This is a genomic window from Bacteroides sp. MSB163, assembly GCF_036416795.1.
Lineage (GTDB): Bacteria > Bacteroidota > Bacteroidia > Bacteroidales > Bacteroidaceae > Bacteroides > Bacteroides maternus.
Genome location: NZ_CP143867.1, coordinates 2,640,685 through 2,756,027, shown reverse-complemented (window position 1 = coordinate 2,756,027; position 115,343 = coordinate 2,640,685). Strand labels below are relative to the sequence as shown.

The following is a 115,343-nucleotide window of genomic DNA, read 5'->3' as shown; positions in this document are numbered from 1 at the left end:
TATTCCATACCTTCGGTAGCTTCGATATCTATTTGTGCAGGTAGGTTACACTTCGTGTTCACCTCGTCGTACATATTCAACGGAGCATTCTGAGAGTAACGCAGGTTTTCTTCAGTATATGTTTTGTAGACACCCAACGAAAGAGCTTCTTCATCACAATAACCAGTCCATACCTGCTGTCCCTTTTCACCATGAACGATAGCCGTACCGGTATCCTGACAGAAAGGAAGCACACCTTTTGAAGCAACTTCTGCATTGCGCAGGAAGGTCAATGCTACATATTTATCATTATCACTTGCTTCGGGGTCGCGCAAAATCTTAGCAACTTGCTCATTGTGCGAACGGCGCAACATAAATGACACATCGCGGAAAGCTGTGTTAGCCATTGCCGTAAGACCTTCTTTTTCAATCTTCAGAATGGGCTTTCCTTCAAACTCGCTTACAGATACATAATCTTTTGTAAGCAGATAATACTCAGTCTTATCTTCCCCATGCTCAAACATAGGTTGATACTTGAACGGAGGTGTTGTTGCCATAATTACTCGTAAATTAAATTAATGAATCGTGTAGCAAAGGTAAGAACTATTATTGAAATATTTCTTTAATTAGAGTGAAAATGATGACACTCTCTGCATACGGCCTATCAATTCGTCACCCAACGCTGTCTTATCTTCAATATGTTTCAGCACAGCGGTGACAAACGGATTACTTTCAAAGTCGCCGCGTACCTGCTCAAAGTCCATTTCTTTCTCTGCGCGCGAACCGTCGGCACCGAAGCCCGTCATGGAGGCAAGTGAGAATTCTTTCTTGGCATCATCATACACCATACGGTCCAACCCGACTACCGCTTCTTTCCACTTCTCTACAATGCGGATGATGTCTGTAGCCGTTATATTGTCCGGTTTGATTCCGTAGTATTCCTCCAACTTTTCATAAGCCCAGGTCCACTCATAAGTGTAGTAGTTCTGATGCATCTTCTCAAATTCAGCATTGATGTACTTCAGACGGTCTACTTTGCCACACTCGATATCATTGATCAGGGCATCTATCTCGCTCTTCGGAGCTATCAGGCCGGAAATGTCCACCCACTCACCGCTACCCACTGTGGTGTCGGGCTTCAGGCGGGCACGTATTTCTTCATTACTTTTGAATTCAATACCTTCCAGACGTTTGATGACAGAGTTTCCAAGGAATTTATGGATGGCGATCTCATAAAATTTGATACCTTTCACCAATGCCGAGTTACGGATCTTCGCACTATGGAAAGAATAGATATCGGAAAGTTCGCCCGAAGCATGGCGCAGGTTCTGCAAAGTTTCCCGTCCCTTGAACATCTTCTGCACGGTATAGGGACTGAGTAAGTTGTAATTGATGAAATCCAGTTTGTTAGAATCCGTACGTCCATCACGCTTCGGCCACTTCTGTGCATCACGGATGGTTCCTACACTTCGCAGGTTGACACCCGGTACAAGATAAGTAGTATTGTTCTGCTCTATCAGATAGGAGAAAGGCAAGTTAGAAGTATCGGAATGATTCACATGGCGGCCCATTACCAATGAAAAAGCGCCTACACGGGCGGGCCAAAGAATATAGGAATCGGAAGTAGTTTTAGCACCACGTTCCAATGTTCCCTGATGGATAGGGCCTAACTTATACATGTGATTACTCTGATTGGAACCCGAACCGGCATTCATGAATGAAAACATACCGGCAATCAGTAAAGTGGACTTATGATGCGTCACCGTGAACGGTCCGGCAAAGATAGCACATGCCTCGCCATTCTCTCCCTGGCAATTGCTGAAGAAAAGCGATTCGGACGCTGAATAATTATGTCCCAAACGACAGGCCTGGCCTATAAAGCAACGGCTCAGCATAGCTCCATCGTCTATATGTGAACCGGAGGAGATGATAAAATCATCACAAATAACTCCATGGCCGAGATGTACCGGTGCTTCCGCATTACTATTAATGCTACCATTATAAAGACGACAAGTTCCGCAAATGTGGCAATAGTCTCCGATACGTACATTCTTGATAGAACCAGTATTGAGTATCATCACATGATTGCCGATAGTACCTACCGAGGAGGCATGCTTATTGGAATAAAAATCAGTAATAGCCTTCATCCGGCAAATCAGTTCAGGACGGTGGCGGTAAAGCGCCAGAATATAAGCCTGATGCGCAGAAAGTTTATCATTGATAAGTACTTCACGCCCACCAGTTTCATTCAGTACGGATACTTCCACCCCATTACCGAATTTACTCAATCCGTCCACCAGGATGATGTCTACATTCTCAATGAATGTGTCATGCCCAATCTCATAATTAGCAATGTAGTTCTGGATGTTCTCAATGCAACAGTTATCCCCCACCGTGACATTGTGGAGCGTTACATGACGCAAACCGGAATGTTTTTTAATTCCACCCGGCAATGTGAACTCTGATTGAAACACGCCTAAACGCACATCTCCCGAGAACCGGGTGTGATGTACAAACTCGGTAACAAAGTCTTCTGCTACCATTACTTTCCCCCAATCATCCGCCAGACACGACTGGCTTTTCAACCGGAGTACTTCGTCTTCGGTTAAATGTCTGTAATTCATAACAATTAAATTAAGAATGATGAATGAAGAATGAAGAATTACCATGCAGCACAATAGTGTGCAGCCTGATTCTTCATTCATCATTCTTCATTCATCATTGATTACTCTTCTTCGTAGGTCTGATAAAGAAAATCGTTATAAGGGTATTTCTGTACATGCAGTTCTTTCACGCGTGCATAAACCACACTCTTCAGTTCCTCCAAATTGATCTTCTCACGGGCAGAGATAAAGAGGCAATTATCCGCCATCTTTGCCATCCAAGTCTTCATCAGTTCCTCGAGTGTTAAGTTTTCCTTTGTTCTGGGGGTAAGGTCGTCAGCCGCTTTCTCCACATAGGTGTAAGCGTCTATTTTATTGAATACAAGTATGATTGGCTTACCGGATGCACCGATATCCGCCAATGTTTTATTGACTACTTCTATCTGTTCTTCAAAATCCGGATGTGAAATATCCACAATGTGCAACAGCAGATCCGCCTCGCGCACTTCGTCCAGCGTCGACTTGAAAGAGTCCACCAGGTCAGTAGGCAACTTACGGATGAAACCAACCGTATCTGAAAGCAGGAACGGCAGATTATCAATAATCACCTTGCGCACTGTAGTATCCAGTGTTGCAAACAGTTTATTTTCTGCAAATACTTCGCTCTTGGCAAGCAGGTTCATCAACGTGGATTTGCCCACATTGGTATATCCCACTAATGCCGCACGGATCATACGTCCACGATTCTTACGCTGGGTTGACTTCTGCTTATCGATCTCTGCCAGACGTTCTTTCAGTAATGACATACGGTTCAGGATGATACGGCGGTCCATTTCCAACTGCGTTTCACCCGGACCACGAAGTCCCACTGAACCTTTACCGCCACCGGCACCAGAACCGCCACCCTGGCGTTCCAAGTGGGTCCACAAACGTTGCAGACGGGGAAGCATGTATTTATACTGTGCCAATTCCACCTGCGTCTTTGCATTGGCTGTCTGTGCACGCATGGCAAAAATATCGAGAATAAGCGAGGTGCGATCCAATATCTTGATCTTCAACTCAGCTTCAATGTTACGTATCTGTTTCGCGGAGAGTTCATCGTCAAAAATCACCATACCGATTTCCCGTTCGGCTTCCTCTTCGTTCCGGATATATTCTTTAATTTCTTCCAGTTTACCTTTGCCGACGTAGGTCACAGAATGTGCCTGATCCAGCTTCTGGGTAAATCGTTTCACTACTTCCGCCCCGGCTGTCTCAGCCAAGAATTCCAGCTCATCGAGATATTCGTTTGTCTTACGCTCATCCTGTGTTTTCGTAATGAGACCAACCAATACCGCCGTTTCTGCCTGTACTTCGGAGATTACAAATTCTTTCATTTACTATACCTATTTATTATATATTGGGCGACAAATATAATTATTTTTGCAGAAATCCTTCTGCTATTTTCTCATTTAATTCTATAACAATATCTTTATAATCAGCACGGCGACCGCATGCACGAATTTCCAGTAAAGGATACTTATCAAGAATATGTAACATCAGATCGGTCATGGAAGGTGCTGTGGGCAACTGGCTATACTCTTCATACGTATAGGTAAGAAAAGCCACATTAGGACCTATTCCCTTATTATCCAGCAAGTATCCCTTATTCAAAAGAGTAGGCAGACGTAACCCATCCCCCATTTTCAAATCCCCGGGCGCAGGATAGGACAAAATGCGGGTACGAGCCTCATCCATTATCACCGGTACCTGGTGTGAATAATCAGCCTTGGTTTTATAGATATAAACCACCGGAGAAGTGGAGGCCGGATTACCACCTGTCAACTGTGGAGTAATTGCTCCAGAATTCATTTCTATCTTTTGCATATCAGATATGACCATTGTTTCTTTTTTCGCAGAACGACAACCCGCCAATAGTACAAGTAAGGTTGCTATTACAATATTAATTTCCTTTTTCATTTTAAAAACTTACATTGATGAATTCCCTTGTCCGTTACAGACTGCAAGATATATACTCCCGTAGGATATTCCCGGCAAGAGAAAGTTATAGTTTCTTTTCCTTCAGACAATATTTGTTTCAATAGACGCCCGTTTACATCATATAGATTCAACCTGCGGGAATTCTCCGGCAAATGAACAACAACAGTTTCCTGTTGCTTATCACAGAAAGCAGTAAATCGTATTTCTTGCTTCGTCTCTATAATTGAAGTAGGATCAGCCTTAACAATAATCTCATTCGTGGTATCAGGACCACCATGAACCACTTTCCATTCTGCATCATTCGTTCCTTTGTAGACTGCAACAATACGATCACCGGGTTGTGGAGTCAATGAGATTCTACAGGAAGGAGCAAAGGACACTGTATAATATGTCTGCATACTTGGAATATCCGAGATTCCTGATATAAATTCCCTTATATTCAAATTCTTATCAACCATAGCCAAAGCTACTTTTCCCGAGAACGAGTCTAATCCCAAATTCCAGAGGAAGCCGCACTTCACAATAAAGGAAGAGTTTACATTAAATTGAGTTTCAGAGGTTTCCAAACCGGAATAATAAGTTCCATCCTGAGATTTCCCAGCAAGCATGGCCAATAATGTTTGATAGCTTGAATTTCCCTCCGCCGGCTTTAGCCCGAACAAAGCGTCTTGATTCGCGACAAAGCCACCGCCAGCACTACCACCTGCTCCCTGATTATTCGGATTCAAAGCTGAAATCAGGAAATAACCATTACTATAGCCACTCCACCCCCAATTTACTCTAAAATAATCCTTCGTTGTATATCCATCCAATATAAATTGATGTCCTTCATTACTAAGAGTAGCTCCACCGTAAAGCACAGGGCCTACTGTCATTATTTCATTTTCCAGCATTTGTATCCACTCTGCCTCCGAATACCATTCACGACGAAGACACAACATGCTTTTATTGTAATTCATATACTCTGCCAATCCATGAATAGCTGTCAATGTAGCGGCACCGGTTCCACCGGCAGAAGCAATATTAAACTGTGATTGAGCCATAACACCGCAATCGTACATCAAAGTTGCAACTTCATTTTTAGAAATCTCGGATGAATTCCGATCATATTGAAGTGGCATATCGCTCCAAGCATAAGTATGTCCCAAAGTTCTCCCCGATACATTTTGATGAATTTTAGCTCCACTAACCAGCGCATCATAACTATAAGCAGGAAGAGTACCCGTTCCTGCATTCGGCCATTGATGATATCGCATCAATATGGATATAGCAGTTGCCACACACCCTGTAACAGTCTGTGTGCCTTCAATTTTAGGACAAAGCGTATTATAAGGACTCTCTTGATCCCACTCCGCTGTTTTATATTGCTTTACCACATCTCCGGTTGTCATATCCGACACCCCTCTCCACGCTTCAGATACAACATCAGAAGTATTCAGTCCCGTCTCTCTTACCTCATTGATCTGTTCTTTCAGCCCATTCATCCAACTTTTCAGATTAGAAGGCATCCCATCTACCACAAAGCTGTTTGTGAAAGAATAACCTAGTACAGGCATAACCACATCATCTCCGGCAATAATAACAAAACCTTTTCGGTCGGTACTATTAAAGACATAGAAAGCCGGAAGATTCCCTACACTACGGGTATTCGCATCTTCTCCATCCCAAACTAATTGCAACTGTGGTGACGCGGCAGTACTACGGGTTTGAACATTCGTTTTAAAGAAATCGGTAGCTAAAGCATGAGCTTGCTCTGCTGTGACATTATCAGCAAGAAGCCGATTTGTAAGAAGAATAAATAGAAAGAGTAGTGTACACCTCATATAGTTAGGGGTTAGTTGTTTTAGTAGCACCTCAACGAATGACACAAATCACTATCTTGTTGTTCATTAGAAAAGACAAAATTACTGAAATATATGGTTCGGCAAATGATTTTAAATACTTTTTTAAAAACAAGGCCATCCTAAGTTAATAGAATAGCCTCGTTCCACATATTATAAATATATAATCTAACGTTTCATAAATTTGCTCCGGTATATCTTACCATCAGTTGATTGCAATACTACAATATAGCAGCCTGCATCCAATCCTCCTACCGGAATAGAATACTCTTTCTTATCCCCGGACTCTTTTTGCTGTATTATTTGCTGTCCGGACAAGTTATAGACAGAAATCACTCGGGCGGCATGAGAAGTACGGATATTAAGAATATCTTCCACTGGCTGCTGATAGATAACTAATCCATCCTTATCGGCTATTTCATCCTCAATACCGGTGGCCGGTCCTACAGAAAAATAGAGAGTGCTAATTGTCACAAGGTCTCCATCAGTACCTGATTTATACAAACGAACAGCATGCCTTCCCTCACCCAGACTCAGAGGAATTTCCATTACAAGGTTTTCCGTTTGGTCTGCCTCCACAAATACATTTTGATAGTGTACACTGTATGGATAACCTTGGGCATTCTCATAAACAGCTGCTGCCAATGTTCCAGTATATACATTTCCATCACCAGACAATGACAGATCAGCCAGAAAATTCAGACTCTCACCTACTTGAAGTTGTACCTTCTCCAGACGTGGTTGGCTGACCTTTAAATCGGCAGTTCCATACGCCTCCTTTATGGTGACCGGAGTTAATTCACCGATGCCATACGTACCTCCTCCCCAATCTATACAGGGGCAAATATAATACTCTCCAGCAGGAATATTGGTAGTCACAGAGTTCTTAGTAACAGTCAGGTTTCCGGATACAGCCAGTTCTCTATTAATCGTACCCGGTTTTATTTCGACCTGTACATCTCCAACTATCGCTACAAAGTCCGCGTTTTTATCAAAAAGTGCAACACCCACTAAACCATAATACTCGTCCGATGTGCTTTTGTTAGAAACCAACATTTTGTAATCTCCTTTGAGACCACTATATAAGCTATGGGCTAATTTCACACTAACTTCTATGTCTTCTTCAAGACTTAGATTACCACTGAACGGAGTCAAAGTACATTTATTACCGCTTACAATAAGAATGAGTTGTGCTTCAGAACCCACGTAACCACGCACACGGCTCCATGTTGCTTCGCGCTCATCTTTGGTAGCTACATATACGGAATAAGTTCCATCAGCAAAATCATTGGGTATTTTCAGATTAGAAAAAGCAAGAGGATCATATCCTTCATACGTATTTATCAGCGTAGCCAAAGCCATCTGCCCTAATATTGACTGTTGGCCATCTTTTTCTGCTATTACTGCCAACTTACTATTCTTGCATGCCACACTCATATTAAATATCTCAGTAATCGTCAGTTTGAACACATCTCCCTTAGCGACTTCCTCTTTATTTGCTTCCAACTTCGTCATAAAAAAATGGGAAGTAAAGTTTGAAGAAGTAGTAGGTGGCTGTATCCCCAGATACATTCCCTGACCTCTTGTAAATCCTCCGCCTAGATTACTTCCACCACCAATACCGGGAGAATCCGGATTTAAGGAAGCAACTTCAAAGTAACCATTATTCATTCCGCTCCATCCCCAATTGACATGAACCATATCCTCTTCATTATACCCATCAAAAACAAACGCATGGCCTCCATCATCCGAAGATCCGAAATAGTAAATAGGACGTTTCTCGTTAATTTCTGATTTAATCAGATTCATCCATTCTGCAGAAGCAAAATATTGACGATACACCAAACCCAAATTACCATCATATCCAAAGTAGTCAATTAAGGCCTGACCTACCTGATGTGAATAGGCTCCTGAAGCAGATGGTGAATATTCCATATCAACAGCAATACCACAGGCAGACATTAGCTGTGCAACGGCATTAGCTTGTGTCGTAGTGTAATTACCTTCATATTGCGGCAACATGTTATCCCAGTCAAAAGTAGTATTTCCATAATCAAAAGAACATTCAATTCCACTGGAAGTTTTATAAGAATGAGTACCTTTTCCTTTTACAGGATATTCATGATATTTCAAAATCATAGCCATTGCCGTGGCTACACACCCCGTTACACAACGTTCTCCTTTATAAAGAGGACAGGTATTATTGTACGGCTCACTTTGATCCCAGCATATATTTCCCAGCAAAGGAGATACAGATGCCGGAAAACTTGTTTTAGTAAGCAGTTTAGGTTCAGTAACCGTTTTTTCGACATTACCCAGTTGAGCATAAGCGGCATTATATAGTTCCAGCCACCCAAGTATGTTTACCGGTAAGTTCTCAGTTATGAAACTTCCATTATCCGAATAGCCCAGTACAGGCTTCATACGATCATCCCCGGATACTATAACATAAGCAGACTGCGCATAGTTATAGATATAAAAAGCTGTTCCTTCCACACTACGGGTAAATGCAGATTTTAGCAAATCATTAGAGACTGCCACCAATTGAACTTCACCGCTATTACGGGTTACAGCCCCGGATGACTGCATAAAGAAAGTTCGTGCAATAGAAAGAGCTTCTTCCGGAGAGCGTTGGGCCGTCCATGCCGATAAGCTGCATAAAAGAACCAAAGACAGGAGTAGTAATTTCTTCATAGGCATTATTTATTAGGATAATTAAACTAGAAATCGCAAAGTTACAGAAATCTATCGCTTTACAAATATTTCCCGCTAGTATTTTGCAAATAATGCGAATCAGTAGTTGAAATAGGTTCATTAGGGTTTAACAATGAACTATATTCCCATTAGGACTGAACATACTTCCCACTACGACTGAAACCACTTCCCGCTACGACTGAAACCACTTCCCACTACGACTGAAACCACTTCCCACTACGACTGAACTAGTGTCCCACTACGACCAACCTTAGTGGGACATCAAGTAGGCTATCACACAATAAGTTACGCTTTTCAGTTCACTCCTACATAATGCATATCGGAAAAGAAATGAGTTTTCACCACAGAGGAACACAGAGTATCACGGAGTTCTATTCTTTTGATTTCAAATTGATTAAACTCAGTGAGACTCTATGTTACTCTGTGGTGAATTAATTCATAACCCTTACAAAAATGAATAAATGTCTGAAAAGGATTAACATATATAGAAAACTTTATTTCTTAATAAATTTACTTCGATAAGTCTTTCCGTCAACAGATTGCAAGATTATAATATAATAACCAGCTGCCAATCCCTTTACCGGAATAGAATACTCTTTTCTATCTTCGGACTCTTTTTGCTGCATCATCTGCTGTCCGGATAGATTATAGACAGAGATCATTCGAGCCGCATGAGAAGTATAGATACTAAGAATATCTTCTACTGGTTGCCGAGCAATGATGATTCCGTCCTTATCGGCTATTTCATCTTCAATGCCGGTGACTGGTCCTACAGAAAAATTGAGCCTGCTTACCGGAGTATTATCATATCCTCCCAGAAGGCTTTGCTTATACAGGTTAATCGTATAACTGCCTTCCCCGATTTGAGGGTCAATCTCCATCTTAAAATCATAAGGTCGAGCTTCTTCTACAAACACATTAGCATAATGCAAATTGGATGTAGTACCTTGACCGACAGCAAAAATCGCTGCCATCAAAGTTCCGTCATATACATTACCCGTTCCGCCTAATGACAAATCGGCCAATAGCTTAATCTTCTCTCCTACTTGAAGTTGGCTATTCTCCAAACGTACATTGTCTATAACCAAAGCGGGGCTTCCCAATGCTCGGCCGACAGTGACGGCTATCCATTCTCCACTAATGTTATACACATTTCCTCCCCATTGCACATACGGACAAATGTAATAATCTCCAACCGGAATGTCAGTAGAAACCTCTCCCCGTTTATAAGCCAAATCCGTGGAAATCAATATTTCTCTACTATCCGTTCCCGGTTTCAGTTCTAATTGGGTAGCTCCTACCAGGCCCACGATCGTATAGTTGCCATCCGCCGTAGCAAACAGTACGCCTGCATCACCATAGAATTCATCGGTAGGGCTGCTATTGGAAAGCAACACCCTAAAATCTCCTCTACGCCCACTATAGAGATTATGTAAGATTTCGAGCCTCCCATCTAATTCTTTTTCAATCATCAGATTGCCCGTAAATGGAGTCAGAGTACATCTATCATCGGCCACGACAAGCGTGAACTGCGTCTCTGAGCCATAATCACCACGTACACGGCTCCAAGTCGCCTCACGTATATCTTGGGTAGCTAAATACATTGCATAAGTTCCATTGGTAAAATCGTTCGGGATCGTAACATTTGAAATAGATATTCTTCCGTATCCATAATAAGTCTCTATGTCCTCCAATTCTCTGCTCCACAACACAGACTGCTTTCCACCCTTTTCTACAATTAACCCTAATGAACCGCCTTTGAAGAGCAAATTCATATTATATATTTCAGTAGCCGTAAGAGTAAAGTTTTCACCCTTGGAAAATTCTTTTTTATTTGTTTGTAACTTTGCAAGAGAAAAGTGTGAAGTATATCTTGAGGATGCGCCAGGCGGTTGCAGTCCAAGGTACATTGCCTGGCCTTGTGTAAAACCACCTCCAAGATTGCTTCCACCACCAATACCGGGAGAGCTGGGGTTCAAAGAAGAAACTTCAAAGTATCCATTATTCATTCCACTCCATCCCCAATTAACATGAACCATATCCTGTGCATCATAACCGTCAAATACAAATGCATGGCCTCCATCATCCGATGATCCGAAATAGTAAATAGGACGTTTCTCATTAATTTCTGATTTAATCAGGTTCATCCATTCGGCAGAAGTAAAATATTGACGATATGCCAAGCCTAAATTACCATCATATCCAAAGTAGTCAATTAAGGCCTGACCTACCTGATATGAGTAAGCTCCGGAACTGGAAGGTGAATACTGCATATCAACCGCTACACCGCAGGCCAACATTAATTGGGCTACAGCGTCAGCCTGTTCGGCAGTATAAGTTCCAGAATATTGCGGAAGCATATTATTCCAATCAAAGGTAGTATTTCCGTAATCAAAAGAACATTCAATTCCATTAGGAGTTTTATAAGAATGAGTACCTTTTCCTTTTACCGGGTATTCGTAATATTTTAAAATCATAGACATTGCCGTAGCCACACATCCCGTCACACAGCGTTCTCCCCGATAAAGCGGACAGGCATTATAATAAGGTGCATCCTGATCCCAACATATGCTTCCCAACAAAGGAGATACAGACGGCGGAAAATTAGTGGTAGTTAGCTGTTTAGATTCGGTAACCGCTTTTCCGCCATTAACCAGTTCAGCATAGACGGAATTGTACAGTTCCAGCCACCCAAGTATATTCACCGGTAGGTTCTCAGTAACGAAACCGCCATTATCCGAATAGCCCAGTACCGGCTTCATACGATCATCGCCGGATACTATGACATAGGCAGACTGCGCATAGTTATAGATATAAAAGGCCGTTCCTCTCACACCACGGGTAGATGCGGATTCGAGCAAATCATTAGAAACCGCCACTAATTGAATATCACCGGCAGTGCGAGTCACGGCAACGGATGACTGCATGAAAAAGGTTTGCGCCACGGAAAGAGCTTCTTCCGGAGAACGTTGGGCCGTCCATGCTGTTAAACTGCATAAAAGAACCAAAGACAGGAGTAGTAATTTTCTCATAGAAAGCATTTATTAGAATAATTAAACTTAGAATACAGGTTTCATGCGGTCATCACACGAATAACAAAAAGGGAGTATGCAAATATTCACATGGATTAATTGCAAACTCCCTTTAGTATATCTCGGAAAGTCCTTACTTCATCAAGACGGGCATTCCCGTATCAAGTGAACGTCTTTCCCAGCTATTACCATTCAAGTTTTTGATGAATATATTAAGATTCACTGATTTGGCAGTCTTTTCGGGAGCAACTTTCACCAACTTCATATCCCTGACAGCAACAGTAGCAATCGATTTAAAGCTAAGCGCCTGTGCTTGGCTGGCAAGTGGTGCGAATACCGAAGAATAATAGGATATCAAACTAGCGCCTTCTTCAGTACTGGCCAGATAAGCAAATGACGTCCAATTGCCTTGATTACCAAACGTATTTTCAAAAACGATACTATTGTCCGACATACGTCCTGTCATAGTTTCCGTGCTAGTAAAACTACCCGCATCCAAGTTTAAAGGGACTACCCGCATCGGATCATCATTGAGAGAAGCCACTGCCTGCGGTTTCAGAATGACATATCCCCGTCCATCATCATACGACAAAGTGAAAGTGTCATCATAGCCTTCCAAAGGAAGCGCACCCTGCACAGCCAAGGTATTGGCATCAACCTTGGTAATAGTAACAGGTAAAGTATACTTCTTACCACCAATTATGCCATCAAGAGTCCAATCGCCCGCATAAGCTTCAATCGGAGTTGCAGGTTCTGAGGAAGCCACGTGTTTGAACTCAATATAAGACGCTTCCTGAGCCTCAGTCTCACCCTCTGGGTTGGCACCATACGACACAGCCACCAAGTAATACACGCCATTGCCGGCAGCCGGTAATTTGACCTCACCGTTTTCTTTGACAGAAACGTACTCAATCGTTTCCTCAATTATGCCATCAACCACTTCATCCAAGTCGGCACTAGCAGGAACAAGAGCTAAACGAGCTTCTGTCACATCAGCTCCAAGTTCCACAGCAGCCAGAGCATAATTATATCCACTGGGGTCGGTAAGACTACCCTTATACTCCATAGTTACGGAGAAATCGGAAAGCACGGCTCCAGGGAAAATGATGGTCACAAGGCCATCAGCCTGCGTATTATTCCAACCACCAATTCCATCCATATAATAATACGGAGCAAGCTGTACTCCCGCAGGTGTGCCATCAGCCTGATACTGAAGGACCCTATTGAATGTCCAAGCAGCCTCAGTGCTAAGACTTGAGAAGTCGGAAGGATGGTGAGCATCAACATTTTTATTATAATCATTTGATGTATTAAAGAAACCGGTACAGTAATATGGGAAGTAAACCAGATCTTCCATTGTAATGGTCACATTACCCACCTTGTCTCCCGGCTTCAATAGGGTAAATTCCAAGTAAGGACTTTGATCGCCATTAGAGGAATAGCCTTCCTTAGCCAACCCTTCAGAATACGGATCAACCAGACGATACAAACTTGGATTGAGGTCATTGCGCTGTAACTCCACACTATAATTATTAGCAAACAAGAAAGCATCATTGAAAGTAGCCTTCCCCAGAGAAGTCCAAGGAGCCGGAATACCCGCCTTGAACACATACTGAGCCATACCGTAAGGAGTGGTAGTACTTTCATCTCCAATAGTCAGTTTGATTTCAGAATATGCATCATACTCCAGCGACTCGGGGTTATAGCTGATGGACAACACAGCCTTGTCAACGCCTTGGGCAAAGCTGACAGAAGCCGGAATTGTGAAAAAACTGCCGCCACCCGTAGCAGTAACAGGCACGGAAATCGCCTCATCAGCCTTGGCGCGCATAAGGGTCACGTCGAACGACGTCTTGTCTTTGCTCAAATCAACAGTCGCACCATTTGTGTTCGGAAAATACACTTGGGCGTTTGCCGGTTTGTCAGCAGGTGAATATTCCACATCGTCACCACAGGCAGTGAAAGCCAATGGAAGTGCCAGCAAAAGCATGGCACTCAATATGTTCTTTATCTTGTTCATATACAAATTCTATTAAAAGTTAACTTGTTGGTTAATTGTTACCCGGTGCATACGTGCCTATCGGAGTAGGACGCGTGGGGATGCTACCTGAAGGATCTGGATTGTTTTTGCCTTGGAGAGCTGTGTTTGAATCCACTTCATCCTTGGGAATCACTAATGCCCAGTTAGGCTTCACATCTACGCAGTTTATCTTGAAGATATCCTGTTTGTAGTTGGTTCCTTGATAGTTCTGGATTACCCCTGGCCTCAGACGCTTGGCTGTTGGGAATGCAATACCTTCACCCCAGAACTCAATACGCATTTGCTTCAATATCTCAAGCTGAACAGCACGCAGGTCAGTCAGCACACAGTTGTAGTCAGGCTGACGGTATCGCTTCATAAAATCGTTCAGCAGTTGCACACCTGCCGCTACATTTTGGCTGGCAGCCACTGCTTCAGCCTCTATAAGGTACATCTCTTCCACACGCATCACGGGGATATCGGCGGCTGCACCAACGGAGTAAGTCTTGTAGTCACCACTGACGCAACGGAACTTCAGCGACATATAGTCGGGTTGTTCATCCAGCCACGCCTTGCCTTGCACCGACTGGTAATTATAGAAACTTCTGTCCGGGTCGAGGAAAGAGTACTTACGGAAGTCATTGTCAGCTATCTCGTCATAGAGCGAACGCGCTATCTGGAGTTTCGACAAGTCTGCATAACCCCAGCCAGCCTCATTGGAGATGTGACCTATGAAGTTGGCAAGGTTACCCATATTAGAGGCCGTGGGATGGAGATACCACATCCACGAAGAAGTAGCAGTATTGAAGCCTGTGGTAGAGTTGTTCCACTGTGCGGCAGTCATAGGCGTTGCCCCCGACGCATCGATAGCCTTACGGGCATACTCGGCTGCCTTGGAATAATTCTTATCCCACATATACACCTTGGCCTTCAAGCCATATACCACAGCTAAGCTAGGGAAGTTCTTAGTAGCAGGCGTATAGTCTGCCAGACCGATTTCAGCCTTATCAAGATCAGAGAGTATGAAGGTCATCATCTCCTCGTGTGTTGCACGCGGATTGTTTTTAGCCATGTCGTTGGTGGTCGCCTCGGTCACGATGGGCACTGTAAGTCCCAACACATTACTGCAATCAGTATAGATGTTTTCCATGGGCTCGAAAAGCACCATCAACGTATAATAGTCCAAAGCACGGAAAGCATGAGCCATACTGCCGTATCCACGCATTTCATCGGAAATGGTGGGATCGGTAACATCAACTACTGCTATCACATCATTGGCAGACTTTACAAACTTATATAAGGAAAAGTAGGGAAGAAACGATTGATAAGAGTTATCACCCATACTATTGTTTGCGCTGTAGCGCCACCACCAGTCATAGCCGTACTCAGTGGCAACAATGTCACCCAGAAGTTCGGACTGAGCCAACATCAGAGAAGGGTAAGCGATGTCAGTTTCGTGAACCTGCTTTCCGTACACCAGATAGCCTTGCACCATCTGCGATGGCAAACCATTGATCGCAGCCTCAAGCGCCGAAGCCGAAGCACCGATTTGCTCAGAAGTTGCGGTAGAGTTTTCAGGGAAAATCTCTTCTATACAGCCGGTCAGTACCGTAGCCGATATCGCCATAGCTGAAAATAGTTTGAATATATTCTTTTTCATATTATTGTTATCTATGTTTTAGGTTTAGAACTCAAATGTCACACCGCCGGAGATGGTACGCATCGGCGAGTAATAAGTGGCGTTAGTGGTCTCGTTGTATGACTGCCGTGGGTCGAAACCTTGGCGTTTAGACCAGTAAAACACGTTCTCGGCCGACATGTATAGGCGTAATGAGCTGATGGCCATTTTCTTTGTCCATCTGGAAGGCAACGTGTAACCCACGTTGATGTTCTGAATGTTCAGGAAACTGGCATTAGTCAGGAAGCGTGTAGACGCTGCTGCCGAATACTGATCATTGAGCTGGAAGCGCGGAATGTTACTGCCTGTGTTCTCCGGAGTCCAGGATTTCAGCAAGTCTTTGTGGTAATTATAACCGGCTGTACCTGAAGGCGAGGACATGAAATAGGCATACGTACCGTCATACTGCTTGCCGCCAATCTGGTATGTGAAGTTGATACCAAAGTCCACACCATATACTTTCAGCTTGGTGCCGAAACCACCATATACCTTAGGAATAGAGCTCTCTTCAGTAACATAATAGTCAGCATCCGCATAAGTCTTGGTTGTTTCGCGTCCAACAACGTTTCCCTCTTCATCTTTAGTGTTACGATACCACAGGGATTCACCTTTCTCGTCCACTCCGGCATATTCCTTCATGCGCCATGTAAACATTGACAGATCCTCGGCAATGAAATAATTACCGCTGGAATAACCTTTATATCCTTTTCCGCTGGCAGTGTACTCGGTAGTAATCTGCTTGTCCGGGTCGAGCATTGTAAGGCGATTCTTCAGTGTAGAGATATTGAGGTTAACGTCCCATGTGAAGTTACGAGTGTTGAGGATGTTCACGTTGAAGTCCATTTCCACACCGCTGTTCACCATGTTACCCACGTTATCAAAGTAGGAAGAGTATCCCAAGGAAGGAGCCACAGAGAATGAGAACAGCATGTCCGAAGTCTTACGTCTATAGTATTCAATGCTACCGGTCACGCGGTTCCATAACTGGAATTCTGCACCTATATTGAAATTAGTATTGGTTTCCCAAGTAATATCCTTAGTACCTTTACTGTAAAATGCAGTACCGACCTTGTTGTCGGAATTGATAATATCAAATACATCGGTATAACGGAAGTCTCCAATATTATCATTACCCTGCGAACCAATAGAAGCCTTTATTTTCAGTTCCTGCACCCATGGAGCGTAAAACCAACTTTCCTTGTTGATGAGCCATGCACCACCTACAGACCAGAATGTACCCCAACGGTAGTCCGGGTGGAAGCGTGAGGAAGCATCGCGGCGCAAAGAGGCAGAACCGAAAATGCGCTCTTCAAAGTTGTACTGCAAGCGGCCGAAGTAACCTTCATTGTTGCGGCGTCTCTTGTAAGAAGAAGCCGCCTGTCCGTCGATTACGGCACCGTCCAGTTCATGGTTATCCTGAGAAAACATTTTAGACTTACTGGCGCCCAGATAGGATAGGCGATAATCGTAATATTCATGTCCTAACAGGATGTCGAAGTTGTTGTCACCAAACGAAGTGGCATAAGAAACAAGCTGTTGCAGGTTATAATCATAATCACGCTGGTGGGACTTGCTCACTGTACCTCCTGTAGAATCAAACTGTCCGTAATAGGGGTTGTACACATAAGTGAAACGTGTCTCATCCAAATTAAAAGTACCATTCAGTGTCACCTTCAGCCCCGGCAGCGGAGTGATATCTACAAAAGCGTTACCACTAAGGGCATTTCCTTCCGCATTTCTGGTGTTAAGCTTATTATCCTGAATAGGGTTGGCGTCAGCAATAAAGGGACGTTGCATACCGGCATTGATGCCGCTACCGTAGTCCATCATTTCAAGACCGTTGCCGTCAAGCATGATACTGCCATCAGCATTGCGCACATAAGCAGGATAAATAGGAGCCATCTGAGTTGTGAATGCCCAGACGTTGGCAGTAGAAGAACTTGATCCATTGTTACCCAATGAATTACTGTCAAAACGTGCGTACGACATATTCGCCCCCACCTTCATCCATTTCTTGGCTTGATAATCGGCTTTCAAACGACCCGTCAAACGCTTCAAGTCAGAGCCTTCAGTGATACCTTCATTTCCTAAATAGCCTAAAGAAACATAGAAAGAAGATTTCTCGTTAGCAGCACTTATCGAGAAGTTATACTCCTGACGCAAACCGGTACGTGAACCCACCTTATCCCAATCATCGGGAGTGAGCAGATAGTCACGTCCTTTGTAGTTTACTATCCTACCCAATGTAGCATAGGGATTAAGCTTGCCGTTTTGGCCAATCAAATATTGCCCTTCGGGAACAGTAAAGACATTATAACCCAAACCACCGTTAGAACCAAACAAGTTATTGTTTGCTTCAATCCATGCAGCTTGATCGCTCATGTTCATTTGATTCATATAATAGTTCTTCATTGCGCCATAATGCATTTCGTAGTACATCGCAGGGTCAGTAATCACCTCATACTTCTTTAATGCGCGAGTGTTGGCCCCCCACTTGGCATCGAAAGTAACTTTGGCTTCACCACTCATATTGGCTCTTTTAGTGGTGATGATAATCACACCGTTGGCACCGCGCGCACCGTAAAGTGCATTCGAGGCAGCATCCTTCAATACGGTCATTGACTCAACGTCATTAGGATTGATATTGCTAAGGTCGCCGCTGTAAGGAGCACCGTCAACAATGATCAAAGGGTCGTTTCCGGCATTCAACGAGCTGAAACCGCGAATTTTGATAGATGCAGACGCACCCGGAGCACCATTATTAGAGGTCAGCGTCACACCAGGCACAGCACCTGCCAAAGCATCAGTGACACTCGTCACCTGTGACTGCTCAAGCTTTTCAGCACTAACGACCGTTGCCGAACCAGTAAAGGCCGACTTCTTCGCCGTACCGAAAGCTACCACCATTACCTCTTCCAGCATCTCAGTATCGGGCTTCATTATGATCTTTACATTCGGTTTAATGCCCACTTCTTGTGTCTGCATACCAATGTACGAAACCCGCAAAGTCTTCGCAGAACTATGCGTAATATTACTATACTGATAGTCAATGTGATAACAATACAAGAAGAACTTAAATAAAAAGATAACAATTTATAATATACTGATTAATAAGCGTGTCTAAAATAGTAATATGTATTTATGTATACCTAAAATATACTATTTTTTGTTATCTAAATATCTTATTATTAGAATATTATTGTTCCTTTGGCAATGTAAATGAATTATAAAGCAAGTACTATGTGCCTAAGGCTATAATGAAATGTCAATAACGATCAGTCTTTTAATTGAGATTTTGCAAATTCAATGTACCAGTAAAGGATTCTTGTATGCAATCATGATTTTTCATTACAGGTATATGACTGATATATGACATTCTTCTTTTTACCTTCACAAATATTTTAATGATTGCATAGGCAAGAAATGATAGATAGAAGATTATTCTTATACCCATTATTGACTTGTAATGTTCAACATAAATTCCTTTCTACAACCATAGTATAATGACTCTGAAGAGAAAAGTGAAAAAGAAAAATAGGACAAAATTATTTAAGTCACATTATAATAGTCGATGATACTTATATAAGGTTATAATGTACAAACTTAACAAATATAGCAAAAGTTTCAATCGTAACTGAAACTTTTACTATATTTGCTGATAAATTAAATTATGATTGGATATGAAGACTTATATATCACGCCCTCTATACACCAATAGAATAGAACCATTTATTGGCAAGGATTTAATAAAAGTAATAACTGGTCAGCGTAGAATAGGCAAGAGCTACATTCTTTTGCAAATATCAGATATAATAAAAGAAAAGATACCGGAAGCGAATATTATTTTTATAGACAAAGAGTTAGTAGGCTTTGCAGACATCAAGAATTATATAGATCTTTATCAGTATGTTCTGAAAGAAACAACAGGTCATAACCACAATTACCTTTTAGTCGATGAAGTACAAGAAATAGAGGGATTCCAATTATGTTTGCGAAGCCTATTAAATGAAAAGATATGCGACATCTACTGTACAGGGAGTAATGCCAAGATTCTTTCCGGTGAGCTTGCGACTCATTTAGCCGGAAGATACATCGAATTCCCGGTTCATTCACTCAGTTACGAAGAATTTCTGAGATTCAACCAACTGCAAGATTCTCCGGAAAGTTTAAGATCATATCTTACGTTTGGAGGAATGCCCTATATTCATAATTTAGCGATGGATATAAATGTTATATTCGAATATTTAAGGAATGTTTACTCTTCTATTCTGTTGAAAGATGTGGTTGCTCGTGAGTCAATCAGGAACGTGTCGTTTTTAGAGAATTTGGTAGGCTACTTAGTTGATAATACCGGTTCTCTTTTTTCCGCCCAAAATATCAGTAAATATTTGAAATCCCAGCAAGTCAACATACCTACACAAACAATCCTAAACTACCTGAAAGCATTATGCAATAGTTTTTTTGTTTACAAGATACAACGAGCGGAAACTCAAGGAATGAAAATCTTTGAAATCGGAGAAAAATACTATTTTGAGGATTTGGGTCTGCACAATGCCATACGACATTTTGATTTCCGGAGAGATATCAATAAACTTATAGAGAATGTTGTATGCATAGATTTATTAAGGTATGGTTATGAGGTTTATGTCGGAAAGAATGGAAATAAGGAAATTGATTTTATAGCTTCCAAAGGTGATCATAAAATTTATATCCAAGTGGCATATATGCTTCTCGATGAAGCAATCGTTCAGCGGGAATTCGGTAATCTTTTGGAGATTCCGGACAATTATCCTAAGTATGTAGTCACAATGGATGAAATGCAGAGTGGAGGAAACTATCAAGGAGTCAAGCAGATTTCGCTACGTGATTTCTTATTGGCAGAAGATAAAGAAAAACTATAAATCAATTATCCGACCATTACTTTTGAGCATAAGAAAAGGAGATTTTCACAAACCTCCTTTTCTAAAAACACTTTATTAAAAAAACACCTTATTAAGATGTTAGTTTCTAAACGGATAATTAATTTGGTTCGCAGATAAAGTCATAGAATTATTCGGATTTGAATCTTCTGTCAGAATTATATATGAAGGTTTAATCAGGTTATCCGTAGTTAACGTAAAAATACGTGCAGAATTATAACCAAACGGATTCAATAAATAGTGGAAGCCGGCATTATTATGATACCATACTCCATCCCCTTCACCTGTCATATTGAATTGCAGAGAAATCTTATCCTCACCAATCAATTCATAATCATATCCCAGCAAACCTCCATAACCGCTACTATTAAAGTTAAAGCCAAACTTTCCATACAAAGCTGATCCCATGAAGGCATAAACGATCTCTTCACCTATAGCATCTATATAGTTCTGTTTGCAATAACTAAAATATGTTTGAGCATATGTCCCTAATTTACTATATGCGATAAACCAATCACCTGATACAAATTGTTCATTCAGCGGTGGTATTACCGGAATTAACTTAATATTGTTATCATTTGTCTCTGTGAACAATTCGTTTGTTGCATCAAAAGTAAAACTGCCAAGAGTTTTCTCATAAATGACAATCGGCTCGTAAAGTTTATATCCGGTTTGAGTTAGGATAAAGGACGCTGTTTGTGATTTAGTATCCCCGTTCTCTTCATATGTGAAAGTCAAAGTACGATTAGAGATTGTTACAGGAATAGTCTGTCCATTCATCTCTAATTCATATTTAGAGAAAATCATGGCATCATTTGCAGCCTGTATATCAGATATATATTCACTCCAACTTCCTTGCATTGGAGTCAAAACCGCTACCCCTCCAGCTTTTTTGCCTTTAAGCAAGATCTTTTCTGGTGTTGCTTCCAAAATAAGAAAATCGTAATCACCTTCCATTCCATAACCACTACCTCCTATACCTGTTGGATCAGACGGATCTGAGAAGAGATGGAATATTTCATTGTAAGTATCAAATGAAAGCAGAATACCGGCACTCTGTTTCACTGCATAATAGCTTGTTGCGGCATCTGTAGGAGCGTACAGTTCGCTTGACACTGTCACTTTTCCGTCTTCTGTAAATTTCAATAATATATTGTAACCACCATACTCTTGTGAACTGGCAGGGAAATACTCCATAAGCCAACCGTTTGAAGCACCAGTAAGCACTTCTATATTAGCCATTATAGTTGCATCTGCACGATTGGCAGAAGAATCATTGAACAAATCCTCCTCTTCATGGGTACAAGCAGTTATCAGAACTGCCGCTACCAAACAAAACAGATAATATATTTTCTTCATAATCTTCTATTAATTAAGGGTTACTAAATCATTAATGTCCCATAACAGCACCTCTTGCGAACGACGCTGCACTATGTTACGCAGAGCATCCAGATCAATTCCCCACGTTGTAAGCATATAATCTTTTACCAAGGCAAGTTTTTGGTTGATCAAGCCTTGTCCTTCCTCACTTGCTTGTCCTACTAATGCATCCCAGTATTCAGCTGTATTCGTCACATAAATCGCTATAATCTCCACAAAGTCTTCCCGCGTTTCAGAACTCGCATAAGGAGAAACAAATCCCATATCCAATGCCTCTTGCTCTGTGACGTTCACCCAACTGCTTGACTGATAGTTGCTGGCCGAAATCAAATTGAAGTCAGTTGAATAGTTTTTGGTCTGATGCAATATATGCGCAAATTCATGGTGCATTGTCTTAAAATACCAATAGTTGAGAAATTCAAGATCTATCTTAGTCAAGTCAATATTGTTCACATTGTATAATGTAATCTTCAAGCCGCCTTCAGCCGTGCCTAAAACAATAGAACCTTGGCTGTTGTAGGCTGGAGAACCAACTAAATGCATCAATTTGGGACAATACGTACGAATGAAATCAGGTCCTAACAATTCTTCATAAGATTCAATCCAAAGATATTTTGTCATTTTAGCCAATAGAATGGATTTTTCATAGTCTGCTGGTGCCAGATTATAACTTTCGTCAGATTCCTTATCCTCAAAACGATACTTGAAATCAATGTTGTATGGTTTTGTGTAATTTGTAAGTAACCATTGATCGAAGTTATTTTGAGGGGTGTTAGTACTTCCGGAAAATATACTATTGGAATCTAAATCATCCTCACTGCAAGACCACATCGTAGTGGCTGCAATCAATGCGATAAATAACCATTTTATATTTTTCATACTTAATTCATTTTTAATAATTAATTTCTTGGATTAGCTTTCAAGCCGGCATTGATAACATCTTGCGGCAATTGAAGGGCACGGCGTGGGTCGTCTACTCTCAATATATCATTAGATAAGCCTTCACGATTGTGCGATATCTCTATGCCGTAACGCTTGATATCTTGCCAGCGCAGACCTTCATGAATCGTTTCTATACGACGGAGATGCAGGATACATTGAATTACTTCCTTTTGGTTACCTTCAGTCACAGTGAACCCTCTCGGATTAATTTCTTTTTTTACCGAACGTGTACTGTTGTCAAGCGGCATACAAGGGATGGCTCCATAAAAATCGGCGATCTCTTGGGTTGTAACCTGCAAACCACCTAATGTATGAGATGCCAGCCAGATATTGATATCTTCCGTTGCCTTATCCAGAAAAGCGGCTCCTTTCAAGGCATAGGCCTCAGCACGGCAAAGCAAGGTTTCATCAGCACTAAATATGACAATGACATTTTTACGATACCCGATACCGTTCACCTTATCTGTATATTGGAAGTATCCTCCGACTTTTGTAACTACCATTTTTTCATCGAATCCCCACATATTTCTAAAAGGTAGCAGATTACTATATGTTCCCCACATACTATTAGGTACACGTCCCGTTTCTTGGGTACAGATGACTTTGGCATGACCATATCTTTTCCCTAAATTATAGGGACCTACCCAATATCCCCAACTGGAAGAAACAGGCGTCATCAATAAGTTGGATGGTTCACTAGCCGAGATATACAAATCTACACGCAAATCCCAGTTAGAAGCAGTATTCATCACGATGTTATTCCAGTTCTTCATCATCTTGTCAGGAGTACTTCCCAACACGATATTGGCATACTGAATTGTCTTGTCATAATTGTGATAATACAAATTGAAGCGAGCGGCAAAAGCATGAGCTGCTTTTTTGTTGAAATGATATTTGGGAATCGAATAAATCTCATCATTAATAAGTGGAAGTCCCTCTTCAATGTCCGCATTAATCTTTTCGTATAATTCTTTCATACTTCCTCTGCTATATTCAGGAGATACTTCTGTTTCAGGTGCTTCAGAATAGGGAATTCCCATATCTTGTTCAGCAGTCTCTGGATTGTAGGGTAGACAGAAAACATTGGCCAGTGCAAAATGACCATAGGCACGACATATCAAAGCTTCGCCGCGCTGTGCGCGTAGTTTTTCAGGATTTCCCATCTCATCAATTGCACTCAGTGCCTGATTTGCTGCTGCAATAGCAGCATAACATGCATCCCAATAAGACTTAGGAGAATCATTGCCATCATTCGTAATGTCTTTCCAAAGATAGGCATCCTCATGTTCTTGCATTTCAACAGTGAATCTGGAACCATTGTCCATCGCATTGTCTGATGCCATCTCAGTCATCACTATGTCTGTCGATGATGGGTAGGCAGATACTAAGAGTGAAGTAATCTTGCTTTCTGTATCAATTTCAGCTCTGTTGTCGGGCATAGTATTTAAGAAGTCATCGCATGACGCCAACAACATGGCAGAACTTACTGCTATATATAATATATTCTTTTTCATAATTTCTTTATTTTTTATTAGATACCAAGTCTTACTGTCAATGTGAATTGTTTAGGAACAGGTGCTGCAACACCACCGGTGTTATAAAATTCGGGATCTTGCCCATTCAATTTATCATCTGCATAAATTAAAAAGAGATTGGTTGCTTGCAATTTCAGAGAAAGGCTACTTATCTTCAAAGAAGATATCCAGGATTTCGGTAAATCATAAGACAGAGAAATTTCTTTCATACGGATAAAATCACCTTTGGCGACACGAGCTGTTGAATAGTTATAAGCATTGTAAGCATAGCGCAGATAATTATCATTTTCATTCTGTCGTTGATCAGCAATAACCGGAATATTTGTCGTATTCTCATCACCGGCTACAGTCCATCTATTCTTGAATTCTTTCGGCATGGCATCTAAATCTGAATATTTATTACTGAATACCGGATCCATACGAATTACATTTCCAAATGAGTATGTCATAAACACATTTAAACGGAAATTTTTATAGCTGAATACATTACCCAAACTACCGGTTATCGTCGGATCTGTAGGACCTTCATATACCAGATGATCTTTCCTGTCACGTTCCTGGAAGTTAAGATCGCTAATGGTCACTTCCCCCTTTTCATTGATAAAAGTAGGTAGTCCTTCCTTATTCAATCCCTGAAAATCCATAGAGAACAAAGAACGTACCGGATATCCCGCCATCGTGAAACCGGTACCAGTAATCATGTCAATAACGCGTGCGTTAGATTCCAAATCTGTTACTTCATTTTTGGCATTAGAGAAAATAAAGTCAGTATTCCATTTAAAGTTTTCTGTTACGATATTACGTGTTGACAAAGTAAACTCAATACCATGTGATTTCATACTTGCCACATTAGCATATTTGGTAATCTGTCCTCCGATCCCCATCGTATTGATGATACCAATTAAATCATAGTTATTACGTTTGTACCAATCTATCGATAAGTTTATCCTATTATCCAAAAATCCAATTTCAGCTCCAATATTAAGTTCATGCTTCTTTTCGTAGGTTAGTTCGCTGTTTTCCAAATCCTTTATTTGTAATCCAGATTCGTTTACACTGGCAAATGGACGCCATGGATTATAACTTTCAATCACAACACGTGAATTGGTCACATCAGCTGGACCGCGGTCAGCAGTCAGTGAATAAGAAGCTTTTAATGTTAAATTGGAAAGTGCAGGTTTCAAATTTTCGAAGAAATTCTCTTCATGCACATTCCATGCACCGGATATATTCCAAGTGGGTAACCAACGGGCGGAACGGCTTTTTCCCAACTTGTTGGATCCTTCATAGCGTACAGTTCCATTCACTGTATATTTGCCTTGATAAGAGTAAGTGCCTGTTGCAAAGAATGCTACTTCACGCGAACGGGTTTCGCTCACAGTGTAGTACTGTGAACCTTCTTCTTTTCCTTGCTTAAAATAAAGATAATCATAAGCGCCTAGCATACCCATATCATACTGCATACCTACACCATTGAACCAAGTTTTTTTACGGTCAACAGCCGTCAACTGCATACCACCAAATAAATTAACGATGTGGTCTTCATTAAATACGTCATTGTAGCTGGCACTAGCACGGAAATCATAACTGTTCATCGAATATTTTGTTTCACGATAGAAACCGCCGACCGGCAAAACAGAAACCGGCAATGAATTGGCATTGTCCGGATCGGTATACAACCATGGGTTTGCGTCACGCATCGTTGCATCATCCATAGCTCGAAAAGCCCATGCTTGATTAGAATAATCATGAATTTCATGTGCTTGAGTGGTTGAAGAATGCTTGTACGCACCTAAAGCCGCCAGTTCTACTTTCTGTATCGGTTTCCATTTCATTTCACCTTGAAATTTCAAATCAACCACATCTAGATTCATATAATTATTCTCTAACTCATTTAGAATATTGAAAGGGGCATAATTGCGTACATAATATTCGTCGGGATCAAGTGCACGTGAAGTGTTCAGCGCATACGAATAAGGGTTGATATCAAAGTCACGTCTTACCTCACCGGATACAACATCAACACTTTGGCTTAATGTGCCCGGTGCTTTTTGTTTACGGTAAGAAGCATTTCCTATTAAGTTTAAAGAAAGATTTTTGTAAATGTTATATAAAGCATTAATGTTAGCCGTATAACGATTTACTTCGCTCTGCTTATACCAACCCGGATCATTCATCACGCTTAAAGATGCATAATAAGAAGCCTTATCCGTACCACTTGCCATACTGATAGCATGATTTTGGGAAACTGAGTTGTTGAATAATGCATCAAACCAATCCGTATTGCGATATTCGGCTTCCTGTAAATAACCATTACGTGCTGATAATGTATTTTCTAAGGCATACTTACCTGTAGTCGGATCATAAGTATTGATCAGATGATACATTTTTCCATAGATACCACTGTCTGATGCACGATAGGTTTCCGCTAGGTTCAAATAACCGGCTTTTTCCATTTCTCGATACACCCCCATTTGCTCTTGCGAATTCATAATATTGTAATCGTTGTAACTAGGTTTCAATCTTAAAGAGAACTCACCAGTGTAACTAATTTTATTGCTACCTGCCTTACCTTTTTTAGTAGTAACAACAATCACACCAGCCATTGCACGTGCACCATAAATAGATGTTGCGGAACCATCTTTTAATATCTGAAAGCTTTCAATATCATCAGCATTCAAACCGGCAATAGCAGAAGAGATCAACGTTTCGGCATCTCCTGATGATAGTGCATCTGCACTAACCTCTGTAACATCTTCCATGATTACACCATCCACTACCCATAGAGGTTTTGAACTACCATAGATAGAAGTTGCGCCACGTACACGAATTTTAGGAGCCGTACCAAATGTACCTGATACATTCTGTACGGATACACCGGCAGCACGTCCCTCAAGCGCACGACTAATTTCTGCAATACCATCTAATTTTACGTTATCTGCAGACAATTTTGTTGCTGCTCCAGTAAATAAGCGCTTATCCATACGTTGCATACCAGTAACAACAACTTCTTGAAGTATTTCGCTATCAGTCTTCATTGTAATTTTCAAGTGAGACTTGATAGCGACCTCTTGTGTTTGCATACCAATGTACGAAATTTGCAATGTTTTCGCAGAACTAAGTAGGTTTTATCTTGTTGATAATCAATAACAAATATATGTTTATAGAACTCAAGCCAAGACAATTATGATTTATTAAATATCTAGTAACTAGATATGTATAAAACATGAGCATATATTTGTATCTACCTAAAAGTTCCTCTATTTGATTTTCAATTACTTTGTTATTAGTTAGTTACTATTTGACTGTGAATACAAATGAGTGATAAAACCAATACTATGGGCTCAAGTAGAGATTAAAATGTATGAAATACTTAAATTTTCTACCTAAACCAGATTGGTAAATTACATGCATATCAATAATTTATCATGTAGTCTTGATTTTTCAACAAAAGGGTATTATGCACAGTTGAGCTTAAGACGAGCAATCTCATTCTCACAAACAACAAACAACTGTATCGGTAAAAACGATAAATAGAACATTTACTTTAACTTGCAATTAGCCTATATTAAATCAATATTTATCCTCTTATATAATAATGAATTACAGGTTTAATTAGAGAAGATGAATATAAAAAAACATCCTAAAAGTCCTATATAAAACTTTTAGGGTACATTTCATCTAAAACAACTTTATTTTAAGAAGACTTTATTCGTATCCCAGACTCTGTTGTCCTTGAATATTAGGGTTAACATCAACTTCTGCTTGTGGAATAGCTAATATTATTCTGTAATCATTCCAATTTGGAGATATTAAATCCGTTGAATTTAAATAATGATCAGTACCTTCACCTGGTGCTTCTTCACGGTTTAAGATTAATCCCAATCGCATAGCATCGTAGAAGCGATGACTTTCCATGGCAGTTCCTTTCTTCTTTTTTTCAAAGTTAACTCAGAAACTGCACGTTTCCGAATTTTATTCAAATAGAAATCAGCTTTATTCTAGTTGGAAGTTGATTTTTTCAGTGCAGCTTCAGCTGCTATTAAGTAGATATCTGATAAGCGAAGTAACGCGTGCATTATTAACCGGTAGTCTTCCATTCTGATCTGGATATTTATTGATAAACCTTATCTCTTCATTATTATTATCCACTTCAAAAAGTCCTGTACATACATTATTTCTTATTATCTAAAGGTCAGAAGAAAAATTATAAACAATAGTAAAATTGTATTTACTTCAAGATGATTTAGAACATATCTAAGACTAATTACTAATAGGATGGAGGCAATTTACAGTTTTTTTTATACATCACTTTTTATTAGAGTCTTATGGAAAAGTTATAATACTTACCTCGTCTTGAGCTGTATAATTAAATCCAAGTGGCGTATTGATTGCAGAATCAATTATTAAGGCATTTAATGTCCGTTTTAACAGGAATGATGCTTTTCAACTAACCAATTTCATAATAAAACAGCAATGGAGGGAATATCCAATGACATTCCCTCCACTAAAAACAAAACACTTTATTTATAAGTCCAGTAGAACCTGTTGACGGAATTATAGTTCATATCTGAAAAGAAATCCCCCCTTGGCATCTAGCTAAATCAGGAAAAGACACTAACATCAATTAAGAATTCACCCTGTCAACTATTGAACTAAAAGTATTAATTCATTAGAATGCAAAAATGAATTAATTCCGCCAATGTGTTCCGATGAAATTATTTTCCCGCAAGATTCAATTCATCGTTGTAATCGGTTTCATTCAAGGGCACATCCCAGGTCCATTTATTTGCACCATCAGCTGGGATCGTTTTCGCAATGGAAATATGTGCATTACCTCCATCAGCGAATCCTTTACGCACTACAGAACGATTCCATCTTTTGTAATCGCTCCAGGCAAAGCCTTCACCCCAAAGTTCAAGTTCACGATAATCCATGATTTCGTTCCAGAGGGCTTCACCGGTTTTAGTACAAGTATATTCAGGATTACGTCCAGAGGTAGCATTCAACTCTATCAGAGCGGCTTGTGCATCCGGTTCATTGTTCAAGAAGTAGTTAGCTTCCGCTTCAATCAATACCATTTCTGATGAACGAATGAAAGGCAGATAGCTTACCCCCGGAGTATCAAATACATAGAATTTCAACTGTCCACCCAAATACATATAGCCAGATTGATAAGGTGCGGCAAGTCCACTTACCGCCATTCTCTGGCAATACTCTGCGGCGTCTTCCCAAAGCAAGTCTGCTTCTTCGCCTTTACCCAGTCCAAGAATACCGTAAGTCAAATCCATGGCTGAGCCATCATTAAAATCATAACCGGGGAATTTGTCTTCCGTCAAGAACAGCGCTTTGCGGGCATCATTGTCCGGGATGCGGTTGATAAGCTCACGCCCAATGGCACCAGCACCAGTATTGTTTGCACTCGCATAATATCCGTTACAAGCAAACTGAGTACCATAACTCCAATACCAATTATTTTCTTGCGAACCGCCGAAACAACCGAAAATCCATTCAGTCGTCGGATTGCAGAAACCGGATTGATATTCAGCGTTACTCATAAGCGGATAGTTTTGGCGAGCAAGTTTGGCTTCGGACAGAGCTTTGGTGTAATCTTGTTTAGTTATAGCAGCACGAGCATAGACTGCATGAGCAACATTTACATTCGGCATCCATACTTGTGCGGCATCACGGTCCATACCACTTTGGTTATACAAGGCAATTGCTTCATCCAAGTCTTTGTAGATTTGAGCATACGTCTCAGCCAGAGTAGCATAGCCTTGTCCGCCAGTAGATTCATCAATACGGAGCACGAGTCCTTGTGAAGCACCGTTATTGGAATCCTGCCATCGCCAACAGTAATAGTGCACTAACTTTTCGAAAGCGTATGCGCGGAAAGTCAGTGCTGAAGCCTTGACAAAATCTTTTTCAGTTTGAAGTCCTTCGGCATTATCAATATTGGCAAGAATAGTGTTCGCATTACCAATGATAGTATAATAGTAGTACCATGCGTATGCGTCATAAATAGAGTTAGTGCGTGTATGGAATTCTTGATTATGAATAGGTGACCATCCGGAAGCATACATATTATATAAGTAATTCTCGCTCGGGTAGTTTTCATAATGAGCCATGATGTTGTTTTCGCCTGCAAATCCCTGACCAAAATAATACTGCTGTGTAGTCATAATTTTGGCTATACCGTTCAATGCTTTCATTGCATTTGCCGTGGTCCCTACGGCATCGGATGCTCCCGTTGAATCGGTAGGAGCGGTATCCAAATAGTCACCGGCACAGGAGGACACTAACACCATACATGCCAATAGGCTACCTGTAAACAATTTATTGAGTATTTTTTTCATTTCTAATACGAATTATATGGTTATATCTTTAGAATTTTACAGTCAAACCGAAATTATATACACGGGCTGTCACATACGTATCATCCGAACCTCCATTAAACGAATATTGCGGATTTAGTCCTTTGCGTGAGGTTAGTGTAAAAAGGTTTTCTACACCGGCAGTCAACGACAACCCTTCCAATCCCATGTTCTTCAGCCAACTCTTAGGTAAACTGTAAGACAGATTCAAATTCTTAAATACCAAATAAGAAGAGCTGGTTAGCCAACGATCGCTGGCGGCATTCAAGTCGGATGACTTATGAAAATCGGCACGCGGAGTTCCATTCGGATTGATGCGGTTGGCAGAAGTTTCCGTCATACCGGCGGGAACTTCTTTCCAGGAGTTTAGGATATCTTTATGGTAAGCGTTACCAGAAGCACCTGATTCGGATACTCCCATCAAGCTAGCATAACTGCCATCATACGTCTTGCCACCCAAAGAATAGGTGAATAACATATTCAAATCCCAATTCCTCCAAGAAAGTGCCGAATTGACGGATCCATAGACTGTGGGAAGTGCGCTACCTGCCCAATCACGTTTGGCGTATGAAGTGGCAGTGGCATAATCTGTACCATTGATGGTAGTCAATGCACCAGCTTCTTCGGCAGTAGCCTTCTTATCCGGATCCAGTGTATAGAGAGAAGTACCAGTCATCTAGTCCACGCCTTCAAAGTGGTAAGTGTACCATTCGTAGATGGAATGCCCTTCAGAATAGTTCTGCATACCGTGCAGAATATCTTTTCCGTCAGGCAGTTTCACAATTTTGTTCTTCAAGAAAGTAGCGTCCACACCAAGATTCCATTTCCAGTCGTTATTATTGATAATGTCAGCATTCAAAGAGATTTCCCAACCACGGTTGGAAACGGTACCGATATTCTTGTATTGTGTCAGGTTCATCGGGGCGGTATCAGCAACCCAAGGATAGGAGCCAGCCGAAAGCGGCAGACGAACCTCAAATAGTAAATCTTTAGAGCGCTTGTCGAAGTAGCCTATTTGGAAGTTCAGGCGGTTAAACAGACGCCCTTCTACAGCGATGTCTACGGTCTGGGTCGTTTCCCATTTAATATCTGGTGCAGAAAGTGACTGTTTTACCAACGCAGCTTCACCACCGTTCTTGTCGATAGTATAAAGAGCCATGTGTCCATAAAGGCTGACGCCCATATTATTACCCACTTCACCGTAGGAAGCACGCAGTTTTAATGCATCTAACCAGTCAACATCTTGCAAAAAAGACTCCTGTTTCATGTTCCAACTTGCACCTACGGAGTAGAAGTTACCCCAACGATTATCTTTGTGGAAACGTGAAGAACCGTCACGACGGAACGAACCTTCCAAGAAATAGCGATCATCATAGTTGTATTTCAGACGTGCCAGATAAGATTCCGTTTTGTCTTCATCATCACTTCCTGTGAAATAAGAGTTATTGAGAAAATTACCCATAGTAAGATTTCCATCTACTGCCATGCCGGTATTCATTCCTGCTGTATATTTACGTTCCCAACTGTAGCTTTCGTGAGCTGCCATGACCTCAACATTATGTACGTTATTGAACTGGTAGCTCCAATTTACGATTTCTTGCAAGGTCGTGGTTCTGTACTGGTAAGCATAGCTGGTCAAACGACCACCGTTGGTAGCACCGTCACCTATTTCCGGATTGTCGTACTTCTTATTATTGGAAGTACTATTGTTCAGGTCACCTTTTACAGTCAATGACACTCCATAAGGTAATGAGATTGTGGCAAAAGCTTGTCCGCCTAATACGTTACGTACGCTTTCCTGCTTGTTGAACAACATTTCATATGCTATGTGGCGGTTGCTCAGATAAGGAGAAGTAGTATCATATATTTTGTCTCCTGCAGCGTCCAATTGATATGTGCCATCAGCATTGTGTAAATAAACAGGATATACCGGTGCCATATAGCGGGCTATGTAAAATGGATTGGCATACGCATTACCGCTGGCATTACTATTATAGTTGCGTTTAGTCCAGGATCCTGTAAGATTCACACCTCCCTTAAACCATTTGTTGGGAGTATAAGTAGTATTGATACGGCCTGAGAAACGTTCATAACCGGTAGCCTTCACATATCCTTTTTCATTCAAATAGCCTACCGACGAATATACATTATATTTTTGTCCGGATGCGGCAGCCGACAAGTTATATTCTTGGCGATGTCCGTTACGTTCAATGGCATCCTGCCAGTCAAGGTCGTCATAACCAGTCAGACGAGTAGCTATCAGTTTTCCGTTATTGTCGAACAGTTTGTCGTCAGCAGCATTATAAATGTTTCGACCGATGGACTCACTGATCAGGTGGCTCGTGGCATAGGCGGCCGCCTCGTCTTCTGACATCCCGGTATTGCTCATCATGGAGTTTTTCTTGGCCATCCAGCTTGCTTCCATCCAACGGTCTGCATCCAGACGTTCATACTCGGAAATACCTCTGTTGTATATACCCTGATTTACCTGTAGTGTAATGCTTGGTTTGTTGGTATTACGTCCACTTTTGGTCGTAATGAGGACTACACCATTAGCCGCGCGATTACCATATAATGCAGCTGAGGCGGCATCTTTCAAGATGGACATGCTCTCAATATCGTTAGAGTTTAGTTCGGCCATGTTTCCATCAAAAGGAACTCCATCTACCACATACAGAGGACTTGAAGCGCCTGACACCAATGTACCGAAACCACGGATGCGAATCTCGGGAGCTTGTCCCGGTTCGCCATAGGTATTATTTACTTGTACGCCCGGTGCGGCACCTTCAAGTGCGCCAGTCACACTGGTTGTAATACGTTTCTCGATCTTTTTATTGTCAACTACCGAAATAGAACCTGTTAATGATTCTTTTTTAGCGGTACCGTAGGCAATTACCACAACTTCGTCCAAAGCTTCGGCATTGCCTCTCATTACAACCTTCAAATTAGGTTTGACTGCAACCTCCTGTGTCTGCATACCAATAAACGAAATCTGAAGCGTTTTCGCAGAACTAATGCGGTGTTTATTTTATTAATAATCAATTAATTAGTATATCTTAAAGGACTAAATATTATGTATTTCCAATTTTATAATTATTTGTATATAAGCATTTTATACATACATGAATTTATTAAATTCTACCAGTATTATCCCATATTTAGAAAATATTATATTGAAATTCAGCAATATACCGCTTTTATTAAGGTATAAATGAACTATCAAACAATTACTGTGCGTTTAATTCACTGCACGAATGTACAAAATAATAAATAATTGAAAGTTAATTCTGATCAACGGTTCACGCATAGAGGCAAATACGATTAAAAGTATATATTTTTCAGTAAAAAGCCGTCAATCGCTTTTTGATGAAAAATATTTAAAAGAATAAGAGACAAGAAAAACAGAAAAGCGAAAACTAAATAGTATAATTTGTAAAAAAAGCTACCTCAAGATAAAAATGAGGTAGCCTTATTCATATCTTTTGTATCAGATACACTCTGTTACAAACTTATTTCCCCAATAACAGTAGTAGTAGGAAACAATTATTCAGGTAATTCCAATGTTTCTGTGAAACCACTAAACAAAGTACCAGCATCTACCAAGCCACGCATCGCAAATAGCAGTACATTACCCTGGCGTTGCATACCTGTAGGACTGAAATACACCATTCCATAAGTAGCATCTTTATATCCAGTAGCTTGTTTATCCCAATTAACCAAAGACTGTCCGTCATCACTCAATGTAAAAACAAAAGGATATCCTTCTGTGATACAATCCGGTAACTTGTATATATTACCTTCTTTAGCTTTCAATATAGGCTGTTCCCATGCCTGACCGAAAAGCTCTGAAGTATATATTCCGGTTCCGTAATCCTCCCATGTTAACTTTCTCTGAGCGGTCACTGTTATCTCTCCGGATTTGGAAGGTGACAATGCATCCTTGTCATCTATGGCCAGCGTAATTTTATATTTACCAGTAGCACTTAAGTCATTTATAGACCCGAAAACTAATTCTGCGTACCCCACTGCTTCGCCTTTTGCAAAGGCTATATTGGAACTTTTCAAGGTGAATACACCTTCTTCTACTGTAGCTTCATCCATGCTAATGCCGACTGAAGCCTCTGCATCTGTATTTCCACGATATACGGGAACCCGGATGACGCCGTTGTCTTCAGCACCTACTTCCACATTCATTTGAGTAGATGCAAAAGCTGCCTCAACTCCGTTTACACCATATTTCGTACCTTCTGCATCTGTATCGCAGGAGGTAAAAGCTGCCAAACAGAGCAATATAGCAGCATATTTCTTTATTGTATATAGTTTCATATTTTCCTTCATTATATAGGTTTATAAATTATTGAACTATAGGATTCTGATCCGCAGAGGTAATATTCTCATTACCATCTATTTCAGACTGCGGCAGAGGAAGGATAAATAATGGAGAAGCGGCATTAGTGTTCTTTGTCGTTACCTTCTCTGTATGATTAGAGCCTTCATAATTACGATTATACCCCAAACCTAAACGCTGCATATCAAAGATACGTCCCACTTCACCCCAAAGTTCCACACGACGTTGGAATAAAATCTCATCCATTAATGTTTCCAAAGGAGCATTAGTGTCAGAATTATAAGTATTTGCATCTGTACGGGCAGCTAAACGTTCCTCAAACTTACTATCTCTCGCGTTTCCTAAAGTTTTTATTGTGGTACGGGCAGCACCATATTCTTTCTGATGACATTCGGCTTCAGCCTTAATTAATATCATCTCTTCTGCTCTCATAAGTAAATAATCACCTGTACGGGTTGTGTAATCTGCCATTTTAAACTTAATTTGGCAATAACTCGTATAAGATGAAGCTGTTTTTTCTTCATCAGAAGGAATGGCCCCACGGAACCACGCTGTTTTACGCTCATCTGTATCAGAAATCAGTTTATACAACCCTGTGCTTATGCATTGGCGTGCTTTAGAAGCATACATACCCGGCGCATCAGCATCCATATGCGAGAAGAAGCTTGCAAAACCACTGGACTGATCGGCTATAATTTCCATTCCCCACAAAACATCAGCTGTTTTTACACTATTATTCCCGCCCAATTCGGCTATAGTAGCAATTTTCAATGAAGGTTTCTTTAAGGCTTCAGCAGCTGCCATCGCAGCACCTGCATAGTCATGTTGAGTGAGGCAGATACGGGCTTTAATGCCATTAGCTACATAGTAATCTATATGAGATACATGCGTTTGCACTTTATTGCTGATACTTCCTAACAGATCAATAGCTTTCTCTATATCAGAATTGATTTGAGTATAAACCCCCTGAACGGTTCCACGAGGGCTTCCCTCCGAACCGGCAACCGTTGCCCCTGCATACAAAGGTACACCGGGTGCATCCTCATGTCCTTTATACGTTTGTTGGTATAATTGTATCAGATAGTAATAAGCAAACGCACGCATGGCATAGGCCTGTCCTACAACGCTGTTCTTAAGTTCCGGATCCCCTCCCATTGTGTTTTCTGAAGCAATGATATAATTTACATTACTAACGATAGTATAATAGAAGTTCCAAATAGAATAAGGACGTCCAGCTTTGTTTGAGTAGTCTCCATGAACATTCAAACGATAATCTTCATAAAACCAGCCTTGCCCCTGCTCTTTCATTAAATGATCCTCAGCCATCAGATCTCCAAGCAATTGAATAGCTGTCTGTCCGCAGTTTTCTGAGCCCCAGTTTGAACTCCACCCTGCTACATATAACATACGGTATACACCATTTATAGCAGTTTCTGCGCTACTTGCATCTGCAAATATCGTAGAACCTGATACCTTGTCAGTCGGTTCCGTATTCAATTCATCGGCACATGAGCTGAATGCAAGAAGGCCGATTAAAGAAAATATATATAATACTTTTTTCATCTTTTATATTATTTAATCAGGTTTAGAAAGTGATATCAATTCCGAATGAAATTGTTCTGACAGGTACGTAACCAAAATCCGTTCCCCCAGTGAAGTTATATTGAGGGTCCATACCTTTCAGGTGATTGAACAGCACAACATTGTCTGCCGTTGCAGTCAGGCGTGCAGAATCGAATCCGATAGATTTCATCCACTTTGAAGGCAGAGAATATCCTAAAGCAATATTTTTAATAGCAAAATAGGAAGCGTCAATCAAACTGTTATCAGTAACAATGTAACTCTTTCCGATTTCAATACGTGGGATGTCTGTGATATCTCCCGGATTTCTCCATGCGCGTTCCAGCATTTTACTCTTTGCCTGCCCTACATAATTGCCATATAATAAGGTATTATAAATACCATCCAGCACTTTACCACCAATAGAATATGTACAAAGGATACTCAAATCAAATCCTTTATATTTGAATGTATTATTAATGGAACCATATAAATCGGGAATACGGCTACCCTGAATTTCTTTACATGCAGTAGCCTTGGCCATATCGTTAGTTATATACTTCTTGCCCTTAACTCCGTTTTCATCGGTATCCCATGCCCAATACAGTTGTTCTCCAGTTGCGGGGTCAACACCAGCGGCAGTTGCAGTATAGAATGAATATAAAGTCTCACCTTCGCGAATGATATAAGATCCGGAAATGATTTCCGGTTTATCCGCCAGTTGCAAAACTTTATTCTTAATCGTAGAGCCAAGGAGCGTTAAGTTCCAGGTAAACGGAGTGTCTTTAAAGATATCAATCCCCAATGTGAGGTCAATACCTGTATTACGCATGCTACCAACGTTCTTGTTGTAGCCATCAAAACCGAGTGAAGTTGCCATTGGGAATGACATTAACATATCTGTAGTCTTACGTTGATACCATTCGATAGTAGCAGAAACACGATCAAACAATTTTGCTTCAATACCAATATTCAGATTAGCATTTTTTTCCCATTTCAATTCTTTATTTTCCAAGGATGTTACGGCTGCGCCGCTCATCGACGAGTTTGCATAACCCAAATCATAAAATGACTGCCAAGCATAAAAATTCTGTTTGGTACCATTCAATATGGCATCATTACCCTGTATACCGTAGCTGGCCTTTAATGACAGATTATTAATCCAAGTAATGTCACTCATGAAAGATTCGTGGGAGATACGCCAGTTACCACCGACCGACCAGAACTTACCCCAACGGTTATCCTTATAGAAACGAGAAGAACCATCGGTACGAAAACTGGCAGAAAGGTAATACTTATCGGCAAAGTCATAATTCAAACGTGATAACACAGACTGAACTGCATAATTGTTCTGATAAGAAGATGCTCCTGTAATCGTTGTAGCTGCATCCAGTTCATAAAGTCCACCAAATGGGAATCCTGTCTTGGTTGCTGACAAATAATCATATCTGTATTTATAAAACTCATGTCCAACCAAAGCTTCAAAATGATGATCACCGAACTTTCTATCGTATGTCAACAATTGATTGAAAGTATAGCTGAATGTACGTGCAGTAGCTTTTTGTATAGTACCTTTTACGGCTACAGAGTTGCCGTTGTATGGATTATAATAAGTTGCTCCGGCTGAATTGATTAAGTCAAAGCCATAATTAACAGAGAATTTCAATCCTTGCAGGAATGTATTTTTCAAATCACCTAGTTCCGCATATACACGTCCGCTCAGGTTATCGCTTTGGGTAGAATACATATCATCATATAAGGTAGCAATTGTGTTCCACTCTGAACTAGCACCGGCCGGTCTGTTTTTACCATAGTCAAAAACGGCATTTCCCAAATTGTCATAAACCGTAGCACCATTGGCATCTTTCTCAAAGACAGGAAAAATAGGAGCCATTAATTGTGCACTGTACCAAACATTGGATGAGCCGGATGAATTTTCAACGGCTGTATTGCTCTCATTACGAGAGTAGTTGGCGCTCATTCCGGCTTTTAACCAGTTCGTAACTTCAGAATCTATATTCAAACGTCCATTATACCGATTGAATTTTGTTGTCTTTAACAGACCTTCTTCATCAAGATAACCTAAAGAAAACATATATTTGGTTTTGTCGCTTCCACCACTGAACGAGGCAACATATTCTTGACGTAAAGGATTGCTTTTTAAAGCTTCATCCATCCAGTCCTCACTATATCTCAATTTGGCATCACTACGTACCTTTCCTGTCACAGGATCGATCAGTTCTGTAATACTATAATTAAAAGGGTTATACTGTTCATTCTGGCCCAGCATAGCAGTGGATCCGCTTTTCATAGCCTCTAATGCGGCAACACCCGCCAACTCCGGAGAAACTCCACCATTGATAATCTGATTATTCTTATATGACTGGAAGATTGTTTCTAAATAACCGGCTTCGTCCATCGTTTCATAACGTGGAATAGCGCGTGAGGAAACACCCCAATTTGCTTTCAGGTTCACTTTTACCTTACCGGAATTACCTTTTTTGGTAGTAATCATGATCACACCATTCGCACCACGAGAACCATAAAGTGCACCAGCAGAAGCGTCTTTAAGAACTGTCATCGTTTCAATGTCATTAGGATTGATTGCTGAAATGTTACCATCATAGGGAACACCATCCACTACATACAACGGTGATTGTGATGAATTGATAGAGCCATAACCACGGACTACTACAGAAGAGCCTGATCCCGGCTGCCCTGAACCTGAAGTAGTTTGCACACCGGCAACCATACCGTCCAATGCTTTCGTAACGTTTGCAACTGGTCTTTCTTTTAACTTCTCAGACTTGATAACTTCCGCAGAACCAGTAAAAGACTCTTTCTTTGTGGTACCATAGGCTATGACCATTACTTCATCCAGCATTTCAGTATCCGACTTCATAATAACCTTTACATTCGGTTTTATTGCAACGTCCTGTGCCTGCATACCAATATACGTAATCTGAAGCGTTTTCGCAGAACTAAGTAAGTCGTATTTAATTAATAATCAATAGTAAATAAATATTTGAAGAACTTATTATTGAGCAATTATGATTTGTTAAATAGCTAATTTACAAGTAGATAAAAATATATGCTCATATCTGTATCTACCACAAATATCCTTTATTTATAGATTAAACATCTATTTATCAATATATTGATTGGTAATAGTGGTTATAAGTGAATTATAAATTCAATACCATGGGTTCTAAAAATCATTAATGTGTATGGAATGATTGAAGATTATATTGAAGATAGGCAGTAAATTACATACATAAGATCAGCGTACTATATAGTCTCATTTTTTTAACATAGCACATACTATATTAAGTCTAATATGAATAAATTAATTCCCACAACAATAAAAACAAGATAAGGCAGTTTGTCGAATGGCTCAGAAAGAATTTCAGGTAGAATACTTTGTTGAATAAAAATCAGGAACGCAGTTTGATGCTCACAAGAAGTTAGGAGCTTACAAACAAGAAGTTGACTTTTTGTCAACAGACTCTTAACTCCTTGTCGACAAGAAATAGACATTTTGTAATCCTCTGATAATTAGCAATGTTACAAAAGGTAATCATCTATTTCTTTGTAAATAAAATAATAGTACTCAATTATCCTTCAAACAGCATTAAAGTATTTGTAAATAACAGATTGGTCGTCGTATAGTAATATAACTATTGAATGGACATTCTTAGTCCAATTCATATCCTAACCCTATCCGAACCGTAGTTGCTCCGTATCTTCTCCAGTCAGAAGTACTTCTACACGGAGGAAGTACGGACTTGGTACGGAGCAAGTACATCTTGGATATGGAATAGATATATTATGGAAGCATTGCATGTCATGCTTCTTTGGTTTTTATATATTACTATTTAATCATGAAAGAGAAGTTATCCAAGAGATTGAAAAAGAAGAAAAATAGAACAGAATATCAAAGAGAGCTGAGACATAAAACCTCTCCAAAAAGGTGTAACTCATTTATCCAATATACCTAAAGTTTCATGGCAAACGATTACACCTTAATTTAGCAGGACTTATTTCCCTTTTTTACGGTGAGCCAATGAGTGGTTTTTTTCCAAATCACTTATTATCGTCATATCCATAACATTAGTGTATATTTGCGTGGTTTTCACACTCTTATGTCCTAAAAGCTTCTGCACGGTTGTAATATTAACACCATTATAAATCAATAACGTTGCATTGGTATGTCGCGCTGTATGGAATGACACTTTTTTAGATAACCCGGCTAATCGGGCAATGATTATCAACTCTTTATTCACATTCGAATTATCTCTCAAATGGAAGAAATCTTGTAGATCTGCCTGATATTTATTCAAAATCCGGATCCCCTTCCCGTTAAACAGTAAGTATAATGGAAGCCGAACTTCCGTACCGGTTTTGATAGACTTATAGATTAACCAAGTCTCTTGATGCATCTCTATAATGTTTTCTGACTTCATATTAACAAAATCGGAATATCTCATACCTGCATAGCAACAGAACAAAAACGCATCCAATGTTTTCTGGTATTTCATATATCTTCCGGTCAATTGCAAGGTTTCCATTTTTTCTAGTTCTTCCGGAGACAAATGCGTATGCCCATTTTCTACAGTCTTTATCTTGTATTTTCTGAAGGCATATTTTTGTATATCCATATACTCCTTATTGATGGCTACGTTGATATGCCGCTTTAAATGCTTCATATGTTTAGCTATAGTATTAGTATGATATCCCTTCGATTGCAGAAAGTATTCAAATGAAGATACAAACTCAAAAGTTAAATCAGAGAATGTCACATTCTTTTTAAAATCTTGCAATAGCGCAAGCGTAGAGAGATGATTGCGTTTGGTACTTTCTTTTAGGTTCGAAGTCATGACCTCGTGCTTAAAGAAAGGTATAAACGAGGATTTATCTTCCTGTTCTTGTTGTTCAGAAAGCACCTCCTTCAATATCTCTAAAGTGATAGGTTTACCCTGTTGCCAGAGCTCAAGTTCGCGCTTTTCTATCATTGCCATGAACTCATAAATCAATCGATTTAAGGCATCTGCATTAGGATGGTTCTTTACCAGCAGTTTTTTCGCATCCCATTGGTCTGGTCTCAGATAGACTTTAGTCGAGAAATACTTTTTCTTCCTGTTCAAGTAAGCCTCAACCTGTACTAAAGCTACGCCTCGTTTATTAAGGTTCTTTTTCCGGTTGTACACTAAACTGTAAATAATCTTGTTCATCTTTAGTTGTTTTAGTTAATACTATGAACAAATAAGACGAAATAATGTGCTATACAAGAAATAAAGAAGACTTAATATCTGTAAAAGTACGCTTTACAAAGTGTTTTTTGTTTTGTATTTCCTTTATAAAAAAGGTAAATCTACGTAAAATGACTTTCAAATTAATTCTTCCAATGCATGTTTTTAACACTTTTAGTTTAAAAGGTGAGGTGTTTATTAAGGAATGATAGTCTGAGAGGCGCTTCAGAGTGATAGCAATCAGAATGTCATTTAGGTTTTTTAAGTGCAAAAAAGCTGCTGTTAAGCATAAAAACGAGCGTTTGGTTAACAAATTGATAGATTTACAAGGTTTTTTCAACAAAATAATTGTTCGTTTCAGTTTTATTAATATATTTGCATTTTGTTAGAGTAAAGAAACAATTAATGTAAAGTTAAACTTTAAGAGAGAATTTATGAAAAGAAAATTAATGCTGTTATTGGCCTGTCTTTTTGTTGGAATAGGCCTAGTAACTGCCCAAACTCAGACAATCACGGGTGTTGTGATTTCTGAAGAAGATGGGCAGCCAGTTATTGGAGCCTCTGTATTGGTAAAAGGTACTCAACTTGGTACTATTACCGGTGTAGATGGTGATTTTACTTTATCGAACGTACCAAGTTCTGCGAAGACTTTGCAGGTTTCGTACATTGGTATGCAGACACAAGAAGTAGCTATCAAACCTACTATGAAGGTCTTTATGAAGGTGGATTCAGAGATGCTTGACGAAGTTATAGTGGTAGCTTACGGTACTGCGAAGAAGTCTGCATTTACCGGTTCTGCGAGTGTTGTAAAGGCAGATAAACTAGAAAAGCGCCAAGTATCCAACATTACCAACGCATTGTCGGGTAGTGTAGCCGGTGTACAAACTACAAGCAGCAACGGTCAACCAGGAACTTCAGCCACAGTACGTATTCGTGGTATTGGTTCTATGGCATCCAGCAGCAATCCGTTATACGTAGTAGATGGAATTCCTTTTGATGGTGATATTTCTTCTATCAATTCACAGGATATTGAAACAATGACCGTACTGAAAGATGCTGCCGCAGCTGCTTTGTATGGTGCGCGTGGTGCTAACGGCGTTATTTTGGTAACCACTAAAAAAGGTAAGGATGGTAATGCACGTGTATCTGTAGATGCACGTTGGGGTAGCAATTCTCGTCAAGTAGGTAAATACGATGTGATGGAAAGCCCTGCTACGTACATGGAAACTCTCTATAAGGCTCATTACAATGCCGCTTATTACAAATTGGGACGTACTCCGGAAGCTGCACATACTTACGCTAATGCACAGTTGTTCCCGGCCATCGGTTACCAAATATATACGTTGCCTCAAGGTGAAGGTCTGATCGGTATGGATGGTAAAATCAACCCAAATGCGAAACTGGGCTATAGTGACGGACAATATTACTATACTCCGGATGATTGGACAGATGGAACAATCTCCAGCCAAATGCGTCAAGAGTATAACTTGAGTGTATCAGGTGGTACAGATCGTTTGAACTACTATTTCTCTGCCGGTTACCTGGAAGATAACGGTGTTATCGAAAATTCAGGTTTCAATCGTATTTCTACGCGTTTAAATGTAGACTATCAAGCAAAAAAGTGGTTGAAATTCGGCACCAGTTTAGGATATACTAATGCCAAGAGCAAGTATCCGGGTGACCAAACAGCTACAGCTTCTTCAGGAAACGCTTTCTTGTTGGCAAATAATATTGCTCCGGTTTATCCGATGTATGTACGCAACGCTGATGGTTCACTAGCTTACGACAAGAATTCAGGTAACAAGATTTATGATTACGGTGATGGTAGCAGTACAAACAGCACGCGTAACTTTATGTCTATGTCAAACCCCAAAGGTGACTTGCTTTATAATAAGGAAGAATACCTGATGGATATCCTTAACGGTAAATGGTTCATCGAGTTGTCCCCAATTGAAGGACTGAAACTAACAGGCTCATTGGGCGCTTATATTGATAATACACGCTATAATGTTTTGGGTAACAAGTATTATGGACAGTCAGCAAGTTACGGTGGTACTGCACAACAAGAACACATGCGTACATCTGCCTTCAACCAGCAATATCTGGCTACCTATAAGAAAAGCTTCGGAATGAACAATTTCGATATTCTGTTAGGTTATGAAAGCTATGACTACCGCTATGAATATAGTTATGCAACCGGGCAGAATCTTTATAAGGATTATGACTTCACGGTAAACAACACTATCGATAACAAACGTGGTGGTGGTGCTCGTGACGAATATTCTACCAGAGGCATTATCAGTCGAATCAATTACGACTTTGATGAAAAATACTTTGCCAGTGCTTCTTACCGTCGCGACGCTTCTTCTCGTTTCCATCCCGACAAGCGTTGGGGTAACTTCTGGTCTGCCAGTGTTGCATGGGTTATCAGCAAAGAAGCATTTTTGGAAAATACAGAATGGATTGATATGTTGAAGCTAAAGGCTTCATTTGGTCAACAAGGTAACGATGCATTGCTGAGAAACGGTTATGCAAACTACTATCCGTATCTGGATCAATACTCCATGACTGGTGCTAATGGTATATTCTCGGATGGTACACTTTATTATAAAGGTAATCCAGACATCACTTGGGAAAAGAGTAACTCCTTCAATATAGGTACTGACTTCACACTGCTCAACCATAAATTAGAAGGTACAATAGAATATTTCAACCGTAAGACTAGCGACATGCTTTATAATAAGCCGGTAGCAAACTCCAACGGTTACAGTTCTATTCCAATGAACATTGGTTCGATGACTAACTCGGGTGTGGAAATTGAATTGAATTATACTCCGATTGATATTAATAATTTAAAGTGGAACATTTTTGGTAATGCTACTTTCCTGAAAAATAAAGTAAATAAGCTGCATCCTGACTTGAATGGCGAATTAATCAGCGGTTCACGTATCTATCGCGAGGGTGAATCTATGTATCAACTTTATCTTGTGAAATATGCAGGTGTTGACCCCACTACCGGACAATCTTTGTTCTGGGCAAAAGATGATGAAGGAAACGCCTATACAACAGCCGATTACGCTGTCGCTTCTAATTGCAAAGAAGCTACCGGTGATTTGCTTCCAACCGTCTATGGCGGTTTCGGTACCAGCTTGGATTTCTACGGTTTTGACTTCTCTATCCAGTTCTCTTATCAACTGGGTGGTAAACTGTGGGATTATACTTATCAAGACTTGATGCATGGTGGTAGCAACAATAATGCCGGTTACAACTGGCATAAGGACATTGCCAAAGCCTGGACGGCAGAGAACCCGAATACAGATGTTCCCCGCTTGTGTGCAACCGAGAACTATGATGCAGGTTCAAGCTCGGACCGCTGGATTGTTTCTTCAAACTACTTATCTATAAACAATATTACTTTAGGTTATACATTGCCGAAAAGAATCATACGCAATTTGGGAATAGAATCACTTAGAGTTTATGGTGCTGCCGACAATGTTGCATTGTTCGCTGCACGTAAGGGATTAGACCCACGTCAAGGTTATGTATCATCTACCACCTCTACGTATGGTGCATTACGCAGTATTTCGGCAGGAGTGAAATTAACGTTCTAAACTATACTAACTATAAAGCAGAATAACAATGAAAGATATAAAATTTAAAATATTCGCATCGGCACTTGCAAGTGTATTGCTTGTGGGGTGTAATGATTTAGATACCGAACCCCTGGGAGCTGTTATTACAAGCGACCAGAAAGAAGAAGTTGTTAAAAACGACCCAGAAATGGTATCCGCAAGCGTAACGGGTATCACCGCCATGTTCAGTGTATATGGCAATGCCATCCCTACTTCTTTTGGACACGATGACTTCGGTTATGGTTCAATTATGCTGAATTTGGATAGCCGCGGCACAGATATGGTTGGTTTAGACATAAACTATAACTGGTTTACCCGTTCCATGACTTTTGAAGATCTTTTCTTTAACTATCGTCCGACAAACATATTATGGCGTACGATGTACAACCAGATCTATACCGCCAATGGAGTAGTGAGTACCATCGACCCGGCTACAGAAGATAACTCTCTGAAGTACTACTTGGCACAGGCTTTGTCCATACGCGCATTCGACTATTTTATATTGGCCCAAATGTATCAGCATACTTATAAAGGAAATGAAAGCAAACCTTGCGTTCCTCTGATTACAAACGAGAATGCCAATGAGGCTGCAGCTAATGGTTGTGCCCGGTCTACTGTGCAGGAAGTCTATGATCAGATTATGAGTGACCTGAACAAAGCTGTATCTTTATTAGAGGATACTGACAAAACCCGTGGTACCGATAAGCGCTACATCAGTAAGGAAGTGGCTTATGGTTTGCGTGCACGTGTCAATCTGACCATGCAAAATTGGACAGCAGCAGCTGAAGACGCTCAAAAAGCCATCGATGGCAGTGGCACTCCTTATAGTCGCGAAGAAGCAAGTGCTCCGGGTTTTACGGAAAGCAGTGACCACTCTTGGATGTGGGCCATTGTAATCGCTGAAACAGACCGTGTAGTAACTTCCGGTATTGTGAATTTCCCTTCACATATGGGATCACTGAATTATGGATACGCTTCAGTAGGATCATGGCGTATGATCAACAAAAAATTGTATAACGAGATTCCCGATACAGACGTTCGTAAAGGATGGTGGCTCGATGCCAATAAGCATTCTGACAACTTGAATGAAGCACAAGTAGCCCAAGCTACGAAATATGGTTGCCCCGCTTATACTCAAATGAAATACGGTCCTTATAAGGGAGTAATGGCTCAAAGCACTAACGCAAGCGACATTCCTTTGATGCGTGTGGAAGAAATGCACTTGATTTTGGCAGAAGCACAAGCTATGGGTGGAAATCCTTCAACCGGCGCAGCTACTTTACAAAAATTTGTAAATGATTATCGTGACCCTGCCTATGTTTGTACCGCTTCCAGTGCAACAGCCGTACAGGATGCAGTATGGCAGCAACGTCGTATTGAACTTTGGGGTGAGGGCCTTTCTTATTTTGACATTCTGCGACTGAATAAAGGTATCGATCGTCGTGGAGCCGGATTCCCTGCCGCTTATGTATTTAACGTGCCGGCCGGTGATAACACCTTGATCTACCGTATCCCTGAAAGTGAAGAACAAGGTAACTCATTGATCTCGGCATCAGACAATAATCCGGTAACGTCAATTCCGTCTCCGGTTACAGACAACTAATGAACATAGGTAACAAACTGTAAAAATAGCATTATATGAATTTCAATAAATCAATTCTATCCATAGCGCTGTCGGTAGCGGCTGTCATGTTTGTCGGCTGTAGCACCGATGGTTATTGGGACAAAGCCCCGATAGACAGCGAAGTGAAATATACGTTCGACCAGAGCGAACAAACCTATACCGTAGCAGGTACTGAAACGTTGACCGAAATCAAGGTTTCTCTGACACGCAGTACCAATGTAGGTGCATCGACCATTGCCGTAGATGCAAAATTTAACGATCCTGCATTGAGCGGACCAGCTGAGGTAACATTTGCAGATGGTAGTAATACTGCCATTTATACGATTGCAGTAGGCGACATTCAAGTAGGTGTTTCTTATAAAGCGACTCTTTCCATAGCAAAGGATAACACCTCTGTATCAGGTAATTCTACCACAACAATTAATTTAAGCAAGTTGTACAATTGGGTAGCAGCCGGTAGCGCTCAGTTCTATACTTCATGGTCAGGAACCATCGATGATAATGGTTTGGTAGGTGATGGTGTAAAAGTGGATATAGAAAAGGCAGAAGGTGGTAATGGTTTGTACCGACTGGTAAGTCCCTACTATTATTCTGAAACAGCAGCCGGTGCAACAGGAGTGACTTTGGAAAAGGGACACCATATCCAGTTCATCGTCAATGCCGCTAATGGTACACCTGTCGGATTCCCATCTACGGTTCAGAAAATGGGTGAAGCGAGTGCAGACGACGGCAACTATTACTTTGCCTACACACCGGGTAAGAACAACTGTGCATTCGAAAACGATGGCAACCTCTATATAATCGAAGCCTTGGTAGGTTATGATGAAGGTGGAAGCAGTGTCAGTCTGGGTTGGTATCAGACCGTAGCATTTATCTGGAACGTAAATTATCCATGGTGATAATCATACGATAACTGGACACATCTTAAATAATAAAAACTGCCTCCGAATGTCCAACCAGACATTTGGGGGCAGTTTTATATCAGACCTTCTTTCAAAATATCCACCAATATCGGTTTCGCCCCACTCACAAAACACTCCACAGCAATTACCATCAGAATAAGTCCCATCAGGCGCATCATCACATTATTTCCCGTTTCCCCTAACACTTTTACCAGCCGCGTAGAGGCACGCAGAATGAAAAACGTAATCAGGTAGATAAAGGCGATCATTCCTATTAATACACCCTTCATTTGGATAGTATGGGCATCCTGCATCAACACAATGGCATTTGCTATGGCACCGGGACCACAAAGCATCGGAATTCCTAAAGGGGTAACGGAGATGTCATCAGCATAAGTTTTAATCTCTTCATCTTTTAATTTCATTTGTGTGTAACGTGCTTGCAACATATCAAAACCGATTTTAAAGATTATAACACCACCGGCTATACGAAATCCGTTTGTAGAGATCCCAAAGAACTTGAACAGGAACTGACCTGCAAAGGTAAAAACCATAATCGTGATGAAAGCTACTAATGTAGCACGAGACACTACAGACTGTCGCTCCTTATCCGTCATTCCATGGGTCATGGTCAGAAAGACAGGCATAGTCCCGAGAGGATTTGTCAATGTAAAGAAAGAAGTGAAACAAAGCAAAGCGAAAGGTAAAATAGTATCCATAGCTGCAAATTATGTGTTTACGCTGACAAAATTACAACTAATCCCTCAATGTCACAACAATTGAAGCAACTCTTTCAAATCTGTAATCTGATAAGTAGGCTTAAATGGAAACTCGGTACGTCCCGTTACATTATAGAATACCTGATGCATGCCTACTCCCTGAGCACCCGTTATATCATTTTCCCAGCTGTCACCCACCATCAACGACTCACGCAGTTCAGACTGGGTAGCCGACATGGCAAAATGGAAAATCTCGGGCCATGGCTTCAGGACACCAATATCATCTGATAGAACTACTTTCTTGAAGTAATGGTCAATTCCAGCAGAACGCATTTTGTGGCATTGCAGTTCCTGAAATCCATTGGAGAGGATATAAAGATTATATTTAGGTGCCAAATATTCCAGCACTTCCTGCGCATGGGGCATCAATCTGCTTTTTGTAGGAATAACCGCAAAGAAGTCATCAGAAAAAGCTTTCGCTAAAGCCGCATCCCCCTCTCCTACTGCCTCCAGCGGATAAAGAAAACGTTGACGATTCAATTCTTCCTTTGTCACTTTTCCATCTGCATATTCTGCCCACAATTCGATATTACGCTTCTCATAGAGTTCATAGAAATGTTCAAAAGACCGAAAATAGCGATCATATCCATATTTGCGATACATTTCCTCAAATGTATCACGGGCATTAAAAGAAAAGGCCCAGAGAGTATCGTCCAGGTCAAAAAGGATATTCTTGTACTGCATATAAAAAGAAAATGGCAGGGATAACCCTTCCCTGCCATTCTTATAATTTAATTAAGTTATTTTACTTGAATAACCAGGTATCTGGATACGCTCCAGAAATCTTTCGGATTCGTAATCTTCAGAACGAGCTGATCTTTATCATCTTTCTCCAAAGCATAAGAACCTGCCGGATGAGTGGTCAAGACATCTGCACTCTTAGAATACAACTTAATTTCTTTCGTTGTACGAATATCAACCTGAGTAAAGTAATCCTTATTGATATCACTATCCTTAAGCACTTGCTTTTTCTGGAAGAGACCGGTATTTGTCAGAATATTCTGATCCTTCAGTTCTTTCTTTGTTCCGAAAACAAACCAAGCGGTATTCAGTGCCTTATCTTGCTCAGCTACGGTTTTAGCTTTTGCTTCATTTTCGGCAGTAAGAATTTCTTTGTCAGTTGACAAGCCAGTCACAGCTGCATCCAGTTCCTGAATACGAATATTCTTGGAGGCAAGTTCAGCCTGCAATTCCTCGATACGCTGGGTTTTGGCTACTAATTCCTGGGTCAGAGATTCTACAGCTTTCTTCAACTGGGTAGAGTTATTCTTGCTACTTTTCAGCATAGCTTCCAGTTTAGCGATCTGCTCTTTGTTTTCCTGCATTTGTTTCTGGATAAATTCAATATCAGTGGCAATCTGCTGCTTAGCTGATAAAGAACCTTCTGAAACCGCACCACGCTGCAAGTCTACGCGGCTTTCGGCGGCATTGATTTGGCGGAAGCCTTCAGAGATATCATTGAAAGTACCCATCATTTCATCCAGTTCAGCATTACGCTGGGTAAGTTCCATCAAAAGAGAATCATTTTCAGCTTTCAGTTGGTCTTTACTTCCACCTGACAAGCCGTCGCACGATGCCATAACGGCCGCACATACAATTAAAACTGCTAACTTTTTCATACGCTTTTGTTTTACGTTGGTTAATGAAGTTATTTAATCGTCTATTCCTGCTACTACTATTACTATTTCTCCACGCGGATCATTGGCTGTGAAATGCTCAATCAATTCAGTCAGACTGCCACGCACCGTTTCTTCGTGCATCTTCGAGATCTCCCGGGATACAGATGCCTGACGTTCCGCACCGAAATGCTCTGCAAACTGAGTCAACGCTTTCACCAGACGGTGGGGAGACTCATAAAACACCATGGTACGGCGTTCCTCTGCCAATATCTTCAGACGTGTCATGCGTCCTTTTTTCTGCGGAAGAAAACCTTCGAAACAGAATTTTTCATTCGGCAAGCCCGAAGCAACCAAAGCCGGCACAAGAGCTGTAGCCCCCGGCAAACATTGTACTTCAATACCGTTGCGAACACACTCACGCACTACCAGAAAGCCCGGATCGGAGATTCCCGGTGTTCCTGCGTCCGATATTAACGCAACAGTTTCACCTGCCTTTATTCTATTAACAACACTTTCCACCATTTTATGTTCATTAAACTTATGATGGGATTGCATTGCGTTCTTTATTTCAAAATGCTTCAGTAAGATTCCGGAAGTGCGCGTATCTTCGGCAAGAATCAAATCCGCCTCTTTCAAAATACGAATAGCCCGGAATGTCATATCTTCCAAATTTCCTACCGGAGTAGGCACTACATAAAGTTTTCCCATATCCGTAACTGCTTTAACTAAAGTATTTCTTAAGAAGTTCTATAAAATCAACCACCGTTTCATTCTCTTCATCAGGATTAACGGTAGAAGAAAAGAGTTCCAATGCCTTTTCCAATGAAGGAGCAGCACCCAACTGGCGTATCACTTCATTCATACGGGCAGTATCACCACCAAAAATCTCGCGGGCAAAGCGAAATGAGTCATTCAGGCTGATAGCATGCCGCAGATCAGTAGCCGACTTTATCCGTTCCGCTAAAATAGGCGATGCAGAAGATAGTATCGCGGACGGTTCAGACTCGGATTTAGGCTTAGACTCAGACTTGGGAGATACGATCTCTACCGGCTTGGTGATTTCAACAACGAGCGGTTCTACAGGAGTCGGCTTAACCGGTTCAGGAGCAGCGGCCGGTTCGGGAATAACCACTGGAGCGACAGGAGCTTCAGGAATGACAACTACCTCTACGGGAGTTTCGTCCAGCTGTTTCTGCAAAGCATCCAGTCGCGCACGCATCTGCTGTATATTCCGTTTAGCTACCACCTTCAATGTAGGGTTGGCGTCTGTTGCAAGAACTTTCATTAAATATTTCAGTTCCTGAATATCCAGTTCTATGTCGTCCAATAATGTCTGCATTTCCTTTCGCATCACAAATGTTAATGCCGCAAATGTAGAAATAAATAATGAAAAAATATCGGAAAGCCATTAAAAGTGTTATTTTTGCGGCTAAAATAAACATTTTAGAACAATGGTATTATTCTCGGAAGACCATATACAGGAAACCAATCGTAGAGGAAGAATCGAAGTTATATGCGGCTCAATGTTCTCCGGTAAGACAGAAGAACTGATCCGCCGTCTGAAACGCGCTAAATTCGCCAAACAGCGTGTAGAAATATTCAAGCCTGCTATTGATACACGCTATTCGGAAGAAGAGGTCGTATCTCACGATAGCCATTCCATCGCTTCTACACCGATTGATTCATCGGCAAGTATCCTACTGTTCACTTCAGAAATCGATGTAGTAGGTATCGACGAAGCGCAATTCTTTGATAATGGCCTGATTGATGTGTGTAATGAACTTGCCAATAATGGCATACGTGTTATTGTAGCAGGTCTGGATATGGACTTCCGCGGTCTTCCCTTCGGTCCTATGCCCGGACTTTGTGCCATTGCCGATGAAGTATCCAAGGTCCACGCTATTTGTGTGAAGTGCGGACAGTTAGCCTCCTTCTCACACCGCACCGTCAAGAACGACAAACAAGTCCTTCTGGGAGAGACGGCCGAATACGAACCCCTCTGCCGGGAATGTTATCTGCGGGCAATAAAGGGAGACCGGACTGCCGCCGGTGGATAAACTATAAATAAAAAGCAAAAGCCTTATGGAACGTAAGAAAATTACATTCGACAGTTTTATCCGTGCTGTCATTCTCGGTGCTATCATCATTGGGGTATTAATGCTCCTGAAGCGATTGAGCGGCGTATTGCTTCCGTTCTTCCTTGCCTGGCTTATTGCTTATCTGATATATCCGTTGGTAAGCTTCTTCCAGCATAAGCTACGGCTAAAAAACAGAATAATATCTATCTTTTGTGCCTTGTTTACTCTCAGCATTATAGGAAGCGTTGCATTCTATCTGCTTGTGCCGCCCATGATTCAGGAATTCCTGCGGGTAAAGGATTTATTGATAGAATACTTCAGCACCACTCATACAGCAAGCAATGTCCCCACTACCCTCTCCGAATTTATCCGGCAGAATATCGACCTTCACATCTTAGAGCAAATGTTCAGCCAGGAGAATATACTAGATGCCCTTAAAGTAACCGTTCCTAAGTTATGGTCGCTTATATCGGAGTCTATCAACCTCTTATTCGGGTTCTTCACCGTCTTCCTTATCCTATTATATATAGTGTTTATTTTGCTTGATTACGAAAGCATTTCCGAAGGTTGGACACACCTGATGCCAAAGAAATACCGGAAAACAGTAACCGGCATACTGAATGACGTAAAAGACGGTATGAACAGATATTTCCGTGGACAGGCATTAGTAGCTTTGTGCGTAGGTATTCTATTCAGTATCGGCTTTCTGATTATTGATTTCCCGCTGGCTATTGGTTTAGGACTATTCATCGGTGCGCTGAATATGGTGCCTTACCTACAAATCATCGGTTTTGTCCCCACCATCATGCTTGCCATTCTGAAAGCTGCGGATACTGGCGATAATTTCTGGATTATCATAGCTTCGGCTGCTGCTGTATTTATAGTAGTGCAAATCATACAAGATGGCTATCTCGTTCCCCGCATCATGGGAAAGATTACCGGTCTGAATCCGGCTATTATCCTACTCTCCCTATCCATTTGGGGATCGTTAATGGGAATGCTGGGTATGATTATAGCTTTGCCACTTACCACTCTGATGCTCTCCTATTATCAACGATACATCATTAATCAAGAAAATATTTATAAGGCAGAAACCACTGAAGATCAACCAGTAGAGGGTATAGAAGAAAAATAATGCAAACTTTTTTCCTCGTATTCCTTGCAAATTAAATAAAAGTACCTATCTTTGCACCCGCTTAACAGCAATAAAGGTTTGATTCGCTAGCTCAGCAGGTAGAGCACAACACTTTTAATGTTGGGGTCCTGGGTTCGAGCCCCAGGCGGATCACTTTTCAAAGTAGCGAAAATGCATAAAGCTCTGATAATCAAACTTATCAGAGCTTTTTCTTTTATATCAAACCTGCATTTTACCGCAAATTGGAACACCTAATACAGGTGAAATCGGAGGACTTAAATTCCTCCAAATTTTAGTCCTCCGAATTGGTGTTTTATTCACTGATTGTCTGCATTTTACGTGATACTATTCATCGCTTCTAAAAGTAACTTTGAACCATTAAACTTTTAAAGTGTATGAGTATGAAAAGAAATTATTTTTCGGTCCTTTTCTACATCAAGAAGGCCAAATTATTGAAAAACGGAGAGGCTCCTATCTGTCTGAGAATAACTGTAAATGGGAAACGCGCGGAAATTCAAATCAAGCGTAGTGTGGAGATTGGTAAGTGGAATGCCCAAAGGGAATGTGCGATTGGTAAGGACAGAAAGCATCTGGAACTTAATCACTATCTGGAAACAGTACGTACCCGCGTACTTCGTATTCATCGTGAGTTAGAGCAGGATGATAAACCTATCACTGCTGAAATTCTGAAGAATTTATTCTATGGTGAGAGCCAAACTCCCAAGATGTTATTGGAAGTTTTCAAAGAACACAACACAAAGTATCGTGAGTTAATAGGGAAAGATGTGGTGAAAGCTACAGTGCTCCGTTATGAGAGAACCGTACGATATCTTGAGGAGTTCTTGAAAAAAGAATATCAATTAAACGATATTCCTCTTTACAATATTAACCATGAGTTCATATCCAATTTCGAATTCTTTATCAAAACAGAAAAAAATTGCGCACAGAATGCAACTGTTAAATATTTAAAGAACCTAAAGAAAATTATCATATTGGCACTTACAAATAAATGGATGACGGATAATCCATTCTCCGGAATCAGGTTCAAACAAACCCAATCTAATCGGGAGTTTCTCAGCGAAGAGGAACTACATATTATTATGGAAAAAAAATTTAAGATACCTCGTTTAGAAATAGTACGCGACATATTTGTTTTTTGCTGCCTGTCCGGATTAGCATTCACAGATATAAAACATTTACGTCCCGAGCATATTACAAAAGGTCCTAATGGGGAAAATTGGATTCGAAAGCCTCGTGAAAAGACAAATAACATGTGTCACATACCGCTGCTTGACATTCCCGCATTAATAGTTGAAAAATATAAGAACAATCCGATCTGTGTACAAAAGAACATGGTGCTTCCTGTACCTTGTAATCAACTGATGAACAGTTATTTGAAAGAAATTGCCGATATGTGTGGAATTACTAAAAAGTTAACGACCCATGTCGGCCGCCATACGTTTGCATGCATAGCTCTAGCAAATAAAGTGTCAATGGAAACAATCGCTAGAATGTTAGGACACTCAGACATACGAACCACGAAAATTTATGCAAAAGTTTTAGACACTACTGTTTCCAAAGAAATGGAAGTGATGAAGCATAAATTTGCCATATAAATAAGATATCAAAGGGGATGTCGTTTTTTGCGACATCCCCTTTGTTCGAAAGTTATATCTCTCTGAATCTAAACAAATACACGTCTCTTTATTGAGTGTTAGCTCCTAGTAGTATCTCATCTATTTCTTTTTTCATAAGCCAATGGACTATTTCCTAGGTTTATTATCCTTGAATGTAATATCAATCTTGTAGTTGTCATCCAATTCCAGCGAAGCTTCATACTTTTTCCCTTTCTTACTGGTGAACTTGAGATATCCAGTGCGCTTTCCCTGTAACAGCAGGAGCATCTGGTTATCCGTCAGTTCCCTGCCGTTGAAGGTCCGGAACAAAAGAAAAGCGCAATCGGGATCGCCGCATTTGGCCACCTTATTGAAAACAGTAATTGTTTCTGCCCCGCACTTAGGGCATTTACAGTGCAGCAAGTCCGGATGGTCTAGTTTAAGAGTAAGCAGTTCAGACGTGATTTGCCGAGCGTAGGAATTGATATTTTCCGTGAATGTTTCGGTGGAAACTTCTCCGGTTTCTATCTCATGTAACTCACATTCCCATCTTCCGGTCATGCTCACATTGGCAATCATCTTCTCTTTTACAATACCATATACTTCCAGTCCTTTAGGAGTGGGTATTAGTGATCGTCCGCTTCTTTCCACATAGTGTCTGGTGATAAGCAGTTCGATAATTCCAGCCCGTGTAGCCGGTGTCCCTAGTCCGGAGTCTTTCATCGCTTCTTTCTCTTTTTCATCGCTCAAATTCCGACCACACCCTTCCATTGCCGCAAGCAGACTTGCCTCGGTGAATATCGGCTGTGGCTTGGTTTTCCTAGCTAACGTATCAATGCCAAGAACGGGCAAAGTTTCACCCTCCTTAAATTCGGGCAGGAGGCTTCCTTCTTCTTTTTCATCCGGTTCATTATAAATGCCTCTCCATCCCGGAACCTTGATTTGGCACCCTTTAATTCCGAAAGAGGCTCCGTTACAATCAGCCTGTACAAATAACGTTTCTTTCAGGCATTTGCCGGAGAAAGCCTCCAGCATACGTCCTGCAATCATAGAGTAGATATTCTGTTCGTCAAGGGAAAGGTTCTGAGGAAAGTTCTCCGTAATGATTAATCCGTGGTGGTCTGTCATCTTGCTATCCTTCACACAGTGGCGGTTCAAAATCCGGCTACAGAGATTCTCCGCATGGCGTGCAAAACGGGGATGCTGCTTCAGCAAGGCGATGAGGGAAGGAACCTGTTCAAAGATGTCCTCTGTGATATAACCGCACCCGGTACGTGGATACGAAATGTAGCCGAATTCATACAACTTCTGGGCAATGTTCAGCGTTTGTTCCGCGGTCAGTCCCAGTTTGGTGTTGGCACTCTGCTGCAGGGCGGTTAAATCATAAAGTAGTGGAGCTTCTTCCGATACTTGCTTCTTTTCTACCTGCACCACTTTGGCTGTTTTCTCTTCACAGACCTTTTTACGGGTCATGTCGAGTTTCTGGAGTGTATCATACTTTTCGGCGCAGGTCATTACAAGTTCTTCCCCTGCCTTTGTTGTGCGTAGTTGTAGCAGGTAATAGGGTTTGGCTACAAAATCCTTGTTGTCCAGATATCGGCGGCAAATCATGGCAAGTGTCGGGGTCTGCACCCTTCCCAGAGAATAGTTGCTCTTTCCGGCCGCTATGCTCAAAGACAGACTGGCATTCATACCGACTACCCAATCTGCTTCTCTGCGGGCTTTAGCAGCACGGTACAGGTTGTCAAACTCCCCGCTTGATTTAAGGTTGTTGAACCCTTCCCGTATTGATTTTTCCGTGAGCGAGGATATCCACAGGCGTTTGGTTTCTTTTGTGTACCCCAGATATTCAAGGACGTATCTGGCTATAAGTTCCCCTTCTCTTGCTGCATCCGTACAAATGATCACACTACCCGCCTGATTCAACAGTCTGCGGAGCACGTCTAATTGTTTCAATGCCGACGGATCAGCCTTATAACCCTCTTCTGTTTTTACCTGGCGAACAACCAGTTTGAACGGGTCGGGAATAATCGGCAACATCTCCTTCTCTGCACGGACGATACCGTAGTCTTGAGGCAAGGCCAATGCCAGCAGGTGGCCGTAAGTTCATATAACGGCATACCCGTTTCCACTCAAATATCCTTCCTGTTTCTCCGTTGCGCCCAAAACCCGGGCGATACTGCGTGCCACGGACGGCTTTTCACAGATGCAAATCGTTTTCATCTTAGTTATCTTTTAATGTTGAATGTTGTAATGTGAATGACTATTTTATTTTTACACTCTTGGCCTTTGTCTTTCCCTTCCTCACCTTCTTCTTCGGTTCTTTGGGTACGGAGAGTTTCTCTTTTTTCTCCGATGCCTGTATGCCTTCCGCCAGATTCGGTACGGAGGTCTCCTTTGCCGGGAAACGGCTGATTAAATCCATTGAGAATCCGGTCATCCCGGCATCCAGTTTTACCAGGTCTGACGGTTGGAGGTATTTCTCCCCGTTCTTTCTGGCTGCCAGCTCATACATGACCGTTTCACGCCCTTGCAGGATTCCTTCATAATTCTGGTAAGGGAGGTTCGATTCGGACAGGCCGTTCTGACGGAGCATCCCACAAATCTCATCGGGCGGCAATCCCCCGAACTTCCGGTCAAAGGGAGAAGATAGGATATATCTGTATGTCGCCAGGAGCTGTTTTTCGTGGCTCATATCGGGGCATCCTTCGTATCCCTGCAGTTGCCTTATCTTTTTTGCAATACTGCCAAGGCTCTTGAAAGTATTCCTGTCCCTATCCTGAAGAGGCATCCTGCCAATCCGAACCAGCTCCGTCTGGATGCGGTTCAGGTTGGATACTTCCCATTTATTCAACAGGCTACTGCGGTTGTTCAGGTACTCATCCCGGAGGATGGCAACCGGATTCCTCGTCTGGAGGAACAATCCGATCCGTTTTCCCCATGAGGGTTCGTGAAGGTTGGATGCACTCCAGCGGATCGTATTGAAACGATAGGCGTCCATGAATTTCCTGAAAGGGTTCCGGTTTGTGAACAGGTTCCTGAAAGTCTGCAGGAATGCTTTTCTTCCGGCATCCCTACGGCTGCGTGGTATCTCGTTTTCGGGAATGAATGTGTTATTTATCAATTCCATAAGCACTATAATTTTGGCTTCGCCTGCTTTTGGGGAGAAGCGTTTTTTGTCTTGACTTTTTTCTTTTCATTGTCACGTGGAGATTCGGGTTTGTTATGCAGTTTCACGGCTGCCCGGACCTGTATAGTATCCTTCGAGACTCCAACAGACCGGATTGTCCGTTGATAATCCTTCCGTACCCCACCCCGGTTTAACAGTGTCCCGGCCAATGACTTGGCTGCGGTTTGCAGTTCATTCATCTTCTGTTGAAAAGGATAATCCCGGCGCAGATCCTTTTGCCGGATAATCTCACGGATACTTTTCTCCACGGGTAAGAAATCCTTTTTATAGGCAAACGATTCGTCCGCCGGTAAATGGGCATATCCTCTGTCAGCTATATCCTGAAGAGTCATGATATTCCAGTTTCGGGCGGAGAGTTCCAGTGCGTTAGCCGTAATAAACCGGTCGAGGTTTTCCCCTGTAGGATGCATGTCGAAAGTGACGGACGGCTTGTAATTCGCCAGAATTTCCATTGCCGCTTGCGGCATGGAGGTTTGATTCCCGTTGGAGAGTTCCAGCATCCGGCGTGATACGGTTTCTATCCGGTAGATATTCAACGATTCCACATTCTGTAGAGAGCCTGAGTAGAAATTATCCGCCATTGATTGCAGGTAATCCCGGAACTTCTTCGTTCCGGATAATCCGTCATTGAATACCCGGATACCTTGTTCCGTCTCAACGATAGTGTAGAATTGTTTGGCCTGTTTCCCTGATGCGACCTTTTCCATTGCATCCTCATAAGCAACAAAACGCTTATAACCCGACGAGTGGTCCAGTGCCTGGAAATTCTCTGCCGTCAGTTCCTTTTGGCATGCTCTCAGGTAGGCCGCTTTCCGCAGAGGAACAGAATTGTTTTCTGTGATACCTCCGTGAGAAACGATGAAACGAAGGGCTTTCTCACTGTCTTTTACCGGCAGTTTGCTGGTGAAAGGAATGTCCTTGGCGGGTATTCCCTCAAAATGCAGCAAAAGGTTATCCGGCACCGTTTTCTGATCCATGGCTATCCGGGCGACAAGATCCATAAATACCGGAAAAGAGTCTTTATCCGTCGGGACATACGCTACGACCATGACAGTCGATACCCGGTTATCCGGCAGCAACTCTATAAACAGGCTTTTCAAATCTTTTTTTTCGGTTAGTCTGTCTTTTATTTTTTCCATCCATGCAGGCATGACAATCAGTTTTAGATACGGGGATTATGTGACTTGTTACGACGGGGAACAGCCTTTATCTTTTCCGATGTCGCCGGTCCGGTCAGCTGCAATGGCGGACAGGTCAGTTTATATACCAGACCAAGTATCCTGTCGGCAAGTTGCTGCTGTCTGTTTTGGATATTATAGAATGCTTTCTCACTATATCCTTTTTTGGATTGCAGTTCGGACATTTCTTGATCCAGCGGTTTGAATTCACTATTGTAGGCGAATTCTTTATAACTTTCATTGGAATTGAAATCTGCCGGCAGACCGTATTCCCGTATGAAGAGCAGATTGAATATCTCTGCATTCTTCGACGTTATCGATAAATGGTAATCTTCCGTGAACTGTTTGAAGGCATGATAAGTCGGTTCTATGGGATAGCCGCCTTTTTTCAGCAGTTCGGATTGCTCTATGGGATACAATGGCATTTTCGCCAATTCCCCATAGAAAGGATTGGATTGGAAAAAGCCCAGATGCTTCTGCATATAATGTTCCGTGCTATGGTTCGGATTGGAGATGTAGAATTCCCTGATCCGTTCCAGAGCCTGTACTTCCGGAGTGAAGAACCGGTCAGCCAGATATTGCAAATAGCATTGTTTGTAGACAGCTCCTTCATCCGTGGCAGGCAGGTAAACGGCACCTTTGGGAGTCTGTATGGAGATGACGGGCTCTATCTCTCTATTCTGCCGGTTATCCGGTGAAATTCCATAATCACGTTTTAAAATGTAGGCTGCCTGATCACGGATCAATGCTTTTACCTTCTCCTGTTCACCCTTGTTTTCTGCCGGAATATTCTGTAACGCATTAAACTGTGAGTTAAAAGAGTTCTTATGCATGAACGGAATTTGTCCGGTTATATAATCTATTCTATAAATTCCGGCTGTTTCTTGTAAAGACAGCAGCCGGAGTATCTGGGCATTTGCGATACTTGTAACTGTTCCATAGGAGGACGCGAATTTGTCATAAGCGTCAAACGTCGGTTCTATGCGATGGCTCCTGTCCAGTCGTGCATTTCTCAGGATAGCCGCATCCAGATATTGCGCTTTATCCGGTATAAAATCGTTTGTATATAATGAGAAGGGATTGGTGGATGTCTGAAACGCCTTTATAGCCTCTACATTCGGATTAGCCAGTTTGTACAGGTTGACAAACTCCGGTTTATCTTCGTCCGTAATAAAAAAATGGTCGGCCAGATGTTGCATATAGGAATGGCAGCACATCTTTCCGTAACCGGAATATTCAAACAAAAGCACTCCTTTTGCGGTTTCTACAGCGGTCAGGGTTTCTGACGGATCATCATGGAGGGTATTCTGTGCCAATGCGAAACGTTTGGCTTCCGGCTGTACAAGCAGGTAGTCCGCAAGCCCGCTGGATACCAGCATGGGCAGGCTTTTTTCTGCATCGCGTGAATAAAGGTATTCCAATCCTCTGAGTGGGACATTGTTTTGCATGCTTCCTCCGTTCTCACTGATAAATTTAGGTACCAGGCTGTTATCCTTGTCAAAGGGACGGATATCCGGGCAGGTTACTCCTGAGGGAAACTGGTAACGACACAAATCAAGATCAGGCAGGTGGCTTTGAACGAGGGATAGTTTGTACATTTCCCTTTGCCGCCGTAAATATTCGGTAAATCTTTGATTTGCCATCGATACTTCTTTCTCCGGTATCAGGTGTATTTCCAGTTGCCGGGGTTTTCCTTTGGAGTCCTGAGCAACAAAAAAATGAAGGATAAGTTCGGGATTTTTCTGTTTCATGTTTTTTCTTTTTATTAATGATTATAATTTGACTAATCCGGATTTCTTTCTTGCTTCTTTTTTCGCCTCCTTCTTTTCCGGTTTGGAAGGTTCGTATCCCCGGACATTGTATTCTGTTTGCAGGATTCTTCCGGCCACATCCTTTGCTGTTTTTTGGAGGGCTTCGGAAAGTGGCGAATGCTCTGATTTTTTCAAGTAGGAGTGCGTCAGTTTCTCCAGTATCTTCTCAAAGCTGTTTTCATGGATAAACCCGTAGCCGGGTTTGGAGATGTCAATGCCATTCTTGTAGATTTCATCCAGACGGGCAATATCTGTCATGAGTTCGCTTCTATCCAGATTGAACCTGCTTAAGAAATTATCATAATCGCTTTTGTCGGGTTTCATGGAACACCGGACGGATGGAGAATGGTCTTTCATGAGATCCTTTGGATAATAGACAGCTTCCGAGGGGATGAAACAGTGTGGCATCTCCGGTGTGAACATGGCAGCGCATTGTCTGGAATCTTCCACTATGATATTGTTGGCGGTGCTGAAATAATAGATCTCAAGGGAGTCAACACCTCTCAATGCTGATGAGAAATAATTGTCTGCCAGATATTGCAGATACCGTTCCATGCAGTGGATTCCCCTTCCGGTATCATCGAATAAAAGCACACCGTTCCCGCTTTGTATGGCGGTAACCGTTCTCTCCCGGGTATTGTCCATCTTTTCCGAATGATAGTGTATGTATGCCTCCAGTACTTTTGCCGTGTCGGCACTGTCATTTATCCTTTCCAGCAGAGCAACCGTATCAAACATGTGTATGGGTAATCCCCTTGCAGAGATTTCATGGGCGAAAACAAGACTTCTGAGCGAAATGGAAGGGAGTTCCTCCAATTCCCCGTTATACATGACTTCATGTATGACGGAAGGAGTATCCATATCGATGTCTTTGTCCATTTGGAGACAATAGATGGTTTCTTCCGGGATATAGGTCCCGCCCAGTGCGAGTTCCGCCTGCTCCCTCAGGTAATTGCCGCACAGCATATCCTGGTTCTCTCCGGATATATGGCTGTAATCAACCACTTTACCCAGCTCGTCGTTTACATTAAAAAGAATGGTATCGTTTGTATTCATATTCTTCTGATTTATAAAGTGAATGATTAAGAGAGTTTACGCCCTTTCGACGGGCCGGTAGCTTTTTCATTTTTTATCTTATGCTCCACCTCCTGCTTTTCCTCCAAGTCTATGGCTCATGGAAAACAGACCATGCTCTTGTCCGGGCAGCAAAGGGAGATTCTTTTTTGCTTCATGGATTCGTCATCCAGCCGGATGCGGACAAAGTAGTCCATCTCTCCTTTTCCGGTTTCCTTGATGGTGATGACTTTTCCTTTATAAGGAACGGGGCCTGTTCTTCCGGATCGTTCTCTACAATCCGTGCCCCGATACAAATCTGACTTTTGGATATCATATTTCCTGTTACTATTTTAAACGGTTCATATGTCGTTTGGGGTTCTCCGGCTTTTTGACAGCTCTCGTTTTCTTATTTCTATCCGTGGGTAGCGGATGGAGCAGTTCCTCTTTCAAGGTATAGGTCTTGACGGGGAAAGGCTCGGATGAGTTCTTCATCCGGTTCCGTTCGAAGTCCGCCATGCAGTATTGCAGGTGTCTGACCGCCTCCCGGTTGTTCTCCGGGATATAAAGCGCATAACCGGAAGACAATACTGATTTCTGCACGTCATTCAGTCTCCGGTTCCCCACGGTAAATTCTACCATCGGATCATCCAGCATGTTCTTGAGGGAACGGTGCCCCCTCACATCGAAATCCCTTTTCAGAATACTGTCGGCGGCCTCCCGGATTTCCATGGAGGCTTGTTTGAATTCCTTCCTATCGAAATCAGCCGCTGATCGTACCTGCGTTATTCTTTCGAGTTTCCGGGCAACTGGCAATAACTCCTTAAAGTAGGTAAACGGCTGCTCATGAATATTCATATAACCGTTCTTCATCACGGTCAGCAGCCGGTAAATGTCCCGGTTGGAAGGGATGATTTGCGCGCGTACGTCCGGATCGAAATGGAATTTGTCAGCCAGTTCCATAAATCCGTCAGCCGTCGTTTCCATCGGGCTGTAAAATAGAGGAGTCAGCCCATTAATAAACTTGTCCGGCAATTTGGATTGGGGCACGTGGTTCTCACGCTGGAATTCAAAAGAATTATTCAGCTGCCGGGCATGGTCGATCCGGTAGGATGCGTCAATATGGGCTGCCAGCTCTTCCGTTACATACGGATATTCATAGACACCCAGATGGCCGATGTCGTAATGCGGATCGAAGTAATGGTCGATGATATGCTGCAAACATTCCCTGAATCCTTCTTTTCCGATTTCATTGCCGGAGAATATCAGATACCCGAAGTCATTCTCCACCACTTTCAGCGGTGTCCGGAAATTCGCCTCTCCCCGGTAGATTTTCTGCCTTTCGTCCTGGGATCTGCGGAAACTCATATAATCGGCTTCCTGCACGAAATACTTTTTCAGGATGCTGCAATCGGTATCTCCTTTATATCTGGAGCAGTAGACAGCGTCCGAGAGTGAGATCTGACGGGAAGGGTACTGAAAGCTCCGCTGCAAGTAAGGCAACAGCTCCTGCCGGATATACTTGTCCAAAGGCATGTGTGTATCCGGTGACGGCACATCCCTCATCCAATTCAGGTCATACCGTACCATCTCCACATCCGGCACATACGTACAGCTTTTGACTTCGTTGACATTGTCCGACAGGAACTTATGAAAGGCGGCATCCGTTATCTCCCTTTGGTTTCCTTCGACGAACCTGAGTGAGTTGCCCGGTAACGGTGTATAATGGTGATACCGGTCTATCGCAATGAATATACTGCCCGGTCTTTCGGGGTCGAAAAATGAATTTTCCATTTGGTCTCTCTTGTCCATGTTTCTACAGTTTAGGATGGGTGTGTGTTTTCTTTTTCACGCCCCGCTTTTTATCCAAAGCCTTTTCGATAACCGCTTTCACCTTGAATACCTGCTTGTTTGCAGGCGGTTCTTTAGAGAATACGATCCGGGAGAAATCCCCATTCACCCATGCATAGGAATGGGACGGGTTGTCCCTTGCCTCTGCGGGCAGAAAGAGCACATGTCCCGCCTGCAATACCTGCCGGTGAGGGGTAAAGAGGCGAACACCGTCTACCATGACACTGTCCATCGGGTCACTGAGAATCCTTTCGACCGTCCGGTGTCCGCGTACGTCGTAGAACCGCTTGAGGAGTTTATCCAGCTCGTCCTTATCACGGCTGTTTTCCTCTATCTGTTCACGTATTTCCGGTGTCGCGGGTCGACGGGAGAGTTCGGTAACTGTGCGTTCCTTGTCCGCCATCGCATCCAACGCATCAATAATATTACAGTTGCGGTGGCTGATGTCACAGTGCGCATTGTGGCAGAAACTGCGGAAATCTTCCGGGGTAGGCTTCATCTCATTACGGTATGCCAGCTCCATCTTTGGGAGTCTGTCCATCTTCAGGTAAGGATATTCAGTGAACAGGTTCCCGCCCGGATTGACAGACGGTCCCTGTCGGAGGATGCCTTCCGCCCTGTAAACATGGACGGGACCGAGGTTGAAATGGGGATCAAAGTAATGATCCGCCACAAGCTGCAGGAATTTCTGCATATTTGCCTGCCCTTCCGCCGTATGGGTGAAGAACAAAAAGCCGTCAGCGGTTTCTATGGCTGTATAGGATTGTTCGGGTTGCTTCATAATTTTATAATTTAGGGGAATTGTTCTTTTTCGTTTTTGTTTCTTTTTTCAAAGCGGCGGTATATGGGATGATTCTGCCGTTTTTCTCTTGATACACAGCTTTACCTGCCGGAGATTTGGAGTATGCCATTACCCGGTTACATTTCTTGTCGGCATGGAGAAAGTGCAAACCGGGCATTGATTCGGAGATTTTGGAAGAGTAGATCCATTTGCCTTCCAGAAGGGCTTGTCTCATGGCCTGGCTGGCATCGGCTCCCCCAATGAGAAACGGAACGCTTTTGTCATTCAGTGCTCTTTCCAATGTACGGTGTCCCCTTACATCGAATTCCGTTTGGAGAATATTCTCCGCTTTTTGGCGCATTTCATCCAGCACATCGACCAAATTCAGACCGGAGGATTGTCCGTTGATGCAGTTGTCTATCCGGGTGACATACTCTTGAAATACATTCCGGTATCCGAAAGCCGGATCAGCCACAAGGTCACGCTTGAATCCGTTTTCTATCAAATACAGCAGTTTGCTGATATCCGCATTGTTACGGTTTGCAGAGCATCCGGCAAATTCTGTCAGGCGAAGGAATTCAGAAGCGGTCGGCTTCATATTCGTTTCAAACGTCTGCTTCCACAGGTTCCGGTCACGGAACGTATCTTTTGAGAAGATGGTTTCATCAAAGTCATATTTCCCTTTCCCGTTTTGAGGGTTCTTCCGGTAACAGGCATCCACCAAGGGACAGATATCGTCGGATAGCCTGTTGACCTGGTATTGCCTGACGGGACCGGGTTCGCTATGAACCCGGAAATAGTTGTCGGATAGTTGCTGATAAAAAATTTTTAATCCATCCCGTCCTGTTTGGGTATCACTGAAGAACAGGATTCCTTTGGAAGTTTCCACAGCATGCAAGGGTAATTTATAAACCGGGTTATAGTCATATCGGACAGCCCGTTCATCCTGCTTCCTATGAAACTGGAGTAGTCCGTCCAATTGCTCTGCCGTCAACTTGGGCAGCTCGCCGGATACCATGAGGATGTCGCTGCGTGACTGTGCAAACAGTACATTCCTCAGATTGGTGCTTATCAGGGGAACCAGTCCCTTCTCCCGGACATAGGGCAGAAAGAACCGGTTGATATATTCTTTCTTGGTAATATCCCCTGTAAGGACAGGCACATCCGTCATTTTCGGGAATGAATAGATTTCCAGACGGGTATCCGGTACGAAAGCGGAATGTTTGGCTTTTATCGTTTCCCGGCTGAACAGAGCCATGAACGTATAAACAGGGTCTTGCCTGTCGGGATCGGCAGAATAGAGTATATAGGAGGATTCCGCATGAGGTTTCTCCTTGCCGGTTTCATAACCGACAAGAAGATAGCCTTCACCGTCTTTCTTGAAAAGCTCGTCCAGCTGCTTGGGGTCATCAGAAAAATAGGCTGCCATATTATTACATTTTAGGGATTATGGACGGCTTGCGGGTACGTGTTTTCTTTTCCGCTTGCCGGGAGGCTTCTTCCTTTTTCAAAGGCTTCCCGGCTATTTGTACCGGCCCGTTTGTCTGCTGCTCACCGTTGCTGACCTGCTGTTGTATCTGTTTCCGCCCCTCTTCCAGCTTCTTGGTGCTTCTTTCCCAGAGGAATTCAACACCCCGCTCGGCGGCACTCATCTGAATGGATGTGGTATAATAGTTCCCGTTATTGGACTTGAAACGGATAGGCACTTCCTCTCCACGTAAGGCGGCTTCATATTCTGATGGGGAAAGCGTATAATCTTTTACCTTGCGGGGAACGCGTACCTGCTCTACGGGCATGTGAAACAATTCATTCGTTACCGGGTCTTTGGAAAGGTAGCAGGGCCTGGTTTCCTTGGTGCGGTAATCAATGACCATGTCGACTGTTTTACCCAGGTTGCCGGTCTGGTTTAATGTCTTGAGATCGTCCTCCGTCAATGTGTATCCCCTGTAATCTTCACCCACTTTGGGAGCCTGACGGATATAATGGATGTCAAACTTGACCACACCGTTCTCATCACGGAACAGGGAGAGTTTAGCATCACCACTTTCACGACCCAGCTCGGAAGGTTTGGCTATATGGAAGGCTACAGCGGAAGATTTCCCTTGCAACATCCTTTCAAGACTGTCCTTCGAATTTTTCAGGACATCCGGGGTAATGCCATATCTGGCAGCCTGTTCCCAATTGATTTCCCGTTCATTATAACGGTGGTTGTTATACACCCTGGTCGAAGCCAGCTCTTTTCTTACCGCTTCGTTCTGTGGTAGCTGCGCTGCCTCTATTTTTTCTTTGGCCTGCTCTACAGGTGTTTCTTTCGGGATGTTGTACAAGGAGTAACGTCCCGGATTGTTGTAATGGTAGAGAAAGTTCTTTCCGAAGTTGGTGAAGAAGTTACCTCTCTGGTCCACCTTGATGAACTGGCCTTTGTCCGCTTCATTGGCTTCGAGCGTTTCCAGTTCGCCATTCGCTGCGATTCCTTTTACTCCTTTGGCTTTCTGCTCTTTCTTGTCATACGCCATCAGATACCCGTGTTCCTGAGTTGCTCCGTTGTTTTCAGGGGCTAAGTTTACATTGTCCATATACGTTAATTTTAAAGATTAATGAATCATTTGCAAGGGTAAAATTACTATCTTTGCCATTAAATAAATTGATTATGAAGAAGTTGTCATTGATTGTCATGTTCTGTCACTTATTGTCATGTCTGGCTTTTACACAATCCCCGTCGAAGGAGTTCAGAAGCGGACTCAGTTCAATCATCTGCCGTATCCATTCCGCCCGGCAGTGAAAATCTTTCGTATGAAACAGCCGGTTGCCGGTAACCGTACTGGCTGATTATCCTATTATATTCCCCTTGAATGAGAGCCGGAGGAGGTTTGCCCTCTCTTCCGGTTTCGGAATAAGGATGCATCCGGTGAGAAAGAAAAGGGTACTCCATGCCGGAGTGGATATAGCCGCACCTTATGGCACGCCGGTCTATGCTTCGGGAAACGGGAAGGTCGTTGAAGCCCGGTACAGCAGCAGTTACGGCTGGTACGTCGAAATCCGGCATGCGGGTGGCTTTTCCACGCTGTATGCGCACTTAAGTAAATTGTACGTGAAAAAGGGAAACATTGTCCACATGGGTCGGCGTATCGGCAATGTCGGGCATACCGGTATCGCGACCGGCAATCACTTGCATTTTGAACTGAGAAAAAACGGGAAGCCGCAGAATCCCCTGCAATGGGTGATACTGAGGGATTCACGTTATAAAAAGAGCCATTAATCCAATTCGTTATACAATGAATATTGAAGAAGCTAAACGCATTCCGTTGGAGGATTATCTCCGGCGCATGGGATTTTCCCCGGTCAGACAACACGGGGACAGTATCTGGTATTGTTCTCCTTTCCGTGAGGAGAAGACACCTTCTTTCAAGGTGAGCACATCCCGCAACCTATGATATGATTTCGGTATCGGACAAGGAGGGGACATCATCACCCTGACGATGGAGCTACAAAAGACGAAGAATATCTCTTATGCATTAAAAGCGATAGAGGGACATTTCCCGGCTGCTTTCCGGCCTGCCGCCTCTGTCAGGAAGCCGGAGCCGCAGGCTGCCGGTTACCGGCAGGTACGCGTTGTTCCGCTGACGAACCCGGTCTTGCTGGATTATCTCAAGGAAAGAGGTATCTTAGCCGAAATTGCCCGGAAGACTTGCAAGGAAGTGCATTTCGAGAACAAGGGCAAATGGTATTTTGCCGTGGCCTTTGCCAACCGGAGCGGCGGGTATGAGATCCGCAACAAATACCTGAAAGGGAGCATCTCTCCCAAGGAGATTACACATATTAAAAACGGCGGCGACCATTGTATCGTAGTCGAAGGTTTCATGGACTACCTGTCATACCTCACACTCAAATCAATGCGCCCCGGCAGCGGGCAGCCTGCCGATTATATCGTATTAAATTCGGTCAGCAATGTAAACAAGGCTATCCCGATATTAAAAGAATATAAGAGTGCTTTCTGTCTGCTGGATAATGATCCTGCAGGAAAGCAAGCATTCTGCCAAATGACAGAAGCCGGATGTCCGGTTAAGAACAAGTCGGACTGTTATGCGGAATATAATGACCTGAATGATTACCTGCTGGGAAAGAAGATGGTTCCGGAGAACCGGCAACGCCATGCCGGAAACATTTCCACCAAGGAAAGGTCGCAAACGAAACAGCACGGTTGAAAATTATAACAAAGCTGTCACCGCTTAAAGCATAAAAAGAGGGCCAAATCCGGTTAAACAGATTTGGCGCTCTTTATTATTTCAGCCTCCGGTTAACTTCCGGATAGCTGTTTTTAGTAATTTCTAATCAGCAGCTCGTTGACCGTTTCCCTCTTCTCGGCAATGGAGCAAATGGAACGGAAGATACTGATCCGCTGGATATGGAAACCGGCATAGAGGTCGTCGAAGAAGGTATTCTCCGGATTCTTCTGCCGGGGATCGGAGTTGGAAAGCATTCATTTGCCACCCGCGTCGTCTATTTCCTTACAGAAATCTGCCAGGGCGACCTGCTCTTCGTCCCCGAAGTCCTGCGGCATATACGAGGTACAGGCATTACTCTCATTGACCGGCTTGTAAGGCGGGTCAAAATAAAAGAGGGATTTGGTTCCGATGTACTTTCCGGTCTGCCGGTAGTCACCGTCCAGAATAATGACATCCTGCAACAGTTTATGGTTAAAGCGGATCAGTTCCTCTTCCAGTAGTTTCACCCTTCCACCGAAACCGAAGGTGACGGACAGCTTTCCCTTGCGGTTCACGGAGTAGATGCCGTTATAGCAAGTGCGCATAAAGAAGATAAACAGGGCTACACGGGTGATGTTATCCGGGGTACCTTCATTGTAATAGGTACGTTTCTCCATGAAGTAGGCTTTTCTTCGGGCATGTTCTTCCAATGCGATGTATTCCTCCTGTATCCGGGCAAGCACCCCGATCAACTCTTCCGGGGATTCCTTGATGACGCGGTAGACATTGACCAGGCTCTCGTTGGAATCATTGATGACGCAGCGGATTTCCGGATAGGTTTGTCTTATTCAGAAGAACAGGGCACCGCCGCCGACAAACGGTTCTACGTATGTATCCATCTGCCCGAAGTCTTTCGGAAGCGATTCGATCAGTACGGGGAGCAGTCTTCTTTTGCCTCCCACCCAAGGGAAGCAGGGCTTTCCCGGCAGACCAGTCGGAGAACTTTTCTTTACTTTTTCCATGTTTACAACATTTAAATGATTAATAAATTATATAGGGATTATTCATCTTCTGCCGTTTCCAGCAGGTGTTTCAGATTGGGATCATTCTCAATGCGGAGCAGTTCTTTTTCAATAATCTGCGCCACATCTTCTTTGATTTGATAGTAGTTCCTTTCGATTTCCTCTTCCATGTGGTCCTTACCGTCCGCACCGGTAAAGTTCGTGATCACCGGGATTTTCCGGTAGGCTTTCGTTTCCGCGGCTACCTGTTCGTTATCCACTATGATTTCGGCATGGAATATCTTCTGATTTATCTTTTCATCGAAACTGTCGCAGACCGAACCGACAAATTCCCCCTGCGAGAGGTTGGATATCTTGGAGGCGGGGATGAGCGAGTCGAGCTGGGTAGAGATATTGGTCGAGGTGTCCTCCCTAGTCATATTGATGGACTTGCGCTGTTGGAGTATTTTTCCGAACCTTTCCGAGAGATTCTTTGCGGTTTCACCCACTACTTGCCCGGCAAAAATATTGCCGATTGTATTTTGGATCACACGCGCCTCCTTATCGCCGTAATCCCTAACGAGTTGACTGTAGTCTTGGGCACCGAGCATGACAGCCACCTTGTTGCTCCGGGCGGTGGCTATCAACGTGTCAAGCCCTTTAAAATAAATAGTTGGAACCTCGTCCACCAGGATGGAACATTTGAGCTTGCCTTTCCGGTTCACCATCTTGACGATACGGGCATTGTACAACCCCAATGCCGCCGAATAAATGTTCTGGCGGTCAGGGTTATTGCCTACGCACAGTACTTTGGGGGCATCCGGATTGTTGATATCCAGCGTGAAGTCATCTCCGGTCATGATCCAGTAAAGGGCAGGTGAAATCAACCTGGACAACGGAATCTTAGCGGAAGCTATCTGGCCTTGGAGCTGCTCCATCGCACCGCCTTTCCAGGCATCCATAAACGGGGAAAGATAATTTTCCAGCTCCCGGTAAGAGGTAAGGATAGTGAACAGGTCGGAATATGGCTTATTCAACAGCTCGATGGCATGCGGGAAGGTGCAGTACTGTCCGTTTTCAAAAATTTTCAAATACCAGATCACGGCAGCGAAGAGCACAATCGGGCTTTCCACAAAAAAGTCCCCCTGCTTCTGAATCCAACTCTTATTCATGTTGAGCATGATCACATAAGCTGATTCATAGGCATCCGCAATATCGGACAGGAATGAGGGATTAAGCGGATTACACCGGTGACTGTGGCGTGGATCATCAAAATTAATGACATAGAAACCGACCGGCTTGGCATATTTATCTTTATTCTTAAGCAGCTGGTTATAAGCGATCAGGCTTAAATCCGGAAATTTGAAGTCATAGCAATAGAGTGCATAGCCTTTCTCTATTTGCTGCTTGATGAACTGGTTGATGACACAGTAGGATTTCCCGCTACCGGGACATCCCACCACAATGCATCCCCTCTGCGGGGATACGACATTAATCCAGCCATTGTGCCACTTTTTCTTGTAATAGAAACGTGTCGGCAGGTTCACCGAATATTCATTGGCGATCAAGCGGGTTTCCTGCATGAAGCTCTCGTTCTCATCATTAAAGACGTCATCCATGAGCTGGTTCTTCAGCAAACGGGTAATCCAGACTCCGGCGGTAAGCAGGCAGATATATCCGGCGGCTACGGTAGCTATATATGATAAGGTAAGAAGCGTAACAGAGAAACGGGTTGTCAATAAGAACTCACTACCGAAAAAGAGCAACACTCCGGCTGTAAGATAACAGCCGATATGCTTTCATGACATCTCCACATCTTTCCGTCCTTTAGCTCCCATACAGGAGAAGAAGAGGAAGAGCAGGCTGAAGGATTTGCTGACCAACGAGTAGGAAAACAGTCCCGTATCCCGTTGGAAGTTGAGCAGCATCTTGTCCACCACGCCGATAGTCAGATTCATGGAAAGAAAGTAGGGATAACAGAAATAATAAACATTCATTACTAAAAAGATGATGCTGACAGCCCTCATAAAGTCGAGGTTCTTATTAAGTCCTCTGGTTTCGTCCTGTGACATATTATCTTAATGGATTAATAGTGATACATTGTATTAGCCGAGATGCGGACCTTTGCGCTTTCTCTTTTTCTTTTTTCCGTAAGGGCTTTGGGGCAGGTCTTCTGCCGAATAAGGATAGGATTCCGGTGAGAAGATGTCCAGCATTCCTTCCACCAGTCCCGGTTCTTTTGTTTCCGGTCCAGTCGGATGCAAGACAGGCACTTCTTCTTCCTTTCCCGATAGAACCACACCATACTGCCGGTTGACGACCGATGCCGAGTATTCCTTTCCCAATGCCGAACCTTTGAATACGGTTCGGGAGGTATGGTCAATATAAGTAACTCCATAAATCACTCCCGCAGCGTTCTCATAAAGCATGGCGGTGATGCCTTTCTTACTTAAAGCCTGCAGGAATTCCTGACGGGTATCCTGTTTCAGAGCCGTGGCAATCGCTTCTTTCGTCCCCTCGGGTATCGGATGTTTTGCCATCCATTGCTTACTTTTGAAAAATTTCTTTTGAAGTGCCGCATATCCTACACTCTTGCCGATCTTGCTGGATTTGATGGCTACGCCCACCCGGTCACCCTTCTCATCGGTAGCCGCATAAACCAGTCCGTGGCAGGTCTTCCCCTCTATCGTTTTACGGGTTTCTTCCACCGTCACATGGAAAAGACCGAGCAGGGCTTTAAATTCCTTAATGGATTGGAATTTGTACCCTTGCATGACGGGCTTGACCACACCTGCTATCTGGTGCTTGATATCCCCTTTATGGTAATCAACGACAGCCAGCGGCAAAGATTCACGACGTTCCTGTTTCTCGGCAGGCAACAAGTGGTATTTTCTTTCCAGCTCCCGGCAAACGGTGGTAGAGCGTTGCCACTCTTTATAATCATTGATTTTCTTTCCTTGCCCGTCGATGCGCAGGGAGACGATATGGATATGGGGCCTGCCGATATCCTCGTGCCGGTAGATGATATAGGGCTGGTCGCCATACCCCATCATTTCCATGTATTCCTGCCCGATGGCTGCCAGCTGCTCATCAGCCAGTATATCGTCCGGGTGCGGATTGAGTGAGACATGGATAACCGGTTTCTCGGTGCGACGGTTAGCAGCCAGGTACGGTTCAAAGGAACGCATGCAATGCTGGATGGACGGATGACCGTCTGCCGGTTCCATGATCCGGTTTCATGACAGTGGCCGTGCCTGCTGCTTGTCCACTTTTTCGTGATTATAATATAATGCCCCGTAGACAGAGGCTCCTGATGTTATTTTTGCAACCATTGTTCGAATTCTTGGGTGAGACGGATAATCTCCCGGTTCAGGGATATTAGTTCAATAGTCAGTTGCTCCAATTTATAGAGCATGGCGAGGGCTTTCTTCTCGGAGAGTCCGGTATGCAAGGTCTTGACCACCTGGTTATAGTTCACACCTATGCGGCGGTATTCGCTTTGCAGGTTGGTCAGCTTGATGTAGTAGTCCGTTGCCACCTTGTCGATCTTTACGACTTTCATCGGTTTGTCAAAGAGGGCGGAAAGGATGAACTGGGATTTGTTTTTGGCTCCCGAGTTCTCGAAAAGCCTTTCGAACTCGATGTTCTGGAATTCGTCCAGGCGGAAACCATAATAGTAGGAATGAAGCTGGGATTCCTCCTTGGGAGTCCGTCCGCCTCTTCATTTGCCTGATTTGTCAGCCTGCACAGGCTTGCGCGTATTACTGATCTTTGCCATACTTTTAAGTGTTTCATTTATTCGGCAGCAAAATAAGTGATAATATTCATACGAACCTAAAATCGGGAAGTGACTACAACTGACAGGAGATGACTATTTGTGACAGGGGGATTTTTACTCTCTGCTCACTTCCCGATTCCGCAGTTCACGATATTCTTTTCGTAGGCTTCCCGGAGTTTTGGGAGCAACACCGAGAGGCTTTTCTTACGTCGGGCAAGATCCGCACGCAGGTCGTAAGGTTTGGGGAGGTTGACATGAAAGAACAACCCGAATGCCGTCACCAGTGAAGCGAATGACTGTCGGTTTCCTGTACCGTCCGTAACCAATCCGGAATAATCCAGTGAGGCAATCAGTTCCATCAGATTGGCAAGGGAACCCTTCCAGTAAAGTGGGGGCAGATCCAGCCCCTTCCCTTTCGTAAGGGAGGGGACTGTGTGGTATTCGGGATGTTCCACGGAAAAGTGAAGTAGTCCGATTTCCGTCTTGACAAGAGCCGCAGCTTTCGTCAGACAAATATGCAGGTACTTCCCGGGTATCTCCTCTGCCATGTTCAGGCAGGTGTCCAGTTCCAGCTCCAGATAGTATAGGTGTCTGAGTCTTTCAAGAAGGGGCATTTCACCCTTTGCAAGTCGTAGCAGGTAGTCAAGGAACTCATCATAGGCGGATGACAATATGTTTTCCGAAACGGTGTTTCTTTCCTGGACCGCTTCCCGGAAGCAGTCCAGCAGGCGGTGTGTCGTCAGTGTTCTCATTCTGTTCATTTTCTTGGTTTGACAATGGTGCCTTCCGGCGAAGATGCAGGGACGAATATGATGCCGGAGATAACCGTTTTGGGTCTATTGCTCGTTAACAGAATGAATACCAGTCAGATAAAACAAAATCCCGGCCGTAGAGTGTAAACACAAAAGGCGTACACCGCTTTACAAAATTGTAAGGCAAGCGTACACCTTTTGTAAGGGATGTGCCCGAACATGCCGTTCTCAGGGTACGGTTTCCGTCAGCAGGATACACAACTGGTCCGTATCATACAGTAGAGTGCTCATGGAACAGGGGCTCCCATTTGGGGAGAGCTTCCTGAAGAACACACGTCCTGTGCCCGGGTTGGGCATCTCGACAAGAGCGAACGGCTTTCCACCGGTTGTCAGGCGAAAATTCCCCTCCCTGTACCATTTCCGGTAACTGATCCTTTTAAGGGTGCTTCTTTCAATTTCAGCCGTTATGGGGATGACCAGCTGCTCTTCTATGATTTGTGACATGCTTCCGTGCACCGGACGGAAATCACCGGGAAGGAGAAAGCCGGTCCGCCACATTCTTCTCTGGCGTTCAAAATCGCAGACCTCAAAACCGAGTCTGCCGCATAAGGGTCGTATATCCATATTCAGATTGAATTAAAAGCTGTTATAGACTAAAATGCCATTCATATCTCCCGGCAAACATATCCCGAAGCGGGCGGAAATGCAAATAACGGATGTTAATAATATCCGGTTTCGCGACGAAGGATATCGTACTTTTTCAGCTTGTCATACAAGGATGTCCGGCTAATACCGAGTATTCGGGCCGCACGGGCACGATTCCCGCCGGTCCTCTCAAGCGTGGCAAGAATCAGCTGCTTTTCCTTCTCCTCTTCCGAGAGGACTGCCACCTTCTCCTGTCTCATATCCAGATCCAGCTTCAAGGACTCTACGGATATCCATCCTCCCTTGGCAAACACGACCGCGCGTTGGACCGTATTCTTCAGTTCCCGGATATTCCCCGGCCAGGCGTATTGTTGCAATGCGGCGGTCGCCAGCCTCTCGAAGCCGTGGACCTCCTTACGGTACTTTACAGAAAAATGTTTCAGGAAGAATCCGGCGAGCGGAAGGATGTCCTCCCTGCATTCCGAGAGTGACGGTACCCGGATGGTATACTCGTTCAGCCGGTAGTACAGGTCCTCACGGAACCGCCCTTCCGTTATGGCCCCTTCCAGGTCCGCGTTGGTGGCGGCGACAAGACGGACGTCGAAAGGACGTTCCTTTACCGTTCCGACCGGCAGATAACGCTTCTCTTGTAGGGCGCGCAGCAGTTTCATCTGGTTTACGGGTGTGAGGTTCCCGATTTCATCCAGGAACAGCGTGCCGCCTTCCGCCGCATGGAAAAGTCCCACCTTGTCACTGTCCGCTCCGGTGAACGAACCCTTACGGTGGCCGAAAAACTCGCTCCCGCCAAGTTCGTCGGTCACGGTCCCGCAATCCACGGCTATGAAAGGTTTGTTCCTGCGCAGACTCTGTTCGTGGATCTCGGCAGCGATATGTTCCTTGCCCGTGCCCGACGCGCCGCGGAGCAGGACGGACATGTCGGAACGGGCCACCGGGCCTATCTGCCGGTACATCTCACGCGCCTTTTCACTTTCACCACGATAGAACTCCGTTCCGTCATGCCTCGGACGGCTGAATACTTTTTCAATGGCCTCCAGCAGCCTTTCCGGTTGTACCGGCTTGCAGAGGTAATTGACGGCCCCCAGTTGCATGGCTTCCACCGCTTTCTCCACCTGGCCGTAATTGGTCATGATAAGGAACGGGACAGAACAGTATTTCCCGTTCATCCATTCCAGCAATTCCGTACTGTTGCCGTCAGGCAGGCGCAGGTCAGCCAGGACGAGGTCGAACTCCTTTGCCTGGAGTTCCTTGCGGGCCGCCGAAAGCGTACCCACATGGGCGGTGCCCATTCCTTTCTTCCTCAGCCAGTTGCCTATGCTGCGGCCGAAGACAACATCATCCTCTATAATCAATATGGTTCTCATGAGTGTCTCATTTCATTTTCCTGTCTTATGTTCCTCTTCATGTTTTCCGCACAAGCAATCAGTCTTTCAGCGGCTTCCCATATTTCACGGATGCATTTTATCCGTTCTTCCGTCCAGAGTTCCGGATCGGACAACACGATGGCGCGTAGTTTCTCCGCCGGATAGTTAAGGCGGACGCTCGTCCACAGGGGAAGGTTCTTGTGCAGGATCTCCCGGACCGCCGGTCGGTCATTCTTTTCCAGTGCCTTGCGTAGCCGGTCAAGGTCCTTGCGGCTTTCCGAGATGAAGACATCAAGCATCCCCTCCCTGTCATCCTCTCCCGAGAGGATCAGGGAGAAGTCCGGCTGCCATGCTCTCTGCCTGTCCCTGCCGACACTCCGGGAGACGACCGCCATCAATTCCTCCATCCGGAAAGGCTTGCGGACATATCCGGCAAATCCTCCAGAAAGGTATTCAGCTTCCGGCTCCACGCCGGCTGTCAGGGCTATGACCGGAATCCTCCTCGCCCTTTCTATATTGGACGAGCGCAACAGTCCCAACAGTTCGAACCCGTCCATGTCGGGCATCCGGATGTCGGTAAGCAGGACATCATAATCATTTTCCCGGAGTTTTTCCACCACTTTCCGGCAGTCGGTACAGCAGTCACATTCGACCCGGTTACGCCTGAACATCTCACGTGTGAGGGAGAACTGTCTCGGGTCGTCGTCAAGCAGGAGGACACGCAGCCCTTCCATCTGATAACCAGTCGGAAGCGGCGGCTCCTCTTTCAGGGAACCGTTGTCGGCAAGAAGGAGGGGCAGCAGCACAATGAAACAGCTCCCTTCGGTCGGCTGGCTCTCCACCCGAATGGAACCTCCCATTTGTGAGGCCAGACGGGAGGTGATGGCAAGGCCGAGCCCGAATCCGGAAATGCCGCGGGCATTGTCCAACCTCTCGAACGCATCGAATATTCGCTGTTTATCTCCTTCGTCCATTCCTGTGCCTGTATCCTGTACCTTGACACACAGTTCCCCTTCATGATACGCCGCCTCCAGCCGGATGTATCCCTTTACGGTAAATTTCTGGGCGTTGGAGAGCAGATTGTTCACAATTTGCTGCAGATGTCCCCTGTCACTGCAGACAACCGCATCCATGCCGGAGAAACGGGTCAACATCCGCAGTCCTTTCTTCTTGACCAGCGGCGTGTAGTTGTCCGCGATCTCCCTGAACAAGGGTTCCAGGCGAAAGATGGAGATGTTCTCCCGGGCCTGTCCGGTATCCAGCAGGTAGAAGTTCATCAGCGTGTCCACCAGCGAGAGCATATAGTCCGATGCATGCCGGATATTCCCGGCGTATTCCTCCTGAATGGCCTTTTCCTGTTCGCCGGGCAGCAGCTCGGCCGTTCCCCTGATGGTGGCAAGGGGAGAGCGCAGGTCATGGGCGATGGTAAGCATCATGCGTTTTCTCGATTGCAGGAGTTCCGTGTTCTCACGATTGGAGGCTTCCAGCTGACGCTGGTACCGGTTTATCCTGTTCAGATCCCGGTGGATGATGAGATACAGGAGGACGGTCAGCGACGAGACAAGAACGGCCAGAAAGGAGGCCACACGAAACGAACGGTCACGTGTGGAAAGGACCTGCCTGTAATGCTCGTCGAACCGAGCCCCGGCTTCCGCTTCAAAGTTCCTGACAATCCGGCTCAGCCTATGGTTCAGGTCCGTGTTGTTACTGTACAGGAGGTCCATCTGTTCCAGCAGCTTTTCCCGTTCGGCCTCCTGCATGTCGGTCACCTCCCTGTCAAGGGAGTGCAGCATGTTCGCGACAGATGTGATGCCTTGGTATTTTTCGTCGGACTGCCGCCGATGTTCCAGCAGTTCCTTCTGCTGCAGATAGGCTGATTTCTTCCTTCCGAACCTGATGAATGACCAGAAACCCTTCTTCGGGATCTCTTCCTTCTCTTTTTCCACAGCCGAAGAGATATCCGCCTGCCGGATACGGGATACAATTGCCGGAATCTTGCGGTTCACGATCTCGCCGATCTTGCGCAAACGCCCGAACGTGTCCATGACCGTATCCAGCAGCAGTTCCTTTCTCTCCAGCAGCAGACATAACGAATCCATGCGCGACTGTTGCTCGGGGGATTTCATATATATTTTTAGTTCCTGCAACATGTTACAGATACTGTCCTTTTTTGCTCGGTAGAGACCGAGGTCGCTTTCTTCCCAGACGCTGACCGTTTCACCGTAAGTGGACAGTTCCAGCAGACCTGCATATGTTTCTCCAGCCAAACGCCGGATACAGGCCAGTTCCTGTTCATCTTGTTGCAGGCTGTTCCGCCTCGTCTGTTCCCTGCGGAAGATATAGATGGTCAGAACGAGTAGAAGAAGCAGTATGACATATCCTAAAATGATTTTAAACTTCAACCACATATGTAAGCCCTCAATTTAATTATTATCCATATATGAACGGAAGTATCGGAAAACGACTTTGTAGAGCTTTTGAGCTATATTTTTCCGTTAGCGACTGGAGGACTCCGGAATATATATGCACATGCAATAGAAACCATAATAAATAAGCAAAATATTCACGGATATTAAGATGTTCATATAGGTAAAATGGAATCCCTATTCTGTCCAACCGTCATATATAATATTCCACCAGTTCGACCAGACCTGCGCGTAATGCATATCTGGTCGCTTCATACACATTGTTGACCCCAAGTTTTCTGAATATATTTTTTTTATGGGTGACAATGGTATGGACGCTTGATATCCTTTCCGCGGCTATTTCCTTTACGGATTTTCCACGCGCTATCAACTTGAGAATGTCCGTTTCCGTAGCGGTGAGGACGGAATGATGTTCCGGCCTGCCGGAATTGCTTATCAACAGTTCGGTTATCTGATGACAAAGAAAACGCTCTCCCAAAGCCATACATTTCAATGCGGAACGGATTTCCTCACCGGAACTCTCTTTAAGAATCATTCCGACATTCTTTTCTACTCCCAGTCTCCGGATAAACTGCTCGCTCAGTTCATCTGAAAATAATAGCCAGCGGACATCCGGAAAGCGTTTTTCTATAATCAGAAACTCTTCTACGCCATTCATGTCAAACAAAGTATAATCAAAAATGACAAGGCATTCATTATGTTTTGTCAAGGCTTGCAGAAGTTCCCGCTTGTCCGCCACATCTTCAGTATGGCATCCTTCGAACAGGTCGGAAATATACCCATGCATTCCTCGCCTGGTTATATCTTGATTGTCCGCGATAATAAATATTGTATCAGTATTCATGACTGTTCCTAATAAAAGTTCAACGGGATAATATAATTAAAAGATGTCGTTTTCCCCTGCCTGTCGCAGTATGTTTGCGAACAGTGACGATCATCTGTTCTCCTTTGACTGACGTCTGGATGGTCTGGGCAGTGACAACTGTTACAACGGGCAAATCTCAATGTCCTAGAATTTTTTCCATATACAGATTGCATCTGTCGTACACAGGGTTCTTCGCTTCCACCTGACGGAAGCCGAGTTTGTGGTACAGCCTGACGGAAGCCGCCAGCCGTGTATTGGCCTCCAGAAAAATATCGGTCACACCATGTTCCCCTGCATATTTCAACAGGGCGACTCCTAACAGAAAACCAATCCCTTTTCCTTGTTCGGCAGGAGAGACAGCCATCTTGGCCAGCTCATGTCGCCCGGTATCAGGATGGTACATCAATGCGCAACACCCCACCACCTTTCCACGATTCAAAGCAAGGAATATCTCTCCCCCCTTGTCTATTATCTCCCCTTCGGGATCACCCAGTATCTTCAGGTCGGATTCTTCCAGACAGAAAAATCTTTCAATCCATTCACGGTTCAAACGAATGAAATCACTGCGGTATTTCCTGTCCCAGCGCGTGATCTCTACAGAATCTCGAATTTTATTTGTTACCATAGAAATATGTTTTGTCCTTGTGATTCAACAAGGTGCGTAATTATGGCAAAATTACAGTAGATGAATGAACCGCCCAATATTATAAAGAAAAATAGAAAATAACACTATTTCATAACCTTTTCAAAGAACAATTATACTATAACGAATATCTGGAGATTCATAAAAAAGAATATTATTCCAAATCAAAGCCTCTAAAACAGATATTACGCCATATTTCGTATGCAATTTAGGTTTTATCACTAAATTTGCCGCGACATACAGATGAAGATAAATATATAATAAAAGAAAAAGCAATGAAAAAACAAACCCAAGCAATCCATACCCGATTCCAACGCCGGGATGCCTATGATGCCTTGAGCATGCCGGTGTACCATACGGCTGCCTACGAGTTTGACGATGCCGACAGCATGTCGGACGCATTTTGCGGTCGGACGGACTCTCCTGACTATTCCCGGGTGATGAATCCTACGGTAACTTTTCTTGAGAACAAGGTGAGGTCCCTCACCGGTGCTGCGGACGTTATCGCCCTGAGTTCCGGTATGGCGGCCATCAGCAACACCCTGTTCTCGGTGGCAGCCGCCGGCAGGAATATCGTCACATCACGCCACCTGTTTGGTAACACCTATGCGCTCATTACCGGAACGTTGCCTCGTTTCGGAGTGTCCCCCAGACTGTGCGACCTGACTGACATCCGGTCCGTGGAGAGTGCTGTGGATCGTGATACTTGTTGCATCTATCTGGAAATCATCACCAATCCGCAGATGGAGGTTGCAGATCTGCAGGCGCTCTCCCTGATTGCTCACAGAAAGGGAATCCCCCTCATAGCCGACACCACGCTCATTCCTTTCACGGAATTCAGTTCGCATAGCCTTGGAGTGGACATAGAGGTGGTTTCCAGTACCAAATATTTGTCCGGTGGAGCTACTTCCATCGGCGGACTAGTCATGGATTATGGGACCTGTCCCGAATTCGGCAGACGCATGCGTACGGAAATGCTTTTCAACTTGGGTGCTTATATGACCCCGCATGTAGCCTACATGCAGACCATCGGACTGGAGACGCTGGATGCACGTTACCGGGTACAGTCCGGCAATGCCGCCGTAATTGCGGAACAGCTCCGTACCCAGCCTGATGTCCGGCACGTAAATTATATAGGGCTGGAGGATAACCCGTACCATGCGCTGGCACAGAGGCAGTTCGGCTCCACCGCCGGTGCCATGATAACGATGGAACTTGAAAGCCGAGAGGCGTGCATCAGTTTCATCAACCGTCTGAGACTGATACGACGCGCCACCAACCTGTTCGACAACAAGACACTCGCCATCCATCCCGCAAGCACTATTTTCGGGCTATTTACCGAAGCACAGAGGCGTGAGATGGATGTAAGGGATACGACTATCCGTCTTTCCATCGGACTGGAGGATACGGACGATCTGCTGGAGGACATCGAACAAGCGCTGGGCTAACGATCATATAGGAATAATCATTAAAGACAGAAGCAAGTATGGAAAGATACGATTTTGGCAAAATTGTGGACAGAAGGGGCACAGGCGCCCTGAAAATAGACGCACTGCAAGAACGTTACGGTAACGCCGGGCTGCTTCCCTTATGGGTGGCGGATATGGATTTTGAGACTCCGTCCTTCATCATCAGAGCGTTACGTCAACGACTGGAACATCCGCTGTTCGGTTATACGGTGGAACCGGAAGAGTACAGAACGGCTGTCATCGAATGGATCGCTTCACACCACGGATGGAGGGTGGAACCGGAGTGGCTGTCATACATCCCCGGAATAATGAAAGGTATCGGAATGGCCGTCAATGTATTTGTGAAGGAGGATGAGAAAGTCATCATACAGCCTCCCGTCTACCATCCCTTCCGCATAACCCCTCAGGAGAACGGGCGTGAAGTGGTATATAACCCGTTACGGGAGAATGAAGACGGCTCCTACAGCATGGATTTTGAGAATCTTGAAACCGTGGCTGACGGGAAATGCCGGATGCTGATTCTCTCCAATCCTCATAACCCCGGCGGTGTCGTATGGGACAGGGAAACACTTATCCGCTTGGCAGATTTTTGTTACCGCCGTGGCATCCTTGTCATCTCCGACGAGATACATTGCGATATGGCGTTGTGGGGCAACAGGCACATTCCGTTCGCCACGGTCTCCGAGGAGGCTTCCGCATGCAGCATTACTTTCGGGGCACCTTCCAAGACATTCAATATCGCCGGTATCGTCAGTTCCTATGCCATCGTTCCTGACAGAAATATACGCCATCGTTTCTTCGGATGGATGAAGGCGAACGAGCTGAACGAGGCACCGCTTTTCGCCCCCATAGCCACCATTGCCGCCTTTAGGAAAGGTGAGCCCTGGCGCAGGGAGATGCTCCGCTATGTGGAAGGCAACATCGATTTTGTAATGGACTACTGCAAGAAGTATTTGCCAGCTGTCAAGCCTCTGCGTCCGCAGGCTTCATTCCTTATATGGCTGGACTGCCGTGCCTTGAAGCTGAATCACGACCGATTGTTACATCTTTTTGTAAACAAGGCCCGCCTGGCATTGAATGACGGCGAGATGTTTGGTCCTGGCGGCGAGGGATTCATGCGGATGAATGTGGGCACTCCCAGAGCGGTGCTCCGGCAGGCAATGGAACAGCTCCGGCAAGCGGTGGAGGCATTATGAACACTTTTTATATTAGCAGAAAACGATGGATACTTCAAGAAAATTGGACCATGTGGACATACAGATGCTCCGCACATTACAGGAGAATGCCCGGCTGACAGTCAAAGAGCTCGCGGCGAAAGTCCGCCTTTCATCCACTCCCGTATTCGAACGGCTCAAGAGGCTGGAGGAAGGAGGATATATAAAAAAATATATGGCGGTACTGGACGCGGGAAAACTTGACCGGGGATTCGTGGTGTTCTGTAATGTGAAACTCCGGCGGATGAACCGGGATATCGCCGGGGAATTTGCACGTATCGTGCAAGATATCCCGGAGGTGACCGAATGCTACAACATATCGGGCGGCTTCGACTATCTGCTGAAAATCCATGCCCCGGATATGAAATATTACCAGGAGTTCATCCTCAATGTATTGGGGACGGTTGAAAGCCTCGGCTCCATTGAAAGTATGTTTGTCATGGATGAAGTGAAGCATGTTTACGGTATCCATATCTGATCTTCCGTATAAGCTACGCCAACCGGCCTCCGACACGCCTGACCGCCCCCCCTTTATCACGGATACCATATTTGTGGGATAAAATATACCGCACTGGTGGTATTTTCCGCCGTGTAAATCCATACTACCTTTGCATGGACAGTTCCTGTACGGAGATTCAGGTATCTGTCAATCAAAGAAAGTAGCAATGGAAATAATAGAAAAATTGAAACAACGGGTACTCCGGGGAGAGTCATTGACCCGGACAGAAATCATGGAGCTGGCCGAAACAAAAGGGAGGGAAGCCCTCTACAAGGCTGCCGGAGAAATTACACGCCACTTCGGGAAGCCGTCTTTCAACCCGTGCAGCATTATCAATGCCCGTGCCGGCAAATGCCCCGAGAACTGTAAATGGTGTGCCCAATCCGGATACTACCATACCGGTTCCGAAGTCCATGGGATTGCTCCGGCTGACAAGGTGGTGGCACAGGCCAAGCGGGACGAGAAGAAAGGTGTGAGGCGCTTCTGCCAGGTGACGAGCGGCCGGTCCGTAAAAGGGGATGACTTGGAAAAGATTTGCGAGAACTATCGTGAACTGGGAAAAAATACCCGTCTTTTCCTGTGTGGCTCGCTGGGACTGTTAGGGAAAGGAGAGCTGCAACAGCTCTGGGATGCAGGCGTGAGACGCTATCATTGCAATCTGGAAGCGGCACCTTCCTTTTTCCCACAATTGTGCACGACCCATACCATTGAGGAGAAGATACAGACTCTGAAATGGGCCAGGGAGATTGGTTTTGAGATATGCAGTGGTGGGATCATAGGCATGGGGGAAACACGTGCCCAACGTATCGAGCTGGCCATCGCATTGCGAGAGGTGCGGCCGGAGTCTATTCCTATTAATATTCTGTCGCCTGTCAAGGGCACTCCCCTGTCCGATACGGCTCCCATTGACGATGAGGAGATATTGCTGACCGTAGCTGTTTTCCGTTTCCTTCATCCCGGGGCGGAATTGCGCTTTGCCGGGGGAAGGGGCAGGCTCTCACGTGAAGTACAATTGGAAGCACTCGAAATCGGCATCAATGCCGCTGTGGTAGGCGACTTGCTGACTACGACCGGTTCCTGCATAGACGAAGATAAGGCGTTGACCACCGAAGCCGGCTATCACGTCTGGTTGTAACGAGGAATCTGAAACGAAAAGGAGGAGGAATGATTGATTTCACGGAAGAGGAACTTCAACGTTACAGCCAGCATATCCTGTTGCAAGAAGTCGGAGCAGAGGGACAGGAAAGGATACGACGGGGGCGTGTGCTCGTTATCGGTGTCGGTGGGTTAGGGTCACCTGTCGCTCTCTATCTGGCAGCTGCCGGAGTGGGGACAATCGGCATTGCGGACGGTGACACGGTGGAGCTTTCCAACCTGCAACGCCAGGTGATACACTTCACGCCGGACGTGGGGCGCAACAAGGTGGATTCCGCCGGAGAGAAACTGCGGAAGATAAATCCTTATGTCTGCATCAACACCTATCATGAGAACCTTACAGTGGAGAATATTTTGGATATCGTCAGAGAATATGACTTTATCGTGGACGGTACGGACAATTTCCCCACCAAGTATCTTATCAACGACGCCTGCGTCCTGGCAAGCAAACCTGTTACCCAGGGGGGAATCCTGCGTTTCGAAGGACAGATCTTCACCCATCTTCCGGGCACGGCCTGTTACCGGTGCCTGTTCGGTGAGCCTCCTCCTGCAGGCGGCTCGCCTTCTTGCTCGCAAGCGGGCGTACTGGGAGCCATAGCCGGCATATTGGGTAGCATTCAGGCGGCAGAGACCTTAAAATATCTGACCGGAACGGGAGAACTTCTGACCGACCGTCTGCTGACATTCGATGCCAGGACCATGGAATTCCACCGGATAGAGTCTTGCCGACAAAACGATTGTCCCTTGTGTGGAATACACCCCATGATAGAAGAGCTTGTCAGTTATGGACAGCCAGTGTGCGATTTGAAACCACACCGGAATCCATAGCAGGTCCTTTGGTACTGACGTTAAAAAACACAATAAAATGGGAATCATAGAAAACGCAATTCATTGTCAAAGTACAACTGGCGTGAGGAAACTTTCACTCATCGCCTTCAGCGGAGATTTCGACAGGCTGACTGCCGCTTTCACGCTGGCTACCGGCGCGGCTGCCGTCGGTTACGAAGTAAACATGTTCTTTACCTTTTGGGGACTGGATGCCATCAAGCGGAAACAGGGACGCTCTTTTACAGGCAGGGGATTCCTGTCCAGGGTATTCGGTTTCATGATGGGGGGACTGGGAACAGCGCCGGCCAGCCGTTTCAATTTCATGGGGCTGGGACCGAAAATATTCCGTTACATGATGCGCAGGAACAACGTCGCCACACTGGAAGAACTGCTGGATGCTGCCAAGGCACTTGGCATCCACCTGTATGCCTGTGAGATGGCGATGCACATTCTCGGACTGGAAAAAGGCGACTTCATCCATGAAGTGGAGGATGTCCTGGGAGTGGCCACTTTTCTGAAACTTTCCCAAGGGGGGCAGACCTTGTTTGTATAACTACTCGAAAACAAAAAGATGAACCATATACTTGACATCACCCGGGAACACTGCCCTATGACTTTCGTCCGCACTAAACTCAAGCTGGCACAAATGACCGAGGGAGATACACTGGAAGTCCTTTTAAACGAGGGAGAACCGTTAGAGAATATACCTCGAAGCGTACAGGAGCAAGGATACAGAGTGCTTTCCATAAAACATTATGGAGGGGACACTTATAAAGTTACAATAGAAAAATAAGAAAAACAGGCTCCAGCATCCTGGACATACCGATATTATAAAATACCGCAGATGCGGTATGTAAAAATGCCATTCGAATGGTATTGTGTGGCTTTCGGTTCCGATTTATCTTTGCACTATGTTTTTAATACATCATAAAAGAAGATAATAGTTTATTGAGTTTAAGGTAAAAGGAAAAGAGATGGTAAAAAACAGAAAGTTAAATCGGTTTCGATGGTCAGCAGTCTATGTCTGTTGCCATAGAGACATGCGAATGTGCCACCTGGCACAATAATACAATAATGAACCGAGAAGGATGATCCCTTTCCGTACTGTTATGCAATTGGCTTACAGTCATTCCATGGAAAGAAAGACGGAAGTCTTATGGAAAGAAGTGAATTACAAACTTTAAAAATAATAATTGATATGACTACAATACGATATAATTTCAGACAAATATTCATTATGGTTCTGTTGACTGTTTTCTCTTCATCTTATGCAGCAGACAAACCTCAAAAAGTGATCACCGTCACCATCCCCAAGTTTGGTAGCGGGCTGGTGGAAACTTGGATCAAGAAATATACAGAGGCACATCCCGACGTGCAGATACGCCTTGTTGCAGGTAGCGACGAGGAAGCCGATTTGCGTTTTGTGTCAGAGATTGCCGGTGAGGAAGATAAGGCAGACAGCCACGTGACCTATGTGGGGCGGTATGCTTTGTTGCCTGTTACGACTGTTCAGAATCCGTTGTATGAACAGATAACCCGTCGTCGTTTCGATGAGAAGGCATTGAAGAAACTCTTTTTCCAGCATAACGCCTTGCAAGAGGTGGAGAATGGTAAGAAGAGAGATGAATTGCGCGAAGGAGTTACTGTTTACTCCGGGACTAACCGCGTTTCGGGTGCCAATGCTTTTGCCGCTTATTTCGGTTATCAGACAGCCCAGTTGCGTGGCAAGCGTATTGCCGGTGATGACATCTACCTGTTGACCGCTATCAGCAAAGACCACACAGGAGTTACTTTCAACAACCTGACTTATCTTTTTGATCTGGAGAGCCGTAAGTTAAAACCCCAATTGTCCTTGTTGCCATTGGATGTAAAGAAAGAACAGGGCGAAATCCTGCGCAACGGTGATTTGGATGAAACGTTGCAGTTGCTGGAGAATGACGCCATCACTCTGGTACCGCTACGGGAGGTAGGGTTTGCCTACAAAGACAAGCACATAGTGGCTGGCTTCTTGCATTGGATTGTCAGTGAAGGACAGCAATACAACCATGACTTCGGCTTCTTGACCCTTGACAAAAAGCAGGCGCAGAAAGAGAAGAAGCAGTTGGAAACGAAGCTGCTGACCAGCCGGTAACGAATCGGTAAAGACAACAAATATAAATACAACTAAATCAAAGTACAATCATGCAAATTATATATCGTTTGGGGACTATCCTGCTGTTGCTTGGCGGGATAGTCGGGGGAGCCTTTGCGCAAATCCAAGTGAAAGGACGTGTACTCGATGCCAACAACAATGAGCCGGTGATAGGGGCTGCCCTCTCGGTGGTAGACGAACATTCGGGGGCACTGACCGACATCGACGGTAACTTCGTTGTCAGTGTCAAGGAGTTGCCTGCCGTCATCAACGTTAGCTTTGTGGGATACCGCAGCCAGCAGGTGGATGTTTATGACAATAGCGAACCGATCTTGATTTCGTTGACAGAGACTACCGATGTGTTGCAAGAGGTGGTGGTAGTGGGTTATGGCGTACAGAAACGGCAAGAACTGACCAGTGCCATCTCTACCGTCAATAAGGACTTGCTGAAACAGACACCTCCCTCTGTGGAGAGTGCGTTGGCGGGTGCGGTGGCTGGTCTGAACGTGTCGGTTACTTCCGGGCAGCCTGGAGCATCTTCTACTATCCGCATCCGTGGTGGCAACTCCATTACGGGAGGCAATGAACCGCTTTACGTCATCGACGGTTTCATTATCTATAACGATGTCACCGCCAACCGCACCGATGCCGGTGGCAGTGACGCTACGCTGGACCCGCTCTCTTTTATCAATCCGTCAGACATTGAGAGCATTGAAGTCTTGAAGGATGTCAGTGCGACTGCCATCTATGGTACAAGAGGGGCCAACGGTGTCATCATTGTGACCACCAAAAAAGGCAAGCGCGGCAAGGATAACATCAGCTATCAGGCGAACTTCGGCTGGCAGCACATCGGTAAAAAGATGGAGTTTCTCAATGCCCGCGAATGGACGGAGCTGTATAACGAAATCCGTACTTCGGAAGGTACACCCGAGTTGCAGCTTCCTCTGCCGGAGAACGAACAGGGCTATGACTGGCAAGACGCAGCCTTGAGAACCGGTTTCACGCAAGAACACCAGCTCTCTGTTATTGGTGGTGACGAACGTTCCCGTTACTCCATTTCAGGTAATTACAAACATCAAGATGGTATCATCCGGGGGACGGACTTGAAGCGTTATAACGGACGTATCAACTATGACCGTGACTTGCTAGAGAAGTTAAAGGTGGGTATTACGATTTCGGGAGCATTTACCCAACTGAATGGGTTACGTAACAGGAACGAGAACAATGCTCCGAACACGTGGGTGTCTGCCATTTCGAATATTCCTATTATTCCTATCTATGCCGAAGACGGCAGATTCAACTATGAGCCGAACGAACTAAGTACGGTGTCTTACAATGGTAAGGTCCCCAATCCGATATCCGACTTGGAGAACGTGAAAACGCTGACTGAGAATACCCGCATCTTGGCCATCGCCTATGCCGAGTACGAACTGCTCCGTGGGTTGACATTGAAAGCCAATCTGGGATTAGACTTGAGCAATACCCGCCAAAGCAATTATGCACCGTCGTACACTACGCCGGGAGCGTCAAAGAACGGTTTGGCTGCCATCGGGCATAAATCGGTTTATACTTGGCAATCGGAATATACAGCCAACTATAGTCGTGTCTTCCGTAACTTGCACTCATTCTCTGCCTTGGTCGGATATACGGCACAACGTACCGACAAGCGCGGTTCCTCTGCTTCGTCTTACGGATTTGCCAATGATGCTACCGGTTATAACAATCTGGCAAGTGGCGGAACGCCTTTGTTCCCCACCAGTGAATCCTATAGTTCTACGTTGAATTCTGTACTGGGACGTGTCACTTATTCTTTCGACCAACGTTATAATGCCACAGTGACATTGCGTGCCGACGGCTCTTCACGTTTTGCTAAAGGACATCAATGGGGTTATTTCCCTTCCGTAGGTCTTTCCTGGAACATCGACAAAGAGCGTTTCCTTCATTTGGGCAAGCAAGTATCTTTCTTGCAACTGCGTTTGAATGGAGGTGTAGTGGGAAATCAGGAAATCGGTGATTTTCGTTATATAGCCAATATTGTTCCCAACACTTATTACTTTAACGATGTTCCTGTGACAGCTTATGTGGTAGAGAACCTGCCTAACCCGAATCTGAAATGGGAAACGACAGCTTCCTATAACATCGGTCTGAGTACGGGATTCTTTGACAGCCGGTTGACTTTCACCATTGATGCTTATTACAAGAAAACGTCTGATTTGTTGCTTGATGTACCTATTGAATCTTCTACCGGTTTCAGTTCGGCACTACGCAATATCGGTAGTGTATCGAATAAAGGTATCGAGTTCGAAGCGACAGGAATCTTGCTCCAGCAGAAAAACTGGAACTGGAAGGCGTCTGTTAATTTCGCCACGAATGCCAACCGGGTGGAGAGCCTGGGGGATGCCGAATCTTTCTTCCCGTCGTTCAACGGAATCGGAACCCTTCAGTATATACAGCCCCTTATCGTGAAAAAAGGAGAACCCCTCGGCTCTTTTTACGGGTATAAGTTTGTGGGCATTGTGCAAAAAGACGAAGATATCAGTAAACTCCCTCCACAATCTACCGAGGCATTGGCTCCCGGTGTGGTGAAATATGAGGATGTGAATCATGATGGAGTGGTAAACGAACAAGACCGTACCATCTTGGGCAACAGCCAGCCTAAGTTTACCGGCGGTTTCAACACTACGTTGAGTTATCGCAATTTCGACCTTTTCATTTCTTTGCATGGCAGCTATGGCAACAAGCTTTTCAATACGTTGCGTGCCCGTTTTGAGAAGACCAGTACTTCGTACAACTCCTTAAAGTCTGTTGTCAACCGTTGGACGGAGGACAACCCTTCAAATACGATTCCGAAGGCAAGCAATTCGACTTCTATTGTGTCCGATGACCGATATGTGGAGGATGCCTCTTTCCTGAAAGTACGTAATGTGACATTAGGTTATAACTTGCCGTTGAAACACATTACTCCGGATGCTAAATTGAGGCTGTTCGTATCCTTGCAGAATTTCTTTACACTGACCAAGTATTCCGGTTACGACCCGGAATCCAACCGGAATGGGGTAGACGAGAGCAGCGGTCTGTACCAAGGTGTCGATTTCGGTACTTATCCTTCTGCCAAGACCGTACAGTTTGGTGTTAACCTCACCTTGTAAGTCGCAAATGATTGCATAATAGTTCGTTATTTAAAAATCTTGAGATATGAAAAAGATAATATATGCTTTATATATAGGTGCCTTGCTCGGGGCAAGCAGTTGCGCAGACCTTGACATCAATCCGGCAAGTTCCATCGACAAAAACCTGTTTTACAATACGGCGGAGGATGCTGAAAGTGCGGTGAACGGTATCTATGCCATTCTTACCAATTGGTCGACAGATTTTCAGGGAATGTACCAAAATCTGACTATCTACATGGGAGACCTTACAACGGAATATGTACGTGCCGGTGCCAATACCAACAGTGCCCACATCCGGGAACTCAGTAACATGGCAGTGCAACCCAATAATATTTTTGTGGAAGATGGTTGGGCGGAGTCTTATATCGGTATCAACCGTGCCAATATCGTCATAGACCGCCTTTCGGAAAACGATAATATAGATGTAACCGTACGTGACCGGTACATCAATGAAGCTAAATTCCTTCGTGCCTTGTTCTATTTCAATATCGTCCGTTGGTGGGGTGATGTACCTCTAATCTTGCATGACGGTGAGGGAGAAGGAAGCACGCGTACCCCGGTCGATGAAGTGTATGCCCAGATAGTTTCCGATTTGGAGGGGGCTTCGCATTTGCCCGATGTCTTTTCGGAAAGTACGGAGGGAAGAGCTACCAACGGTGCGGCACTCGCCACTTTATCCAAGGTGTATCTTACGTGGGCACAGACGGCATCTCCCCGCGGTAAAGCCGAAAGCCGTGACTTTTATGCCAAGTCCATTGAATATGCCGACTGTGTTATTGCTTCCAATAAGTACAGGCTGGTAGAGGATTTTACAGAACTGCATGCAGTAGACAAGAAAAACGGTCCTGAGCACATCTTCTCTATCCAGCATGCCGAGTTGAGCAATGTCACCGGGCACTGTACCTTTGCGATGGGATGGAGCGATTCCGAACCGGTACTTATCACCAACGATGTCCGTTTCTACGAAGAAATGGATGACGCCGATCAACGCAAAGCCGGCAGTTGGGCAAAACGTCTGTGGAATCCCAATACGAATGAATACTTTACGTTTAAAGTCCCGCTGTTTCGCAAGTACATAGATACCATCAACTATGCCAAGAACCAATTTGCCGGACGGAATACAAATAATGTCTATATCCGGTATGCGGAAGTGCTTCTTATCAAAGCAGAAGCCGAGAATGAGTTGAATGGTCCTACTTCCAATGCTTATGAGGCTATTAACCAGGTACGTCGTCGCGCCTATCGCCATTTTCCGGTTACCGTTCCTTCTATGCACGATTTGCCGGCAGGACTTTCGCAGTCTGAATTTCGTGAGCGGTTGCAACAGGAACGTTTCAATGAGTTTATTCTTGAAGGGCAACGTTGGTTCGACCTGGTAAGATGGCACATCTTGGTGAAAACCCTGAAACGAGACAAACCCGATATCTCTTTCAAGAATTATCTGTATCCCATTCCGGGAAGCCAGATTTCGTTGAACCCCAAGTTGACGCAAAATTGGGGCTACTCTGGAGAAACCGGGGCATCTCCCTATGAAGGATTTGAATAGGCAGTCGGGATATCCATAGAGACAATAACTTGTTTTATATGATTTCAAATGAAGTAAGAACATGAGCAATCGCAGAGATTTTTTAAAGAAGGGAGGATTGCTGTCAGCAGGTCTTCTGGTTGGTGGTAACCTGTTTCGTGCTGTTGCATCCACATCTCAGCTGGATACGGAAGGGATTACCTATCTCCCCGCACAAGTGCGCGAAACCCGTAAGGCATGTTACCAGTTTGCTTTGCAATATTTCCACGTATGCAAGTCATTGGTCGATGTACTGGGTGAGAAGGAAGCTTTTCCTCTTGTACAACGGATTGTTTTTGAGTTAAGCCTGGACCGTAGCGACCGAATGCGGGAAGAAGCTCGCAGGCAGGGCTTGGAACCGACATTGGAGAACTTCCGGAAAGTGACGGACTTGGCTCGTAGTGCATGGGATAGCTGGACACCGGCAATGGGTGGCGTGACATGCCCTTACGCAGAAATATGGTTGCAATATTATGATGAATATCCATGGTTCAAGCGTTTTGCACCTCTGTTTTGCGATGTGATAGATACTACAAACATCGAGAACTTTACACGTACGACTTCTCATCGTATTACTAAAAACCTGCTTTGGGGAGACAGTTCCTGTGAGCGGGAATATTTCGAGAGTGACAAAGTGAAACAAGGCGAATTCACCTATGGGAAACGTAATGCATAACCCTTTATCGCCGATAAACTTTAAACGAGTAAGAAATGAAAAAGATTTTTATTACAACATTCTTCTTGGCAACATTGGTGTCCGGAAGTTTTGCTCAAAAGAAGACGGCAAAAGACAAAGAACTCAATAATGCAGCCATTTCATACCTGAACCGTTCGTTCGGGGTGTATAACCGGTTGCAGAAAAGTATATGGAGCAACCCGGAACTGGGATTCCTGGAAACAGAAAGCAGCAGGAAACACCAGGACCATCTGCGCGAGAAAGGGTTTGCCATCGAAAGCGGAGTGGCGGGTATGCCCACTGCGTATGTGGCTACTTACGGGCACGGCTCTCCTGTGATTGCCATCTTGGCAGAGTTTGATGCCCTGCCCGGTATGTCGCAAGACACGGTACCTTATCGTAAGCCATTGGTAGAGGGAGGAGCCGGACATGCGTGCGGTCACAATGTATTTGGAAGCGCTTCGGTGGCAGGAGCGGTTGCCATTAAGGAGTGGTTGGCTGCAACCGGGCATGAAGGTACTGTCAAGGTATATGGCACACCAGCCGAAGAGGGTGGTGGTGGAAAGGTCTACATGGTACGTGACGGCTTGTTCAGTGGGGTCGATATTGTGCTCGATTGGCATCCTGCCACAGAAAATAGCGTGAAGACCGGTACAGGAACTGCCATACAGATGATAGACTATACATTTCGTGGCATTCCGGCACATGCTGCCGGCAGTCCGGACAAAGGACGTTCGGCATTGGATGGTGTTGAAGCATTCGATTATATGGTCAACTTGTTGCGGGAGCATGTGCCCACCTCTTCCCGCATCCATTACGTGATTACGAACGGTGGGGAGGCTCCTAACGTAGTTCCGGATTATGCCAAAGTGTCTTACTATATACGTAGTCCCAAACGCGACATTTTGAAAGGCTTGACGGAGTGGATAGGAGCAGCTGCACAAGGAGCCGCATTGGGTACCCAAACCACTGTAGAGGTGGAGATTATCGCCGGATTTTATGAGCATTTGTATAACCGGACCTTGTCGGAGGTATTGCAAAATAAATTGGAACTGGTAGGAGGTGTGGAGTATGATGAACGCGAACGGACCTTTGCCCGTGAAATCGTAAAAACACTGGGACAACCGGAGAGCATACTGGACAAGGCACTTGCCATACGGCCCTTGCAGCAGGAATTCACTTCCGAGGGAGGTGGCTCGAGCGATGTTGGCGATGTAAGTTGGAATGTTCCTACCGCGAGTTTCGGAACGGCGGCTTTTATTCCGGGCAGTGCAGGTCACAGTTGGCAGAACGCGGCTTCTGCAGGTACCACCATCGGAACCAAAAGCTTGATAAATGCCGCTAAGGTTTTTGCGTTGTCTGCCATAGAACTGTATACGCATCCGCAGTTAGTGGAACGGGTAAAGGCGGAGTTTGAACAACGCCGAGGTAGTAACTTCAAGTATGAGCCTTTGCTGGGCGATCGTAAACCGGCACTGGACTACAGAATAAAACAGAAATAATGATTTATGCGAATCAGAAGTTGAAAATCTCTTCTGATTCACAGTTTAAAAGTTTGTAATTTAGTTAATTACCCTTTTGTAATCTCATTAAAATCAGTGTATTAGAATGATAATTCCAGTTGTTTTCTAATTATGATTCCTAAGGAGAAAAAGTTAAAACTAATAGGTTTGTATATGTATATCTGTGATGTCTATAGGTCTTCTCTACGTTTCTGCTGCCAGAGATTCTGCAACAACTCCAATCCCGAGTTTACAGACGAGGAGGTTCTTACCGTCTATCTGTTCTGCGGTTACTGCCAGAGATACTTCGGCATCAAGGAAATACATACTTTCGCCAAGGAGTATCTGTCATCGTGGTTTCCAAAACTGCCGTCTTATAAGACATTCAATACACGTTTAAACATGCTTTCAGAAGCATTTAAAGTGTTGGTGGAAACCATAATACAATCATTCAAGCTCGAAGATTGCGACTCTCTCATATCCATTGTGGATTCCATGCCGATTGTAACCTGCAAAGGAAAGAACCGGGAAGGGAAAGTCGCAACGGAGATAACATCAAAAGGGTATTGCTCTACCAAGAACATGTACTACTATGGCATGAAACTGCACATGGTAGGACAGCGAAGGGAAGGGAGAATAACTTTTCCTGAGATGATAGCTCTGACACTGGCTTCGGACAACGACCTGACCGTATTCAAAAACGAGTTCGTGCCATATCTGTACGGAAAGATCGTTCTTGCGGACAAGATTTACAGCGACTTTTCTTTCTTTGGTGAAAGCAATCCGGTTAAAGTACTTACTCCACATAAGGAGATTAAAGGAGGGTCGGAAGTGCTCAAACAAAGGGATAAAGCCGCCAGAGACTTGTTCTCTAAAGCAGTGTCCAAGGTCAGACAGCCTATAGAAGCCTTTTTCAACTGGCTGAATGAAAAAACAGAAATTCAAAGAGCGTCTAAAGTAAGAGTTAGCAAGGGACTGTTAGTACATACCTTTGGAAAGTTGGCCATCGCTCTACTTACATATGTCAATTTTTAATTTTTGAATCAGGTCGCCAACTCCTGATTCGCATGATTAGTAAACAGTTTAATGATAGCATTATGAAGAAAAGTGTGTTTTTTATTGCAGTTTTGTCTGCATGGAGTGTGATAGCATTGCCTGTTCAGGCTCAAGCCCAAGAACCTTTTGCCCAGAAAGCTAACAAGCGTGAGTTGATATTGTCTGTATTGGACCAGTCCAAGCCGAATCAGTATGTTCCGGCAGCCTTCTTCCTGCATTTTGAACACAAGCTGGGTGCCAAGGCTGTACAAGATCATATCAATTTCTTCCGTGCCACAAATATGGACATCGTAAAGGTTCAATACGAAGTGGTCGTTCCCCGCTTGGAGATCAAGACGCCCGACGATTGGAAAAAGGTTCCTGTATATGGCGAAGCGTTCTTTGAACCACAACTGGCAGTGATCGAGGATTTGGCACGTGAGCTGAAAGGTGAAGCTCTGGTGTTGCCTACCGTCTATTCTCCGGTCTCTCTGTTACACCAGACGGTTGGTGACAGTTTTGTGGAACTGGTGAAGAAAGACCCGGAGGCTGTTCGTCCGGCACTGGAAAATATAACTCTGAGTATAGAGAATTATCTGCGTGCCGCACGTCGGCGCGGAGCTGATGGATTCTATGTATCCAGCCAAGGGGGTGACACAAAAACCTTCGGTACGACGCCCATCTTTAAGAATGTTATCCGTCCGTATGACAAACGAGTTAGCGAAGTGGCAAACGAGATCGCTCCCTTCAATATCCTGCATATTTGTGACTATGGAAGCAGCTATGTAAGCATTGATGACTATGCCAATTACCCAGCCAGCATCATCAATCCCCCAATCCATTTAGAGAATGGAAGTGTCGATCTGAAACATGTACAAAAGGTATTCAAACGCCCTGTCTTCGGTGGTCTCGATCGCTTGGGTGTTTTAGCAACCGGTACGCTGGAAGAGGCTAAGAAAGAGGTGGACAAGGTGATGGAGAATGCTCCTGCCAACTTTATTCTGGGGGCCGACTGTACAGTACCCAGTGATACGGGCTATGATAGATTGCGTGCCATCATTGACTATGTACATTCCTGGCGTTACAATCATTAAACAATATCGATATGCGTAAGCTTCTTTCCAATACGATTGTTCTACTATTGCTGGCTGTTGTTGCCGGCATACTGGCAGGCTTCTTCATCCCCGAGGCGGGGATGAAGGGCGTGTTGGTCCTTAAGCAAATCAGTGGACAGATAATTTTTTTCCTCGTTCCTCTGATCATCATCGGTTTCGTGGCTCCTTCCATCGCATCGCTGAAAGGGAGTGTTTCACGGCTGATAGTCTTTGCCTTCTCGTTAGCATACCTTTCGTCCGTAGGCGCAGCGTTCTTTGCCATGCTGGTAGGATATCAGGTGATACCTTTGCTGGACATACGGTCTGTCACCGGGTCCCTAAGGGAACTGCCGGAAGTCTTGTTCAGCCTGGAGATTCCCCCCATGTTGAGTGTGATGTCCGCTCTGCTATTCTCGGTCTTGATCGGGTTGGGATGCATTTGGATAAAATCGAAAGAGATTGCGGAACTGCTCTTGCAATTCCGGGAGATCGTGCTGCAACTGGTAAAACGTATTCTGATACCCCTGCTTCCATTGTATGTAGCTGCTAATTTCTGTTCGTTATCTTATGAGGGGGATATATCCCGTTTGGGGATATTTTTGCCGGTAATACTGATTGCCATAGCCTGCCATTATCTATGGTTGTTGTTGCTCTATGGATTGGCTGCCGTTTATTCCGGTAAGAACAGTTGGCAGGTAGTCAAATTTTACTTGCCTGCCTATTTCACGGCATTAGGAACCATGTCTTCTGCGGCTACACTGGGAGTAGCTCTGGAATGTGCAAACAAGAGCCCTGTCCTGGACAAGAAAGTCTCGGACTTTTCCATTCCTCTGTTCGCGAATATACATCTTTGCGGCTCCGTTCTGACGGAAGTGTTCTTTGTATGTGTCGTATCCCAGTTGCTTTACGGACAGCTTCCCGCACTTTCCACCCTTGTTTTGTTTATCTTTCTGTTGGGAATATTTGCGGTAGGTGCGCCCGGAGTTCCCGGCGGAACAGTGTTGGCCTCATTGGGCATCGTAGTTTCCGTGTTGGGATTTGACGACGCAGGCACAGCCATGCTTATCGCTATTTTTGCTTTACAGGATAGCTTTGGAACAGCTTGCAATATTACCGGTGACGGTGCTCTGACTTTAATAATCGGTACCTTTTCAAAGCGATATTGCAAAATATGATGTAATATTAGTGAAATACCATTCGTAGCCAAGCGCTAAATACTGGTTTCTAAAAGAACCGGACTGGACACATGAAGGAATATCCCCGATGAAATTGTGGAAGAACCGGACGAAAAATAGTGGGAACTCCCCGATATTTTCCCTGTGGCAAGCGACTCCGGAGCATATAATGGGTAACGATTTAACGGCGTAACGCGCTGTTAAACCGTCTGGTTTTCGTTTAACGAAAACACAACTTGCTGTCCCCTAATGGGGACAACGTTTTTAAGTAGAACTGCAGATTGCTCCGCTTGATGCCTTCCTCCCTTCCTCAAAACTTCTCCATATATGTCCATATTTTTCAACAACAAGGTGATTGTTATCGGAATTTTGGCGTTAAGAAATGGGCTGAAATGCCTGAAAATACGCCGGGATTGCTGAATAACCGGCATAACCCGATAGATAATCAGGTAAATTGGTATTTAGATAAATTGGTATTCTGATATTCTGCTAATCGGGTATTTTGATATTCTGATATTCGGGTTATTAGGTAAATAGGTATTACTGAAGTTTAGACCGCTTGGTTATCTGATAATCGGGTAAATTGGTATTTTGGTTATTTGGTATATTGATAAATTGATATTCAGATAATAAGGTATTTGGAAAAACAGACGGTAAGGTGGGGAGCGGATAAACATCGAGAGAACGTAATAAAACAAGACACTTGATAAGGACTTTTAGCCTAAGCTAAACTAAGCTAATCCATTGATAATAAGTCTCGTAATGCTACGACATGTGAGATTATAATGCTACCTTAGCACTATAACAACAAAGGGTAAAGCATTATGAATGAGCAAATTAGAAATATTTTAGCGCAGGATGCCACCAAGACGAGCAAGATCCGGCAGCTGCTTCTTTTGGGTATGACACGCCGGAAAATCGCCGACCTGCTGACAAACGGAAATTACGGCTTCGTACACAATGTTTACAAAAAGATGCTGCAGGACGGCTTGATTGAGAATATCTGGAACTCAGCCATTGAAACAAGACAGCCGGTGCGGCCGGACTATACCTTCACTCATAAATTCGGTATTGAAATAGAAGCCTATAACTGCAGCATGAGCAGGCTGGCTGATGAGTTGAGGGAAGCCGGTATCCGTGTTACCGTCGAAGGTTATAACCATACGACACGGGATCATTGGAAACTGGTTACCGACAGCAGCCTGCATGGGAACGATACTTTTGAGCTGGTCAGCCCGATACTGGCCGGTGAAGCCGGGTTGAAAGAACTGGAAAAGGTGTGCTGGGTGCTTGACCTCTGTAATGTGAAGGTAAACGACAGTTGCGGGCTACACGTCCACTTGGATGCGGCGGACTTCAATATGAATACCTGGAGAAACCTGGCTCTGAGTTACAAGCACCTTGAGAATCTGATTGACGCTTTCATGCCGGCCACGCGCAGGAACAACAGATACTGCAAAAGCCTGAACCATGTTTCCGATGAGAGGATAAAATCAGCCCGGACAATAGATGACCTGCGGGATGTCTTTGACCGCGACAGGTACCACAAGGTAAACTTCGAGGCTTACTCCCGGCATAAGACGGTTGAGTTCCGCCAGCATTCCGGCACGACAAACTTCACAAAGATGGAGAATTGGATCTTATTTCTGAACGGTTTGATTACCTTTGCGAAACAGGACAACCTTTCCGGCAGGAACACCCTGGAGAGCCTGCCTTTTCTGGACGAGAAACAAAAATTGTATTTCAAAATTAGGACTAAAAAATTGGCGAGATGAAGAAAGAGTATATTTTACTGGATGGCGGCCGGATAGCCGCTTCCAGTGCGGAAGAGTTCGTCCGGCTGCTCCGTGAGGGGAGCTGGTTCGACAGTGATTGTACCGACGGGGAGTATATGCAGCGGTTTGCCGCGCGTTACAACGAGTCGCATGGTGTGACAGTTTCCACCGATACTCCCGAAGGGTTCATGTCCGACCTGATGAAGGACGGCTATCTCAAGGAGCGGTAAGCTCCGTCCCTTTATTATTATAGTCCCTGCCTTCAGTCTTTGAGGCGGGGATTTTTTTTCTTTCACCGCAATCCCGTCCTGTTCTTTTGGGGGATTTCTCTCCGGTATCCATGACAATCCATGACTTTCCATGACAAACCGTGACGGGGTATTTTACCCTATCGGGGCATTCATTTTCTTTGTGCCGTAAATAGTTACACAGTAATCAGAATTTTTAAAAAAGGCATGAAAAAAGAACCGTTATTAATTGCTGTCGCCAGCCAGAAAGGAGGCGTAGGCAAATCCGTCTTTACGGTGCTGCTCGCCAGCATCCTTCATTACCGGAAAGGTTATCGGGTGGGTGTCGTGGATTGCGACTCCCCTCAGCACAGCATTGCCCTGATGCGTGAACGCGATATCAAGAGCGTGATGGAGAATGATACTCTGAAAGTAAACCTCTACCGCCAGCACGAGCAGATTCAGAAACGCTCTTATCCGGTCATCAAAAGCGACCCGGAGAAAGCCGTCGAGGATTTGCACCGGTATATGGAAAAAGAGGATGCCGTTTTTGATGTCGTGCTGCTCGACCTTCCCGGAACGCTCCGCAGTGAGGGGGTGATCTACACCATTTCCGCGATGGACTATATCTTCGTCCCGCTTAAGGCGGACAATATCGTCATGCAGAGTTCCCTTGAATTTGCCGCTGTACTGGAAGACGAACTGATATCCAAGCACAATTGCAACCTTAAGGGCATCTATTTCTTCTGGAACATGATTGACAAAAGGGAACGGAAAGAGGTGTACGAGTCATGGAACCGTGTGATCCGGAAAGCGGACCTGAAACTGCTGGACTCACGCATTCCGGACACGAAACGTTACAACAGGGAAATAAGCCCGACGCAGAACAGTATCTTCCGTTCCACGCTGTTTCCACCGGACAACCGGCAGGAAAAAGGATCGGGGTTGTCCGAACTGGTGGAAGAGATATGCCGTATCGCCGGTTTAAACGAACCAGACGCTATCTAAAACAGAACAGCTTATGAATAAATCAGACAAAAAGAAAATATTCCCCGGAGGCATAGACGAGCAGGCGATACTGGACATAGTCGCTTCCAAAGGTTCGATGCTGTCCATCCTCTCCGAAACGCCTCCCCAGCCGGAGAGGGCGGAAGCAATCCCGCCGGAACCGGCGGTAACCGGGAAGCAGGCGTTTACTGACAAAGAGTGTGATGCTTTCATTGCAAATTTTCTGAATGTACCCCGGAGTGAGTCCACCACGACGCTTCATATCGATGCCGATATACACCGGCGTATCTCTTCCCTGGTGTGGGGTATCGGCAGCAGGAAGGTCACCGTTGCCGGAGTCACCAACCGGATACTGGCACTTTTCTTCGAACAGAACGAGAAGCTGGTCCATTACATTATCGAAAAACATTGCAAATCATTTAAAACAAAATAACCGTATGGAATATCTTTTTATTCTCCTTTTTATTTATGCTTCCTATTTGAGCATTGAGAAGTATGTCCATACGGGCGGCATTTTCACATGGAGGGGCGGAAAAGTCAAAAAGGAACGTCGGACCACACCTGCCGCCGTTCATCCGGAAATATCATTGTCAGAGGCGGAAATAATAGGCAGGAGCCGGTACCGGATGCGACAATCACTGACAATGGATGACAATAGCGGACAGGCTGAATCTGGTATTGAAAAGAGCGGTACCTTTACTCCCGAAAAGGAAACAGGACCGGTTCTTCAAGCACACGAACCCTTTGACAGGCATACGAAATACCCGGAAGTTCCGGGCACTTTTCAAAAATTGAATTATCCTGAAACCGACTATATGCAGAAGGCTTCCCCTTCTTCCGGTGAAGAAAAGGAAGAAATACCCGAACGCTATGAGATTACGGGATACGTACAGCGGAGCAATCCCCACCGGGCAACCGGTGTCACCTTCGACGACCTGGATATGATAGAGAAAGTGATGACATCGGACATTCCCGTGACGGAAGCGGAACAGGAACAAACCCGGCAGACTTTCCGTAAGCTGGAAGGCACGAACATGGAGCGAATCCTGCAGGCGGGCATCCTGGGTAACAACGACAAGCTGAAACGGTATATGCGTCTGTATGTGGACAAGGGTGAACCCCATTTATTGACCAGAAAGGACAAGGACGACATTCTCCGGGAATTTGACATTACGGAGCATGTGCCTGAATAGATAACAGGACGATAGTATGGGAAAGTATTATGATTCCGGTTGATTCCGGATGTTGTGGACCTTTAAAATGAAGTGTACAATTAAAAAATGAAAAAACATGAGAGATTTCTTCGACTCCGGTTGATCCGGGCATGGCGAGTTTTAAAACGAAGTGTATAACTCTTAAAGAACGGATATATGAGAGGCTTCCATGATTCCGGTTGATCTTTTCCCTTTACCGGAGCGAACATTCAAAACAAGTAATTAACCCTTTAAAACGGAGGTGCCTATGATTGGTTACTATGACTCGGGTTGATCCTAAAAAGGACATCGTGGTTGCAAGCAGCGGACCGCAGGAAATTTCCTGCGGTCTATTTGAAAGAAGTTTTTTATTCACATTTAATTCGTAGATTGTATATGAAAAGACATTTTAAAAAGACGGTTGCATTAATAGCATGAATAGTTGTTTCCACCCTGGGTGCCTATGCCGAAGGGGACGGAAGTGCCGGTATCACAAAGGCCACATCCATGCTTTCCAGCTATTTCGATCCGGCCACGAAATTGATATATGCCGCAGGAGCCATTGTAGGGCTGATAGGCGCGATAAAAGTTTATTCCAAGTTTTCTTCAGGAGACCCCGATACCGGAAAAACAGCCGGGTCCTGGTTTGGAGCCTGTGTTTTCCTCATTGTTGCTGCGACCGTCCTGCGCTCCTTTTTCCTGTAATATAGACGGTTATGGAATACAATATCAACAAAGGAATAGGACGCAGCGTGGAGTTTAACGGCTTGCAGGCACAATACCTGTATTTCTTCGTAGGAGGCTTGCTTGCCATCTTCCTGTTGTTCGTCATCTTCTATATGATAGGTATTGACCGGTGGGTCTGCATCGGCTTCGGTATCCTCTCCGCTTTCGGGCTGATCTTCGGGGTGTTCCACCTGAACAAGAAGTACGGTCCCAATGGCTTGATGAAGCTTACCGCAGTCAAATACCACCCGTTTTATATCATCAATCGCAAACGTATATCTTCCTTATTTAAAAAGCGCATTTATGAGAAATACATTAAAAGCCGCAACGCTGGAAAGTAAGTTTCCGATATTGTCCGTGGAAGAGAGATGCATCCTCTCCAAGGACGCGGACGTGACCATCGGCTTCAAGGTTTTCCTTCCGGAGCTCTTCACGGTCACTTCCGCAGACTATGAATCCATGCACGGCACATGAACAAAGGCAGTCAAGGTACTGCCGAATTACACGATAGTACACCGGCAGGACTGGTTCCTGAAAGAGAATTACAAGGCCGACACGCAGAAGGACGGGATGAGCTTTCTGGACCGCAGCTTCGAGCTCCACTTCAATGAACGGCCTTTCCTGAACCATTTTGCCTATCTCTTCATCACCAGGACAACCAAGGAGCGGAGCCGCAAAGAGAGCAACTTCTCCATCCTCTGCCGGGGGAACATCATCCCGAAGGAAGTCTGGGACAAGGACGCGGTCAGCCGCTTTCTGGAAAGTGTCGACCAGTTCGAGCGCATCCTGAACGACTCGGCCTTTATCCGCCTGGAACGGCTGACCACCGATGAGATTGTCGGCACGCCGCAGCAGGCCGGGCTGGTCGAGAAATATTTCTCCCTCTCGCAGCAGGACACGACCACGCTGAAAGATATACAGATGAGCGCATCGGAAATGCGTATCGGGGACAATATTCTCTGCGTGCACACCCTTTCCGATGTGGACGATCTTCCCGGCTCTGTCCGGACGGATGCCCGGTACGAGAAATACTCCACCGACCGCAGTGACTGCCGTCTGAGCTTTGCCGCCCCGGTGGGGCTGATGCTTTCCTGTGACCATATCTACAACCAGTTCCTGTTCATAGACGATTCGGCGGAAATCCTGCAACGCTTCGAGAAGACGGCACGCAACATGCATTCGCTTTCCAAGTACAGCCGTGCCAACCAGCTCAACAAGCAGTGGATCGACGCTTATCTGGACGAAGCGCACTCCTTCGGGCTGACCGCCATCCGTTGCCATTGCAATGTCATGGCATGGTCGGACAGCCGGGAGAAGCTCAAGGTGATAAAGAACGACACCGGTTCGGCTCTGGCACTGATGGGATGCAAGCCCCGTTACAATACCGTTGACGCGCCTACCCTGTACTGGGCGGGCATTCCCGGCGGCGAGGGTGATTTTCCTGCCGAGGAGTCCTTCTATACTTTCATCGAGCAGGGAGTCTGCTTTTTTACCGGGGAGACGAACTATGCGGATTCCCTGTCGCCTTTCGGCATCAAGATGGCAGACCGGACCAACGGGAAACCGCTGCATCTGGACATCTCGGACGAACCGATGCGCCGGGGCATCATCACCAACCGTAACAAACTGGTTATCGGGCCTTCCGGTTCGGGCAAGTCCTTTTTCATGAACCATTTAGTGAGGCAGTATTGGGAACAGAACACCCACATTATACTGATTGATATCGGGAACAGTTACAAGGGTTTATGCGACCTGATCCGCCAGCGTACAAACGGGGAGGATGGCGTGTATTATACGTATAGCGAAAAACACCCGATAGCCTTCAATCCTTTTTTTACCGAAGATAAAGTCTTCGACCTGGAGAAGAAAGAGTCCATTAAGACACTGATCATGTCGCTCTGGAAAAGGGATACGGAAGTAATCACCCGTGCCGAGGAAGTGGCCCTCTCAATGGCGGTCAACCTGTTTCTTGAAAAGATAAAGGAGGATGTTGAGCTGGTTCCTTCCTTTAATACTTTCTACGAGTTCGTACAGGGAGAGTTCCATGGAATACTGGAAGAGAAACATTACCGCGAGAAGGATTTCGACCTCACTAATTTTCTCAATGTATTGGCTCCATATTACCGTGGTGGAGAATATGATTATCTGCTGAATTCAGATGAGCAGCTCGACTTGCTGAACAAGCGTTTTGTGGTATTTGAAATTGACGAAATTAAGGAGCATAAGATTCTTTTTCCGGTGGTGACCGTCATCATTATGGAAGCTTTTATCAACAAAATGAGGCGGTTGCATGGGGCTCGGAAGATGATAGTTGTGGAGGAGGCTTGGAAGGCAATCGCCCGCGAAGGCATGGTGGATTATATAAAATTTCTCTACAAAACCCGTCCGTAAATACTTCGGTGAGGCCGTAGTTGTCACGCAGGAACTGGACGACATCGTGTCAAGTCCTATTATCAAGGACACTATCGTCAACAATGCCGATTGCAAGATTTTGTTGGACCAGCGAAAGTATATCAACAAGTTTGATTCCGTGCAATCCTTGCTGGGACTGACCGACAAGGAGAAAGGGCAGATTCTGTCCATCAACCAGGCCAATGATCCGGCAAGAAAGTATAAGGAAGTTTGAATTGGCTTGGGCGGAGTCCGGTCTGCTGTCTATGCCACAGAAACCTCTGTCGAGGAGTACCTCACTTATACCACGGAGGAGACCGAGAAGCTCGAAGTCACGCAAATGACAGAGAAGTTGGGCGGCAATATGGAACAGGCCATCCGTATGCTGGCAAGTGAGAAGAAAAAGAAAAAATAAACGGTTAAAAGAAAGAAGTAATGAAAAAGAAAGTTTTAAGTCTATTGTTTGTCCTGCCGGCTTTAATTGTGCCGGTAAGCGTGCAGGCGCAGTGGGTGGTGTCCGATCCGGGCAACTTGGTCCAAGGTATCGTGAACAGTGTGAATGAGATGGTGGAAACTTCCCAAACGGCACAGAACGCCCTTTCCACATGGAAGGAAACCTCGAAAATATTCGAACAGGGACGGGAGTATTATGACAAGCTGCGCAAGGTAAACGACCTGATTAGCGGCAGCGAGAAAGTCAAGGAGTCCGTCCTGATGCTGGGCGATATCTCCGAGATTTATGTGAACAATTTCGGCAAGATGCTGACCGACAAGAATTTCAGCCAGCGGGAATTGGACGCGATAGCCTCCGGTTATAATACGATCATGAAGAAAAGCAGCCGCAGCATTGCCGAACTGAAGAATATAGTTAATCCCACCGGCATGTCCATGAACGACAAGGAGCGCATCGACCTGGTAAACCGGGTATATGGGGAAATGACGCATTACAAGAAACTTGCGAACTATTATACCCGCAAGAACCTGCATGTGTCCTATCTGCGAGCCAAACAGAAAAATGAACAACAGCAGGTATTTGACTTGTATGGCAAAGACGAACGTTACTGGTAATCATTCAATTAAAATCAGAACAGTATGTTGCTAATGTCTATCTCATTTGAAAACTTGCACCAGATTCTGAGGAATCTGTACGATACGATGACCAGGCTCTGCCAGCCGATGATGGATATGGGGATGGCACTGGCCGCACTGGGAGCCTTGTTCTACATTGCTTACCGGGTGTGGCAGTCCCTTTCCCGTGCCGAGCCGATAGATGTCTTTTCGATGCTCCGGCCTTTCGTACTGGGTATCTGCATCCTCTTCTTCGATATAATGGTGCTGGGAACCCTTAACGGCATCTTCAGTCCCATTGTCCAGGGAACCGGCACGCTGCTGCGGGACCAGACTTTCGACCTGCAGAAATACCAGCAGGAGAAGGACAGACTCCGGGCGGACATGCTGGCAAAAACCATGATGACCGGAAGCGTCTTTGCCTCCAACGAGGAGCTGGACACCGAACTGGAGAACATGGGCTGGAGCGAGGAGGAGCATACGGCTTTGCAGACGATGTATGAGGTTTCCTATTCTTTCTCCCTGCAGGGGATCACCCAGATGATCATGCGCAAACTGCTGGAGATCCTTTTCCAGTCCGCTTCCCTGGTCATCGACACGATCCGTACCTTCTTTTTGATTGTATTGAGTATTCTGGGGCCGATAGCTTTTGCCCTGAGTGTATTCGACGGTCTGCAGAACACGCTCGTCCAGTGGCTGGCACGCTATATCAGTGTCTACCTCTGGCTGCCGGTATCAGACCTCTTCGGGGCGATGCTCGCCAAGATACAGACGCTTATCTTGCAGGAGGAGATGAACCTGATGGCTAACCCGATGAGCATCATCGATGTGGACGGCTCCTCGGCCATCTATCTGATATTTATGATCATAGGGCTGGTAGGATATTTCTGTGTCCCGACGGTTTCAAACTGGATCGTCCAGGCCGGCGGCATGAGTGCCTATAACCGGAATGTGAACAATACGGCATCCAAAGTGACCAATGTGGCGGGTGCCGCGGCAGGTGCTTCAACGGGTAATGTCGGAGCAGTATTATTGAAAAAGTAGGAATGTAAAAAGTATAAGAATTATGGAATTCAAAAGTTTAAAAAATATCGAATCCTCGTTCAGGCAGATACGCCTGTTCACGCTGGTCTTTCTGGGTATTTGCGCATCGCTCACGACGTATGCCATCTGAAAGTCCTACCTGTTCGCTAACCGGCAGCGGGAGAAGGTGTATGTGCTGGATCAGGGCAAGTCATTGATGCTGGCATTGTCACAGGATGCGGTGTTGAACCGTCCGGTGGAAGCCCGCGAGCATGTGCGCCGCCTACATGAGCTGTTCTTTACGCTGGCTCCCGACAAGGCCGCCATCGAATCCAACATCAACCGTGCCATGTATCTGGCGGACAAGAGCCTTTACGGGTATTACCGGGATTGGAACGAGAAAGGATATTACAACCGGCTGATCAGCGGCAATATCAACCAGACCGTCCTTGTGGACAGCATGCAGTGCGATTTCGATAACTATCCCTACCGGATCATCACCTTTGCCCGGCAGATGGTTGTCCGCAGCAGCAATATCACCGAGCGTTCTCTGGTCACCCGTTGTTTCCTGCAGAGTGTAACCCGGTCGGATAATAATCCGCAAGGCTTTATGGCGGAGCGTTTCGAAATTCTGGAGAACAGGGATATAAGGACCGTTGAACGCTAAAAAGAACAGGATAATGAAAAGTAAAAAGATAAAAACAGAAATAGGTGAAAAACTGAAGGGCGTTTGCGAAAGCCTGTCGGAGAAAGAGCGTAAGGGAGTGCTTGTCGGCATGCTGGCTGTCAGCACGGTCTTGTGTGGTGTCACGGTAGTGCGCGCTTTCGGACGTTTCCTTTCTCACGGCACACCAAAGGAGCTGCCGTTTGGCAGGCATGTTCCGGCAGATTCACTCCACCGGACAGATAAAGACAGTATAATGTATCATTCTAAATCAACGGATAATGGAAGATAAAGAATTGGAAAAGCCCGAAGCGGCAGAAGAAACAGCGGTACAGCCGGAAACCGGCAGAGCCTTGCAGGACGAGCCGGGGAAAGAAAAGAGGGTGCTTGCCCCGGAAGAAATTGAGAAAAGAAGGAAGTTTATTGTGATTCCGGCCTTTGTACTGGTATTCCTGGGAGTCATGTACTGAATATTTGCCCCGTCCGGTAAGGAGAACGGGACGGAAGTTCCCGGCAACTCCGGGTTTAACGTGAATGTCCCGGAGCCTACCACGGCCAAGCTGTTGGATAAGAAGACCGCCGCTTACGAGAAGCAGCAGGCGGAAGTGGAGGAAGAAAGCCGGATGAAATCGTTGGAACAGCTTGCCGGGACGTTGCTGGATGGTGGAAAAATAACACCCGATGCGAACGAAAAAGACGGAGACAGGCTGCAACAGTCAGTCAAGACCTACGAGCAAATTTCCAGCCAGCTGGATGATTTCTATGAGACTCCCGAAAAAACTGTAAAAAGTGATCTGGAGAGAAAAGTGGAGGAGTTGAATAAAAAGCTGGAAGAAGCGGAAAAAGAAAAGGACCGGACGGCTTCCCGTGAGGAACTGATGGAACGTTCCTACAAGATGGCGGCAAAGTATCTGAATCCGGATAAGGATACCATAAAAGAAGAAACAACCGGAAAAGAACTGCCGGAAGCTGTTCCGGTACAGCGGGCGGAGCACCAGACCACCTCCGGCCTTTCACAGCCGGTTACGGATTCCGCTTTTATCGCTTCACTCGTCGTTGAAAGGAATTACGGTTTCAATACAGCCGTAGGCAGCAGTTACCGGATGGGAACGAATACCATTGCCGCCTGCATCTCGGAAAACCAGACTGTCGAACAGGGAGGCAGGGTAAGACTCAGGCTGCTCCAACCCCTGCAAGCCGGAAACATCACCATTCCTGCCAACAGCCTGGTAACGGGTGCGGCGGTAATCCGGGGGGAACGGCTGGATATCCTGATCAGCAGCATCGAATATGCGGGAAATATCATTCCCGTGCAGCTGGCGGCCTATGATGTGGATGGGCAGAAGGGAATCTTTGTTCCCGGCTCCGATACCCGCAGTGCGGCAAAGGATGCGGCGGGGACGGTCAGCGAGAGCATGGGAAACAGCGTGTCGTTTGCACGTTCCGCCGGGCAGCAGGTGGTGATGGACCTGACGCGCGGAGTCATGCAGGGCGGCACACGGTTGATCGCCGGACGGGTTCGCGCGGTCAAGGTGACACTGAAAGCCGGATATAAGGTGCTGCTGGTCACAAAGAAACAATAACGGATTATTCACTTTAATAAAAAAGACAAGACAATGAAAATAGTTATAGCATTATTGATGTCTGTTCTGGCCTCGGTATCCGGTTTTTCACAGGAGGAAAGACCGGTAAATCCCGTCAGGATTCTGACGGCGGGCCAGCATATCACCCCTTATAAAATTGAGGTCACTTTCAGCAAGACGGTGCATATCCTTTTTCCTGCCGAAGTACGCTATGTGGATCTGGGCAGTAACAATATCATCGCGGGCAAAGCCGACGGGGTGGAGAATGTGGTACGTGTAAAAGCGGCGGTAAAAGAGTTTCCGGGAGAGACAAACTTCTCGGTTATTACAGGCGACGGTTCCTTCTTTTCTTTCAATGTGGTTTATAAAGAGGAGCCTTCCACGCTGAATATCAATATGGACCAATGGATAAATCCGGACGAAGGGGGAAAGAAAGGAGGCAGTTCCATCCGTGTCACGGAGCTGGGTGAGGAAGATCCGACGGTCATCGCCAGCGTGATGTACACCATCCACCGGCTGGACTGCAGGGACGTGAAGCATATCGGATGCCGGCAGTTCGGGATGCAGGTTCTTCTGAAAGGTATTTATGTGCATAAGGACCTGCTCTTCTTCCACGTTTCCCTGACGAATAATTCCCATGTGCCTTTCGATGTGGATTTCGTACGGTTTAAAATAGTGGATAAGAAGATAGCCAAACGGACAGCGCAGCAGGAAACCTATATCGAACCGGTACGTACGCTCAATGCCCTGACACGCATCGAGGGAAAAAGTACGGGGCGTATTGTATATGCCTTCCCGAAGATAATTATTCCTGACGACAAGCTGCTGGAAGTGGAAATCTACGAAAAGGCGGGAGGCCGCCACCAGCGGTTTTATGTCGAAAATAGTGACCTGGTGGATGCGCGTGTCATGAATGAATTAATCAAGGAGTAATCATGAAAAGAGTTTTATTTATTATGTTATGCATTTGTCTGCCCTTTGCGGCAGGCAAATCCTTTGCCCAACGCTATTTGCCGGGACAAAGGGGAATTCAGCTTACAGCAGGCGGTGTGGACAACTTCGGTTCCAATGTGAAGCATTTGGGTGGTAACTTCCAGGTCGGTCTGGCTTTGAGCCGGTATAACCGGAACCATTCCCGATGGTTGTTCGGGGCGGATTATGTGAAGAAACACTATTCCTATAAGGAGATTGCGATACCCAAAGCGCAGTTTACCGGGGAAGCGGGTTATTTCGTGCCGTTCTTCTCGGACCGTGACAAGAACGTGTTCTTCTCTGCCGGGCTTTCCGCTCTGGCCGGTTATGAGACGACCAACTGGAACGACAAGCTGCTCTATGACGGGGCGACACTTAAGAATGACGGATGCTTTATCTACGGTTTTGCTCCGGCTTTCGAGATGGAGGCGTTCCTTTCGGACAGGCTGGTTTTTCTTTTCAGTGTCCGCCAAAGGATATTCTTCGGCTCGTCCGTAGGACATTTCCACACGGTGGTCGCTGCCGGATTCAAGTACATTTTTAATTAGGGACAGCATGGAAGAAAATAATTGGAATATAGACCAGATGCTGCACTGGCTGGACATAAAAATAGAACGGGAAGACCGGGACATAGCCAGGCTTGAGAAACAGATGGACGGGGATTTTCTGTACTATTTCGAGTGGAATGCGGAGAGCCTGTACAAATCCCACTTTATGTCAGACTGTTATAAAAAACTCCGCCAGGCAGTGGACGGGGTAAAAGACATCGATGAAATCAGGAATATCCTCAAGGAGCATGCCGCCTGCTGTGAGAAGAAACTGCTGGACGGCCAGCTGGATTGCCGAAGTTCCAGCCGGGGTGCGAACATGGCCCATTCCATGAGGCTGGAATGTATGCAGCGGCTGATAAAAGATTACCGGGAATTTGCAAATATTCTTTCAGTAACGCCTCCTGAAAAGAATCAGCAGCAGGCACATAAAAACGGGAAGAAAGAAGGACCGCCTGAAAAAAAGACAAAACAGGGTATCAGGCGTTAGCCATGCCGCCGGATTCAAGTAAATTATCAATTTAGTAATACGTAAAGTCATGAAGATAAAATTAATTGCAAGTAGTATCATGCTCACATTACTTTGCCTGCTGGGTAGCTGTGACGACAAACTGGAAGTGCGGCAGGCTTATGATTTCTCCCTTACCTCGTGGTATCTTCAGAAAACCATCTCCCCGGATGAGACCGTGGAGATTCGTCTGACACTCAATCGCAGTGGAAACTATGAGGAAGCCCGCTATCAAATCGGTTATATACAGATGGAGGGTAGCGGTGAGGTATACGACAAGAAGAATGTCCGGCTGGTGAACCGGGAGATGCAACCGTTGGATTCGATTGCGGGGTTGGACAGCAGCGATCCCTGCCGCCAGGTGTTCACGCTATTCTATCATAATGGGAGTAGTAAGAACGCGGAAATTAAATTCGTAGCTGTGGATAACTTCGGACAGGAAAGGGATTTGGATATTTCTTTCGCAACAGAAACGGAAAGCGAACAATAAAAAGATTGATGATGGATACAGATCATTTAGAAGTCGAACAGTTGCAACAATACCTTGACAAGGCAAGAAATGAGGTAAGGAGCGACATCAAAATGTATAAGAGCCAGCTGGAAAAGAACTATCTTGATTTCTTTAACTGGTATGCGGATGACTTGTACAAAGCCTGTTATATGGATAACCAATATAGGATAATTCAGCAGAAGATTGATACTACCGAGACTCCGAGGGATATTGAAGCGTATCTGAAACGTTGCACTCTCTATTTGGAAGAAGATCTTTTATCCGGTCCGCTCGTCAGGAGAAGTACCAGTCCGATATCGAATATGGCCCTTTCTCTGGAGATAGAGTGCAAACAGAAACTGCTGAAGGATTTTCGGAATTTGAATAGGTTTCTTCAGAGCGAGACGATCGGTGAGAAAATAAAGTCCCAGGAAAAAACAAGGCGAGAGGCTATCCCCCGGCTGGAAAAGAAAAAAACGGGACCACGGTTGAGATAGTTTTTTGAAGCCGGCAATAAAGAAGAAGGTCGCTGAAGCATGATTTCAGCGGCCTTCTTCTTTATTAATATTGGAATCTTCTGCTTAGAGCAGACAAGCCTCAAACAGATAATGTATGAATAACCGGCCCTTTTCCGTCCAGACGGTCAGCATGGCAGTGCCTGTATCGCCATTCCGGTTTTCCCATTGGTGAGTACGGGTGGTTGTATAACCTTGATTCTGGTAGGGTGCTTTAAGCAGCCACTGTCCGGACTGGCGGAACTGGATGTCCGCCCATTTCAACCGCCTGTTCAATGCGCTGGCACTCATGCCCAGTTCTTTGGCTATCTGGGTGGCCGTATAGGTGCTTTGGGATTGCAGCACCATGTCATAATAAGCGACTTTAGGGGCCTGTAATTTTAGCTTCAGAAAGGCAAGGTTGTTTGCCTGCTGCAATTTGCCGATATGCTCGTCACGGGTCTTGATTTTGCCCTGTGCAAGTAACACGGCACGTGCCAGCAGTTCATTGTCCGTTTCGCCACTCTTTCGCAGGATATAACCGCCGTTTTTCAGTGTTTCGGGAACCAGTTCATCAAATATCCAGCTTTCAATTTTTTCGGCAGCCGGCAGCTTGCTGCCGGCAATCAGGCGGTACACATTCCCTTCATTGATGTATTTTATCTTCTGTACGGCACTGCGTGTAGGGGTGTCGTAGATTGCGACGCCCATTGGTTTACAGTGTCTTGCAACGGCATCCCTCGGATTGGCATAGCCGAGTGCGGAGGCAACGTCGGATGCACAGAACCATATTTTCCCGTCAATATCCAGTGTCCGGATACGTCCGAACTCAGGATGTTCAAATATTGATATTTTATTCATGACTGTTCAATTTATAGGTTTCTTCTATTGCTTTGAATATCTCGTAGGCTACCTGGGGGACGATGGCGTTTCCGTATCCTTTGATGGACTTTTCTCTTCACTGAGAAAAGGAGATACCGTCCAACCTGGCGGAAAACCCATCATCTCGGCTACAAACAGGGGGTTGAGTTGGAAACTCTTTCCAGTCCGGGCGAAGAAATCGGGAAGGCTGTTCTTTTCCGGTATCCGGCCTCTCTTCTCGAGGCTCTCCAGGCTTGCCGCACCTTTCCAGTCCCTCGCCGTCGGCGTGGGCAGAAGTTCCGCCATCCTCCCAAGCCCTACACTCCAGACATGGCCTTTCTGATTGATCTTCCGTATCTTCCCTTTCGGTGTCACAATAATCCTGTCGTTTTTCCCCATTACAGCCCCCACACCGGCATCGCTGGCCACCGGAGCGGGCAACAGCATCCCGTAAAAATCCAGAAAGTCGCTCAGGCCGTCGGGCTGTTTCTCCCCATTGAGTTGGCTGTGCGGGGATGGCGCATGGGGCTGTTTCCATTTATGGACTCTCTCCGTATGGTGTATTTCCGTAGCCGGCGGAGTAGGAAGAAGCATCGCACGGATGATCTCCGGCAGTCCCTGCTGGCTGCCGTTCGGTCCTCTCAGCTTGTAATCCTGGGCCGTTACGGTGGGCAATAAACCAAACCCGGTCCCTCCTGTGGGGCGCACCGACGGCGCAAGCCGGTATAAGTATCGGCTGGACGGAATATCCTTCACGTTCAAGATCACGGCAAATGGTTTCAACGACATATTGCTGCCATCTTTTAAATACAGGCTCACTCTCTCCGAATAGAGTGGATTGGCTTCCCACTTCAGTCTCCTGACCGGGCTGTACTATCGTGAGGATGCCAGCAACGTTTTCACCAATGACCCAATCAGGCCTGATTTCATGTATGGCCCGGAGTATGTGAGGCCAGAGGTAACGGTTATCATCCGCTCCTTTTCTTTGGCCTGCAACGGAAAAGAGTTGACAAGGAAAACCTCCTGTAAGAACATTAATTTTTCCTCTTCACTGTCTGAAGTCTGTTTTTGTGATGTCTGTATAACTTTTCGCATCTTTAAACCAGTAATTTAAAACCGTGTTACAAAAATCATCCATCTCACAATGAAAAGCGTTCTGCCATCCCATTCATTCGGCTGCCAGATCAGGGGCACCGAAT

Annotated in this window: 88 protein-coding genes, 1 tRNA gene and 7 pseudogenes (2 of these 96 only partly in view); 46 read left to right on the top strand and 50 right to left on the bottom strand. The window is 44.7% G+C overall.

Annotated features, from left to right (window positions below; translation table 11 throughout):
* The 10 genes from VYM24_RS09975 to VYM24_RS09930 all read right to left on the bottom strand — a co-directional run.
* On the bottom strand, positions 1–536 hold the 5' end (the start) of the coding sequence (locus VYM24_RS09975) for a fumarate hydratase (protein ID WP_007213191.1). The gene continues 1,105 nt to the left of window position 1, outside the view; the window shows 536 of its 1,641 coding nt (coding positions 1–536); it begins with the start codon at positions 534–536; its stop codon lies beyond the left edge, outside the window.
* Positions 537–605: 69 nt separating this feature from the next.
* Complete coding sequence (locus VYM24_RS09970; RefSeq protein ID WP_330942054.1) at positions 606–2,603, bottom strand: DUF4954 family protein; 1,998 nt, start codon at positions 2,601–2,603, stop codon at positions 606–608.
* A 101-nt stretch (positions 2,604–2,704) separates the two neighbouring features.
* Positions 2,705–3,958: a GTPase HflX gene (gene hflX / locus VYM24_RS09965; protein WP_291552144.1), complete on the bottom strand. Its 1,254-nt coding sequence runs from the start codon at positions 3,956–3,958 to the stop codon at positions 2,705–2,707.
* 40 nt (positions 3,959–3,998) lie between these two features.
* Positions 3,999–4,541 carry a hypothetical protein gene (locus VYM24_RS09960; RefSeq protein ID WP_291552146.1) on the bottom strand — a complete coding sequence of 181 codons (543 nt, stop codon included), beginning with the start codon at positions 4,539–4,541 and terminating at the stop codon, positions 3,999–4,001.
* Complete coding sequence (locus tag VYM24_RS09955) at positions 4,538–6,385, bottom strand: thiol protease/hemagglutinin PrtT (RefSeq protein ID WP_330942053.1); 1,848 nt, start codon at positions 6,383–6,385, stop codon at positions 4,538–4,540. The genes VYM24_RS09960 and VYM24_RS09955 overlap by 4 nt, the downstream gene beginning before the upstream one ends.
* Positions 6,386–6,571: 186 nt before the next feature.
* Positions 6,572–9,097: a thiol protease/hemagglutinin PrtT gene (locus tag VYM24_RS09950; protein ID WP_330942052.1), complete on the bottom strand. Its 2,526-nt coding sequence runs from the start codon at positions 9,095–9,097 to the stop codon at positions 6,572–6,574.
* A gap of 515 nt (positions 9,098–9,612) precedes the next feature.
* On the bottom strand, positions 9,613–12,150 hold the full coding sequence (locus tag VYM24_RS09945) for a C10 family peptidase (protein ID WP_330942051.1): 2,538 nt from the start codon (positions 12,148–12,150) through the stop codon (positions 9,613–9,615).
* 133 nt (positions 12,151–12,283) lie between these two features.
* A complete protein-coding gene (locus VYM24_RS09940) occupies positions 12,284–14,170 on the bottom strand; it encodes a hypothetical protein (protein WP_330942050.1) in 1,887 nt (628 codons plus the stop codon).
* Between the two features lie 31 nt (positions 14,171–14,201).
* Positions 14,202–15,830: a RagB/SusD family nutrient uptake outer membrane protein gene (locus tag VYM24_RS09935; protein WP_291552157.1), complete on the bottom strand. Its 1,629-nt coding sequence runs from the start codon at positions 15,828–15,830 to the stop codon at positions 14,202–14,204.
* Positions 15,831–15,854: 24 nt separating this feature from the next.
* Positions 15,855–18,878, bottom strand: coding sequence for a SusC/RagA family TonB-linked outer membrane protein (locus VYM24_RS09930; protein WP_425286656.1), 3,024 nt, complete (start codon positions 18,876–18,878; stop codon positions 15,855–15,857).
* A gap of 650 nt (positions 18,879–19,528) precedes the next feature.
* Between VYM24_RS09930 and VYM24_RS09925 the strand changes: the two genes are divergently transcribed.
* Positions 19,529–20,749 (top strand): ATP-binding protein, encoded by a 1,221-nt coding sequence (locus VYM24_RS09925; protein ID WP_291552163.1) that lies wholly within the window; start codon positions 19,529–19,531, stop codon positions 20,747–20,749.
* A 99-nt stretch (positions 20,750–20,848) separates the two neighbouring features.
* Here VYM24_RS09925 and VYM24_RS09920 read toward each other — a convergent pair whose 3' ends face one another.
* From VYM24_RS09920 to VYM24_RS09870, 11 genes and pseudogenes are all read right to left on the bottom strand, one after another.
* Entirely contained in the window at positions 20,849–22,126 is a 1,278-nt protein-coding gene (locus tag VYM24_RS09920; protein ID WP_330942049.1) for a DUF4302 domain-containing protein, read from the bottom strand.
* 9 nt (positions 22,127–22,135) lie between these two features.
* On the bottom strand, positions 22,136–23,026 hold the full coding sequence (locus VYM24_RS09915) for a zinc-binding metallopeptidase (RefSeq protein WP_291554978.1): 891 nt from the start codon (positions 23,024–23,026) through the stop codon (positions 22,136–22,138).
* A 20-nt stretch (positions 23,027–23,046) separates the two neighbouring features.
* Positions 23,047–24,603, bottom strand: a complete 1,557-nt coding sequence (locus tag VYM24_RS09910; RefSeq protein WP_291554980.1) for a RagB/SusD family nutrient uptake outer membrane protein — start codon at positions 24,601–24,603, stop codon at positions 23,047–23,049.
* Between the two features lie 17 nt (positions 24,604–24,620).
* Positions 24,621–27,743: pseudogene (locus VYM24_RS09905) on the bottom strand (SusC/RagA family TonB-linked outer membrane protein); the annotation flags it as partial.
* 589 nt (positions 27,744–28,332) lie between these two features.
* Positions 28,333–28,542, bottom strand: a complete 210-nt coding sequence (locus VYM24_RS09900; RefSeq protein WP_330942048.1) for a RagB/SusD family nutrient uptake outer membrane protein — start codon at positions 28,540–28,542, stop codon at positions 28,333–28,335.
* Between the two features lie 800 nt (positions 28,543–29,342).
* Positions 29,343–30,980, bottom strand: a complete 1,638-nt coding sequence (locus VYM24_RS09895; protein ID WP_330942047.1) for a RagB/SusD family nutrient uptake outer membrane protein — start codon at positions 30,978–30,980, stop codon at positions 29,343–29,345.
* A 28-nt stretch (positions 30,981–31,008) separates the two neighbouring features.
* Positions 31,009–34,011, bottom strand: a pseudogene (locus tag VYM24_RS09890) (SusC/RagA family TonB-linked outer membrane protein); the annotation flags it as partial.
* 530 nt (positions 34,012–34,541) lie between these two features.
* Positions 34,542–35,324: a hypothetical protein gene (locus VYM24_RS09885; RefSeq protein WP_291554989.1), complete on the bottom strand. Its 783-nt coding sequence runs from the start codon at positions 35,322–35,324 to the stop codon at positions 34,542–34,544.
* Positions 35,325–35,352: 28 nt separating this feature from the next.
* The gene (locus VYM24_RS09880; RefSeq protein WP_291554992.1) at positions 35,353–36,909 is read right to left on the bottom strand and encodes a RagB/SusD family nutrient uptake outer membrane protein; all 1,557 of its coding nucleotides are present in this window, start codon (positions 36,907–36,909) and stop codon (positions 35,353–35,355) included.
* A 22-nt stretch (positions 36,910–36,931) separates the two neighbouring features.
* Positions 36,932–39,907: a SusC/RagA family TonB-linked outer membrane protein gene (locus tag VYM24_RS09875; protein ID WP_299096848.1), complete on the bottom strand. Its 2,976-nt coding sequence runs from the start codon at positions 39,905–39,907 to the stop codon at positions 36,932–36,934.
* A gap of 1,036 nt (positions 39,908–40,943) precedes the next feature.
* Positions 40,944–42,137: a site-specific integrase gene (locus VYM24_RS09870; protein WP_291554997.1), complete on the bottom strand. Its 1,194-nt coding sequence runs from the start codon at positions 42,135–42,137 to the stop codon at positions 40,944–40,946.
* Positions 42,138–42,589: 452 nt separating this feature from the next.
* Between VYM24_RS09870 and VYM24_RS09865 the strand changes: the two genes are divergently transcribed.
* The 3 genes from VYM24_RS09865 to VYM24_RS09855 are packed head-to-tail and all read left to right on the top strand — an operon-like array spanning position 42,590 to position 48,310.
* Entirely contained in the window at positions 42,590–45,766 is a 3,177-nt protein-coding gene (locus tag VYM24_RS09865) for a SusC/RagA family TonB-linked outer membrane protein (RefSeq protein ID WP_330942046.1), read from the top strand.
* Between the two features lie 28 nt (positions 45,767–45,794).
* Positions 45,795–47,390, top strand: coding sequence for a RagB/SusD family nutrient uptake outer membrane protein (locus VYM24_RS09860; protein WP_330942045.1), 1,596 nt, complete (start codon positions 45,795–45,797; stop codon positions 47,388–47,390).
* 35 nt (positions 47,391–47,425) lie between these two features.
* Positions 47,426–48,310: a hypothetical protein gene (locus tag VYM24_RS09855; protein ID WP_291555001.1), complete on the top strand. Its 885-nt coding sequence runs from the start codon at positions 47,426–47,428 to the stop codon at positions 48,308–48,310.
* A 77-nt stretch (positions 48,311–48,387) separates the two neighbouring features.
* Here the strand turns inward: VYM24_RS09855 and VYM24_RS09850 are convergent, their stop codons facing one another.
* Genes VYM24_RS09850 through VYM24_RS09830 form a run of 5 tightly spaced genes read right to left on the bottom strand, consistent with a single transcriptional unit; the run spans position 48,388 to position 52,062 of the window.
* The gene (locus tag VYM24_RS09850; RefSeq protein WP_007212579.1) at positions 48,388–49,032 is read right to left on the bottom strand and encodes a MarC family protein; all 645 of its coding nucleotides are present in this window, start codon (positions 49,030–49,032) and stop codon (positions 48,388–48,390) included.
* A gap of 51 nt (positions 49,033–49,083) precedes the next feature.
* Positions 49,084–49,776 (bottom strand): YjjG family noncanonical pyrimidine nucleotidase, encoded by a 693-nt coding sequence (locus VYM24_RS09845; protein ID WP_330942044.1) that lies wholly within the window; start codon positions 49,774–49,776, stop codon positions 49,084–49,086.
* Between the two features lie 56 nt (positions 49,777–49,832).
* A complete protein-coding gene (locus tag VYM24_RS09840) occupies positions 49,833–50,711 on the bottom strand; it encodes a Cbp1 family collagen-binding glycoprotein adhesin (RefSeq protein ID WP_291555006.1) in 879 nt (292 codons plus the stop codon).
* A gap of 33 nt (positions 50,712–50,744) precedes the next feature.
* Positions 50,745–51,419: a 16S rRNA (cytidine(1402)-2'-O)-methyltransferase gene (gene rsmI, locus VYM24_RS09835; RefSeq protein WP_007219747.1), complete on the bottom strand. Its 675-nt coding sequence runs from the start codon at positions 51,417–51,419 to the stop codon at positions 50,745–50,747.
* A gap of 13 nt (positions 51,420–51,432) precedes the next feature.
* Positions 51,433–52,062 carry a hypothetical protein gene (locus tag VYM24_RS09830; protein WP_330942230.1) on the bottom strand — a complete coding sequence of 210 codons (630 nt, stop codon included), beginning with the start codon at positions 52,060–52,062 and terminating at the stop codon, positions 51,433–51,435.
* A 100-nt stretch (positions 52,063–52,162) separates the two neighbouring features.
* Between VYM24_RS09830 and VYM24_RS09825 the strand changes: the two genes are divergently transcribed.
* The 4 genes from VYM24_RS09825 to VYM24_RS09810 all read left to right on the top strand — a co-directional run bounded on the left by VYM24_RS09825 (position 52,163) and on the right by VYM24_RS09810 (position 55,540).
* Positions 52,163–52,768 (top strand): thymidine kinase, encoded by a 606-nt coding sequence (locus VYM24_RS09825; RefSeq protein ID WP_007219749.1) that lies wholly within the window; start codon positions 52,163–52,165, stop codon positions 52,766–52,768.
* A 25-nt stretch (positions 52,769–52,793) separates the two neighbouring features.
* Positions 52,794–53,924 (top strand): AI-2E family transporter, encoded by a 1,131-nt coding sequence (locus VYM24_RS09820; RefSeq protein ID WP_330942043.1) that lies wholly within the window; start codon positions 52,794–52,796, stop codon positions 53,922–53,924.
* 80 nt (positions 53,925–54,004) lie between these two features.
* Positions 54,005–54,077: transfer RNA gene (locus VYM24_RS09815), tRNA-Lys, on the top strand.
* 242 nt (positions 54,078–54,319) lie between these two features.
* Positions 54,320–55,540: a site-specific integrase gene (locus tag VYM24_RS09810; protein WP_211737711.1), complete on the top strand. Its 1,221-nt coding sequence runs from the start codon at positions 54,320–54,322 to the stop codon at positions 55,538–55,540.
* A 147-nt stretch (positions 55,541–55,687) separates the two neighbouring features.
* Here the strand turns inward: VYM24_RS09810 and VYM24_RS09805 are convergent, their stop codons facing one another.
* The 10 genes from VYM24_RS09805 to VYM24_RS09760 all read right to left on the bottom strand — a co-directional run bounded on the left by VYM24_RS09805 (position 55,688) and on the right by VYM24_RS09760 (position 67,980).
* Complete coding sequence (locus VYM24_RS09805) at positions 55,688–57,580, bottom strand: type IA DNA topoisomerase (RefSeq protein WP_330942229.1); 1,893 nt, start codon at positions 57,578–57,580, stop codon at positions 55,688–55,690.
* 223 nt (positions 57,581–57,803) lie between these two features.
* On the bottom strand, positions 57,804–58,676 hold the full coding sequence (locus VYM24_RS09800) for a hypothetical protein (RefSeq protein WP_330942042.1): 873 nt from the start codon (positions 58,674–58,676) through the stop codon (positions 57,804–57,806).
* On the bottom strand, positions 58,676–59,881 hold the full coding sequence (locus VYM24_RS09795; RefSeq protein ID WP_330942041.1) for a DUF6047 family protein: 1,206 nt from the start codon (positions 59,879–59,881) through the stop codon (positions 58,676–58,678). Before VYM24_RS09795 ends, VYM24_RS09800 begins: the two co-directional genes overlap by 1 nt.
* 11 nt (positions 59,882–59,892) lie before the next feature.
* Positions 59,893–61,659: a DUF6047 family protein gene (locus VYM24_RS09790; protein ID WP_330942040.1), complete on the bottom strand. Its 1,767-nt coding sequence runs from the start codon at positions 61,657–61,659 to the stop codon at positions 59,893–59,895.
* A 21-nt stretch (positions 61,660–61,680) separates the two neighbouring features.
* Complete coding sequence (locus tag VYM24_RS09785; protein WP_330942039.1) at positions 61,681–62,775, bottom strand: DUF6047 family protein; 1,095 nt, start codon at positions 62,773–62,775, stop codon at positions 61,681–61,683.
* 172 nt (positions 62,776–62,947) lie between these two features.
* A complete protein-coding gene (locus tag VYM24_RS09780) occupies positions 62,948–63,109 on the bottom strand; it encodes a hypothetical protein (RefSeq protein WP_249222470.1) in 162 nt (53 codons plus the stop codon).
* An 11-nt stretch (positions 63,110–63,120) separates the two neighbouring features.
* Positions 63,121–64,584, bottom strand: a complete 1,464-nt coding sequence (locus VYM24_RS09775; RefSeq protein WP_211737718.1) for a DUF6047 family protein — start codon at positions 64,582–64,584, stop codon at positions 63,121–63,123.
* 4 nt (positions 64,585–64,588) lie between these two features.
* Entirely contained in the window at positions 64,589–65,404 is an 816-nt protein-coding gene (locus VYM24_RS09770; protein WP_330942038.1) for a DUF6047 family protein, read from the bottom strand.
* 4 nt (positions 65,405–65,408) lie between these two features.
* On the bottom strand, positions 65,409–66,833 hold the full coding sequence (locus VYM24_RS09765) for a DUF6047 family protein (protein ID WP_330942037.1): 1,425 nt from the start codon (positions 66,831–66,833) through the stop codon (positions 65,409–65,411).
* Between the two features lie 4 nt (positions 66,834–66,837).
* Positions 66,838–67,980 carry a DUF4099 domain-containing protein gene (locus tag VYM24_RS09760; protein ID WP_211737724.1) on the bottom strand — a complete coding sequence of 381 codons (1,143 nt, stop codon included), beginning with the start codon at positions 67,978–67,980 and terminating at the stop codon, positions 66,838–66,840.
* A 74-nt stretch (positions 67,981–68,054) separates the two neighbouring features.
* On the opposite strand from VYM24_RS09760, the gene VYM24_RS09755 reads away from it, so the two are divergent.
* From VYM24_RS09755 to VYM24_RS09740, 4 genes are all read left to right on the top strand, one after another.
* A complete protein-coding gene (locus VYM24_RS09755; RefSeq protein WP_330942036.1) occupies positions 68,055–68,186 on the top strand; it encodes a hypothetical protein in 132 nt (43 codons plus the stop codon).
* Positions 68,187–68,303: 117 nt separating this feature from the next.
* Positions 68,304–68,663, top strand: a complete 360-nt coding sequence (locus tag VYM24_RS09750; RefSeq protein ID WP_330942228.1) for a M23 family metallopeptidase — start codon at positions 68,304–68,306, stop codon at positions 68,661–68,663.
* 16 nt (positions 68,664–68,679) lie between these two features.
* On the top strand, positions 68,680–68,838 hold the full coding sequence (locus VYM24_RS09745) for a hypothetical protein (protein ID WP_008777106.1): 159 nt from the start codon (positions 68,680–68,682) through the stop codon (positions 68,836–68,838).
* Positions 68,839–68,883: 45 nt separating this feature from the next.
* A complete protein-coding gene (locus VYM24_RS09740; RefSeq protein ID WP_330942035.1) occupies positions 68,884–69,609 on the top strand; it encodes a toprim domain-containing protein in 726 nt (241 codons plus the stop codon).
* Positions 69,610–69,722: 113 nt separating this feature from the next.
* On the opposite strand, the gene VYM24_RS09735 is transcribed toward VYM24_RS09740, so the two are convergent.
* From VYM24_RS09735 to VYM24_RS09685, 11 genes and pseudogenes are all read right to left on the bottom strand, one after another.
* Entirely contained in the window at positions 69,723–69,884 is a 162-nt protein-coding gene (locus tag VYM24_RS09735; RefSeq protein ID WP_162832120.1) for a hypothetical protein, read from the bottom strand.
* Positions 69,885–70,631 (bottom strand): annotated as a pseudogene (locus VYM24_RS09730) (DNA adenine methylase). It abuts the gene before it with no gap.
* A gap of 38 nt (positions 70,632–70,669) precedes the next feature.
* A pseudogene (mobC, locus tag VYM24_RS09725) lies at positions 70,670–72,682 on the bottom strand (conjugal transfer protein MobC).
* Between the two features lie 33 nt (positions 72,683–72,715).
* Entirely contained in the window at positions 72,716–73,837 is a 1,122-nt protein-coding gene (gene mobB, locus VYM24_RS09720) for a conjugal transfer protein MobB (protein ID WP_211737731.1), read from the bottom strand.
* Positions 73,838–73,926: 89 nt separating this feature from the next.
* Positions 73,927–74,325 (bottom strand): annotated as a pseudogene (gene mobA / locus VYM24_RS09715) (conjugal transfer protein MobA); the annotation flags it as partial.
* Positions 74,326–74,513: 188 nt separating this feature from the next.
* Positions 74,514–75,140: an RteC domain-containing protein gene (locus VYM24_RS09710; RefSeq protein ID WP_330942034.1), complete on the bottom strand. Its 627-nt coding sequence runs from the start codon at positions 75,138–75,140 to the stop codon at positions 74,514–74,516.
* Between the two features lie 228 nt (positions 75,141–75,368).
* Positions 75,369–75,764, bottom strand: a complete 396-nt coding sequence (locus VYM24_RS09705; RefSeq protein ID WP_330942033.1) for a hypothetical protein — start codon at positions 75,762–75,764, stop codon at positions 75,369–75,371.
* 95 nt (positions 75,765–75,859) lie between these two features.
* Complete coding sequence (locus VYM24_RS09700; protein ID WP_211737739.1) at positions 75,860–77,167, bottom strand: sigma-54-dependent transcriptional regulator; 1,308 nt, start codon at positions 77,165–77,167, stop codon at positions 75,860–75,862.
* Positions 77,164–79,575 (bottom strand): ATP-binding response regulator, encoded by a 2,412-nt coding sequence (locus tag VYM24_RS09695; protein ID WP_330942032.1) that lies wholly within the window; start codon positions 79,573–79,575, stop codon positions 77,164–77,166. The genes VYM24_RS09700 and VYM24_RS09695 overlap by 4 nt, the downstream gene beginning before the upstream one ends.
* Positions 79,576–79,786: 211 nt before the next feature.
* Positions 79,787–80,437 (bottom strand): response regulator transcription factor, encoded by a 651-nt coding sequence (locus VYM24_RS09690; protein WP_330942031.1) that lies wholly within the window; start codon positions 80,435–80,437, stop codon positions 79,787–79,789.
* Between the two features lie 157 nt (positions 80,438–80,594).
* Positions 80,595–81,083 carry a GNAT family N-acetyltransferase gene (locus tag VYM24_RS09685; protein ID WP_234155977.1) on the bottom strand — a complete coding sequence of 163 codons (489 nt, stop codon included), beginning with the start codon at positions 81,081–81,083 and terminating at the stop codon, positions 80,595–80,597.
* A gap of 293 nt (positions 81,084–81,376) precedes the next feature.
* Here VYM24_RS09685 and VYM24_RS09680 point away from each other — a divergent pair, with 293 nt between their 5' ends.
* The 34 genes and pseudogenes from VYM24_RS09680 (at position 81,377) to VYM24_RS09515 (ending at position 113,286) form a co-directional block, all read left to right on the top strand.
* Positions 81,377–82,549 carry a PLP-dependent transferase gene (locus VYM24_RS09680; RefSeq protein ID WP_032850123.1) on the top strand — a complete coding sequence of 391 codons (1,173 nt, stop codon included), beginning with the start codon at positions 81,377–81,379 and terminating at the stop codon, positions 82,547–82,549.
* 38 nt (positions 82,550–82,587) lie between these two features.
* Entirely contained in the window at positions 82,588–83,766 is a 1,179-nt protein-coding gene (locus VYM24_RS09675; RefSeq protein ID WP_211737747.1) for a MalY/PatB family protein, read from the top strand.
* A 25-nt stretch (positions 83,767–83,791) separates the two neighbouring features.
* The gene (locus VYM24_RS09670) at positions 83,792–84,262 is read left to right on the top strand and encodes an Lrp/AsnC family transcriptional regulator (protein WP_211737749.1); all 471 of its coding nucleotides are present in this window, start codon (positions 83,792–83,794) and stop codon (positions 84,260–84,262) included.
* A 187-nt stretch (positions 84,263–84,449) separates the two neighbouring features.
* Positions 84,450–85,418: a biotin synthase BioB gene (gene bioB, locus VYM24_RS09665; RefSeq protein WP_211737751.1), complete on the top strand. Its 969-nt coding sequence runs from the start codon at positions 84,450–84,452 to the stop codon at positions 85,416–85,418.
* A 29-nt stretch (positions 85,419–85,447) separates the two neighbouring features.
* A complete protein-coding gene (locus VYM24_RS09660) occupies positions 85,448–86,266 on the top strand; it encodes a HesA/MoeB/ThiF family protein (RefSeq protein WP_330942030.1) in 819 nt (272 codons plus the stop codon).
* A 37-nt stretch (positions 86,267–86,303) separates the two neighbouring features.
* Positions 86,304–86,819, top strand: coding sequence for a DsrE/DsrF/DrsH-like family protein (locus VYM24_RS09655; RefSeq protein WP_211737754.1), 516 nt, complete (start codon positions 86,304–86,306; stop codon positions 86,817–86,819).
* A gap of 18 nt (positions 86,820–86,837) precedes the next feature.
* Entirely contained in the window at positions 86,838–87,059 is a 222-nt protein-coding gene (locus VYM24_RS09650; protein ID WP_330942029.1) for a sulfurtransferase TusA family protein, read from the top strand.
* 405 nt (positions 87,060–87,464) lie between these two features.
* The gene (locus VYM24_RS09645) at positions 87,465–88,397 is read left to right on the top strand and encodes a hypothetical protein (RefSeq protein ID WP_330942028.1); all 933 of its coding nucleotides are present in this window, start codon (positions 87,465–87,467) and stop codon (positions 88,395–88,397) included.
* 50 nt (positions 88,398–88,447) lie between these two features.
* Positions 88,448–91,546, top strand: coding sequence for a SusC/RagA family TonB-linked outer membrane protein (locus VYM24_RS09640; RefSeq protein ID WP_330942027.1), 3,099 nt, complete (start codon positions 88,448–88,450; stop codon positions 91,544–91,546).
* A gap of 46 nt (positions 91,547–91,592) precedes the next feature.
* A complete protein-coding gene (locus VYM24_RS09635; RefSeq protein ID WP_211737765.1) occupies positions 91,593–93,113 on the top strand; it encodes a RagB/SusD family nutrient uptake outer membrane protein in 1,521 nt (506 codons plus the stop codon).
* A gap of 61 nt (positions 93,114–93,174) precedes the next feature.
* Entirely contained in the window at positions 93,175–93,807 is a 633-nt protein-coding gene (locus VYM24_RS09630) for a hypothetical protein (protein ID WP_211737766.1), read from the top strand.
* Positions 93,808–93,842: 35 nt separating this feature from the next.
* Positions 93,843–95,309, top strand: a complete 1,467-nt coding sequence (locus tag VYM24_RS09625) for an amidohydrolase (RefSeq protein WP_330942026.1) — start codon at positions 93,843–93,845, stop codon at positions 95,307–95,309.
* 174 nt (positions 95,310–95,483) lie between these two features.
* The gene (locus VYM24_RS09620) at positions 95,484–96,344 is read left to right on the top strand and encodes a transposase (protein WP_330942025.1); all 861 of its coding nucleotides are present in this window, start codon (positions 95,484–95,486) and stop codon (positions 96,342–96,344) included.
* A gap of 62 nt (positions 96,345–96,406) precedes the next feature.
* Entirely contained in the window at positions 96,407–97,438 is a 1,032-nt protein-coding gene (locus VYM24_RS09615) for a uroporphyrinogen decarboxylase family protein (RefSeq protein WP_330942024.1), read from the top strand.
* An 11-nt stretch (positions 97,439–97,449) separates the two neighbouring features.
* Positions 97,450–98,613: a dicarboxylate/amino acid:cation symporter gene (locus tag VYM24_RS09610; protein ID WP_211737775.1), complete on the top strand. Its 1,164-nt coding sequence runs from the start codon at positions 97,450–97,452 to the stop codon at positions 98,611–98,613.
* An 824-nt stretch (positions 98,614–99,437) separates the two neighbouring features.
* Positions 99,438–100,388 carry an amidoligase family protein gene (locus VYM24_RS09605; RefSeq protein ID WP_008760247.1) on the top strand — a complete coding sequence of 317 codons (951 nt, stop codon included), beginning with the start codon at positions 99,438–99,440 and terminating at the stop codon, positions 100,386–100,388.
* Positions 100,385–100,618 (top strand): hypothetical protein, encoded by a 234-nt coding sequence (locus tag VYM24_RS09600; RefSeq protein WP_008760248.1) that lies wholly within the window; start codon positions 100,385–100,387, stop codon positions 100,616–100,618. Before VYM24_RS09605 ends, VYM24_RS09600 begins: the two co-directional genes overlap by 4 nt.
* A 225-nt stretch (positions 100,619–100,843) precedes the next feature.
* Positions 100,844–101,623, top strand: coding sequence for a ParA family protein (locus VYM24_RS09595; protein WP_008760249.1), 780 nt, complete (start codon positions 100,844–100,846; stop codon positions 101,621–101,623).
* A gap of 13 nt (positions 101,624–101,636) precedes the next feature.
* Positions 101,637–102,056 carry a DUF3408 domain-containing protein gene (locus tag VYM24_RS09590; RefSeq protein ID WP_032850125.1) on the top strand — a complete coding sequence of 140 codons (420 nt, stop codon included), beginning with the start codon at positions 101,637–101,639 and terminating at the stop codon, positions 102,054–102,056.
* 4 nt (positions 102,057–102,060) lie between these two features.
* Positions 102,061–102,816, top strand: coding sequence for a hypothetical protein (locus VYM24_RS09585; protein ID WP_211737782.1), 756 nt, complete (start codon positions 102,061–102,063; stop codon positions 102,814–102,816).
* A gap of 438 nt (positions 102,817–103,254) precedes the next feature.
* Complete coding sequence (locus VYM24_RS09580) at positions 103,255–103,521, top strand: DUF4134 domain-containing protein (RefSeq protein WP_128567788.1); 267 nt, start codon at positions 103,255–103,257, stop codon at positions 103,519–103,521.
* An 11-nt stretch (positions 103,522–103,532) separates the two neighbouring features.
* Positions 103,533–103,883 carry a DUF4133 domain-containing protein gene (locus tag VYM24_RS09575; RefSeq protein ID WP_008760251.1) on the top strand — a complete coding sequence of 117 codons (351 nt, stop codon included), beginning with the start codon at positions 103,533–103,535 and terminating at the stop codon, positions 103,881–103,883.
* Positions 103,846–106,348, top strand: a pseudogene (locus tag VYM24_RS09570) (TraG family conjugative transposon ATPase). The gene VYM24_RS09575 and the pseudogene VYM24_RS09570 overlap by 38 nt, the downstream one beginning before the upstream one ends.
* Before the next feature lie 20 nt (positions 106,349–106,368).
* Positions 106,369–107,001 carry a DUF4141 domain-containing protein gene (locus VYM24_RS09565; RefSeq protein WP_008760252.1) on the top strand — a complete coding sequence of 211 codons (633 nt, stop codon included), beginning with the start codon at positions 106,369–106,371 and terminating at the stop codon, positions 106,999–107,001.
* A gap of 24 nt (positions 107,002–107,025) precedes the next feature.
* A complete protein-coding gene (traJ, locus tag VYM24_RS09560; protein WP_330942023.1) occupies positions 107,026–108,045 on the top strand; it encodes a conjugative transposon protein TraJ in 1,020 nt (339 codons plus the stop codon).
* Positions 108,046–108,067: 22 nt separating this feature from the next.
* Positions 108,068–108,691: pseudogene (traK, locus tag VYM24_RS09555) on the top strand (conjugative transposon protein TraK).
* Between the two features lie 13 nt (positions 108,692–108,704).
* Positions 108,705–108,980, top strand: coding sequence for a hypothetical protein (locus VYM24_RS09550; protein WP_330942022.1), 276 nt, complete (start codon positions 108,705–108,707; stop codon positions 108,978–108,980).
* Positions 108,970–109,158 (top strand): hypothetical protein, encoded by a 189-nt coding sequence (locus tag VYM24_RS09545; protein ID WP_032850130.1) that lies wholly within the window; start codon positions 108,970–108,972, stop codon positions 109,156–109,158. The genes VYM24_RS09550 and VYM24_RS09545 overlap by 11 nt, the downstream gene beginning before the upstream one ends.
* A complete protein-coding gene (traM, locus tag VYM24_RS09540) occupies positions 109,159–110,271 on the top strand; it encodes a conjugative transposon protein TraM (protein WP_211739019.1) in 1,113 nt (370 codons plus the stop codon). It abuts the gene before it with no gap.
* Positions 110,272–110,304: 33 nt separating this feature from the next.
* Complete coding sequence (gene traN / locus VYM24_RS09535; RefSeq protein ID WP_211737784.1) at positions 110,305–111,204, top strand: conjugative transposon protein TraN; 900 nt, start codon at positions 110,305–110,307, stop codon at positions 111,202–111,204.
* A 2-nt stretch (positions 111,205–111,206) separates the two neighbouring features.
* The gene (locus tag VYM24_RS09530; RefSeq protein ID WP_211737785.1) at positions 111,207–111,791 is read left to right on the top strand and encodes a conjugal transfer protein TraO; all 585 of its coding nucleotides are present in this window, start codon (positions 111,207–111,209) and stop codon (positions 111,789–111,791) included.
* Between the two features lie 7 nt (positions 111,792–111,798).
* A complete protein-coding gene (locus tag VYM24_RS09525; RefSeq protein ID WP_211737786.1) occupies positions 111,799–112,281 on the top strand; it encodes a hypothetical protein in 483 nt (160 codons plus the stop codon).
* A gap of 49 nt (positions 112,282–112,330) precedes the next feature.
* Positions 112,331–112,789, top strand: a complete 459-nt coding sequence (locus VYM24_RS09520; RefSeq protein ID WP_211737787.1) for a TraQ conjugal transfer family protein — start codon at positions 112,331–112,333, stop codon at positions 112,787–112,789.
* An 8-nt stretch (positions 112,790–112,797) separates the two neighbouring features.
* A complete protein-coding gene (locus VYM24_RS09515) occupies positions 112,798–113,286 on the top strand; it encodes a hypothetical protein (protein WP_330942021.1) in 489 nt (162 codons plus the stop codon).
* Positions 113,287–113,370: 84 nt separating this feature from the next.
* Here VYM24_RS09515 and VYM24_RS09510 read toward each other — a convergent pair whose 3' ends face one another.
* The 3 genes from VYM24_RS09510 to VYM24_RS09495 form a co-directional block, all read right to left on the bottom strand.
* Positions 113,371–114,144: a phage antirepressor gene (locus VYM24_RS09510; RefSeq protein ID WP_330942020.1), complete on the bottom strand. Its 774-nt coding sequence runs from the start codon at positions 114,142–114,144 to the stop codon at positions 113,371–113,373.
* Between the two features lie 538 nt (positions 114,145–114,682).
* On the bottom strand, positions 114,683–115,183 hold the full coding sequence (locus VYM24_RS09500) for a DNA cytosine methyltransferase (RefSeq protein ID WP_425286655.1): 501 nt from the start codon (positions 115,181–115,183) through the stop codon (positions 114,683–114,685).
* Positions 115,184–115,254: 71 nt separating this feature from the next.
* Positions 115,255–115,343, bottom strand: the 3' portion of a protein-coding gene (locus tag VYM24_RS09495) for a hypothetical protein (protein ID WP_330942018.1). 70 nt of this gene lie beyond the right edge of the window; 89 of the gene's 159 nt are visible here — the last part of the coding sequence; its start codon lies off the right edge, out of view — the gene reads right to left on this strand; its stop codon occupies positions 115,255–115,257.

Excerpts from the sequence above, each read along its gene's own strand:
- VYM24_RS09970 (WP_330942054.1), bottom strand. The coding sequence starts at position 2,603 with ATGAATTACAGACATTTAACCGAAGACGAAGTACTCCGGTTGAAAAGC.
- hflX (WP_291552144.1), bottom strand. The coding sequence starts at position 3,958 with ATGAAAGAATTTGTAATCTCCGAAGTACAGGCAGAAACGGCGGTATTG.
- VYM24_RS09960 (WP_291552146.1), bottom strand. The coding sequence starts at position 4,541 with ATGAAAAAGGAAATTAATATTGTAATAGCAACCTTACTTGTACTATTG.
- VYM24_RS09955 (WP_330942053.1), bottom strand. The coding sequence starts at position 6,385 with ATGAGGTGTACACTACTCTTTCTATTTATTCTTCTTACAAATCGGCTT.
- VYM24_RS09950 (WP_330942052.1), bottom strand. The coding sequence starts at position 9,097 with ATGAAGAAATTACTACTCCTGTCTTTGGTTCTTTTATGCAGCTTATCG.
- VYM24_RS09945 (WP_330942051.1), bottom strand. The coding sequence starts at position 12,150 with ATGAGAAAATTACTACTCCTGTCTTTGGTTCTTTTATGCAGTTTAACA.
- VYM24_RS09940 (WP_330942050.1), bottom strand. The coding sequence starts at position 14,170 with ATGAACAAGATAAAGAACATATTGAGTGCCATGCTTTTGCTGGCACTT.
- VYM24_RS09935 (WP_291552157.1), bottom strand. The coding sequence starts at position 15,830 with ATGAAAAAGAATATATTCAAACTATTTTCAGCTATGGCGATATCGGCT.
- VYM24_RS09925 (WP_291552163.1), top strand. The coding sequence starts at position 19,529 with ATGAAGACTTATATATCACGCCCTCTATACACCAATAGAATAGAACCA.
- VYM24_RS09920 (WP_330942049.1), bottom strand. The coding sequence starts at position 22,126 with ATGAAGAAAATATATTATCTGTTTTGTTTGGTAGCGGCAGTTCTGATA.
- VYM24_RS09915 (WP_291554978.1), bottom strand. The coding sequence starts at position 23,026 with ATGAAAAATATAAAATGGTTATTTATCGCATTGATTGCAGCCACTACG.
- VYM24_RS09910 (WP_291554980.1), bottom strand. The coding sequence starts at position 24,603 with ATGAAAAAGAATATATTATATATAGCAGTAAGTTCTGCCATGTTGTTG.
- VYM24_RS09900 (WP_330942048.1), bottom strand. The coding sequence starts at position 28,542 with ATGGAAAGTCATCGCTTCTACGATGCTATGCGATTGGGATTAATCTTA.
- VYM24_RS09895 (WP_330942047.1), bottom strand. The coding sequence starts at position 30,980 with ATGAAAAAAATACTCAATAAATTGTTTACAGGTAGCCTATTGGCATGT.
- VYM24_RS09885 (WP_291554989.1), bottom strand. The coding sequence starts at position 35,324 with ATGAAACTATATACAATAAAGAAATATGCTGCTATATTGCTCTGTTTG.
- VYM24_RS09880 (WP_291554992.1), bottom strand. The coding sequence starts at position 36,909 with ATGAAAAAAGTATTATATATATTTTCTTTAATCGGCCTTCTTGCATTC.
- VYM24_RS09870 (WP_291554997.1), bottom strand. The coding sequence starts at position 42,137 with ATGAACAAGATTATTTACAGTTTAGTGTACAACCGGAAAAAGAACCTT.
- VYM24_RS09865 (WP_330942046.1), top strand. The coding sequence starts at position 42,590 with ATGAAAAGAAAATTAATGCTGTTATTGGCCTGTCTTTTTGTTGGAATA.
- VYM24_RS09860 (WP_330942045.1), top strand. The coding sequence starts at position 45,795 with ATGAAAGATATAAAATTTAAAATATTCGCATCGGCACTTGCAAGTGTA.
- VYM24_RS09855 (WP_291555001.1), top strand. The coding sequence starts at position 47,426 with ATGAATTTCAATAAATCAATTCTATCCATAGCGCTGTCGGTAGCGGCT.
- VYM24_RS09850 (WP_007212579.1), bottom strand. The coding sequence starts at position 49,032 with ATGGATACTATTTTACCTTTCGCTTTGCTTTGTTTCACTTCTTTCTTT.
- VYM24_RS09845 (WP_330942044.1), bottom strand. The coding sequence starts at position 49,776 with ATGCAGTACAAGAATATCCTTTTTGACCTGGACGATACTCTCTGGGCC.
- VYM24_RS09840 (WP_291555006.1), bottom strand. The coding sequence starts at position 50,711 with ATGAAAAAGTTAGCAGTTTTAATTGTATGTGCGGCCGTTATGGCATCG.
- rsmI (WP_007219747.1), bottom strand. The coding sequence starts at position 51,419 with ATGGGAAAACTTTATGTAGTGCCTACTCCGGTAGGAAATTTGGAAGAT.
- VYM24_RS09830 (WP_330942230.1), bottom strand. The coding sequence starts at position 52,062 with ATGCGAAAGGAAATGCAGACATTATTGGACGACATAGAACTGGATATT.
- VYM24_RS09825 (WP_007219749.1), top strand. The coding sequence starts at position 52,163 with ATGGTATTATTCTCGGAAGACCATATACAGGAAACCAATCGTAGAGGA.
- VYM24_RS09820 (WP_330942043.1), top strand. The coding sequence starts at position 52,794 with ATGGAACGTAAGAAAATTACATTCGACAGTTTTATCCGTGCTGTCATT.
- VYM24_RS09810 (WP_211737711.1), top strand. The coding sequence starts at position 54,320 with ATGAGTATGAAAAGAAATTATTTTTCGGTCCTTTTCTACATCAAGAAG.
- VYM24_RS09805 (WP_330942229.1), bottom strand. The coding sequence starts at position 57,580 with ATGTTGCCGATTATTCCCGACCCGTTCAAACTGGTTGTTCGCCAGGTA.
- VYM24_RS09795 (WP_330942041.1), bottom strand. The coding sequence starts at position 59,881 with ATGCCTGCATGGATGGAAAAAATAAAAGACAGACTAACCGAAAAAAAA.
- VYM24_RS09790 (WP_330942040.1), bottom strand. The coding sequence starts at position 61,659 with ATGAAACAGAAAAATCCCGAACTTATCCTTCATTTTTTTGTTGCTCAG.
- VYM24_RS09785 (WP_330942039.1), bottom strand. The coding sequence starts at position 62,775 with ATGAATACAAACGATACCATTCTTTTTAATGTAAACGACGAGCTGGGT.
- VYM24_RS09780 (WP_249222470.1), bottom strand. The coding sequence starts at position 63,109 with ATGATATCCAAAAGTCAGATTTGTATCGGGGCACGGATTGTAGAGAAC.
- VYM24_RS09775 (WP_211737718.1), bottom strand. The coding sequence starts at position 64,584 with ATGGACAAGAGAGACCAAATGGAAAATTCATTTTTCGACCCCGAAAGA.
- VYM24_RS09770 (WP_330942038.1), bottom strand. The coding sequence starts at position 65,404 with ATGAAGCAACCCGAACAATCCTATACAGCCATAGAAACCGCTGACGGC.
- VYM24_RS09765 (WP_330942037.1), bottom strand. The coding sequence starts at position 66,833 with ATGGCAGCCTATTTTTCTGATGACCCCAAGCAGCTGGACGAGCTTTTC.
- VYM24_RS09760 (WP_211737724.1), bottom strand. The coding sequence starts at position 67,980 with ATGGACAATGTAAACTTAGCCCCTGAAAACAACGGAGCAACTCAGGAA.
- VYM24_RS09755 (WP_330942036.1), top strand. The coding sequence starts at position 68,055 with ATGAAGAAGTTGTCATTGATTGTCATGTTCTGTCACTTATTGTCATGT.
- VYM24_RS09750 (WP_330942228.1), top strand. The coding sequence starts at position 68,304 with ATGCATCCGGTGAGAAAGAAAAGGGTACTCCATGCCGGAGTGGATATA.
- VYM24_RS09745 (WP_008777106.1), top strand. The coding sequence starts at position 68,680 with ATGAATATTGAAGAAGCTAAACGCATTCCGTTGGAGGATTATCTCCGG.
- VYM24_RS09740 (WP_330942035.1), top strand. The coding sequence starts at position 68,884 with ATGGAGCTACAAAAGACGAAGAATATCTCTTATGCATTAAAAGCGATA.
- VYM24_RS09735 (WP_162832120.1), bottom strand. The coding sequence starts at position 69,884 with ATGCTTTCCAACTCCGATCCCCGGCAGAAGAATCCGGAGAATACCTTC.
- mobB (WP_211737731.1), bottom strand. The coding sequence starts at position 73,837 with ATGGAACCGGCAGACGGTCATCCGTCCATCCAGCATTGCATGCGTTCC.
- VYM24_RS09710 (WP_330942034.1), bottom strand. The coding sequence starts at position 75,140 with ATGAGAACACTGACGACACACCGCCTGCTGGACTGCTTCCGGGAAGCG.
- VYM24_RS09705 (WP_330942033.1), bottom strand. The coding sequence starts at position 75,764 with ATGGATATACGACCCTTATGCGGCAGACTCGGTTTTGAGGTCTGCGAT.
- VYM24_RS09700 (WP_211737739.1), bottom strand. The coding sequence starts at position 77,167 with ATGAGAACCATATTGATTATAGAGGATGATGTTGTCTTCGGCCGCAGC.
- VYM24_RS09695 (WP_330942032.1), bottom strand. The coding sequence starts at position 79,575 with ATGTGGTTGAAGTTTAAAATCATTTTAGGATATGTCATACTGCTTCTT.
- VYM24_RS09690 (WP_330942031.1), bottom strand. The coding sequence starts at position 80,437 with ATGAATACTGATACAATATTTATTATCGCGGACAATCAAGATATAACC.
- VYM24_RS09685 (WP_234155977.1), bottom strand. The coding sequence starts at position 81,083 with ATGGTAACAAATAAAATTCGAGATTCTGTAGAGATCACGCGCTGGGAC.
- VYM24_RS09680 (WP_032850123.1), top strand. The coding sequence starts at position 81,377 with ATGAAAAAACAAACCCAAGCAATCCATACCCGATTCCAACGCCGGGAT.
- VYM24_RS09675 (WP_211737747.1), top strand. The coding sequence starts at position 82,588 with ATGGAAAGATACGATTTTGGCAAAATTGTGGACAGAAGGGGCACAGGC.
- VYM24_RS09670 (WP_211737749.1), top strand. The coding sequence starts at position 83,792 with ATGGATACTTCAAGAAAATTGGACCATGTGGACATACAGATGCTCCGC.
- bioB (WP_211737751.1), top strand. The coding sequence starts at position 84,450 with ATGGAAATAATAGAAAAATTGAAACAACGGGTACTCCGGGGAGAGTCA.
- VYM24_RS09660 (WP_330942030.1), top strand. The coding sequence starts at position 85,448 with ATGATTGATTTCACGGAAGAGGAACTTCAACGTTACAGCCAGCATATC.
- VYM24_RS09655 (WP_211737754.1), top strand. The coding sequence starts at position 86,304 with ATGGGAATCATAGAAAACGCAATTCATTGTCAAAGTACAACTGGCGTG.
- VYM24_RS09650 (WP_330942029.1), top strand. The coding sequence starts at position 86,838 with ATGAACCATATACTTGACATCACCCGGGAACACTGCCCTATGACTTTC.
- VYM24_RS09645 (WP_330942028.1), top strand. The coding sequence starts at position 87,465 with ATGACTACAATACGATATAATTTCAGACAAATATTCATTATGGTTCTG.
- VYM24_RS09640 (WP_330942027.1), top strand. The coding sequence starts at position 88,448 with ATGCAAATTATATATCGTTTGGGGACTATCCTGCTGTTGCTTGGCGGG.
- VYM24_RS09635 (WP_211737765.1), top strand. The coding sequence starts at position 91,593 with ATGAAAAAGATAATATATGCTTTATATATAGGTGCCTTGCTCGGGGCA.
- VYM24_RS09630 (WP_211737766.1), top strand. The coding sequence starts at position 93,175 with ATGAGCAATCGCAGAGATTTTTTAAAGAAGGGAGGATTGCTGTCAGCA.
- VYM24_RS09625 (WP_330942026.1), top strand. The coding sequence starts at position 93,843 with ATGAAAAAGATTTTTATTACAACATTCTTCTTGGCAACATTGGTGTCC.
- VYM24_RS09620 (WP_330942025.1), top strand. The coding sequence starts at position 95,484 with ATGTATATCTGTGATGTCTATAGGTCTTCTCTACGTTTCTGCTGCCAG.
- VYM24_RS09615 (WP_330942024.1), top strand. The coding sequence starts at position 96,407 with ATGAAGAAAAGTGTGTTTTTTATTGCAGTTTTGTCTGCATGGAGTGTG.
- VYM24_RS09610 (WP_211737775.1), top strand. The coding sequence starts at position 97,450 with ATGCGTAAGCTTCTTTCCAATACGATTGTTCTACTATTGCTGGCTGTT.
- VYM24_RS09605 (WP_008760247.1), top strand. The coding sequence starts at position 99,438 with ATGAATGAGCAAATTAGAAATATTTTAGCGCAGGATGCCACCAAGACG.
- VYM24_RS09600 (WP_008760248.1), top strand. The coding sequence starts at position 100,385 with ATGAAGAAAGAGTATATTTTACTGGATGGCGGCCGGATAGCCGCTTCC.
- VYM24_RS09595 (WP_008760249.1), top strand. The coding sequence starts at position 100,844 with ATGAAAAAAGAACCGTTATTAATTGCTGTCGCCAGCCAGAAAGGAGGC.
- VYM24_RS09590 (WP_032850125.1), top strand. The coding sequence starts at position 101,637 with ATGAATAAATCAGACAAAAAGAAAATATTCCCCGGAGGCATAGACGAG.
- VYM24_RS09585 (WP_211737782.1), top strand. The coding sequence starts at position 102,061 with ATGGAATATCTTTTTATTCTCCTTTTTATTTATGCTTCCTATTTGAGC.
- VYM24_RS09575 (WP_008760251.1), top strand. The coding sequence starts at position 103,533 with ATGGAATACAATATCAACAAAGGAATAGGACGCAGCGTGGAGTTTAAC.
- VYM24_RS09565 (WP_008760252.1), top strand. The coding sequence starts at position 106,369 with ATGAAAAAGAAAGTTTTAAGTCTATTGTTTGTCCTGCCGGCTTTAATT.
- traJ (WP_330942023.1), top strand. The coding sequence starts at position 107,026 with ATGTTGCTAATGTCTATCTCATTTGAAAACTTGCACCAGATTCTGAGG.
- VYM24_RS09550 (WP_330942022.1), top strand. The coding sequence starts at position 108,705 with ATGAAAAGTAAAAAGATAAAAACAGAAATAGGTGAAAAACTGAAGGGC.
- VYM24_RS09545 (WP_032850130.1), top strand. The coding sequence starts at position 108,970 with ATGGAAGATAAAGAATTGGAAAAGCCCGAAGCGGCAGAAGAAACAGCG.
- traN (WP_211737784.1), top strand. The coding sequence starts at position 110,305 with ATGAAAATAGTTATAGCATTATTGATGTCTGTTCTGGCCTCGGTATCC.
- VYM24_RS09530 (WP_211737785.1), top strand. The coding sequence starts at position 111,207 with ATGAAAAGAGTTTTATTTATTATGTTATGCATTTGTCTGCCCTTTGCG.
- VYM24_RS09525 (WP_211737786.1), top strand. The coding sequence starts at position 111,799 with ATGGAAGAAAATAATTGGAATATAGACCAGATGCTGCACTGGCTGGAC.
- VYM24_RS09520 (WP_211737787.1), top strand. The coding sequence starts at position 112,331 with ATGAAGATAAAATTAATTGCAAGTAGTATCATGCTCACATTACTTTGC.
- VYM24_RS09515 (WP_330942021.1), top strand. The coding sequence starts at position 112,798 with ATGATGGATACAGATCATTTAGAAGTCGAACAGTTGCAACAATACCTT.
- VYM24_RS09510 (WP_330942020.1), bottom strand. The coding sequence starts at position 114,144 with ATGAATAAAATATCAATATTTGAACATCCTGAGTTCGGACGTATCCGG.